A 112,120-nucleotide genomic window follows, 5' to 3' on the forward strand; every position below is an offset into this window, starting at 1 on the left:
CGCTGATTCAACATCTCAATTCTCCACTCAGCCAGTGTCTGCATCAACTTTCGTGAAGGGGTGATCGTTCCAGAAGGCACCTGCGTCCAAACAGGAACATCGCCGGGAACGCGCTGTTCTTGATTTTCAGCGCAAGGAAACCGGGAGCCGCAATGACCCAGACCGTCTCCGACTTCATCGTCCAGCGTCTGCATCAGTGGGGTGTACGCCATATCTTCGGTTATCCAGGCGACGGCATCAACGGCGTGTTCGGCGCGATGAACCGGGCGGAAGCCAAGATCGGTTTCGTGCAGGCCAGGCACGAGGAGATGGCGGCGTTCATGGCAAGCGGTTATGCGAAGTTTTCCGGCGAGCTTGGCGTCTGTATCGCAACATCCGGGCCCGGCGCCTCACATCTGATCACCGGCCTCTATGATGCGCTGCTGGATCACCAGCCTGTGCTGGCGATCGTCGGCCAGCAGGCGCGAAACGCGCTCGGCGGCAGCTATCAGCAGGAACTCGATCTCGTCTCGATGTTCAAGGACGTCGCGGGCGCGTATGTCGCGCAGGCGTCCTCTCCCGCTCAAGTGAGACACCTGATCGATCGCGCGGTGCGCATCGCACTCGCACGCCGTGCTCCCACCGCGATCATCCTGCCCAACGACCTCCAGGAAGAGCCCTACGAAGGACCACCTCGCGCGCACGGCACCCTGCATTCCGGTGTCGGCTACAGTGCGCCACGCGTGATGCCGCGCGAGACCGAGCTCGATCATGCCGCGGAGGTGCTCAACGCCGGCAAGAAGGTCGCGATGCTCATCGGCGCCGGCGCGCTGCAGGCCACGGACGAAGTGATCAGCGTTGCCGATCGCCTGTCGGCCGGCTGCGCCAAGGCGCTGCTCGGCAAGGCGGCACTCCCGGACGATCTGCCATGGGTAACGGGCTCGATCGGCCTGCTCGGCACCGAGCCCAGCTACAACATGATGATGGAATGCGACACGCTGCTGATGATCGGCTCTGCGTTCCCTTACGCAGAATTCCTTCCGAAGGAAGGCGCCGCGCGCGGCGTGCAGATCGACATTGATGCCAGCATGACGTCGATCCGCTTCCCCATGGAGGTCAGCCTCGTCGGTGATGCCGCGGAGACATTGCGCAGTCTGCTGCCGCGGCTCGCGCCCAAGCGCGACAGCGCCTGGCGCAAGGGCATCGAGAACAACGTCGCCAAATGGTGGAAGACGCTGGACGACCGTGCGCATCAGCCCGCCGCGCCCATCAATCCGCAGCTCGTCGCCTGGGAATTGTCGCCGCGCCTGCCCGAGCGCGCCATCATCACCAGCGATTCCGGCTCCTGCGCCAACTGGTTTGCGCGCGATCTCAAGATCCGGCGCGGCATGACGGCCTCGCTCTCCGGCGGCCTCGCCTCGATGGGCGCGGCGGTCCCTTACGCGCTCGCCGCGAAATACGCCCATCCGGACCGGCCGGTGATCGCGCTGGTCGGCGACGGCGCCATGCAGATGAACAACATGGCCGAGCTGATCACTGCCGCGAAATACTGGCGATCCTGGCGCGATCCGCGCTTTGTCGTCTGCGTCTTCAACAACGAAGATCTCAACCAGGTTACCTGGGAGCAGCGCATCATCAATGGCGATCCCAAATTCGAGGCCTCGCAGCGCATCCCCGACGTGCCCTATTCGCGTTTCGCCGAGATGATCGGCCTCGCCGGCATCTTCGTCGATAGCCCGCAATTGCTCGGCTCGGCCTGGCAGCAGGCGCTGGCAAGCGAGATGCCTGTCGTGCTGGAGGTGAAGACCGATCCCGAAGTGCCGCCATTGCCGCCGCACATCACCTTGCAGCAGGCGAAGAACTTTTCGCTCGCTTTGATGAAGGGCGATCCTGACGAGTCCGGGGCGATCAAGGGAGCGGCCCGGCAAGTGCTGGAAAAGGTCTTGCCCGGAAACGAATGAGGTGAACCATGAGCGATTTTCGTGACATTCAGCATGGCGTCAACGACCCCATCGACGGCGTCGACGTGAAGCGCCAGATCAACACCAACCAAACGCAGCATGAGCGGGCGCAGCGCCATGCCGATGTGCGCGCCGAGCCATCGGCCTCGCCGTCCGAGCCATTCCTGCCGGAACGGCTGCGGCGGAGGCCGACCGATCCGATCAATCCCCGCACCGGCCGCAATCCAACGGATTAGGAACCTTGGTTCTGAGGCCGTGTTGGTCGCCGCAAAGACCCGCGCGGCAAAGGCCGTGTGGCCAATCAGAGGGACCCGACCATGAAACGTACAGTCATCGCCATCGCCTGCGTGCTTCTCGCAGGCCCAGCGCTTGCCCAGTCGCTCGGTGAGAAAACCGGCGTCAACTCGGCGCTCGGCGTCGCACCGACCACTGCCGATTTCGTCAAGGAAGTCGCCGTCAGCGACATGTTCGAGATCGAGTCGAGCAAGCTCGCCGAGCAGAAGGGCAACGCGCAGGAGAAGAGCTTCGCGCAGCAGATGATGACCGACCACACCAAGACCAGCAGCGAGCTGAAGGCCCTCGTCGGCGACGGCAAGGTGCAGGCCACGCTGCCGACGGCGCTCGACAGCTCGCACCAGAGCAAGCTCGACAAGCTCAAGAATGCCTCCGGCAAGGACTTCAGCTCGGACTTCAACTCCTATCAGGTCAGCGCGCACGAGGACGCGATCTCGCTATTCGATCGCTATGCCAAGGGCGGCGACAATGCCGCGCTGAAGGATTGGGCCGACAAGACGCTGCCGGCGCTCAGGCATCACCTCGATATGGCCAAGGAACTCGGCAGGGCGCCGAGCGTCGGACAGTCAAAGCAAGACCTCGGTTAGCAACGACGCTCTCCTCCGCTGGTTGAGACCGCAAAGTGGCGGCGGCCTCGACATCATCGTCAACAACGCCGCCCGTCAGCAGGCGCGCGCCTCCATCCTCGACGTCTCGTCGGAGGATTTCGACGCGACCATGAAGACCAACATCTGCGCGCCGTTCTGGATCATCAAGGCGGCGCTGCCGCATCTCAAGCCGGGATCCTGTATCGTCGGCACGACGTCCGAGCAGGCTTACGATCCCTCACCCGAGGCTGCGACGATGAATTGCGTGAAGTCGCCCACAAAAGCAGCTCGCTTCCAATGGGAAGCTATGGCTCCGCGGGCGGATCGGGACAGCCGTAACGCAGGAACCATCATCGACGCCCGGGCTTTACAAAACTGTCATGAAGTCGCTTCGCCAGCCTTGGACCGATGACGCTCGTAACAGTCAAACCCACACGGATCGATATCGCGATCGCGAACGAGATCGCGGATCACACCAACCCGGAGCTCGAGGAGACTGCTGAAGCCCTGACCTGGGGCGCGGACGAGCATGTGCTGCTCGCCCTCGCCGCTGCGGGTTGGCTATATGCACGGAATCGACCTGGCGAAGAGCGCCGTGCGGCCAACCACATCCTCGCGGTGTCGCTGGTGACGGCGATACTGCCCCACATCCTCAAATCTGCGTTCAATCAAATCAGGCCGGACCGGCTGACGGTACGAGGGCATCGCCGCGGCATCCCATTCTCGGGAAGGGCGCGCGATGCCTTTCCGTCCGGCCACGCCGTGCACATGGGCGCGCTGGCATCCGCGGCCGGCCTGCTGCCCCCGGCCCGGCGACGTCTCGTGCGCACCATCGCGACAGCCCTGTCGTTGACACGCATCGCGCTGCTCGCGCATTGGGCCAGCGATGTGGTCGCGGGCTTCACCTTGGGCATCGTCATCGAGCGGATGCTGAGGCCATGGACGCTCGCAAAGCGGAGCGGAGAGCCCGCGGATCGGCGGGCACATCATGACTGAGTACGTCCTCCGCTTCATCGCCGGCGGCGTGATCGTGTCCGCCTTCGCAATCCTCGGCGACATGTTGCGGCCCAAGAGTTTCGGTGGCCTCCTGGGCGCAGCGCCGTCGGTGGCGCTGGCGACGCTGGGCATCGCTGTCGTCCAACACGGTCCGAAATATGCCGCGGCCGGAAGCTGGAGCATGATCTACGGTGCGGCAGCCCTCGGCTGCTACAGCCTTGCCGTCTGCCAACTCCTGATAAGATTTCGATTCTCGGCGCTACCTGCCACCATCATCGCTTCCGTTGTGTGGCTTGCGGTTGCCTTTGGCCTGCTCGCGAGTTTCGGAGGCGCCGTGTGATGCTGGTCAAGCTGTCATCGTCGGCTTTGAGACAAACGCGCTGGTACGAATACGGCGTTCGCTTCCTGCTCGGCGGATTGGCGACGGTTTTCGCGGGCGTCGTGAGCGCACGCTTTGGCGTCGCCATCGGTGGGCTCTTCCTCGCCCTCCCTGCCATCTTCTGCGCCAGCGCGACACTGATCGAAAGCCATGAACGCCGGACCAAGGAGAAGGCGGGTCTCAGCGGACGGAAACGCGGGCAGCAGGCTGCAGCTCTCGATGCCGCGGGTGCCGGTCTGGGGAGCTTGGGTCTTGCTGCGTTCGCCGCCACGTTCTACGCCCTGGTCGCGGCCAGCGTGATTGGGACATTCGCAGCCGCCCTCCTGGCATGGGCTGCCGTCTCGGTGTCAGCGTGGTGGTTGAGGCGGAAGCTTCGCGTCACCGCCCACGTTACGCGGACTGAACGCAAGGGGTGATCAGCGAGAAGCCGCAGCATCTTCCCGTATCATCAGGAAATCATACATCTCGGCTGCAGTCTGCAGCTGATCGATCCGCGCCACGAGGGTGTCGCGCTGGTGACCATCCGGCACGCGCGACACCTCCTGCTCGAGCCGCAGCCTCTGCGCGTCGAGACGTTCCTCGAATGTGTGGGGTTCAGACCGTCTTCGCATCATCCATCCTCGGTGGTTGCAGACCCGGGCTGTTGGCCCAGCGTTCGACCTGATCGATGACTTTCTGGTGGCTCGGACGCACCGACGACTTTGGTGCTTCGGGCTCTTCAGAAAGCTTGCGGGGTAATCTGACTTCGTCCGTCATGACCCATCTCCCTCTTCAGTAAAATGCGCTTCGACGAAAGTCGTTTCAACTATTAACACATTGATTTTGCTATATTTTCTTACTAATTTGGGGATTTTGTCGACTCTTATGGAACTCGCTCCAAATTCGGTCGTTGAGCAAATTACTCAAACTACTCAAATTATGTGATCGACCATGAATGACCTTCGCGCCGAGCGCCTTCAGGTCATGCTCTCGCCGGAAGAGCTGGCCGCCGTTGATGACTTCCGGTTCAAACATCGCATGCCGACGCGCGCCGCAACGGTTCGCGAACTTCTCAAGTTCGGACTGGCCGCCGCGGATGTTGATGCAGTAGCTGGCGTGAAGTCGAGCAGCTTCGGCGTGTTCGGCCGCGGGCCCGACGGGCACACGCAGGGCGAGAGCGGGAACGAAGACTGATCACAGGCCTCGCAAAGCAAACGACCCCGGCACAGTGGGGTGCCAGGGTCGTCCTTGGAGATTGCTTCCGGAGCACCGGGGGCATGTCAACCGGAAGCAACCTGTCGACTCCTCGTATGAGGATTCGTTCCTCGCGTCGTTAACCGCTCGGCGCAGCGCCTGAATCGTCCGGCGTCATGCCGGAGCCCGGCGTCTTGCTGTCGTCATTAAGCTTGGGGTCACGCGTCGCCTCACGCGACGGCAAACCTTTCTGGTCCGTCTTGTGTACGGTCTGCGCACGCTGCTTGTCGCGCGGCTGATCCTCCGCGCGCCTGTCCTTGACGATGCCGTGGTCGGAATGTGCCATGATGTCCTCTCGCCTGTTCCGATGCCTCGAAGCGCTTACGCTCCGGTGCGTCGAATGTTCCGGAACGCGCGAGAGGTGTGCGACGCTAGCTATGCGTCGCGTGCACCGCGACTGATGCGTTTTCCTGATGCACCTGCCGGACCGTCATCACCGTCGCGAACGCGACCGATACGCCAAAGGCGAGAATGAGCGAGAGAAGTGCCAGACGTGGAGCCATCGCAAAACCTCCTTCTGGAATTGAAAAATCAACGCGATCGACTATTCCCGGATGATTGTTGATTCGTGCCGCTCATTCCGTGAGCGGCCTCACAGGCAGATTCACGGAAAAGAGAGCGGTCAGGCACGCTGGCTTTGCAGGGCGCTGACCTTAACGGGCGGCACTTCGCCATCCAGCCAGTCCTGCTCTTTCGCCAAGGCCGTCCAGGCATCCGCCATGCGCGAATAGCGATTATAAGCGGGTTGTCCTTCCGAGCGCTCGGCCAATTGCAGGCAGTTCTCGGCATTGTCCCTGAAGATGTCAGACTGTCTCATGAAGGAAACGTGGGTACGGAACCCCCGACCCGCAACCGGCCCTTACAGGACCGTAACCTCCGCCGGAACCTTGCACGTTACAGGTCATTGGAGATTCATGCGCATATTTGTCGCAATCATCCTGGCCTTCATCGGCACCGCGGCGCCTGCCGACAGCACCGGCGAGCAAATGCGCGGCGACCGCGCGCCTGACGCGACGGACGTCATCAGCGGCCTCTACGCCTTCAGCCGCTTCCAGCAGGGCCTCTTGGAGAGCACCGACCTGAAGGGCAATGCGGAAGTGAAAAACCTCGCCGCCTGGCGGGCTGAAGAAGCGGCCAAACGCGACAAGGCGCTGAAGGGGATTCAGGATACAATCGGTACTGAGCCGCGGGTGAACAAGACAGCATCAATAGTCCCCACCCTCGCCAAGCCCGATGATACTGAGGGGCCGGCTTATGTCAGAAGTTTTTATGCGGCGCAGATTCCCGAATATGAATCCGCTATCACGCTCCTCGAACGTTATTTGAAAGCCCCCGACAATACAGCCCTTGCAGCGTTCGCCCGCGAGCAGCTCCCGACACTCCGTTCCCAGGTGGAGGACGCCGAGCGCACCTTGGCCGACAAATAACAGCCCTACTTCTTGTCCTCGGGATGATGCTGTTGGTCCATCGGACGCACAGTGCGATCGCTGTCGGGCATCTGGTCCCGCCCGGCATCGCCATTGGCATCCTTGCCGCCCGAGGTCGAAGTTCCGCTGCCGCTGGGGTTTGACTTGGGGGCGATCCCCGTGGTCTGCGAACCCGCCTGCGGTGTTGCGGAGCTGGCGGCGGGATCGCCGGTCACGGCCCCGCGCCCGCTTGGCGCACCGGCCTGCGCCACCGCCGATCCGGTGGCAAATAATGCGGCGATAAAGACGGCCAATCCGGCTCTCATATGCGCTCTCCATGGGCTCACACGCTAACCTCGAGGCCTGTCCGGCGTTCCTACGTCGATAGCCGGGGGGTTTCTAAATCGGAACACCCCACCTTGCTAAGGGGTGCGAATTTTTGGGGAGTCGGGTGGAACTCTCGACAATTTTCGCCGTTGTCGCGTTTGGGCTGAGCAAGGCAGGTTCCAATTCCTCGCGCCGCAACGTTGGCGCTTGATTTCGAATTTGGCTGACGCTCTAGTTTGGCTAGTCGCGTCACGCCAAGGATTCGGCCGACGCCCGCGGGGGAATTAGTATGAGCGACCTCGATTCCGGAACGGCATCACGCTCCGGTCGTCGCGTCCCAAAACCAAAACCCAACGGCACGTCAGAGCCGGATTCCCGGCCGGAATTGCTGCTCGCGCTCCAGGCCATGCGCAGCGGCGATTTTTCGGTGCGGATGAGCGGCGACTATCTCGGTATCGACGGCAAGATTGCCGATACTTTTAACGAAATCATCGCCGCCAACCAGCGCATGGCGCAGCAGCTCGAGCTGGTCGGCCAGGTGGTGGGACGCGAAGGCAAGACTCGCCAGCGCGTGAAGTTCGGCCTCGCCTCCGGCTCCTGGGCCGACATGGAAGGCTCCGTCAACACGCTGATCGACGATTTGCTATGGCCGACGCGCGAGGTGACCCGCGCGGTCGCAGCCGTGGCGCAAGGCGACCTGATCCAGACCGTCAAGCTCGACGTCGAGGGCCGCCCGCTCCGCGGCGAATTCCTGCAATCGGCGACCATCGTCAACACGATGATCAAGCAGCTTGGCGTGTTCACCTCCGAGGTGACGCGCGTGGCGCGCGAGGTCGGCACCGAGGGCAAGCTCGGCGGCCAGGCCCAGGTGCCTGAGGTGACCGGCGTCTGGAAGGATCTGACCGAGAGCGTCAACTCGATGGCGAACAACCTGACCAACCAGGTTCGCAACATTGCCGAGGTGACGATCGCGGTCGCCAACGGCGACTTGTCCAAGAAGATCACCGTCGACGTCCGCGGCGAGATCCTTCAGCTCAAGGAAGCCATCAACACGATGGTGGACCAGCTGCGCTCCTTTGCCTCCGAAGTGACACGCGTGGCGCGCGAAGTCGGCACCGACGGCAAGCTCGGCGGTCAGGCCATCGTGCCCGGCGTGGCCGGCACCTGGAAGGACCTCACCGACTCCGTGAACGCGATGTGCGGTAACCTGACCGCACAGGTTCGTAACATCGCCAACGTGACGACCGCCGTGGCACGCGGCGACTTATCCCGTAAGATCACCGTGGACGTGCGCGGCGAGATCCTGGAGCTGAAGGACACCATCAACACGATGGTTGACCAGCTCAACTCCTTCGCCTCCGAAGTGACGCGCGTCGCGCGCGAAGTTGGCACCGAAGGCAAGCTCGGCGGCCAGGCGCAGGTGCCCGGCGTGGCCGGCACCTGGAAGGATCTCACCGACAACGTCAACTTCATGGCATCGAACCTGACCGCGCAGGTCCGCAACATTGCCGACGTTGCGACCGCCATCGCCGGCGGCGACCTGTCGAAGAAGATCACCGTGAACGTCTCGGGCGAGATCCTTCAGCTGAAGGAAACGCTCAACACCTGCGTGGACCAGCTCAACGCCTTTGCCGGCGAGGTCACGCGCGTCGCACGCGAGGTCGGCACCGAAGGACGGCTCGGCGGTCAGGCCAACGTGCTCGGCGTCGCCGGCACCTGGAAGGACCTGACCGAGAGCGTCAACTCGATGGCGTCGAACCTGACCGCACAGGTTCGTAACATCGCCGAGGTGACGACGGCGGTCGCTGGCGGCGACTTGTCGAAGAAGATCACCGTGGACGTGCGCGGCGAAATCCTCGAGCTGAAGGACACCATCAACACCATGGTGGACCAGCTCAACGCCTTCGCCGGCGAAGTCACCCGCGTCGCGCGCGAGGTCGGCACCGAAGGCAAGCTCGGCGGCCAGGCCGTCGTGCGCGGCGTCGGCGGCACGTGGAAGGACTTGACCGACTCCGTCAACTCGATGGCGTCGAACCTCACCGGTCAGGTCCGCAACATCGCCGAAGTCGCGACCGCGGTCGCCAAGGGCGACTTGTCGAAGAAGATCACGGTGAATGTGTCTGGCGAAATCCTTCAGCTGAAGGAAACGCTCAACACCATGGTGGACCAGCTCAACGCCTTCGCCGGCGAAGTCACCCGCGTCGCGCGCGAGGTCGGCACCGACGGCAAGCTCGGCGGCCAGGCCGGCGTGCCCGGCGTCGCCGGCACCTGGAAGGATTTGACCGACTCCGTGAACTCGATGGCGGGCAACCTGACCGCCCAGGTCCGCAACATCGCCGAGGTCGCGACCGCGATCGCCGGCGGCGACCTCTCGCGCAAGATCACGGTGGACGTCCGCGGCGAAATCCTTCAGCTGAAGGACACGCTCAACACGATGGTCGACCAGCTCAACCGCTTCGCGGGCGAGGTGACGCGTGTGGCGCGCGAGGTCGGCACCGAAGGCCGTCTCGGCGGCCAGGCCAATGTTCCCGGCGTCGCCGGCACCTGGAAGGACTTGACCGACTCCGTCAACTCGATGGCGGGCAACCTCACCGCTCAGGTCCGCAACATCGCGGAAGTCACCACCGCCGTGGCGCGCGGCGACTTGTCCCGCAAGATCACCGTGGACGTGAAGGGCGAAATCCTCGAGCTCAAGAACACCATCAACACCATGGTGGACCAGCTCAACGCCTTCGCCGGCGAAGTGACACGCGTGGCGCGCGAGGTCGGTACCGAAGGCAAGCTCGGCGGTCAGGCCGAGGTGTCCGGCGTCGCCGGTACCTGGAAAGACCTCACCGACAACGTCAACTTCATGGCCTCGAACCTGACCGCCCAGGTCCGCAACATCGCCGAAGTCGCCACCGCGATCGCCGGCGGCGATTTGTCGAAGAAGATCACGGTGGACGTGCGCGGCGAGATTTTGCTGCTGAAGGACACCCTCAACACCATGGTGGAGCAGCTCCGCTCCTTCGCCGCTGAAGTGACACGCGTGGCGCGCGAGGTCGGCACCGAAGGTCGGCTCGGCGGTCAGGCCGTCGTGCCCGGCGTCGGCGGGACCTGGAAGGACCTTACCGACAACGTCAACCTGCTCGCAGCAAACCTCACCACGCAGGTCCGCAACATCGCCGAAGTCACCACCGCCGTGGCACGCGGCGACTTGTCCCGCAAGATCACCGTGGACGTGAAGGGCGAAATTCTCGAGCTCAAGAACACCATCAACACCATGGTGGACCAGCTCAACGCCTTCGCCGGCGAAGTCACCCGTGTCGCGCGCGAAGTCGGCACCGAGGGCGAGCTCGGCGGTCAGGCCCAGGTGCCCGGTGTGGCCGGCACCTGGAAGGACCTCACCGACACCGTCAACTTCATGGCGGCGAACCTGACCGAGCAGGTCCGCGGCATCGTCAAGGTGGTGACAGCGGTCGCCAACGGCGACCTCAAGCAGAACCTCACCGTGAAGTCGAAGGGCGAAGTGGCGGCGCTCGCCGACACCATCAACAACATGACCGAGACGCTCGCGACCTTCGCCGACCAGGTGACGTCGGTGGCGCGCGAGGTCGGCGTCGAAGGCCGGCTCGGCGGTCAGGCCGACGTGCCCGGTGCGGCCGGCACCTGGAAGGACCTCACCGGCAACGTCAACCTCTTGGCGGCCAACCTTACCTCGCAGGTGCGCGCGATCGCGGAAGTGGCGACCGCCGTGACCAAGGGCGATTTGACGCGGTCGATTCAGGTCGATGCCCGCGGCGAAGTGGCCGAACTGAAAGACAACATCAACACGATGATCACGAACCTCCGTCTGACAACGGACGTGAACACCGAGCAGGACTGGCTGAAGACCAACCTCGCCAAGTTCACCAACATGCTTCAGGGCCAGCGCGATCTCACAACCGTCGGCCGGCTGTTGCTGACCGAGCTGTCGCCGCTGGTGAACGCGCATACCGGCGTGATCTACCAAGTCGAGAACGAGGACAATCCGCAGCTCCTGCTGCTTGCCTCCTATGCCGGCGACGGCGTCTACCCCTATCAGCGCGTGCTGCAATTCGGCGACGGACTGATCGGCCAATGCGCGCTCGACCGGCGCCCGCGTGTGGTCGCCGACATTCCCGCCGATGTGGTGCCGATCAACTCGGCGCTGCTCCGTGTCGCACCGAAGAACCTCGTGGTGCTGCCGGTGCTGTTCGAGGGCCAGGTCAAGGCGGTGATCGAGCTCGCCTCGCTGACCTCGTTCACGACCTCGCAGATGACCTTCCTCGAACAGCTCACCGACTCCATCGGCATCGTGCTCAATTCGATCGAAGCGACGATGCAGACCGAAGGCCTGCTCAAGCAGTCGCAGCAGCTCGCAGGCGAGCTCCAGACGCAACAGCGCGAATTGCAGCAGACCAACGACCAGCTCGAACAGAAGGCGCAACAGCTCGCCGAACGTAACGTCGAGGTCGAGCGCAAGAACCAGGAGATCGAGCAGGCCCGCCGCGCGCTCGAGGAAAAGGCGACCGAGCTCGCGCTGACCTCCAAGTACAAGTCGGAATTCCTGGCCAATATGAGCCACGAGCTGCGCACGCCGCTCAACTCGATCCTGATCCTGGGACAGCAGCTCACCGACAATCCGGACGGCAACCTCACGGGCAAGCAGGTCGAATTCGCGCGCACCATCCACGGCGCCGGCACCGACCTTCTGAACCTCATCAGCGACATTCTCGATCTCTCCAAGATCGAGTCCGGCACGGTGACGGTTGACGCCGAGGAAATCCTCACCGCCAACCTGCTCGAGACGGTCGGACGGCCGTTCCGGCATGAGGCGGAGAACCGCAATCTGTCGTTCAAGATCGACGTCGATCCGAACCTCGCCCGCAGCATCGTCACCGACTCCAAGCGCTTGCAGCAGGTGTTGAAGAACCTGCTCTCCAACGCCTTCAAGTTCACCGGCGAAGGCGAAGTGCGGCTGAATGTCGCCGGCACACTCGGCGGCTGGACCGCGGATCATCCAGTGCTGAATTCCGCCCCCGCCGTGATCGCCTTCGAGGTCTCCGATACCGGCATCGGTATTCCCCCGGAGAAGCAGAAGCTGATCTTCGAGGCATTCCAGCAGGCGGATGCCGGCACCAGCCGCAAATACGGCGGCACCGGTCTTGGCCTTGCCATCAGCCGCGAGCTCGCCAGCCTGCTCGGCGGCGAAATCCACCTGCGCAGCGCGCCCGGCAAGGGTTCGACCTTCACGCTGTATCTGCCGCTGAAATATTCCGGCCCGACGCTGGCGCCGCGCGCAGCACCTGCGTCGCAGCAACACAACCAGCCGCCGGCACTGCAGCCGGCCGCGACGGCGCCCGAGCGTGTCATCGAGCAGCTGCCCGACGACCGCCTCAATCTCGAGCCCGGTGACAGCATCCTGTTGATCGTCGAGGACGATCCGCACTATGCCCGCGTCCTGGTCGACCTTGCGCGCGACAAGGGTTTCAAGGTCCTGGTCGCGGCGCGCGGCGCCGAGGCACTCGAGCTTGCCAAGCAGTATCAGCCGCGCGCCGTGTCGCTCGACGTGTTCCTGCCCGACATGCTCGGTTGGACGGTGCTGAGCCAGCTCAAGCACAACCCTCTGACGCGCCACATCCCCGTGCAGATCATCACGCTCGACGAGGACCGCCAGCATGCGCTGGCGCGGGGCGCGTTCTCCTTCGTCAACAAGCCGACGACGACCGAGGGCGTCGCCGCCGCGCTGACGCAGATCAAGGAATATGCGCGGCCGCGGCGCAAGCGGCTCCTGATCGTCGAGGACAACGAGGCCGAGCAGCTGTCGATCCGCGAGCTGCTGCATCATGACGACATCGAGATCGTGACCACCGACACCGGCGCCGGCGCGCTGTCGACGCTGCGCGAGGCGCCCTGCGATTGCGTGGTGCTAGACCTCAGGCTGCCCGACATGAGTGGCTTCGAGGTGCTGGAGCAGATCCGCCGTGACGACACGCTGTCAAACGTTCCCGTGGTGGTGTTCACCGGCCGCGAGCTCTCTGCGGAAGAGGATGCGGAGCTCCACACCATGGCGCGCAGCATCGTGGTCAAGGGCGTGGAGTCGCCCGAACGGCTGCTCGACGAAACCGCGCTGTTCCTGCACCGCGTGATCACAGAGCTGCCGGTCGAGAAGCAGCGCATGCTGGAGAAGCTGAACAGTTCCGACGAGGATTTGATCGGCAAGACCGCATTGCTCGTCGACGACGACGCCCGCAACATCTTCGCGCTGTCGAGCGTGCTGGAACGGCGCGGCATGAAGGTTCTGACGGCAACCACCGGCCGCGAGGCGGTGACGCTGGTCGAGTCCAACCCGGAAATCGCCATCGTGCTGATGGACATCATGATGCCGCAGATGGATGGCTATCAGACGATCGGCGTGATCCGGGAGAACCCGGCCTTCCTGCGCCTGCCGATCATCGCGCTGACGGCGAAGGCGATGAAGGGCGACCGCGAGAAATGCCTGGAGGCCGGCGCCTCCGATTATCTCGCCAAACCCGTCAACACCGATCAACTGCTGCTTGCGATCCGCATGTGGCTGCACCGTTGAGTTTGGATCCGAGAATGGACCACGAAAAGGTCAACATCCTCCTCGTCGACGACCAGCCCGCAAAGCTGCTCGCCTACGAGGTGATCTTGAAGGAACTCGGCGAGAACCTCGTGATCGCCTCGTCCGGCCGCGAGGCGCTGGAGGTGCTGCTCAAGACCGAGGTCGCGGTAATCCTGGTCGACGTCTGCATGCCCGAGCTCGACGGCTTCGAGCTCGCGGCGATGATCCGCGAGCATCCGCGCTTTCAGAAGACCGCGATGATCTTCATCTCGGCCATTCAGGTCAGCGACATCGACCGCCTGCGCGGCTACGAGATGGGTGCGGTGGACTACGTGCCAGTGCCTGTCATACCGGAAGTGCTGCGTGCCAAGGTCAAGGTGTTTGCCGAGCTTTATCGCAAGACGCGCGAGCTCGAACGGCTGAACCAGGACCTTGAGGACCGCGTGCGCGCCCGCACCGCCGAGCTGGAGAACTCCACCGCAAAACTGCGCGAGAGCGAGGAGCGGCGCAGCATGGCAATCGCCGCCGGCAAGATGGGATCATGGGACTGGGATTGGGTCAACGGCGACTGGATGTGGGACGAAGGCCAGTACCGCATTTTCGGCGTGACGCCGGAGACCTTCAATGTCACCTCGGCCAACGTCCAGGCGCTGCTGCACCCTGACGATGCCGACCGGTTCAGCCAGGCCGTCGCGGCGTTCAATACCGGCTCACGTGCCTATGAGGGCGAGTTTCGTATCAGCCGCCCCGACGGTGAAGTGCGTTGGTGCGTCGGCACGGCGGCCGCAACGGTGGACCCTGGCGGTCGCGTCGTACGAGTGAGCGGTGTCACCGTCGATATCACCGAACGCAAGCGCGCCGAGGAGCGGCAGAACCTGCTGGCGCGCGAAGTCGATCACCGCGCCAAGAATGCGCTGGCGCTGGCGCAGTCAATCGTGCGCCTCACCCGCGCCGACGAGGTCAAGGCTTACGTCAACGCCGTCGAGGGGCGCATCAATGCGCTCGCGCGCGTGCACACCATCCTGTCGCTGTCGAGCTGGCAGGGCGCCGAGCTCTCCAAGCTGATCGAGGAAGAGCTTGCACCCTATTCGCTCGGCGGACAGATCAAGCTTGTGGGTCCCGAGGTGCATTTGCTGCCGGCCACCGCGCAGACGCTGGCGCTGGCGCTGCACGAGCTCTTCACCAATTCGGCAAAATACGGTGCGCTCTCGACCCGGTCGGGGCGGCTCGCGATCGGCTGGCAGGCCGAGAACGATCTCCTCATCTTGACCTGGGAGGAGACAGGAGGGCCGTTGGTCAGAACGCCGAAATCGCGCGGCTTCGGAACGAGAAGCCTGCTGGCCAGCGTCGAATCCCAGCTTGGCGGACAGGCCCAGTTCGATTGGCGTTCAGAGGGCCTGTTGTGTCGTCTCGAGGTGCCGTTATCACGCAAGGGCGCGGCAACGTCGGCGACGCAGGACAAGTTCGAGGCCAGCTCTCCCGAACTCCAGCGCGCGTCGGGCTAGCGCGACGCAGTTGCCCTCAGTCGTGGCATCGGATGCGGTTCGTCGGCGACGCGCCCTTCGAGCCAGGCTTCGGTCTGCGCGAGATCCCGCAGTGCCGTCGCGTAGCGGCGGGCGGCGCTGCGCTCCGCACCGCGCGGCAGCTTGCGCGCCTTGCGCAACATGTCAGCCGCCGCATTGCGGTAAGCCAGCGAGCGATAGAGAAAGACCACCTTGCCCATATCGATTGTTCCCGTGTTGATGGCGTTCATTCTCGCAAAATCGGCATGAACGTCGGATGAAGCGGGTGATGACAATTCCTTCATGCGCGTTGGAACTTGCGATTAGGGGCGCGCGTTTGCATGCAAGATCGATCGGCAGTTCCATGCGCGCAAAAAAGTCGCCAAACAGGTCGCCAAGTCTGATCTCTCCCACCGGAATCATCAAACTGATGACACATGCGATGATGGGCGCGGCATTGGGTCTGACCTTCACGCTTGCGCTGATCCTGGCCAATCCTGCGGTCGCCGAATTGCTGAACCACGGCGGCCGTGCGGCAGCCTTCGTCTTTGTCGGCACGATGGTGACCACGTTTGCCATCGGTGCCGCGCTGACGGGCGTCGTGTTCATTCTCAACGAGGACAAGGAATCTTGAAGCGCGCGTGAAGCGCAATGCGACGTAATTGTTCGGAACTCTCGTGGCGAATGGCGGTTGGCAGCCTGCGTCAATTCAACTCAGGGAGTTCCCACGCATGAAGACGACCAAGCTCGCTCTCGCCGTGATGCTGGCCACCAGTCTGGCCGCCGCGCCGTTCGCCGCACAGGCCAAATCGCACAAGGCCAAACATGGATCGGCGACCTCGTCGTCGCAGACGACGGGCGCTAACATGAAGAAGACCGTTCCTCCCGACGCGTCCGGCCAGGGCGGTGCCGGCCCTGGCAGCGATCAGGGTGGCAGCATGACCAAGCCCCAGAGCGGAATGAGCAAGTAGGCGCGGGCTCACGGCATCAAGAAGCCCCGCGGCGCCGCGGGGCTTTTCGTTGCGTGTTCGCGGACCGCCGCTGCGCTGGCTCAGCGCCACATGGTCGGTGCGCGGGTCAGAGCATCCCGGCCGGCTCGCTTCAAATCCTCAAGCGAGCAACGATCCTCGCGCGCAGCTGCTCGCAATCGCGCGGCAACGCGCTCGCGCGTCGTCGTATCCCACGGAGGAATTTCAGCACAGACTTCATCGAGCACCGCCCGCAGCAGGGCGGCCATCTCGGCATCCGGCATGGACGAGCTCCGGCATGTCGCGTTGCGCGACCGCTTTAGCTGCGTCGGATGTCAGTGATGTTAAGGCGGCGACTTGCGGAGTCTATCTTCACGAGGTGGTCAAGCTGCGCCCGCTTGCGCGCGATCAGGAGCTGGGCCGCAGCATCGTCGAGGCCCTCACGCTGCAATTGCCGGATCGCAGAGCCCAATTCGAGGATCTCGGCGCGTAGTTTCAGAATCCGGTAGGTGTCCGGGTCTTCCTCCACCGCCTGCCTCCATCCGCCCCATTCGTGAACTTTCTCAGCGCCGCGACGCCGGCCGGCACGGTCTCATTCTTCAACAGACGAAGACGCACCCGGTACTGGATGTCGGGTAATACCTCGCCGCCGCCGGCAGCCTTCCATTCGCCGACCAGCAGATTGATCTGCCGGCGCAGATCCATCTGCGCCTGGGCCCGTTCGGTGCAGTCGCGATCGCGATTGACGAGATCGCGCACAGATGCCTCGACATTGGCCATTTCCAGCCTCAAGGCACTGATTTTACGTCGAATTTCATTAATTCTGTTGTCCATGACTTGTTAGAACAAAATAAGAACATATAGTCAAGTCACGAATGCAGACTGGAGAACGGACATGCAGGTTCAGGGTAAATACGACGCCAAGGCTTTTCTCATGGACCAGATGACCCGGGCGCAGGGGCTGCGGCTGAAGCGGCTGAGTGAGGAGGCCTACCAACCCGCACAATACAATCGAGATCTGTCCTCCGCCGAAGCCGCGCGCCGCATCCAGGTGCTGGAGGCCGAAATCGAGCTCGCGAACTCCTTCTGAGGCGCGCAGCCGGCGTCTTTGGAACGTTGCGTCAGCACTCCTGTTCTCTTCCAGGGCCAAGGGAGAGCGCTGATGGCACGGAAGGCAAAGAAGCGCCGCTACTCACGTAGCTCCGGCAGCGACGTCGAGCGCGAGATGCGGCGTTACAAGAAGGGTACTGCGAAGAGCGGGCGCGGTGGGCGCGTGAAGAGTCGCAAGCAGGCGATTGCGATCGGCCTCTCCGAGGCGCGCAAGAAGGGCAAGAAGGTGCCGAAGAAGGCCTCGAAGCGGAAGACGTCCAAGAAGAAGACAACCAAGAAGAAGACAACCAAGAAGAAGAGTTCGAAGCGCAAATCCGCCAAGCGGTGACGCTGACCGGCGTCAGGTCATGCTGCCAGGCATGAAGCAGCGAATCGAAACACCGAACGCCGTCTTGACCGGCCAGACGATGGTGCGGCCGGCGCGGTTTGGCTCGGTAATCACGGCTTCATCGGGAACCTCGACCCACTGCCCGTCGAGGCGGACCCGGTAGTGCCCATTGTGCGAGTCCCAATCTGGATCGGCCACGGCAACGCCATCGGCATCCGAACAGCACGGACCGAGATGGCTGCGCAGGCTGTCGAACCAGGGTTTTAGCGGCGAGTCGGTGAAGCGGCCGTCATCGCGCCCCATGGCACTTCCGGTCGACAGCACGAAAGGCGCCGCGAGCAGCGCAAGCTTCAGCGAGAGTTTCAATCGATCCATGTCGGCACCGATCAAATGCGAACCACCGGCCGGTTCCACAAAGCCGCCGGACGTCCGAAGTTCCACTCCTGCAATCTGCCTCGGCGCCGTCATTGCCGCCAAAGCACAACACGCGATTCCAAAGTCTGACGAGCGAACGCGGCTTTTTCGGACGAACCCGTCATCATTGCTGCCGTTAACGAGAATGTTATCGGCGGCCTGTGGCTATCTCGAAAGATACACACGAAAAAGGCGGCCCGCAGGCCGCCTTTTGGATTTGCCGTCGGGGCCGGGAGTCAGGCGAGCGGCACCGCGACGAACCGGGTCGCGTCCGCGTTCTTCACCTGCAGCAGCACGCTGTTCTTGCCGGACGATTTGGCTTGCGCCAACTCGGAGCGGACGTCGCCGACATTGGCGACCGCCTTGCCGCCGACATTGAGGATGACGTCGCCGGTCTGGATGCCGCGCTGCGCCGCCGGGCCCTGCGGGTCCACCTCGGTGACCACGACGCCCTTCTGGCCTGCGCCCTGGACGTCGCCGGCCGGCGCCAGGCTGAGGCCGAGGCGCGGCGTGCCGGGGGCCTGCTGCGTCTTGCCGTCGTCAGCCTTGCCGTTTCCTTGGGCCTGCCGCTCGTTCGGCAGCTCGCCGAGCGCCAGCGTCACCGTCTTGGTGTCGCCCTTATGGACGACATCGAGCTTCACGGACGTGCCCGGCGCCAGCGTGGCGATGGTGCGGGCGAGATCGCGGGAGTCCTTGATCGCGGTGCCGTTGACGGCCGTGATGACGTCGCCGGCCTCGATGCCGGCCTTCGCTGCCGGGCTGCCATCCTGCGGATTGTCGACGATTGCACCGCGCGCCGCCTTCAGGCCAAGGCTGTCGGCGATCTCCGCGGTCACCGGCTGCACCTGCACACCGAGCCAGCCGCGGGTGACAGCGCCCTTGTCCTTCAGCTGCGCGACCACGAGCTTCGCGGTCGAGGACGGAATATCGAAGCCGATGCCGACCGAGCCGCCCGATGGCGAGAAGATCGCGGTGTTCACGCCGATCACGTTGCCGTTCATGTCGAAGGCCGGACCGCCGGAATTGCCCTTGTTGATCGGCGCATCGATCTGGATGTAGTCGTCATAGGGGCCGTTTCCGATATCGCGGCCGCTGGCCGAGACGATACCGGCCGTCACGGTGCCGCCGAGGCCGAAGGGATTGCCGACCGCAACCACCCAGTCACCGATCCGTGGCTTCTGGTCGGAGAATTTCACGAACGGAAAATCCTTCTTGCCGTCGACCTTGATCAGCGCAAGATCGGTCTTCGGATCGGTGCCGACCACCTTCGCGGTGTAGATCGTGCCGTCGTCGGTCGTCACCTGCACCGACTCCGCATGGTCGACGACGTGGTTGTTGGTCACGGCATAGCCGTCGGCTGAGATGAAGAAGCCGGAGCCCTCGCCCGTGATCACCTGGTGACGCTGGCGCGGCATGCCGTTCATGCCGCCCGGGAAGCCGAATTGCCGCGAGAACTGGTCGAATGGAGAATCCTCGTCCGAATCCATCCGGTTCTGTTGCAGCATCGCGCTCTTGTCGTTGTCCTGGTCGATCTTCACCCGGACCGAGATAACGGCCGGCTTGACCTTGGCGACGAGATCGCCGAAGCCCGGCAGCGTCGCGGCGCTTTCAGCGGCCTGCGCAGGCGAAATCAGGGAGTTCACGCCGAACGGCGTCGAAGCGGGAGACGCAGCCAGCACGGCCACGCCAAGTGCGGCCACGGTGCCAAGCAGCGCAAGCCGGCGCGGCTTCAGGATTGTTCGGGTCTTGGTGGTGTCGGAATTGACGCGATCGATCATGTCGAAATGTCCATGTTGGGTAAGTCGCCTTCCACCCAACATGGACATCGTCACCTTACGACGTCCCGTCCGTCCGATTAAATCTTGGCAAAGTAACTGCGGCCGGCGGCCGCAGTTCTAGTTCTCTCAAGTGACGCCGGAGCCTCGCAAGCAATCTCGTGAAGAATTGCAGACAGCCCCTCACGCTGCGGCGGGTCGCTCCCACGCCGCGGCTGCGATGGCGTCGTCTTCGCGTTGTGCATTGCACGCATCGAAATGCGCCTTCAACGCAACCTCAGCGAGATATTCGAAATGTTCGGCCTGGCCGAGCAGCTGCCAGTTCTGGAGCGGCCGATAGGCCGCCTGCTGGCGACAGAGGGACGCCAGGGCGCGGTAGCGACGTACGTTCTCCATGAGACCCTCCCTCGCATTCACACAGGGCTTATTGTCCTGATTTGCGTCAGGCCGATGGCGATTGTGCAAAACATTTTCTTGCGCCCACAGCCGGCTTAACCTGGGTTAACTTTCAGGAAACCCGCAGGCGCACATTGGTTCCTATAGGCGAACCCCAATTGGAACTAGCGATCGGTTTAGGCGTAGCGGCGGTGTTCGACGTTGATGCCGATCAAACCGCAATACTGTTCGATTGGTTCGGGCCGCCCGGTGAGATAACCCTGCATCTTCTCGCAGGCCTCTTGCACCAGGAAGGCACGCCGCGCCTCCGTCTCCACTCCTCCCGCAACGACCGGAATGTGCAGGGCGTGTGCAAGGCTGCGGACCGCACGGACGATCTCCGCCGATTGCGGTGTCGCCTCAAGGTTGGAGATACGATCAATTCTCCGTAGGACGCCGGAGGTAAGGCGCACACGCGCGGCGATCTCCGTAGTCTACCGGATGAGCGCACTCTCGCCGGCTCGCATCGGCTGCGCGGAACTTTCCTGCAACTTTGGACGTCGACCGGCCTCCGCAGCAACGCGAATGGCCGCGATGTTAGCGGCATAATCGGCGCCGCTGATGCCGCGGAACACTGCGGAACCCGCGACCAGCGTATCGGCGCCCGCAGCCGCAACGACGGCGGCATTGTCGCGCGTGACACCGCCATCGACCTCGAGCCGGATCGGCCGCTCGCCAATCATGCTTCGAATCCGCCTGATCTTCCCGAGCTGGGATTCGAGAAAGGACTGGCCGCCGAAGCCCGGGTTGACCGTCATCACCAGCACCAGGTCGAGACGATCAAGCACATATTCGATCGCGCTCTCGGAAGTCGATGGGCAAAGGCTGACACCGGCCTTCTTGCCCAGCGCGCGGATCGCCTGGAGCGAGCGATCGAGATGCGGCCCCGCCTCGGCATGAACAGTGATGACGTCGGCGCCTGCCTTCGCGAAGGCCTCCAGATACGGATCAGTCGGCGTGATCATCAGATGCACGTCAAAGACCTTCTTCGTCACAGGCCGGATCGCCTTGATGACGTCTGCGCCAAAACTGATGTTCGGCACGAAGTGGCCGTCCATGACGTCGCAATGGATCCAGTCGGCGCCGGCCGCATCGATCGCTGCGATCTCCTCGCCGAGGCGCGCGAAATCTGCAGCCAGGATCGAGGGCGCGATGGTGATCTCTTTGTTCATGGCTTGGAACTCCGCACATCGGCGCCACCGTTGAAGACGCGACTCGCCAGCACGTCAGCGGGATCGATGGTTTCGAGATCGGCGACGTCGAGCATGCGGTCGAGATCCGACACCAGGCGGTCGGCTTGCCGCAGGCGGATGCGATCGACCGCGTTGCGGACCGAGCGCGCGTTGGAGAAGAACGGCTGGGTTCTTCGCAGCGCGATGTACTTCTCGAACGCCTCGCGCGCCATCGTCGAGAAACGGTAGCCGCGCTCCTTCAACATCGATTCGGCAATCACCAGCAGCTCTGCTTCCGCATAGTCCGGGAAATCGATGTGGTGGGCGATGCGCGAGCGGAAGCCGGGATTGGAGGCGAAGAAGTTCGTCATCCGTTCGCCATAGCCGGCGAGGATTACGACCAAGTCCTCGCGCTGGTTCTCCATCACTTGCAACAGGATCTCGATCGCCTCCTGGCCGTAGTCGCGCTCGTTGTCGGGCCGGTGCAGATAATAAGCTTCGTCGATGAAGAGAACGCCGCCCATCGCCTTCTTCAGGATCTCCTTGGTCTTCGGTGCTGTGTGGCCGATATATTGCCCGACGAGATCATCGCGCGTCACCGAGATGACTTGCCCGCGCCGCACGAAGCCGAGCCCGTGCAGGATTTTTGCCATGCGCAGCGCCACGGTGGTCTTGCCGGTGCCGGGATTTCCGGTGAACGACATATGCAGCGTCGGTGGCGCAGACGCCAGGCCGGCACGCTGCCGGATACGCTCGATCAGCAGGAGCGACGCGATCTGGCGTACGCGGCTCTTGACCGGCCGCAGCCCAATCAGTTCCTGCTCGAGCTGTTGCAGCGTATCGGTGATCCCGGCCGCTTCGGCCTCCCTGCGGAGATCGAAGCTGGTCTCGTTGGGCTCGGTTGTCGTCGCGTGGGGAACGTCGAGCATCGGCACCTCGAAGAAAAGAGCTTCGCCGCGGGGGGAGCGGCGAAGCAGTGGTCCGCCAAGGATACGGAGCAGGGAGTGCTCCGCGCGGAGACGAATGGCTATTGCCGGGCGTGAGTGACCACCTTGCGAACAGTGCTGTACCGGATCGCGCGGCCACCAACCTCCTGCCGCACCAGCTCGAACTCGGCCTCTTGCGGCGGGCGGTTGACCAGGAAGGAGATCCGCACCGATTCCCAGCCGTGGCTGGAATCGAAGCCGCTCACACGGATGTAGCGGTCGCCATAGACCCGGCGGCACTCCGCGAGCTCCATCATCACGCCGGCGGCGTCCTGGAGATCGAACATCGGCAGGCCCCACATCTCCCAATAGGTGTTGCGGGGATGCGGATCGTCGGTGAACTCGATATTCACCGCCCAGCCGTTGGTCAGGCAATATTGCACCTGCTTAGCGATCTGATCGTCGGTCAGGTCGGGCAGGAACGAGAAGCAGCCCTGGGTCAGTTTCATGTCGCGTCTCCTCAAACGGTTTCGAGCGCGGTCGGCACGAAGTCCGGCGTGTCAGTGGATTGATAGTTGAAAGTGACGTCCTTCCAGACCTCGAGCGCAGCCTTCAGCGGCGTGCAGGTCTCGGCTGCTCTGGCCAGGATCTCCGGGCCTTCATGCACATAGTCGCGGCCCTCGTTGCGGGCGAGGATCATCGCTTCCAGCGCCACGCGGTTGGCGATCGCGCCGGCAGCTATGCCCATGGGATGGCCGATGGTGCCGCCGCCGAATTGCAGCACGACGTCCTCGCCGAGGAGATCGAGCAGCTGGTGCATCTGGCCGGCATGGATGCCGCCGGAGGCGACCGGCATCATTTTGTTCAGGCTCGCCCAGGACTGGTCGAAGAACAGGCCATGCTCGAGCTTGGTCGGGTTGAAGTCCTCGCGGCAGACGTCGTAATAGCCGCGCGTGGTGTTGGGATCGCCTTCGAGCTTGCCGACGACCGTGCCGGCATGGATATGATCGACGCCGGCGAGGCGCATCCATTTGGCGATGACGCGGAACGACACGCCGTGGCTCTTCTGCCGCGTATAGGTCGAGTGCCCGGCGCGGTGCAGATGCAGGATCATGTCGTTGCGGCGCGCCCATTTCGCCATGGACTGGATCGCGGTGTAACCGATCACGAGGTCGATCATGACGATGCACGACCCGAGCTCCTTCGCAAACTCTGCGCGCTCATACATGTCCTCCATCGTGCCTGCGGTGATGTTCAGGTACGTGCCCTTCACCTCACCCGAGGCTGCCTGCGCCCGGTTCACCGCCTCCATGCAATAGAGGAAGCGGTCGCGCCAGTGCATGAAGGGCTGCGAGTTGATGTTCTCGTCGTCCTTGGTGAAGTCGAGCCCGCCCTTCAGCGCCTCGTAGACCACGCGGCCGTAGTTGCGGCCCGAAAGTCCGAGCTTCGGTTTGACCGTTGCGCCGAGCAGCGGCCGGCCGAACTTATCGAGCCGCTCGCGCTCGACCACTATGCCGGTCGCCGGACCCTGAAATGTCTTCACATAGGCGACCGGGAAGCGCATGTCCTCCAGACGCAGCGCCTTCAGCGGCTTGAAGCCGAACACGTTGCCGATGATCGAGGCCGAGAGGTTCGCGATCGAACCCGGCTCGAACAGATCGAGGTCATAGGCGATGTAAGCGAAATACGAGCCAGGCGTGCCTGGTACCGGATCGACGCGATAGCACTTTGCGCGATACTTCTCGGCGGCGGTCAGGCGATCGGTCCACACCACCGTCCAGGTTGCCGTCGAGGATTCGCCGGCGACGGCCGCCGACGCCTCGATCGGGTCGACGCCTTCCTGCGGCGTGACGCGGAACAGCGCGATGACGTCGGTGTCCTTCGGCGTGTACTCGGGCTCCCAATAGCCCATGCGCTTGTATTCCATCACGCCCGATCGATAGCGTTCCTTGCCGCGGACGGTTCCTGCATGTGCATTCATGGCTCTCTCCTGCTCTTCTCTCTCTGAATGATTAGGCGGCAACCGGCTCGCGGGCGCCGACACTCGGGTCGAGTTCGCCTGCGCGATAGCGTCGCGCCATCTCGCTCAACGGAATGACCTTGATCTTGCTGGCGTGGCCGGCGGTGCCGAACTGCTCGAAGCGGTCGCGGCAAAGGTCGCGCATCGCGTCCGTCGCAGGCTTGAGGAATTTGCGCGGATCGAATTCGGAGCGCGCTTGCGCCGCGACCTTGCGGAACACGGCGGTCATCGCCAGCCGGCAATCCGTGTCGATATTGACCTTGCGCACGCCGCTCTTGATGCCGCGCACGATTTCTTCGACCGGCACGCCCCAGGTCTGCGGCATCTCGCCGCCGAACTGATTGAACATGTCCTGCAGCGGCTGCGGCACCGAGGAGGAGCCGTGCATCACCAGATGCGTGTTCGGCAGCCGGTGGTGGATCTCCTCGACCACCCGCATCGCCAGGATGTCGCCATCAGGCTTGCGGCTGAACTTGTAGGCGCCATGCGAGGTGCCCATCGCGATCGCCAGCGCATCGACCTTGGTAGCGCGGACGAAGTCGACGGCCTGGTCGGGATCTGTCAGCAACTGGTCGTGGCTGACCTTGCCTTCGACGCCGTGGCCGTCCTCCTGCTCGCCGCCGCCGTGCTCCAGCGAGCCGAGCACACCGAGCTCCCCTTCAACGGAGGCGCCGACCCAATGCGCGAGATCGACGACGCGGCGGGTGATCGCGACATTGTAGTCGTAGTCAGCCGCCGTCTTGGCATCGGCCTTGAGCGAGCCGTCCATCATCACGGAGGTGAAGCCATGGGCGATGGCCGACGCACAGGTTGCCTCGTCATTGCCGTGGTCCTGGTGCATGCAGAGCGGAATGTCGGGATAGGTCCGCTCCAGCGCGTCGATCATGTGCGAGAGCATGAGGTCGCCGGCATAGCTGCGGGCGCCACGCGAGGCTTGGATGATGACGGGCGCGTCGACCTCGGCGGCCGCCTGCATGATCGCGATGCCCTGCTCCATGTTGTTGATGTTGAACGCCGGCACCGCGTAGCCGTGGCTGGCGGCATGATCGAGCAGTTGGCGAAGGGTGATACGGGCCACGACAAGTCCTCCTGTTATTGCTTACGAGTGCGGGCGATCGCCCGCCGGGCAGCTTCGGCAATGCCTTGCGGCGTGATGCCGAATTCGCGGTAGAGCACGGGCGCCGGTGCCGAGGCGCCGAAGCCGCGCATGCCGACGAACTCGCCCTCAGCGCCGATCCAGCGATGCCAATTGCCGGCGACGGCGGCCTCGACGCCGACACGCGGCGCGGTGCCGAGAACAGCGGCGCGATAATCGTCCGGTTGTTCTTCGAACAGGGCGAAGCAGGGTGCGGACACGACGGCGGCGCGGACATGCTCTGTTGCAAGCAGGCGGGCGGCTTCCAGCGCGATCGACACTTCCGAGCCGGTCGCCATCAGCGTGACGTCGCGCCCCCCGTCGGGCGAGACGATGAGATAGGCGCCGCGCGCGACGCGATTTCTGCCACGCACATCGCTGCGGAAGGTCGGCAGCGCCTGGCGCGACAGGCACAACACGGAGGGACGGTCCTCCGCCTCGAGCGCGCAATCCCAGGCTTCCAGCGTCTCGACCGCGTCTGCGGGACGGAACACCAGCAGGTTCGGAATGACGCGGAGCGCGGCGAGATGCTCGACCGGCTGATGCGTCGGACCATCCTCGCCGAGGCCGATGGAGTCATGCGTCATCACATGGATGACGCGTAGCCGCATCAGGGCCGCAAGGCGGATCGCCGGCCTGCTGTAGTCGGAGAAGGCAAGGAACGTGCCCCCATAGGGAACGAATCCGCCATGCAGCGCGAGGCCGTTCATCGCGGCAGCCATGCCGTGCTCGCGGATGCCATAGTGGATGTAATCGCCGGCGAACGCGCCGCGCTTGACCGGCGCCTGCACCTTGGCATGCGTCAGGTTCGAATGCGTCAGGTCCGCCGAGCCGCCGACAAATCCAGGAATGGTTCCCGCGATGGTGTCGAGCACCTGTTGCGAGGCCTGCCGCGTCGCGAGCTTTGGACGCTCGGTCGCAAAGCGCTCGCGCAATTTCGCCGAGGCCCGGGCATAGGCGTTCGGCAGGGCAACCGCTTTGCCCTCGATGAACTGGTCGCGCACCTCAGGCGTCGCATCTTCGTAGCGATCGAGCCAAGCGAGACGATCCACCTGCCCGCGCTGGCCGATCATCCGCCACGCCTTCATGATCGTGACAGGCACCACGAATGGCTGATAATCCCAGCCGAGCGTCCGCCGCGCTGCCGTGGCCTGCTCGGCGCCGAGCGGCGCGCCATGCGCCTTCTCGGTGCCCTGCCGGTCCGGCGCGCCATAGCCGATGATGGTGCGGCAGGCGATCAGCGACGGTTTTGCGGTTTCGCGCTCCTCCGCGATCGCCTGCGCGATTGCCTCGGGATCGTGCCCGTCGACGCGGCGCACCGACCAGCCGGATGCAGCGAAGCGCGCCAGCTGGTCATCCGAGGTTGCGAGCGAGGTCGGCCCGTCGATCGAAATGCCGTTGTCGTCGAACAGCACGATCAGGCGGCCGAGCTGGAGATGGCCGGCGAGCGAGATCGCCTCCTGGCTGATGCCTTCCATCAGGCAGCCGTCGCCGGCGATCACATAGGTGAAGTGATCGACGAGGCCATCGCCATGCCGTGCATTGGCCATGCGCTCGGCGAGCGCCATGCCGACCGCCGTGGCGATCCCCTGCCCCAACGGTCCCGTCGTGGTCTCGACACCCGGCGTGTGGCCATATTCTGGATGCCCCGGCGTTTTCGAGCCCCATTGCCGGAACGCCTTGATGTCGTCGAGGCTGACATCGCCGCCAGTGAGATGCAGCAGCGCATAGAGCAGCATCGAGCCGTGGCCGGCTGAGAGCACGAAGCGGTCGCGGTCCGGCCAGTTCGGATGCGCCGAGTCGAATTTGAGGAAGCGCGAGAACAGCACGGTCGCGACATCGGCCATGCCCATGGGCAGACCGGGATGGCCGGACTGGGACGTCTCGATCGCGTCGACCGCTAGGAAGCGGACGGCATTGGCGAGGTCGCTGTGCCCGACTGCCGTGAGGTCGGCGTCGGCATGAACCGAGATGTTCATCAAACCCTCCCGTTGTTGTCGTTGTTGTGGATCATTTCAGGCCCCGCTTGCGTTCGATCAGCTGCATGATCAGCGGCGTCAGGATGAGCTGCATCGCGAGGTCAAGCTTCGCGCCCGGACACACGATCGAGTTCGCGCGGGACATCCAGCTGTGCGGCAGCATCGAGAGCAGATAGGGGAAATCGATGCCGCGCGGATTCTTGAAGCGGATCACGACCATCGATTCGTCCGGAGTCGGGATCCAGCGCGCGATGAACGGATTGGATGTGTCTACCGTCGGCACGCGCTGGAAGTTGATGTCCGTCTCGGTGAATTGCGGGCAGATATAGTGGATGTAATCCGGCATCCGCCGCAGGATGGTGTCGGTGACGGCCTCGGTCGAATAGCCGCGCGCGCTGCGGTCGCGATGCAGCTTCTGGATCCATTCGAGATTGATCACGGGCACGACGCCGATCTTGAGGTCGGCATAGCGCGCGACATTCACCCTGTCGGTGACCACAGCGCCATGCAGGCCTTCGTAGAACAGCAGGTCGGAATTCTCCGGCAGCCGCTCCCATTCGGTGAAAGTGCCGGGCGCGGCACCGTGCAGTGCGGATTCCTCGGCGTCGTGTACATAGTGCCGCGTCGTCGCCGTCCCAGTCTCGCCATAGTCGCGGAAGGCCCGCTCCAGCTCCTCAAACAGATTGGTCTCGGGGCTGAAATGGCTGAAATGCTTGTTGCCGCGTTCGGCCTCCGTGGCCATCTGCGCGCGCATCTCGGCGCGGTCGTAACGATGGAAGGCATCGCCCTCGATGTAGGCGGCGTTGACCTTCTCGCGGAAGAATATCTGTTCAAAGGTCTTCTTGACCGACGTCGTACCCGCGCCGGAGGAGCCGGTGATGGAGATGATCGGATGCTTTCTGGACATGGGTCACCTCGCTCACAACCGGAAGAAGCCGCGCCGCGCGAACAGCGGCGCGGAGACACTCGCAACCAGCAGCGGATCGCAGTGCAGTTCGGCAACACGCCGCACCTCGTTGCTGGAGCCCATGACCAGCGGCACGCGCTGGTGCAGGTTTTGCGCTGAGAGATCGAGGATGCGCTCGCTTCCAGTCGAGGCCGAGCCGCCGGCCTGCTCGATGATCATCGCCATCGGGTGCGCTTCGTAGACGAGGCGCAGACGGCCGTCGCCATAGCCGGGCCGCGCGTCGGAGGGATAGAGGAACACGCCGCCGCGGGTCAGAATGCGATAGGCCTCCGCGACCAACGAGCCGATCCAGCGCATGTTGAAATTGTGGTTGGCAGGCCCGTCGACGCCGGCGAGACATTCGTCGATGAAGGCGCGCACCGGCGAATCCCAATGGCGGCGGTTGGAGATGTTGATCGCGAACTCCTCGCACGCCTCGGAAATCTGCACGGCGCTGCGCGCCAGACGGAAGCAGCCGGCCTTGCGATCGAGGGTGAAGATGTCGACGCCGTCGCCCAGCGTCAGCACCAGCGCGGTCTGGGGACCGTATGTGATGAAGCCCGCCGCGAGTTGCGCCGCCCCGCGCTGATGGAAGGCGAGACCGAGATCGTCCGGCGCTGGCAGGATCGAGAAGATCGTGCCGACGGTCATGTTGAGATCGATGTTGGAGGAACCGTCGAGCGGATCGATCGCGACGCAGATCTTGGCCTCGCGGTCTCCGAATTGCGGCTCGCGCATCTCTTCGGACGCCAGCGCAGCGATCGGCAACTTACTGAGGCAGCGGCGCAGGATCGCATCCGCCTGCACATCGAGGTCGCGCTGGACGTCGCCGTCGGTGTTGCGGCCGGTGGTCAGGCCGGAGGCGACCGCGAGATCGCCGGTGGCGATGAGGTCGGCGATCTCGATCGCAGCCGCCGCGATGGCGTCGACTGCGGCCGCCACGGCCAGCGCATGCGGCGCCGTCTCGGAATACCGTTGAAGGTGGTCGTCCAGCCTGAGTTGCCCGATCATCTGCGTCCATCCCCTTGTGGGCGCCGCATCCAGTTCCCTCGCCTCTGGAGGTCGGTGCGGTCGGTCCCAGCACGAGGAGATTGACAGGGCCGGCTTAATAAGGAAAATTTCTATTCATAATGAGCGCCAAAGAATTTTCTTATAAAGGCCCCGGCCATGCGGTGACCCAGCTCCGGCATCTGACGATCCGGCAGTTGCGCTCGCTTGCGGCGCTGTCGGCCAAGGGCAGCGTCACCGCGGCCTCGACCCAGCTTGGGCTGACCCAGCCGGCCGTGACGCAGCAGCTCCGGCAGCTTCAGGACCTCGCCGGCCTGCCGCTGGTGCAGCGGACTGGCGACGGCATGCTGCTGACGGAAGCAGGCCGCGAAGTGCTGGCGCTCGCGGAACGCGTCGAAGCCGCGATCACGGACTGCCAGGGCGCGCTTGACCTGCTTGCGGGCAGGACTGGCGGCACGGTGCATCTCGGCGCGGTCTCGACCGCGAAATATTTCGTGCCGCACGCGATCGCGGCATTTTCCAAGCGCTCGCCGAAAATCGAGATCAAGCTCACCATCGGCAACCGCGAGGAGATCCGCGAGGCCATGCATGGCTACGAGCTCGATTTCGCCGTGATGGGTCGGCCGCCGGCCGACGTCAGCGTCGATGTCCGCCAGCTCGGGCGCAATCCGCACATCATCGTCGCGCGCAAGGGACACTGGCTGGAGAAGGATTCAGGCCTCAGCCTGACCGATCTCGTGCACGAGACTTTCCTCACCCGCGAGGCGGGTTCGGGCACGCGCACGCTGATGGAGGGGATGTTCCAGAAGTCCGATCTCGAACCGATCATCGGCATGGAGATGAGCAGCAACGAGACGATCAAGCAGGCGGTGATCGCAGGTCTCGGCATCGCCTTCATCTCGGCGCACACGGTGGCGCATGAGCTCGCCGAGGGCCGCCTCATCGTGCTCGACGTCGCGGGCCTGCCCATCGTCCGGCAATGGTACGTGATCCGCCGCAGCGACAAGGTACTGCTGCCGCCGGCGCAGGCGATGTTCGATTTTTTGGGATCAGAAGGCTCGAACTATCTGCCCGAAGTGCCCGATTTCGGCGAGCGGTAGCGCGCCGGCGCTCAGGCCATCAGCTTCATCGCGACCGTCGCCGCCAGAATGATGATGATCTGGAGCAGGCGCTCTGTCGTGAAGATGCGGTTGAAGGTGGTCATCGCTCGCCCCGGCCATCGTGAGAGATCTGTACGGATTGCTAGCACACGCAGGCAGCGGGGCAACTCCGTAGTCGTCACGGGTTCTGTTCGCGAGCGGATGGTTATCAATCAGGCAGCGCGCGGGGCGGCGTAATCGGCGCGCGCAGCGAAATAGGCTTCCAGTTCCGACAGTGCGCGGGCTTCCCACTCGCTGGCCTGCTCCAGCAGCGACCAGCGCTGGCCGGGCCGAAACGCCGCGGTCTGGCGATAGAGCGATGCGATGCCGCGGTAGCGGCGCACGTTCTCAAAAATGGCATGCCCGTTGATTTGGCCGTTCATGTCGAAATCTCCCTCGTATTCCCGCGGGAGAAATTGCGGCCAAATCTTTTTTGAAAAGTTAGCGGCGCGACCCAGCTGCGCGGATGGTTGCCAGACTGTTGCGCGGGCGCAACGCGCACACTCGCTGCAGCACCTGTTTATTGCGAATTCGTTGCCGTGCTCTCGCCCGACGATTTCAATCCGCCGCTTCTGTTGATGGTCACGGTCGCGCGGCAGAGATCGGCAAGGCCGATCAGGAGCAGGGAGAGCAGGCAGAACAAATTGATGGAATCGGCGTTCGCACTGGACAGCGGCGTGAACTCGAAGAAGGGCGGCATGAACGCCCACCATACCACCGGAATGGTGAGCAGCGCGGCGAACAGCGCCGCCGGTGCGCCTGCGACAACGCCGAGCGCGAACAGGCTCGGCAGGAACGCCGCGAAATAGAGCTTTGCACCGAGCGCGACGCAGGCGCCTTGAAGCGCAGCCGACGCTGCGACGACGACAAATCCGAGCAGAAACGCCTGCCACGACCATGGCCGTACTCGCGGTACGCCAACCAGTCCCGCACGCCTCATAGGGCCTCCCCTGCCGCCGTTAACCAGGCCGCTTGCGACCAAAGTACTACAGCTGCAGGGAATCCGCGAGGTGGAAATTGCTCCCTCCAGGCCGCCCGATTCGCGGCTTGGTAAACAGGCAGCGGCACACAATCGTACCGCTATTCGGTGACCGCATAGAGCAGGCTCGCGACCGGCAGCGCAAGGCCAATGGCCGAGGCCAGCGTCCAGCCGCCTTGCGCGAAGGCCCAGGTGCCGAGCGCGGATCCGGCGGCACCGGCGGCGAAGAACGTCGCCATATAGAGGCCGTTCAGGCGGCTGCGGTGCTCGTGCCCGAGCACGAAGATGGCGCGGAAGCCCAGCACGACATTGCCCTGCACTCCGAAATCGATCGCGATCGCGGCCACCATGAGGCAGGCGAGGTTGAGCATCGATCCGGCCGCGCCGAGATGCGTCACCAGGAAGCCCACCGCGACGAACAGCATCGCGGCCAACGTGGCGATGCGGCTGTGGCCGCGATCAGCGAGCCGTCCTGCGATCGGCGCCGCGAACACGCCGGACACGCCGGCGAGCGCGAACAGGGCGATGCCGCGCTGGGTGAAGCCGAATTGGCTCGCAAGCTGAAGCGGCACCACCGTCCAGAACAACGTGAAGGCGCCGAACAGGCCGGCCTGGTAGAGCGCGCGCCGCCGCAACAGCGGCGTGGCGCGCACCAGATGCGGCATCGACAGCAGCAGCGCGCCGTAATGCATGCGTGCCACCGGCTTGCGCTTCGGTAGCGTGAGACGCAGCACGATCGCGAGTACGATCATCAACGCCGCCGAGCAGAAGAACACCGCATGCCACGACAGCGCCGCGGTGACGAAGCTCGAGGCCGGTCGCGCCAGCATGATGCCGAGCATCAATCCGGTCGAGACATTGCCGACGACGCGGCCACGAATGGCTTCCGGCGCCAGATGTGCGGCATAGGGAATGATAATCTGCACCGCGACCGAGCCGAGGCCGATGAACAGCGCGGCAATCAGGAACGGCAGCGCATGGGTTGCAAACGCAGCGGCGAGCAGCGACGCCGCGCCGAGCGTGATCACGGTGCAGATCAACGTGCGGTTCTCGACGAGATCGCCGAGCGGCACGATGAACAGCAACCCCGTGCCGTAGCCGATCTGCGTCATGGTCACGATCAGGCCGGCCGCCGCATGCGACAGGCCGAGCGCGGCGCTGATCGGGGCGATCAGCGGCTGGGCATAATAAATGTTGGCGGCGACCATGCCACAGGCCGCGGCAAGCACGAAGGTCAGTCGTTGCGACACCGCATCCGTCTCCGGCGCGGTCTCGATCGTGGCATTCATCGTCATTCCAAACTCTCCAACACGTCAAAGTCCTCCAGATATAGGAAACGATCATTTCCTAATTTCACAAATGTTCAGGCAAGCAGCTTCATCGCGACGCCGACCAGGCGGTCGCCGTCGAGCGGCAGGCGCGCCTTGCCGACGACGCGCAGGCCCTGTGTCATGCAGATCATCAGCCGCGCGGTGTCGTCGGCTTCGACATGGTCCGAAATCGAGCCGTCGGCCTGCCCTTCGCGAATGAGGCCGGCGATGAACGCCTCATTGGTCTTGAGCTGCGCCGTGACGCGCGCACGCATCACCGGATCGATCGCCGACAGCTCGACCGCACTGCCGACCACGATGCAGCCGCGCCGCCCCTCGCTGCCCTGGGAGTGCTCGACATAAGACAGCAGCACATGGCGCACCCGCTCGCGGCCATTCGTACCGCGCGCAGCCGCATTGCGGGTCTGCTCGCCCCGTACCGCGGTGTACCGCTCGAAAGCGGCGAGGAAGACGGAATGCTTGTCGCGAAATGCCTTATAGACGCTGCCGGTGGCAAGCCGCATGGCCGCCGTCAGGTCTCCGATCGAGGTGGCATGATAGCCGCGCTCGCAAAACACCCGGATCGCGCCGTCCAGGGCCGTATCCATGTCGAACTCCCGGGGTCGGCCGGGTGGCTGAGGAGAGGGTTGAGACTGGCGGGCGACTTGTTGCATTGCGGGATAATAGGGAATGATCGTTTCCGAATAAAGACAATTGGTTGTGATTGGGCCCCCCTCTCTTGTCCCGGACGCGCTGCAGCGTGCAACGCTGCTGCGCAGAGCCGGGACCCAGAAAGCAACACGGCAAAGCAGCGAGATGGGCCCCGGCTCTGCAGCGCACCGTCGAAGAGACGCTGCGCTGCGTCCGGGGCACGAGAGCGGAGTGTGTCGCGCTCGCAATGACGGAGTATGAGGCAACATGGTTCTCCAAATGACGCTGTCATTCTCCGCGAAGGCGGAGAATTCAGTACGCCGCGGCCTCTCTGCTCGATCACAACCGTCTCGGAGTACTGGATCACCCGGTCAAGCCGGGCGATGACAGCGAGTGTGCAGCTCCAGACACACCTTCGCGGCCTCGCGGCGCAATTCGCCCGAGCTTTGCTTCGTCTCTTTGCCCTCTCGTCCAAGAGGGCGCAGGGAAGGCCGGGTGCTGACCTCGCACCCGCGGTCCGCTGCGCGAAGATGTAGCGCAGGAAAACCGCACAGCAGCATACAGGTGGTGCCAATCACTCGGCCTTCCCTGCGCGATGGGTTGACGGCTTATGCCGTGCTCTCCCGGGAGCCGAATTCCTTCTGGCCTCCCTCGCCCCGCGAATTGACGATGCGGTTGACCCGGTTGGGCGCTCCACACCTCCGCGACAGGCTTGGCCGTAGCAACGACGGCCAGGACCACACGGTTTTGCCGTACGCGCGCTCGCCTGATGCCACAGGGTCCTGCGGCCGTGTGCACACGCGCCGCAAGAATGTTGGCGAGACGAATTCAACAGCGCCGCTCGTCCACACGCGGCCTCGGGCTCACAGGGACTACCCGCCCTGCCCGCACCTCTCGTGCCGACGCTGCCGCGTCCACCGCAAACCCGGCTCGCAATTCGTGACGACGTACGATCGCCCCTCAAGGATGAGCCGGGATGGGCAAAACATACGCCATTTCCGAATTTCGGTAAAGCGGAATGTTTTTGCGGAGAGGGGTTGACGTCCGGGCGAAACACTCGCGTGTCTGGAACTTTCGTTGCCAATCTGCAACGGTTCCCCACGATCTAGGACCGGACAAAAGAAACGCCCATTGCGGCCACGAACCCCGCTCACAACGCCGTGAGACGAGTCAGGGGAACGACGATGCGTGCACAGCGCGTTTGGAACGTGAATGGAGCCGCCAGCATCGGGCAGCTTCAGTCCAGATTGGACGATTTGAACAAGCGACTGAACCAGCTTGAAAGTCAGCATCCCGAGAGCTGGAAGGTCGACGAGCTGAAATCGAGCGCGCTCAGCCTGTCGCGGGAGATCGACGACATCCGCTGCGCCGAGGCGACGGCGGCGTTGCGGGAGTTGCTGCGGAAATAGGACAGCGGCAGGCCGCAACGGATTCGTGATCCGCCGCGCGCCCGGCTTTGTGCACAATCCAGCCACATCTTGGACGTTCATTAGGTGCCTGCACGTCTCGGGAGCGAGCGCGCGCTCGTCCTCGCGATGGCGGGACACCGATTGCAAGATCGTGTTGCAAGATCGTGACCGCACATCGCAGAAATTGACCAAATCATGAGCACGCCCGCTTCGGCCAGCCCTGAACGCCAAATCGTCGTTCTCGTCTATCCGGACATCATGGCCATGGATGTCTGTGGCCCGATGGAAGCCTTCGCCATGGCGAATGCGCTGGCCGGTCGCAGCCTGTACCGCCTCTCCGTCGCCGCCGTCACGACCGATCCGATCACGACGTCGCTGGGGTTTTCCATCGTCCCCAACCACGCGCTCGCCGATCTCGACGGCCCGATCGACACGCTTCTGGTCGCGGGGGGATATGGTCACGTCGCCGCGCTGCGCGATCCGGCGCTGATCGGCTGGTTGCGCGAAGCGGCGCCCCGCGCGCGACGGTTCGGCTCGATCTGCACCGGCGCCTTTCCGCTCGCTGCGGCCGGCCTTCTCGACGGCAAGCGCGCGACCACGCATTGGGCGCTTGCGCCGTCTTTCGCGCAAAGTTTTCCGTCGACCACCCTCGATATCGACAGCATCTTCGTACGCGACGGCCAGACCTACACGTCCGCGGGCATCACGGCGGGGATCGATCTCGCGCTCGCCTTGATCGAGGAAGATCACGGGCAGACCTTCGCGCTGCGCGTGGCCCGCAGCCTCGTGGTGTTTCTCAAGCGTCCAGGCGGGCAGTCGCAATTCTCGACGCATCTTCAGGCGCAGTTCAGCGCTGTTCCCGCCCTCCGCAAGGCGCAGGAATGGGCACTGGCACATCTCGCCGAAGACCTCAGCGCCGAGGCGCTCGCGGCCCATGTCGGGATGAGCGAGCGGAATTTTCGCCGGATGTTCGTCGACGAGTTTCACGAGACACCGCGCGAATATGTCGAGCGAATTCGCCTCGACGAGGCCCGGCGTCAGATCGAGGACACCAATCTTCCTGTCCAGGCTGTCGCAAAACGGTGCGGGTTCGGCACCGTGCACAGCCTGCGGCGCGCCTTCGTCCGCCAGCTCGGCGTGACGCCGCAATGGTATCGGGCACAGTTCCAGAAGAACGAAGCGGCTCGCGACGCCACCTAAACTTCCGATTGCAATCTTTGGCCGGATTTATCCCATCTTTGGCCAGGACTGCACACGCCGTGCGATGGCCGCCGCGCGCGTTTCGTTGTTTAATCGCGACTTGTTTAATCGCGACATTGCCCCGCCGCACGTCGCGGCGTCGAAAGGAGCGCATACCAAATGCGCACCAGTGAAATTGTAAATCTATTTCCGGATCATGATTTTCACGCCGTGCCGGCGGTTCTGGACCATCTCTCGGCCGGTGTGGCCTTGCTCGATCGCAGGCTCCACGTTCAGTTTGCCAACAAGGCGTTCCGGGCGATGACGGCTGACGGCGCGCTGGCGTTGCGCGGCCGGACGCTTTCGAGCGCATGGCCGGCCTCGGCCCGGCAGTTCGATCGTATGACCCGCTCGGCGCTGTCGGGCGCGCCCGGCGGCACGATGGCCATTCCACATCCCGGCGACGGGCGCCTCATCACCATTCTGGTAACGCCGGCGCAGGGCCGCACGCTCGACGGCTTCACAGAGCTCGGGGATCGCGACAGCGCCGCGATCATCTTCATGCTCGACCCGGCCCGGCCACCGGCGCTGCCGCCGCAATGGATCATGGACGCCTACAAGCTGACCAAAGCGGAGGCGCAGGTCGCGCTGCAGGCCTCGCTCGGCCACTCCGTGTCCACCATCGGGATCCGGCTCGAGATTTCACCGAACACGGTCAAGACGCATCTGCGTCGCGTCTTCGCCAAGACCGGCGTTCGCGGCCAGGCTGAGCTGGTGGGCCTGCTCTCGGCGCTGCGGTCCGTGCGCGGTGACGATTGCGGGGCTTGAGACGTGGCGGGCAGCTTACCTGCGGCCATCCTTCGAGACGCCCGCCTAAGGCGGGCCCTCAGGATGAGGTCGCGGTTTGCGGCGAGATATCCGACCCTCATGGTGAGGAGCCCGCCAAAGCGGGCGTCTCGAACCATGCAGGCCGAACCCTCACGGCAGTCTTCGACTGTCGTATGCCCGGGATCGAGGAACCAACGCCCGTGCCCGCCATTGCCATGGAGAGCATGGAGCAAAATCATGACCAGGCACCTGACGCGAGCCCATCTCGCGCGCGGTGTGGCCGGCGCGGTTTCCACGCTGGTCCTGTGCGCGACGGCGGCCTTCACCATCGCGCACCACTTCGCGCTGTGAGGAAATTCGCATGATGTCCGACCCCGAGGAGTCGGTGCGGCTGCAAGGCTACGGCGAGATGAAGCTGCGCACGGCGATCGCGACGGTGATGCCGCTTGCCCCGCGCGAACGCGCGGAGGCCGCGATCTTCCGGGTTCGTGACGGCGTGCGTGTGGCAGCGAGCGAGATCGCCGAACTCGCATCAGAGTGGGGTATCGCGCCGGCACCTGAAGTCAGGTCGCCGAGTCTCGCCCCGGAGCCGCACTGGCCGGACATCGTCCGCGGCATGGTGCGCGAGGCGCCGCTGCCGTCGCTGATGGTTGCGTTTTTGCTAGGTGTGCTGGTGTCGCGGCGGTAGTTCGCTCGGTGGGCCCCAGCGCTGCTACACTTCGATCCTATGCCGCACGCAAGCGGACCAACTCGGCTTCAAACTCGAACCGCAACTGTGCCCCCTCGTCTTCCGGCAGACAGCTGGTCATCTGCGGAAAAATCGTCTGATACAGCGCCGTCTTTTTCGGCTCCCAAGGGAGGGTTTGAGCGGCCCTAGCCTCGGCGAGGATTCGCTGAAGTTCAGAGCGAACCTGATCGGGATTGGGCCGGTACACGGGGGTGGGCGCGTCGCCGAATAGTTCGGCCTGTTCCTCGTCGTGAAAGAGATCGCGCTGGCGGGGTGAGTTCATGTCGCATATTCAGCCATAAAATCAGGGCATCTTTGCGCCGGTAAGCGACGACGGAAGCTTTCGGGGGAAATGGTAACTTACCAGCGTATCGCGCCGGATGCCTGAGTACTTGGCAACCTGAGATGTTTGGGCACGATCATAATTTCTTTGCCGCTTCGCCGGACAGATGCCGCGTACCGCAATCCAAATGGACGAATAGTCGTCCACCCTCGATACAGCGACCTGATTTCAGGACAATCATCATACGTCAGAACCCAAGCGGATCCTGGGCGGCTCCTCAGTTCGTCCGCTATCCGTACGTGATATGAAGCATCCAACGAGTTTAGATAGAGCGTCGCTCCCTTCTCATAGTAGGGAGGATCGATGAAAAAAAATACCTTATCGTGATCAAGCTGCTTAATTAACTCGATCCCATCAATGCCCGTTACCGAAATTCGATCACTGAACTCTGCGATCTTCGCGCAACGCTCGAGTAAATCGGGTTTATTATAGCGAGCGTCAATGAGCCACTCCCCGCGCTGCTTGATCCCACCGATCGGACCGCCGTTCATGATAATCCCGGATCTATTACAGCGGTTGAGGTAGAACGCGGAAAACCCCTTCCGAAGGCGCGACACCTTCCGCCGTGACAGATAAAGCTCTCTCTGTCGTCTCCACTCGGCCATACTGACGCGTGTTTTCGACAGCAACGCAGCAAAGTCTAGTGGCTGGTGTTTGAGCGACCACCAGAACGCAAAGATCGCAGGGTCCGCATCGTTGATGTGAATCTCAGGTGCTTCCTCTAAAGTCAAGAGATTCAGGGACGCGCCCGCCCCGCCCGCGAACGGCTCGGCAATCTGCCGATTACCGAGATTGTTGATCCTCCGAATCTGACTAAGCAAGTTAGCCATCACAAACTTTCCGCCAGGGTATCGAAGCGGGCTGACATTCCTCATTTTGTTTCCTCGGCACCCGCTTCTAGCATCAGCCGAAATAGCGGCTCAGTTCGCATCCAAAATTGTAGGATCTCGCGCGGCCCAGGCAAATCGCCGGTTTGATGCACAAACGCATGCAACTCACTTATGCTGAATGGAGCCGAAGCATCGTAGCGCAACGCCTTTTCGACTCGAATAGCATCGGCTTCTGGAAGTTGCGCCTTTGCAATCTTCACGACGGCGGGCAATATCTGCCGCATCGTTGGAGTGCCATACGCCAGCTTGCCCTTTGATCTTAGATCGGCGGTAAGCGCCGAAAGGTCTCCGATTCGATCAAGATAATAGAATATCGAAAGCTCCAAAAAGACTCTGAGCAAGACAGATCCTGCATTCGGGAATCTTTCACGATCGAGCTTTGTCAGCTCATCACGAATGTCGATAAGCCGATCGTTTCCAAATCGCACATGGAAGTTTTTTGGGAGAACAGTCGAGCTTACCTTCTTCCCTCGGCGCCGCGTCGCAGCAGCAGTACGAGCAGCCGTTGAAGCGACAGTCTTGCCGTCCGTTAATTCGGATGGAACGAAGGTGGCATTGCGCTTCCTTACTTTGTCCGCACCCTTCCAGCTGTCCAGGTATCGCTTGATGTCTTCGTTCTTGTTTAGCGTTCGAGACGACGCTTTCCCGGTCGCGACATCTGTCACCAAGCGCGTGAAGCCTTTCACGAATTCGCTCTTGGCCGTGCGGCCTAGAAGACCGTGGTCCGCATTTTTCTCAACAAAAAAATATTCCCGCCCGACTGAGGAGTCGAATACGCGATTCAAGGTTGTAAAAACTTTGGCTCTCGGATTATCGAGCTTTGCCTTCACCTCCTCAGGCAGCGGAAGTGCACGAGCCATATCGGCGATTGCTCGTACCTGACGGGCCTCCTGGATGTCGGAGACCGAAAAGCCCAGATCATCGGCAAGCTCGTCGTTGTCATAGCCCTCGGTGATTTTATCGAGAATGAAGCTCGCTCGATTTTCCGCCTGCCAAGCGAGAACTGGAGTGCCGATATGCCGGCCGGCGACCTGTCGGTCGGTTGCTTTGCGGCTTGGCGCCACGGTCACAGGCACTCGGGCTAAGCTATCGGGATCCAGTATCTTTCGTGCAAGCTTTTCAAGCTGCGCACGCGCGGGCCCTTCTAACAAGCCCGGTTCTCGAAGGCCTTTCAGCGCCGCTAGGCGCCGATTCCCTTCGACCACAACCAGGCGATTACCTTCGTTGATCGCCAACAATGGTTCATTTGGAAAAAAACCGCGAAGGGCAATGCTCTTGGCAACCTCAAGAGCTTTATCGTGATCAAAGAGATACTGAATGATCTCTCGCGGAGCCCTGGCGGTGATCTCACGTCCCAGTCGTGGATTTTTCGGATCGAGTAGTAAACTCGCGACACCAAAGGGCCGCGTTTGCCAATTTGCGCTTGTCACAGCTTTCCCCCCACCCAGCCGGGCATCATGGTGGAAGGTGCGCAGGCGTGCAACTGGAAGGACGTCCCGCCCCTGTGGACGAGCGCCCGATCTTCAAATCATCGCGCATTTCGTTGCGCGGCAATCAGTCGGGAACTATAAGCCATTGAAATCTTGGTCGGAGTGGCAGGATTCGAACCTGCGACCCCTGCGTCCCGAACGCAGTGCTCTACCGGGCTGAGCCACACTCCGACAAGAGGCCGGCTTATAGCGTCGGGTGTGACGCACCGCAAGCGGCCGAGCTGAGGAATTTTGTCCCTGTGAAAACGGGTCTTGAAACGTTGATTTTACCGGCCGGAAAGGCCGGCGCGGACGCCGCCGCCCGGACCTTGGCCGCCGGCGGGCTGGTCGCGTTCCCGACCGAGACGGTCTACGGGCTCGGGGCGGACGCCGCCAACGCCGCCGCGATTGCCCATCTCTATGCCGCGAAGGGCCGGCCGGCCTTCAATCCGCTGATCGCCCATGTCGCCGACCTCGCGGCCGCGCGGCGGATCGGGCGGTTCGACGCGCGCGCCCTGAAGCTTGCCGAGGCGTTCTGGCCGGGGCCGCTGACACTGGTGGTGCCGAAGACGGAAAATTGCCCGGTGGCCGATCTCGCCACGGCGGGTCTCGACACGATCGCGATCCGCATTCCCGCCCATCCGGTGGCCGAAGCGATCTTGCGCGCCTTCGGCGGGGCCGTGGTGGCGCCATCCGCAAATATTTCGGGCCACGTCTCGCCGACGCTTGCGGCCCATGTCGAGAGCGATCTTGCGGGACGGATTGACCTGATCGTGGACGGCGGGCCGGTCGCGGTCGGCGTGGAATCGACCATCGTCGGCTGCCTCAACGCGCCGATGCTGCTGCGCCCTGGCGGGTTGTCACGCGAACGGATCGAGGCTGTGCTCGGCATGCCCCTGGCGCGGCCGCCGGTGGAGGCCGAGAGCGACGACAGTCAACCGCTGGCGCCGGGCATGATGGCCTCGCATTACGCGCCGCGCGCCAATGTGCGGCTGAATGCGCGCGACGTGGCACCGGGCGAAGCCTTGCTGGCGTTCGGGCCTGCGGAGCTGCCCGGACTTGGGGCCGCCGTTGCTGTCATGAATTTGTCGCCCGTGGCTGATCTCGATGAGGCCGCCGCCAATCTATTCGGCTATCTTCGCAGTCTCGACGCGAAGGCTCCGCGGGCGATTGTCGTGATGACGATTCCCGAAGAAGGCTTGGGCGAAGCGATCAACGACCGGCTCCGGCGCGCCGCAGTCGCGCGATAGCGCATGATCCGGAAAGTGTGCAGCGGTTTTCCGATAGGATCATGCGCAAGAGAGTAAGAGCTAAGAAGAGACGAGACGATGAACATCAATCAATCCGCCACCCCTCCGCTTGCGCCCGAATTGATCGACCAATTCCGCAAGATCGTCGGCGACAAGCACGCGATCACCGATGCGGCTGACATCCAGGCTTACGTCACCGAGGAGCGCAATCTGTTCCACGGCCGCTCACCGCTGGTGCTGCGCCCGGGCTCGACGGCCGAAGTCTCCGCGATCTGCAAGCTCGCCTCGGAGCGCAGAATCGCGCTGGTGCCGCAGGGCGGCAACACCGGGCTGGTCGGCGGGCAGACGCCGCACAATGGCGAGGTCGTGGTGTCGCTGCGCCGGCTCGACAAGATTCGCGAGGTCGACCCCGCCTCCAACACCATGACCTGCGAGGCCGGCGTGGTGCTGCAGATCGCGCAGCAGAAGGCGTCTGACGTCGACCGGCTGTTTCCGCTGTCACTGGGCGCTGAAGGAAGCTGCACCATCGGCGGCAATCTCTCGACCAATGCCGGCGGCACCGCGGCGCTTGCCTATGGCGTGGCGCGCGAGATGGCGCTGGGGCTGGAAGTGGTGCTCGCCGACGGGCGCGTGCTCAACGTGCTGTCGAAGCTGAAGAAGGACAACACCGGCTACAATCTGCACAACCTCTTCATCGGCGCGGAAGGCACGCTCGGCATCATTACCGCGGCAACGCTCAAACTGTTTCCGAAGCCGCGGGCGATCGAGACCGCCTATGTCGGGCTGAAGTCGCCGGCGGCGGCCTTGAGCCTGCTGACCATTGCGCAAAGCGAGGCCGCCAATGCGCTGACGAGTTTTGAGCTGCTGTCGGAAATGGCGGTGGACTTCTCGGTCCGCCACGGCATCGACGTGCGCGACCCGCTCGCAGAAAAGCATCCCTGGTACGTGCTGATGGAATTGTCCTCTCCGAGCGACGATGCCCGCACGCCGCTGGAGACGATCCTGGCCCGCGCCATGGAAGAGGAGATCGTCGACGACGCCGTGATCGCGGCCAACCTCACCCAACGCAACGGTTTCTGGAAGCTGCGTGAGGAGATGTCATCAGCGCAGAAACCCGAGGGCGGCTCGATCAAGCACGACATCTCGGTACCGACCGCAGCGGTGCCGGCCTTCATCGAGGAAGCCAACGCCGCCGTGGTGAAGCTGATCCCCGGCGCGCGGCCGGTGCCGTTCGGCCATCTCGGCGACGGCAATCTGCATTACAATGTCAGCCAGCCGATCGGTGCCGACACCGCGGATTATCTGGCGCGCTGGCACGAGATGAACGCTGTGGTGTTCGCAATCGTGCTGCGCATGGGCGGGTCGATCTCGGCCGAGCACGGCATCGGCGTGCTCAAGCGCGACGAGCTGCCTGACGTCAAGGACAAGACCGCGATCGAGCTGATGCGCGCGATCAAGGCGATGCTCGATCCGCACGGCATCATGAATCCGGGGAAGGTGCTGTGAGCGCTCTTGCGATCGACGCGATCAACGATGGCGACGTGGAACCGGTCGTGGCGCTATGGCAGCGCTGCGGCCTGACGCGGCCCTGGAACGATCCGCATGCCGATATCGCGCTGGCGCGGCGGCGCGACAATTCCACCGTGCTGATCGGCCGCGACAATGGTGCGATCGTCGCGACCGTCATGGTCGGCCATGACGGCCATCGCGGCTGGGTCTATTACGTCGCGGTCGACCCCGATGGACGCAAGCGCGGCCTTGGCCGGGCGATCATGGCCGCCGCCGAGGACTGGCTGCGGAGTGCCGGCATCGCAAAGCTTCAGCTGCTGGTCCGCCGCGAGAATGCGCAGGCCAATGCATTCTATCAATCATTGGGCTTCGAGGAATCGACCTCGGTGATGTTCCAGAAGTGGCTCGACGGCCGCGCCCCCACATCATGACTTTTTGAGCATGATCTTTTCGGAAAACCGCTTCACACTTTTCCGGATCATGCTCGCATCCGGAAGACAGCAATGACCATCTCCGACCGCGTCCGCATCAAGGACGTCCGTGTGCTCTCGGACGGCTGGACCACGCTGAAGAGCACGACGTTCGACTACCGCCGCGCCAACGGCGAATGGCAGACGCAGAAGCGCGAGACCTATGAGCGCGACAACGCCGCCGCCGTACTGCCCTACAATCGTGCGCGCCGCACCGTGATCCTGGTGAAGCAGTTCCGCCTGCCGGCATTCATTCGCGGCTACGACGACCTGCTGATCGAAGCGGCCGCCGGCGTGCTCGACGACGCCGCCCCCGAGGTACGTATCCGCGCCGAGGCCGAGGAGGAGACCGGCTATCGCCTGCACGACGTCCACAAGGTGTTCGAGGCCTTCATGAGCCCGGGCGCCATCACCGAGAAACTGCATTTTTTCGTCGCCGAATACGAGCCGGGGATGCGCGTGAGCGACGGCGGCGGCCTCGAGCACGAGGGCGAGGATATCGAGGTGCTGGAGCTCGGCATCGACGAGGCGCTCGCCATGATCGCCGACGGCCGCATCATCGATGCCAAGGCGATCATGCTGCTGCAATACGCGGCGCTGCATATTTTTCGGTAGGGTCGCCGCCGCGAGCTCGCTGCACCTCTCCCGCTTGCGGGAGAGGTCGGCGCGTAGCGCCGGGTGAGGGCTCTCTCCTCATCGGGGCTTCCCCATTGCGGAAGCACCCCCACCCCAGCCCTCCCCCGCAAGCGGGAGAGGGAGCAGACTTCCGCCGCGGCGAGCTATCCAATCTGCAATTCAGGCCTGCGCCGTCCCGCTCCCGGTTGAGCAACTCCCAAACTATCTCTAGTCTGGTCTCTAACCAAGAACCAGGAGACGCGCCCATGTCCGCTCCGCGCGATGACGAATTCGGCTTTGCGCCCGACTATGATTCCCCCGTCCCCTATATGCAGCGCACGCGGGACTATTACACCGCGATCGGCTACACCACCGCCTATCGCTGGGCGCATTACACCGAGGCGCCGTTCCAGAAGCTGAAGAAGCCGCTGGCACAAACGCGCGTGACGATCATCACCACGGCGGCGCCCTACGATCCGACCAAGGGCGACCAGGGGCCTGGTGCGGCGTACAATGGCAGCGCGAAATTCTATCAGGTCTATGACGGCAACACGTCGCAGCCACACGATTTGCGCATCTCGCATATCGGCTACGACCGCAAGCACACGTCAGCGACCGACAACGGCACCTGGTTTCCGCTGCCGCAGCTTTTGAAAGCGTCCGCCGCCGGCCGTATTGGCGAGGTCGCGCCGCGCTTCTTCGGCGCGCCGACCAATCGCAGCCATCGCGTCACGCTCGACACCGACGCGCCGGAGATTTTGGCGCGCTGCCTCACTGATGCGGTCGACGTCGCGGTGCTGGTGCCGAACTGCCCGGTGTGTCACCAGACCACGGCCCTGGTGGCGCGGCATCTCGAGGCCAACGGCATTCCGACCGTGGTGATGGGCTGCGCCAAGGACATCGTCGAGCACGCCGCGGTGCCGCGCTTCCTGTTCTCGGACTTCCCGCTCGGCAATTCCGCCGGCAAGCCGCACGAGACCGCCTCGCAGGCGCAGACGCTCGAGCTGGCGCTTCGGTTGCTGGAGACCGCGAGCGGCCCCCAGACCACGATGCAGTCGCCGCTGCGCTGGAGCGAGGATGCCTCCTGGAAGCTCGACTACAACAACGTCGCCCAGCTCTCGCCGGAAGAACTCGCTCGCCGCCGCGCCGAATTCGACAAGCAGAAGGAGATCGCCCGCGGCAACCGCGCCGCCTGACGTCCTCCAACAACGACAACAACAAGGGAGAGAGACGTGACGCGACCGTTCGAGGGCGTGAAGATCCTGGACTTCACCCAAGTGCTGGCCGGCCCCTATGCGAGCTACCAGCTCGCGCTGCTGGGCGCCGACGTCATCAAGGTCGAGCGGCGCGAGGGCGAGGACATGCGCCGCACGCCGCTGTCGCGCGAATGGGCCGAGCGCGGGCTCGCACCGGCGTTCCAGGCCATCAACGGCAACAAGCGCAGTCTGACGCTCGATCTGCAAAAGCCTGACGCGATCGCGATCGTGAAGAAGCTTGCGGCGCAAGTCGACGTCGTCATGGAGAATTTTCGCCCAGGCGTGATGGACAAGCTCGGCATCGGCTATGAGGCGCTCTCGGCGATCAATCCCAAGCTGATCTATTGCGCGGTGTCAGGTTTTGGCCAGACCGGCCCGGATCGTCTGCGGCCCGGCTATGACGGCAAGATGCAGGCGCTGTCGGGCATCATGGCGATCACGGGCCATCCCGAGACCGGGCCGACGCGCGCGGGTTTTGCGGTGTGCGATGTGCTCTCCGGCGCGACGGCGGCGTTCGGCGTGTCGAGCGCGCTGTATCAACGCGACCGCACCGGCAAGGGACAGCTCATCGACGTCTCCATGCTGGAGGCGACGATGGCGTTTCTCTCGGGCCAGATCGCGGATTGGTTGGTCGCCGGGCATCGTCAGCAGCTCTCGGGCAATCAGGCGGTGAGCCGCCGGACCACGGCGAATTTGTTCAGATGCGGCGATGGTCACATCCTGCTCGCCGTCAACAACGAGAAGCAATATCGCGCGCTGATGGCCGCGCTCGGCCGCGAGGACACGCTATCCGATCCGCGCTTCGTGGACTGGTTCGCGCGTAACGAGAACGAGCCTGCCTTGCGCGTCATCATCGAAGAGGCACTCGCAGCAAAGCCCGCGCGCGAATGGGAGACGATCCTGGAAGACGCCGGCGCGCCCTGCGCCAGCATCTGGAAGGTCGAGGAGGTCATCGACCATCCGCAGATCAAGGCGCGCGGCGCGATCCAGGAGCTGGACACGCAATACGGCCGCCTGCGCTTTGCCGGCAGCGGATTCAAGCTCGCACATGGTGGTGGCAAGCTCGACCGGATGGCGCCGGAATTGGGCGCGGACACGGATGCGGTGCTGGGCGAGCTCGGATTCGATGCAGCGGAGATTGCGGCGTTGCGGGCAAGGGAGATTGTTTAAAACTCCGCTGCCGTAGGGTGGGCAAAGCGAAGCGTGCCCACCATCGCGCATCGCATAACTGGACAGATGGTGGGCACGGCGCGTTGCGCCTTTGCCCACCCTACGGCAGCGGTGATCAGAACAACGACCCTTGCCCATCATCCGATGAGCTAGCCACTGCCTTCCGCACCGCCTTTTTGGGCTTCACCGCCTCTGCTTCGGCCTCCATCTCCTCCGCGCTGATCGGCAAGAGCAGCTGATCGTCGTCATTGGCGACGCGATTGACGCGGGTCGACACCGGGTGCCAGGCGAATTCGCCGCGGCGCGGGGCGGTCATCAGCGGCAGGATCGCATCGACCTCGTCGCCGCGGCAATCGAGCCAGCGTTCGAAATCGCGCGGGCTGATGGTGACGGGCACGCGGTCATGCAGCGCGGCGATGTCCTCGCCCGCGGCCGCCGTGACGATCGCCACCGTGTCGAGTTCCTCGCCGTTCGGCCCGATCCAGGTTTCGAACACCGCGGCAAGGCCGAGCGGCGCACCATCGGCGCGATGGATGAAGAACGGCTGCTTGCGGCTGTCGACCGCCTTCCATTCGTAATAGCCGTCGGCCGGGATCAGCCCACGCCGCCGGCGGATCGCGCGTTTGAAGGCGGGCTTCTCCAGCACCGTCTCGCAGCGGGCGTTGATCAGCAGCGTAAAGCCCTTGGGATCCTTGACCCAGCCCGGCAACAGGCCCCAGCGCATCAGGCGAAAATGGCGGGCGCCGTTCTCGACCAGGACGACCGGAATCGGTTGCGTCGGCGCGACATTGTACCGTGGCGGGAAATTCGGCTGCTCGATGTAGCCGAACAGTTGCCGCAAAGCCGCGGGGGCCGAAGTTATGACGAAGCGTCCACACATCCTGGGGCGTCTATATAGGTTCCGTTCAGGTCCTTTTAACCCCGAACGTTAACACTGCGGCGGATGAGCTCAATGGCCTCGCAATCCGCGCGGACGCATGCACAAACGGCCCCCGAGGCGCAAGCATGGGCCGAACGACTGCGCGTGGCCAACATCAACCCGCGGACCGGGCTTGCCACAGACTATCTCAACCATTTCAATGAAGCGGTGATGCTCCTTGAGATGATCCCGGACATGCCGGAATGCGCCGAGGACTTTCTGACCTGGTCGCCGCTGTCCTATGCCGAGCATTTTACGGCCTCGAACTTCAAGGCACGGGACCTGGCAATCGAAGCCTATGAGAAGGCCGAGCCAAACGTGCGGACCCAGTTCGACCACATCACCGACACCATGACCTCGATCCTGACCGCAGTCGGCTCGGCCATGCGCGAGGTCGAGAAGGACACGACCCGCGTTCGGTTGGCCGAGCAGGCCGCCCTCTGGGTCAAGCCGCTGATCGCGGCCTGCGGCGGCATCATCAACGGCGGCGCGGAGGCCGACGTCGACAGCATCATGGCGAATTGAGCCAGGGTCGTTGAAGAAATGCCTGACGTTATCCAGCCCACTCACCCCCAGATCGCAGTCAGCGCGGCGATTTTCCGCGACGGCAAGGTGCTGCTGACCCGCCGTGCCCGCTCGCCCGCAAAAGGGTTCTATTCGTTGCCGGGCGGCCGGGTCGAATTCGGCGAATCGCTGCACCATGCCCTGAGCCGCGAGGTCGACGAGGAGACCGGGCTCGAGATCGAGATCGTCAGCCTGGCCGGCTGGCGCGAGGTGCTGCCGGCCGCGCCCGGCGCCGGCCATTATTTGATCATGTCCTTTGCCGCCCGCTGGGTGGCCCGGGAACCTGCTCTGAACGACGAGCTCGACGATTACCGCTGGATCGCCCCCGATGCCCTGGGCAGCCTTGGCGACCTCAAGCTGACCGGAGGGCTGGAGGAGATTATCCAGTCGGCGGCGCGCCTGATTGGGGCATAGCCGGCACGGCGAGCTCCGCTACACTCTCCCGCAAGCGGGAGAGGGAGCGCACCGCGCGGGCGGCTCACCTTGCTTCTCTGGCCCTGAGGGGGCATACAGCCCGCCGATGTCGACGCGATTTCTGGCCATTTTTGTCCTGATTCTCGCCTGCGCCTCCGCGCCCGCCCGGGCCCAGGACGTGGCAGCGCCGTTCGACGCCGATTTGCAGCGGCTGGCCGAGATCCTCGGCGGCCTGCACTATCTGCGCGGCATCTGCGGCTCCAACGAGGGCAACAAATGGCGCAGCGAGATGCAGGCGCTGATCGAGGCCGAAACCCCCTCGGGCGAACGCCGTACCCGCATGATCGCCGGCTTCAACCGCGGCTATAACGGCTTTCAGCAGACCTATCGAAGCTGCACGCCGGCGGCGACGGTGGCGATCCGCCGTTACATCGAGGAAGGCTCGAAGATCTCGCGCGATCTCACGGCGCGTTACGCGAACTGATTTTTATCGTCATTCCGGGGCGTGCGTAGCGCGAACTACGATGCGCAATTGCGCATCATAGCTCGCGACTTCGTCGCGCCCCGGAATGACAGCCATGGGAACCCTGTCATCGTCTTTGTACACAGCCGTTAACCGTTCTTAAAGATGTGGCCTAGCGGTCGTTAATGCGCGTGCTACACCTCTTGCACAGCGCATCGCCGTGGATCGCGCCCCAGCCCCGATTGAGATTCATGAGCCAGCCGATTTCCTACGCCCCCGCCCGCGCGCCGTTGCCCGATCACGAGCAGAAACAAGCCGCACTGAGCTATCTCAACGAGGCCTGGGCCGAAGCGCGCCATGACGGCGTCGACGGCGACTGCCTGGCGCAGGCGAGCCTGTTTGCAGCGCTCGCCGAGCTTGTCGGCACTTATGGCGAGGACGCGGTGGCGAAATTCGTCGAGGGTTTTCCTGCCCGCATCCGCAACGGCGAATTCTCGATCGACCTCTCCAGGCAGTAGGTATTTCGAGCCTCAATCTGTCTCCATCGGCAGCGTTGGATCCCTCGCCCACTCGCCCATCGAGGCGTCGTAGAGCGTCAGCTTGTCGTAGCCGAGCTGCGTCAGCATCAGCAAATCGATCGTCGCCGAAATGCCGCCGCCGCAATACAGGATTACGTTCTTGTCGCGCGTGACGCCTGCCGCGGTGAATTTGGCTTCGGCATCCGCAAGCGAGGTCAGGGTCTTGTCGGCATTGACGAGCGTCGCAGCCGACACGTTGACGCTGCCGGGCACGCGGCCGGGCCGGCCGTAGCGGCTTGGCTCAAGGCCTTTATGAAACTGCGGCCCGAGCGCGTTGACGGTGACGGTCGAGGGATCGCCGATCCGCGCCTTGACGGTATTCTTGTCGACGAAGAAGCCTGCGCGCGGCGCGGCCTTGAAGCTCGTCGCCGGATAGCCCTTCGATGCGCCGGTTTCGATAGCCCGCCCCTCTTCCTTCCATTTATCGAAGCCACCATCCAGCACCTGCGTGTTGACGCCGAGCGAGCGCAGCATCCACCAGAACCGCGTCGACCACATCATGGTGCCGATGCTGTAGAGCACGATGGTCTTGGATGCGTCAGCACCGTGGCGACCGAAGGCGGCTTCGAGCTGGGCCACGCCTGGCATCATGAAGAACTGCTGCGCGGAGGTGTCGGAGAACTCGCCTTGCAGATCGAGGAAATCGGCGCCAGGGATATGGCCGGCCGCGAACGTCTTGTCACCGGGGACGGCGCGATACGGTACGTCGCTGCCGGGCGGGACCGGCTCGTTGTAGGTCGTGCAGTCATAGAGGCGGAGATCGGGATCGCTGAGGATCGAGGCGAGCTGATCGGTGGTGATGAGGGGTGTTGGTTGGGACATTGCTCGCTCCCAATTTGAGCTTGCGCTTCGCGGCACTCTGTCATTGCCCGCGAAGGCGGGCAATCCAGTATTCCAGAGGCCGCAGTGATCGAGCCGAGGGGCCGCGGCGTACTGGATGCCCCGCCTGCGCGGGGCATGACAGCGGAGCGAGAAGTTGGAGCGGAAAACCCTACTGCTTCAGCGTCTCCAGAAACCGTACCGGCTCGCCCTGCGATGCCGTCACCAGCTCGCCCTGCCACATCACGCGGCGGCCGCGGATGAAGGTGCCGACGGGCCAACCCGTCACGCGGACGCCGTCATAGGGGGTCCAGCCGGCTTTCGAGGCGACCCATTTGTTGCTGATGGTCTCGCTGCGCTTCAAGTCGACCACCGTGAAGTCGGCATCGTAACCGGCGGCGATGCGGCCTTTGCAGGCCATGTTGTAGAGGCGCGCAGGGCCCGCGCTGGTGAGATCGACGAACCTTGCCAGCGACAGCCGACCGGCATTGACGTGATCGAGCATCAGCGGCACCAGCGTCTGCACGCCGGTCATGCCGGAGGGCGACGCCGGATAGGTCTTCTGCTTCTCTTCCAGCGTATGCGGGGCGTGGTCGGAGCCGAGCACGTCGATGATGCCCTGCTCGATGCCGCGCCAGATGCCGGCACGGTGATCGGCGCCGCGCACCGGCGGGTTCATTTGTGCCAGCGTGCCGAGCCGCTCGTAGCATTCGGGCGCGACCAGCGTGAGATGATGCGGTGTCGCCTCGCAGGAGGCGACGTCCTTGTGGTCGCGCAAGAACTCGATTTCTTCCTTGGTGGAGATGTGCAGCACGTGGATGCGCTTGCCCGTCTCGTGCGCGAGCTTGACCAGGCGCTGCGTCGCCATCAGCGCCGCGGTCTCGTCGCGCCAGACCGGATGCGAGCGCGGATCGCCCTCGATGCGGAACGACTTGCGATCGTTGAGACGATACTCGTCCTCGGCATGGAACGCGGCACGGCGGCGGATCACCTGGAAGATGCGGCGCAGGCTTTCATCGTCCTCCACCAGCAGGGCGCCGGTCGAGGAGCCGATGAACACTTTCACGCCGGCACAGCCCGGCGCGCGCTCGAGCACCGGCAGATCCTGCACATTCTCGCGGGTGCCGCCGATGAAGAAGGCGAAATCGCAATGCATGCGGTGACGGGCGCGCTTCACCTTGTCGGTGAAGGTAGCCTCCGTCACGGTCAATGGAGACGTGTTCGGCATCTCGAACACTGCAGTGACGCCGCCCATCACGGCGCTGCGCGAACCGGTCTCGAGGTCTTCCTTCTGCTCCAGCCCGGGCTCGCGAAAATGCACCTGCGTGTCCATCACGCCGGGCAGGATGTGGAGACCCCTGCAGTCGATCACCTCGGCGGCGGATCCTTGCGACAGCGGGCCTAGCTCGGCGATGCGACCATTGGCGATGCCGATATCGCGAACAGACTCGCCATCCTGGTTGACGACGGCGCCGCCTTTGAGGATCACATCGAAACGCTGGGTCATGGCTGGAGGCCTCTCTCATCCCCAAGCGCAGGGCTCGAGGTCTTGTCGTTTATGCCTTGCGGGCTTACGTTCCGGAGCAACATGTCGCAAGAGATTTTCACATGAAATCAGCGTTTCTTCCCGACCGGGGCGTGATCAAAGTCGCGGGCGAGGATGCGCGCACCTTCCTCAATGGCCTCATCACGACCGATGTCGACAAGCTCAAGCCGGGCCTTGGGCGATTCGGTGCGCTGCTGACACCGCAGGGCAAGATCATCGTCGATTTCCTGATCACTGAAGCGCCCGCCGGCCATGGCGGCGGGTTCCTGATCGACTGCCCGAAGGCGCTGGCCGACGGCCTCGCCACCAAGCTGAAATTCTACAAGCTGCGCGCCAAGGTGACGGTGGACAACCTCTCCGATGATCTCGGCGTGCTCGCGGCCTGGGACGGCCAGTTAGCGGCTCAGCCGGATCTCGCCTTTGCCGATCCACGCAATGCTGAGCTCGGCACTCGCATCCTGATCCCCGAAGATCTCAAGCAAAAACTGTCGGACCTGATCGGTGCCGAGCTGGTCGATGCCGCCGACTATGAGGCGCATCGTATCGCGCTCGGCGTGCCGCGCGGCGGGCTCGATTTCATGTACAGCGACGCCTTCCCGCACGAGACCAACATGGACCGTCTGGCCGGCGTCGATTTCGACAAAGGCTGCTATGTCGGCCAGGAGGTCGTCTCGCGCATGCAGCATCGCGGCACCGCGCGCACCCGCAGCGTGAAGGTCCTGCTCGAGGATTCCTCGCCTGAGGCAGGTGTCAGTGTCATGGCCGGCGACAAGTCCGTCGGCACCATGGGCTCGTCGGCGCAAGGCAAGGGCATTGCGCTGGTGCGGATCGACCGCGTTGCGGACGCGCTCGATGCCGGCCAGCCGCTCACTGCTGGCGGACTCGCGTTGAAGCTGGCAGAACCCGAAATCGTCCGCATTCCCACAAAGCAACCCATCGCATGAGCCGTGCTCCCCGCCTGCATCCCGACGGAAAGACCCGCTGCCCCTGGCCCGGCGAAGATCCGCTCTATGTCGCCTATCACGACACCGAATGGGGCGTGCCTGAGTATGACGATCGCGCGCTCTATGAAAAACTGATCCTCGACGGCTTTCAGGCCGGCCTCTCCTGGATCACGATTTTGCGCAAGCGCGACAATTTCCGCAAAGCCTTCGACGATTTCCAGCCGGAGAAGATCGCGCGCTACAACGACAAGAAGGTGCACGCGCTGATGAACGATGTCGGCATCGTGCGCAACCGCGCCAAGATCGACGGCACGATCCTGAGCGCGAGGTCGTATCTGGAGATCATGGAGAAGGGACCGGGCTTCTCAAAGCTGCTGTGGGACTTCATGGGCGGACGGCCCAAGGTCAACAATTTCAAGACCACCGCAAGCGTGCCGGCTTCGACGCCCTTGTCGGTGCAAATCTCCAAGGAGCTGTCCTCGCGCGGCTTCAAATTCGTCGGCCCGACCATCGTGTACGCCTTCATGCAGGCGACCGGCATGGTCAACGACCATCTCGTCGACTGCCACTGCCACGCGAGTTGCAGCAAGATGCAGCGCAAACCGCGCCTCAAGGCCAAATGACGACGAAGAAGACGGCGTCGCGCCGCGTGCAAATGCGCGCCTGGCAGCGCATGCTGTCGGGCCGGCGCCTCGATCTGCTCGATCCCTCCCCGCTCGACGTCGAGATCGCCGACATCGCGCATGGGCTCGCGCGCGTCGCCCGCTGGAACGGGCAGACCATCGGCGCGCATATCTTCTCGGTCGCCCAGCACACGCTGCTGGTGGAGACCGTACTCCGGCACGAAATGCCGCGCGTCGATGAGCGCATGCGGCTCGCAGCGCTGCTGCACGATGCGCCCGAATATGTCATCGGCGACATGATCTCGCCGTTCAAGGCCGTCCTCGACGGCCATTACAAGGCCGTGGAAAAGCGCCTGCTCGGCGCCATCCACATCCGCTTCGGCCTGCCGCCGGTGCTGCCCGACGAGATCACGCAAGTCATCAAGGCCGCCGATCGCGGCGCGGCGTATCTCGAGGCAACCGAGCTCGCCGGATTCAGCGAGAGCGAGGCGAAGCGCCTGTTCGGCAGGGATCCGGGCCTTTCCGACAGCGTCCGGCGCGACTATCTGACACCCTGGACGGCGGCGCGGGCCGAGAAGCAGTTTCTGGAACGGTTTGGCGCCGTGTTTGCGTGAGCCACATCCCTTCGTAGGGTGGGCAAAGCGAAGCGTGCCCACCAAACAAGTCGCGGTGTGCGCAGTTGCGAAATGGTGGGCACGGCGCGATGCGCCTTTGCCCACCCTACGGGCGCAGTTATAATCAGCGGCAAAAAGGTCCGTCATGATCCACGTCTGTTCCCTCGCCGCCCTTCCCGAAACCGTCCGCCGCACCCGGGCCAGCCATGTGCTGACCGTGATGGCCAATGTCGAGCAGGTGGCGCGGCCGGTGTCGGTGCTCCCTGCCAATCATCTCAAGGTGTCGATGGACGACATTACCGAGGAGATGGACGGCTTTGTCGTCCCCTCCGAGGCGCATATCGACCAGGTGTTGAATTTCGTCCGCGGCTGGGACCGCGGCGCGCCGCTGGTGGTGCATTGCTATGCCGGCATCAGCCGCTCCACGGCGAGCGCCTTCGCCGCCGTCTGCGCGCTCAATCCCGATCGCGACGAAATCGAGATCGCGAAGAAAATCCGCGCCGCCTCGCCAATCGCTTCGCCGAACCGGCGCATCGTCAGCCTTGCCGACCGTGCACTCGGGCGCAACGGCCGCATGCTGCATGCGCTCGACGAGATGGGCCCCGGCGAGATGCTGGTCGAAGGCCGCCCCTTCGTGATCGAGCTCGAATGAGGCGGGAGTCGAATAGCAGCCGCGACCTGACTGCGCCCCCTCGCCCGCTTGCGGGAGAGGGTTGGGGAGAGGGTGTCTCCGCAACGGGACAATCCCCTAGAGGAGAAAGCCCTCACCCGGCGTTACACGCCGACCTCTCCCGCAAGCGGGAGAGGTTACAGCGAGCCCGCGGCGAGGTTGCCTCCATCAACCGGCAAGTGTTTCCGCCAACGCCCGCGGCGTCATCCGCATGAGCGACAAGCTGCTGACGCCGATCGAGATCGGCCTGACTGCCGCGATCGTCGCGATCGAGGATCATGAGCCGCTGGTGCTGACCGCGCGCGGCGCCGACGGGCTCGCCGGCCTGCCGTTCGGCCCGTTCGACGCGCCGAGCCATCGCACCTTCGAGATCGGCCTGCGCGCCTGGGTCGAGGAACAAGCAGGATTACGGCTCGGCTATGTCGAGCAGCTCTACACCTTTGGCGATCGCGGCCGTCATGCGGAAGCCGGCGACACCGGCGCACACATGGTGTCGATCGGATATCTCGCGCTGACGCGCGCCGCCGAGGGTGCAGCAAATGCGGCGAGCTTCGAGCCCTGGTATCGCTTCTTCCCCTGGGAAGACTGGCGCGAGGCGCCGCCCGCGATCATTGCCCGTGATATCATCCCGGCACTGACCGCATGGGCCGAGGAGGAGACGCCCGAGACCACGCGCGCATTGCCGCGAAAAGATCGCGTGCGGTTCTATTTCGGCCTCGAGGGTGCGGCCTGGGACGAGGAGCGCGTGCTCGACCGCTACGAGCTGCTGTACGAGGCCGGCCTCGTCGAGGAGGCGCGGCGCGACGGCCGCCCTGCGGCATTGGCACGCAAGACGCTTCCCGCGCTCGGCATCTCGATGCGGTTCGACCACCGCAGAATCCTCGCCACGGGAATCGCGCGGCTGCGCGCAAAATTGAAGTATCGCCCTGTGGTATTTGAACTTTTGTCCGCCGAGTTCACACTCACTGAGTTGCAGTACACGGTGGAGGCGATCTCCGGCCGCCATTTGCACAAGCAGAATTTCCGCCGTCTGGTCGAGACTGAAGCCCTGGTCGAACCGACCGGCGTGATGTCGACACAGACGGGGGGACGGCCGGCGGCACTCTACCGCTTCCGCCGCGACGTACTCCAGGAGCGGCCGGCGCCCGGCTTGCGCATGCGCTCCCGGCGCTAGACCAAGATTTGTGATCGGCCCCTGCCCGCCGATCGCCTGGAGGCCTTAATGTTCGACGCCCCGTTCGACGACCTTGCGATTCTCATTGCGATCGTCGCCTTCCTGATCGCGATCAAGGCCACCAGCCAGGCGACCGAGCTGCGCCGGCGGCTGAACTCGCTCGAGGCGATGCTGTACGCGCAACGGCAGGTGCAGCCGCCACCGCTGATGCCCACGCCGGCGCCTGAAGCACCCGCGACAATTGCCGCGGAGCCACCGGCGCTTGCGCCCGAAACCGAGCTGGCGCCGCCGCCGGTCGCCGAACAGGTTTCGCCGCCTCCGCTCGAGCCGAGCGCCAACAATGTCGCGCCGCCTCCCGTGCCCGCCGCAGAACCCGGTTTTGAAGAGCGGCTCGGCACGCGCTGGGTGGTATGGATCGGCGGGCTGGCGCTCGCACTCGGCGGCTTCTTCATGGTGCGCTATTCGATCGAGGCCGGCCTCGTCGGCCCCGGCGTGCGTGTGTTCCTCGGCGGCCTGTTCGCGCTGGCGCTGCTGGGCGCCGGCGAATGGACGCGGCGCAAGGAAAGCATCTCCACGATCCAGGCGCTGCCGATCGCCAACATCCCGGCGATCCTCACCGCGGCTGGAACGGCGGTCGCATTCGCAACCGTGTATGCGGCCTACGCGCTCTATGACTTCCTGGTGCCCGCGACCGCCTTCGTGCTGCTCGGCCTCGTTGCGCTCGGCACGCTTGCAGCAGCGCTGCTGCACGGGCCGGCGCTCGCGGGCCTCGGCGTGGTCGGCGCGTTCGCGACGCCGGCACTCGTCTCCAGCGGCAAGCCGGACTATTGGGCGCTCTACATCTATCTCGCCGTCGTCACCGCCGCGAGCTTTGGGCTCGCCCGTATCAGGCTATGGCGTTGGCTGGCCGTGACCACCATCGTCTTCGCCGTGCTCTGGATCTTCCCGGGACTCGAAGCGAGCGAATTGCAGGTCGCGCCGCATGCTTTCCATGTCATCGCCGGCTTCGTGCTGGCCGCACTGCTCGTCGTCTGCGATTTCATGTTCGGTCCGACCATCGAGGACGGACAGATCGAGCCGGTCTCGTCGAGCGCGCTCGGCGCCTATCTGTTCGGCGCGATGCTGATCGTGCTGTCGAGCGCCCATGCCGATCTCGCGCTGATCGCCTTTACGCTGCTTGTTGCAGCGACGCTGTTCGTCGCCTGGCGCGCGGAGGCCGCGGCCGGCGCGCTCGGCGCGGCCGCTGCGACCGTGTTCATCGTGTTCGCCGAATGGGCCGTGCGCGCCAATCCCGACATGCTGGTGCTGCCGGGCGGCGCCATGCCCGGCATCACGCCGACCGCCACCGACAGCGCGGTGAGCCAGCATCTGGTGATGGCCGCGATCTTCGCCGCCGGCTTCGGCATCGCGGGCTTTCTCGCGCAGGGTCGATCGAATTCGGCGATCATTCCGGTGGTGTGGTCGGCGGCAGGCGTCGCCACGCCGATCGCCATCCTGGTGGCGCTCTACGCCCGCATCGCCCATCTCGACCGCTCGATCCCGTTCGCGATCCTCGCGGTGCAGCTGGCCGCCGCCTTTGGCGCCGCAACGGAAACGCTGACCCGCCGTGAAGCCCGGCCTGGCCTTGCGATCTCTACCGCGCTGTTTGCGACCGGCACGCTCGGCGCGCTGGCGCTGGCGCTGACCTTCGCGCTGGAGAAGGGCTGGCTCACCATCGCGCTGGCGCTGATGTCGCTCGGGACCGCGTGGATTGCGATGCAACGGCCGATCCCATTCCTGCGCTGGCTCGCCGCCATTTTCGCAGCCATCGTCACCGCGCGCGTTGGCTATGATCCGCGCATCGTCGGTGATGCCGTCGGCACCACGCCGATCTTCAATTGGCTGTTGTGGGGCTATGGCCTGCCGGCGGCCTCGTTCTGGGCGGCGAGCCTGTTCCTGCGCCGCAGGGGTGACGACGCGCCGCTGCGCATGGTGGAGGCGGCCGCGATCCTGTTCACCGCACTGCTCGCCTTCATGGAGGTTCGCCATCTCGCAACCGGCGGCGACATGATCGCAGCGCCGTCACTGCTGGAAGCCGCCTTGCAGGTCTGCGTGGCACTCGCCATGGCGATCGGGCTGGAGCGATTGCGCCTGCGCAGCCACAGCATCGTGCACAATGTCGGCGCGGTCGTGCTCACGGCGATCGCCGGCCTCATCGGCGTGTTCGGCCTGCTGTTCCTGGAGAACCCGCTGCTGTGGCACATCGATGTCGGCGGCGCCGTGTTCAACCTGCTGCTGCTCGGCTACGCGCTGCCGGCGGTGCTGATGCTGCTGCTCGCCTATGCCGTGGTCGGCGCGCGCGGTAAAGTCTGTGCGAATACGATTGCGGGCGCGGCCCTCGTGTTTGCCCTCTCGTACCTGACGCTGGAGATCCGGCGGTTCTATCACGGCCCGTTCCTCACCAGCGGCGAGACCACGGGCGCCGAGCAATACACCTATTCGATCGGCTGGCTCGCCTTCGGCGTCGTGCTGCTCGGCATCGGAATTCTCGTCAACTCCGAGCGGGCGCGGCTGGCGTCGGCCGCCGTCATCGCGCTGACGATCCTGAAGGCCTTCGTGATCGACATGTCGACGCTGACCGGCGTCTACCGCGCGCTGTCGTTCATGTGCCTCGGCATCGTGCTGGTCGCGATCGGATGGCTGTACCAGCGCATCCTGTTCCGGCGGCAGATCCTGCCGCCGGCTCCGCAGACAGGCAGTTGAGAATCAAGCCGCGCGGACCGATTCCAGGAACTGCGCGACCTCGACCTTGAGACGAGTGCTGTCGGTCGCGAGCGACCTCGCCGCCGACAGAACCTGCGTCGAGGCCGAGCCAGTCTCGATCGCACCGCGCTGCACGTCGGTGATGTTCATCGAGACCTCCTGCGTGCCGAGCGAAGCCTGCTGCACGTTGCGCGAGATCTCCTGTGTGGCGGCGCCCTGCTCCTCGACGGCGGCCGCAATCGCGGAGGACACTTCCGACAGCCGCTCGATGGTGCCGCCGATCTCCTGGATCGCGCTGACCGATTCTTGCGTCGCCGACTGGATGCCAGCGACCTGCGCCCCGATCTCGCCGGTCGCCTTCGCGGTCTGCTCCGCCAGCGCCTTGACCTCGGAGGCGACGACAGCAAAGCCGCGGCCGGCTTCGCCGGCGCGCGCCGCTTCGATGGTGGCGTTCAGCGCCAGCAGATTGGTCTGGCCCGCAATGGTGTTGATGAGCTCGACGACGTCACCGATGCGGGAGGCCGCCTGCGACAGCTCGTTGACCCGCGCGTTGGTCCGCGCCGCCTGGTCGACCGCTTCCGCGGCCATGCGCGCCGAATCTTGCACGCGACGGCTGATCTCGGTGACGGAGGACGACAGCTCTTCGGAAGCCGAGGCCACCGACTGCACGTTGGTCGATGCTTCCTCGGAAGCCGCGGCAACCGCCGTCGCCAGCTTCTGACCGCGCTGTGCGGTGTTGGTCAACGTCGTTGCAGACGCCTCGAGCTCAATCGAAGCCGAGGAGACGGTGCCGACGACTTCGCCGATCATCGCTTCGAACTTGCGAGTGATGACCTCGACGCGGCGACCGCGCTCGATCTTGGCCTCGGCGTCGCGTGCGGCCGCTTCATCAGCGGCCCGCTTGGCAATCAGCGCTTCCTTGAAGATCTGCAGCGCATCCGCCATCGAGCCGATCTCGGTCTTCTCGCCGCGATGCGGCACCTCGGCCGAAAGATCGCCCTCGCCGAGCGACTGCATCGGCTTGATGATCGAGGCAATGCCCCGCGAAACGTCGCGCACGAGATAATAGGCGGCGCCGATCGCGATCGCCACCGAGGCGATGATGACGCCGACCAGCACGCGGAAGATCGTGGCGTAGCTGTCAGCCGCCTGCTTGGTTTCCAGCTCGGCGCCGTGGTTGTTCATCTCGATGCCCCGTTGGAGCAAAGGATCCGCCGCCTGGGCCATCTTCGCGACCTTGGTCTGCAGCATCTCGTTGGCCTCGGCCGGGAACTTTCCGGGGCTCTTGCGCGACAGCGCCATCACGTCCTGCACGCCGTTCAGATACTCGGACCACGCCTTGGCCCATTGCCCATAGAGCGAGCGTTCCTCGGCGGAAGTGATCAGCGGCTCGTAGACCTTGCGGGTCTGGTCGATACGCGCCTGCAGCGAGGCGAGGCGCTTCTCGGCAGCTTCCTTGCCCTCGGGCGTCTCCTGCATCAGGTGAAGACGCAACGCAACGCGCAGCTCGTTGATGTCGGCGCGCATCGAGCCGAGCGCACGTACGCTCGGCAGCCAGCTCTGCGCGATCTCGACGGTGTGGGAGTTGATGTTCTGCATGGTGCCGATCGCCACCACACCGACGCCGGCGAGCGAGAGCACGAGGACCGACAACACGGTCAGAAGCTTGAAGACGATCGACAACTTCGACATCACAAAATCCCGCTGATAGTTAGCAACGCACAAGTCACCCGCGCCGCGACCGTCACGGCGGAGTCATTCCAACAATGCTGGCTGGTTCTTATCCGGTAAGATTGCGCACATAATTGCAAACACCCGTTAACAGGAACCTACGTGAAACTACGGATTTGCCGATTCTCCGTTCCGAACTTGACTGCAACCATTAGTTGCAGCCTGCACGCGACGGCGAAGGCTCTCCGCCGCGCATCGCGCGGTGGTCGGTGATCGAGAGGGCTGAGCAGGCCTGGATCAGGCCGCACGCACCGTCTCCAGGAACTTACCCACTTCCAGCTTCAGGCGGTCGCTGTCGGTGGACAACATCTGCGCGGCGGACAGCACCTGCGAGGACGCCGATCCGGTCTCGCTCGCACCGCGCTGCACGTCGGTGATGTTGGACGAGACCTGATGCGTGCCGTGTGCGGCCTGCTGGACGTTGCGGGAAATTTCCTGCGTGGCTGCGCCCTGCTCTTCCACGGCGGCGGCGATGGTCGAGGAGATCTCGGACAGCTTTTCGATGGTGTCGCTGATGTCCTTGATGGCGCCGACGGATTCCTGCGTTGCGGTCTGGATGCCGGAGATTTGCTGGCCGATCTCGCCGGTCGCCTTCGCCGTCTGCTCGGCCAGCGCCTTGACTTCGGAAGCGACGACAGCAAAGCCCCTGCCCGCTTCGCCGGCGCGTGCCGCCTCGATCGTCGCGTTGAGCGCCAGGAGGTTGGTCTGGCCCGCGATGGTGTTGATCAGCTCGACCACGTCGCCGATGCGCGTTGCGGCCCTGGACAGTTCGCTGACGCGCTCGGTGGTGGTGCGGGCCTGGCCAACGGCTTCGCTGGCAACGCGCGCGGATTCCTGCACCTGACGGCTGATCTCGGTGATGGAGGAGGACAGCTCCTCGGTTGCGGAGGCCACCGACTGCACATTGGTGGAGGCTTCCTCCGAGGCCGCTGCGACCACGGTGGTGAGCTGCTGCGCGCGCTCCGCGGTCGAGGTCAGCGTCGTAGCGGACGCTTCGAGCTCGGTCGAGGCCGACGATACGGTTTCGACGATCTCGCCAACCGCGGCCTCGAAACTGTCGGCCAGCTTGTGCATGTCGGCCTTGCGCTGCTCGGCTGCGACCTGATCCTGCCTGATCTTGGCCTCGGCTTCCGTGCGCGCCTTCTGCTCGGACACGACCTTGAACTTCTCGACGGCGCCCGCGACGCCGCCGACCTCGTCCTGGCGGCCAAGCCCGGGCAACACCACGTCGAAATCGCCGCCGGCAAGCTTCTCCATCGCCGCAGTCAACGCGCGCATCGGACGCGCGATACTGAAAATCGAGAAGATACACGCCCCGATCAGGACCAACGCGACCAACACACCGGTGAGGAGCGACGTCCGCGCCACGGAGGCGGCTTCCGATTCAGCCTCGGCACGGCTCTCCGCACCGCTCTGCTTGGCAGCATCCGTGATCTGGTTGGTCAGCTGCGCGATCTCTTGGTTGATCGGAAGCGTGACCTCCTTGCGGATGCGATCGATTTCCGACCCCAGTTTCGCAAGCTGAGCGATTGCGTCTGCGCTCGGCTCCTTGCCCACCTGCTTCGCCTCGATCTCGATCGCCTGCTTACGCGCCGCTTCGATCTGCTGCTGCCCTTTTCGAAAATCGCTGATCACGGTCGTCAAGCGGTCGATGCGCTTGTGGTTTTCCGGAGAGCGCGAAAGCCTGGCCATTTCACCCGCGAATTTAAGGGCCGCCGTCTGGCGCTCGCTGAAATAGTCGGCGGCCTTCTTCAGATCGGTCGGCGAGGATGAGAGCAGCGTGTCGCGAATCCCGATCTGCATGCCCCGCACCGAGGCTTTCGCTTCCGCGGCGTTTTGCGCAATCGTCTGCTGTATCGATGCCGCGATGTCGAGCTTCCGGACCTCGGCGTTGCCAGTCATCTGGAGAAAGATCATCAGCGCGACCAGGGCTATCGTCAGCGCCGAGGTGATCGCCAGCTTGGTGCCAATTCGCAGGTTCTGGACGAAGCTCAACATGGGTGCATCTCCCGGAAACGAGCAGCCAAGTCATTGCCGGCCGCTTGGACGTTGATCGCCCTTACCGGGAAAGCTATCGGTCAAAGTTCCATCTTCTGGTTAACAGGGGGCTTCGCAGAAATACTGACTTTTGCGCTAAATGATTGAAATCGAAGGGTTTGGATCTCGTCATAGTTGTAAATTGCAGCCTGAAGTCAGCCTTGGAAAACTTTGCAGCCGACCGTCTCGCCGACCAGGCTGATGCGAAACACCGGCTTCTTGGTCTCGTCGAGCAGCTCCATGCTCCATTTCGCATTCGGCTTCAGGTTGCGCGTGATGCTCCCGAGCAGATTGGCGCACACCTCGGTCATCTCGGTCCACGCGGCGGCGCGATCCTCGAACTCGTACGGCTGATCGGCGGCACCGGAATATCGGCCGGTGCTGATGCGGAAGAAATACAGCGACATTTTTGAACCCTTGTGTAGGGCCGCCCCCGGCCGTTACGCAAGGCTGGGGTGCCAGTCGCTACCAAGGCATAAAAACCGCGGGCCGTACGACTACGGCGCCGCGGTTTCGCGTGCGATGCATTCGCCAAAGGCGGGTAAATTGCGCGCGCAGTTTTGCGCTAGATATCACTCGGTCGAGCGGCGCAGCTCGAGCGGGCCTTCGTTCTTCGCGGGCTCGGACTTTACTTCCGACTTCACCGGCTCGATCCGGCTGCTCTCGACCGGCGTCTCGACGCGCGCGGCGACCTCGGTGCTCGATGTGTTGATCGAACCGGTCTGCTCCGGCGCACGCAGCGAGCGCGGCCGCGCAACCGCGCGCGCCATCAGCATCTGGTTCCCGCCCTGGTGATGGAAGTCGCAATAGGCAAAGCCCATGCCCGAGACCGAGCCACGGAAGCTGCGGTCGTCAGTCTTTTCCAGGTTGAAACAAGGCTCGAACGGAATGCCCTTGATCGAGGCGCAGACGTTCTGGCCGCGGATCTGAAGGGTGTTTCCGGGCAGGCGGAGGTGTTTGACCGGGCCTGCGCCCGAGAATTGCACCGCGCCGGCGGCGCCGAGATCGTCGAGGATACGGCCTGCACCGCGGGTGCCGTCGAAACAGGTGAATGCAAACACCTTGCCGGCGACGAAGCGGCGTGCCTCATCCGCGTTCATACTCCCAGCCAAGGCGATGACCGGCGCAAACGTCACGACTGCCGTGACAGCCCCCAACACAATACGCGCAAGCATGCTCAACTCCGAACTAACCCCCGCAGCGGGCGATGCCTTATCTCTTTACCCGCTGCTTACCATACTAACCAAGGCGACATTGAAGCAGCTTGGTTGGTAAAGTCTGAACGCCGTTAGACAATTTTTACCACGATTCGACCACGGATCTGGCCCGCGAGGATCTTCGCCCCCCATTCCGGAACTTCGGAAAACGGAATTTCCGTAGTGATTTCAGATAGTTTTGTTCGGTCCAGATCAGACGCCAGGCGCTGCCAGGCGGCTTTTCGTGGCTCGATCGGGCACATCACGGAATCGATGCCGAGAAGGCACACTCCGCGCAAAATGAAGGGTGCGACAGAAGACGGCAGGTCCATGCCGGCGGCGAGACCGCAGGCGGCGATCGCGCCGCCGTACTTGGTCATCGACAGGAGATTCGCAAGCGTGGTCGAGCCGACGCTGTCGACGCCACCCGCCCAGCGCTCCTTGGCCAGTGGCTTTGCCGGCGCCGACAATTCATTGCGGTCGATCACCTCGGCAGCGCCAAGGCTCTTCAGGTAATCGGCCTCCGAGGCGCGACCGGTCGAGGCAATGACGTGGTAGCCAAGCTTCGACAGCACGGCGGTCGCGACCGATCCGACGCCGCCCGCCGCGCCGGTCACGACGACTGGGCCGCTCTTCGGCGAGACGCCGTGCTTCTCCAGCGCCAGCACCGAGAGCATCGCGGTGAAGCCGGCGGTGCCGATCGCCATCGCATCGCGCGCCGACAGGCCCTGCGGCAGAGCGACCAGCCAGTCGCCCTTGACGCGCGCCGTCTCGGCATAGGCGCCGAGATGGGTCTCGCCCATGCCCCAGCCGGTGCAGACGACCTTGTCGCCCGCCTTCCATTGCGAATGGGAGGAGGCTTCCACCGTGCCGGCGAAATCGATGCCGGCGATCATCGGGAAACGGCGCACCACTGGCGCCTTGCCTGTCAGAGCGAGGCCATCCTTGTAGTTCAGCGTCGACCATTCCACGCGGACGGTGACGTCGCCGTCCATCAGCTCGGCTTCGTCGAACTGCGCAAGCGCAGTGGTGGTGCCCTTGTCGGACTTGTCGATCCGGATCGCCTTGAACGTGGCCATAGCAAGCTCCCTGACTTGTTTCACCGGGATGTTTAGCCGATCAGGCAGGCTGCGCAACCGCCCGTGCGACCGGCTTCTCCACGATCGGAAGATTGATCAGCGCCGAGAGCACGCCGAACAGGATCGAGAGCCACCAGATAGGCGTGTAGGAACCGAACTTCTCGAACACGATGCCGCCGAGCCAGACGCCGAGGAAGCCGCCGACCTGATGGCTGACAAAGGCGAAGCCATACAGCGTGGCGAGCCAGCGCGTGCCGAACATCAGCGCCACCAGCGCCGAGGTCGGCGGCACCGTCGACAGCCAGGTCAAACCGGACACCGCACCGAACGCGATCGCCGAGAACGGCGTGATCGGGAACGAGATGAAGGCGAGCGTTGCCAGCGCACGGGTGAAATAGATCGTGGAGAGGATGTAGCGCTTCGGCAGCGAGTTCTGGAGATAGCCGACGCTCAGCGAGCCCATGATGTTGAACAGGCCGATCGCCGCAATCACCCAGCCGCCGGTTTGGGTCGAGATGCCGCGGTCGACCAGAAACGCCGGCAGATGCACGGTGATGAAGGCAAGCTGGAACCCGCAGGTGAAGAAGCCGAGCACCAGCAGCACATAGGAGCGATGGCCGAAGGCTTCGGCGAGCGCCTTGGTGATGGTCTGCTCTTCCGCCGGCGCCGTACTGGCGGTGCTTGCGACCGGCGGCGTCGAGATCGCCAGCGCCAGCGGGATGATCAACAGCATCAGGAAACCGAAGACGGTGAGCGTCTGCTGCCAGCCGAAATTGTCGATCAGCGCGACGCCGATCGGCGCAAACAGGAACTGGCCGAGCGAACCCGCCGCGGTGCCGGCGCCGAGCGCAAGGCCGCGCTTCTCGACCGGCAGAAGCTTCGTGAAGGCCGATAGCACCAGATTGAACGAGCACCCGGCGAGACCGAAGCCGACCATCACGCCCGCGCCGAGGTTGAGCGATAGCGGCGTCGACGAATAGCGCATCAGCAGAAGGCCGCCGGCATAGAGCAGCGCGCCGACACACATGACGCGGAACAGGCCGAAGCGATCGGCGATCGCGCCGGCAAAGGGCTGGCCCAATCCCCACAACAGATTCTGGAAGGCGATGGCGAGGCCGAACACGTCGCGGCCCCAGGCGAACTCGCGGCTCATCGGCTGCACGAAGAAGCCGAGCGCGGAGCGCGGACCGAAGCCGAGCATGCCGATCGCACAGCCGCAGAGGATGATGACGGCGGGGGTGCGCCAATTGGTGGAACGTGAGGTCGGACCGAGCTCGCCCGCTTGTATCGACATGGGTGTTCCTCATCGTCTTTGGCGGTCCGCAAATCAGCGGTCGCTCATCAGCCATTTAATGCAGATGCATGAAAACCCCAAGTCGAAAATGATTGCGTTCGACGAGGGGCAGCCGCGGGAGCATTGCGTTTCGTCGCGGCGTCGCCTGGCGCGCGCAGTGCGACTTAACGGGAATGTGTGCGAGGAGACCTAGCGGCCCCGCCCTTGCCGTGTTATGTTTGATCTACTCATATTGAGCATATTAGAGCTTCGATGAAATCGACCCCTGCCTGTCGGCCGGATTTCTCGGGCTCCATATATACTCATATTGAGTATATTTAACCTGCTTGGGAGGCTTCGATGCCGATCACTGGAATTTACGGCCCCGACGATTTTGCCAATCGACCGCAGGGCCAAGCCACCTCCGCCGCGGTCGTGCCGGCGCGAGCCGGCTTCGCGCTGCCGCGGCCCTCGCTGGAATGGACCAGCGAGATCGAACGCGCCACCGCGCCCATCTACGAGCGCGTCAAGCATGTGATCCCGCCGATCGAGTGGCCGCTGATGGCGCCGACGATTCACGCGATCAACGAGCTCAAGCGCGCGCGCAACGCGGTGATCCTCGCCCACAACTACCAGGCGCCGGAGATCTTCCATGGCGTCGCCGACATTGGCGGCGACTCACTCCAGCTCGCCGTCGAAGCCACCAAGGTGAAGGCCGATGTCATCGTGCAATGCGGCGTGCACTTCATGGCGGAGACGTCAAAGCTGCTCAACCCGGACAAGACCGTGCTGATCCCGGACTCGCGCGCTGGCTGTTCACTCGCTGCCAGCATCACCGGCGCGGACGTTCGCCTGCTGCGTGAAAGATTTCCCGGCGTGCCTGTGGTCGCCTATGTCAACACAACGGCCGAGGTGAAGGCCGAGGTTGACATCTGCTGCACCTCGTCGAACGCGGTGCAAGTCGTCGAGAGCCTCAACGCAGCAACCGTGATCTTCCTGCCCGACCGATATCTCGCGACCTATGTCGCCTCGAAGACCGACGTGAAGATCATCGCTTGGAAGGGCGCCTGTGAGGTGCATGAGCGCTTTACGGGCGACGAGCTGCGCGCCTTGCGCGACGCCGATCCCTCCGTCCAGATCATCGCGCATCCCGAATGTCCTCCTGACGTGCTGGCGGAAGCCGACTTCACCGGTTCGACCGCGCATATGATCAACTGGGTTCGCGAGCGACGGCCGAAGCGCCTGGTGATGATCACGGAATGCTCGATGGCCGACAATGTGCGCGCCGAGCTGCCTGACGTCGAGATGCTGCGCCCCTGCAATCTCTGCCCGCACATGAAGCGCATCACGCTGTCCAACATCCTGGAGAGCCTGCTGACGCTCGGCGAGGAAGTGACGATCGATCCGGCGCTTGCGCAGCGCGCACGGCGCTCGGTCGAGCGGATGATCAATTTGAGGAATTGAGAACAGAAGTCGCAACAATCTCAACTGTCGTCCCGGCGGAGGCCGGGACCCATACTCCGAGGCCGTTGTGATTGCGAAGGAAGGCAACACAGAGCTTTGCGCAACAATTTCCGCCGCGGCGTATGGGTCCTGGCTTTCGCCAGGACGACGATGAGGAGACAGCCATGACCAACAACATCCACAACCTCACCCGCTCCACTGACGACGTCGTCATCGTCGGCGGCGGTCTCGCCGGATTGTTCTGCGCGCTCAAACTCGCGCCGCGCCCGGTGACGCTGATCTCGGCCGCGCCGCTCGGACAGGGCGCATCCTCCGCATGGGCGCAAGGTGGCATCGCAGCCGCCGTAGCGGAAGGCGACAGCCCCGAAGCGCATGCGGCGGATACGATCGCGGTCGGCGGCGGCATTGTCGATGAGGCCACAGCACTCGGCATCGCGCGCGAGGCGGCGCCGCGGATTCACGATTTGCTCGCCTACGGCGTGCCGTTCGACCGCGATCTCGAAGGCCGGCTTGCCGTAGGACGCGAAGCCGCACATTCGGCGCGGCGGATCGTTCATGTCCGCGGCGACGGCGCGGGCGCGGCGATCATCGCGGCGCTGAGCGAAGCCGTGCGCCGCACGCCGTCGATCCGCCTGATCGAAGGATTTGTCGCTGAAGGATTGCTCACCGAGGACGGCGCCGTGACCGGCCTTCAATTGCGCGAGGCCGGCAATTTCGCCGCGAGGCCTGTGATGATCGCCTCGCGCGCGGTCGTGCTTGCGACCGGCGGCATCGGCCATCTCTATGCCGTCACCACCAATCCGGCCGAGGCCAATGGGTCTGGCCTTGCGATTGCCGCGCGCGCCGGCGCCGTGATTGCCGATCCTGAATTCGTGCAATTCCATCCGACCGCCATCATGGTCGGCCGCGATCCGGCGCCGCTTGCGACCGAGGCGTTGCGCGGCGAAGGCGCGACGTTGATCAACGACCACGGCGAACGCTTCATGGCCGCACTCCATCCGCTCGCTGAGCTGGCGCCGCGCGACATCGTGGCCCGCGGCGTATTTGCCGAGATCGCGGCTGGACGTGGGGCCTTTCTCGATGCGCGGCAGGCGCTGGGCGCCCGCTTCGCCGACAAATTCCCGACGGTGCATGCAAGCTGCATTGCCGCCGGTATCGATCCGGCGACGCAGGCCATCCCGATCGCGCCGGCCGTGCACTATCACATGGGCGGCATCGCGGTCGACGCACGCGGCCGCAGCTCGATCGACGGGCTCTGGGCCGGCGGTGAAGTGTCGTCCACCGGCGCACATGGCGCCAACCGCCTTGCCTCGAATTCGCTGCTCGAAGCCGTGGTCTATGCCGCTCGCATTGCCGACGACATCGCGGGCCACGCGATCCCCTCGCCCAGCCGCCTCCCCGACGCATTGGTGACGCCGCGTGGGGGTGCACCAGATGCAGCTAGCGTGAAGCAGTTGCGCATGATGATGAGCGCAAATGTCGGCGTGATCCGCGAGCGCGACGGGCTCGCGGAGGCCTTGCGCAGTTTTGCTGAGCTCGAGCACACGGCCACGAGCGTCGCTCTCCGCAACATGGCGACGGCGGCCCTGCTCGTGGCCGCTGCAGCCTGGAGCCGACGCGAAAGCCGCGGCGCCCATTTCCGCTCCGACCATCCTGCGGAGGTGCCCGCGCTGGCGCAGAGAACGATGACCACGCTCACTGCGATGCGCGAGGTCGCGGACGGCCTCACCGAGCATTCAACGCCGCGCATCGCACAATCTATGATCGCCTGATGGAGTTTTCATGATCATCCCGACCTCACTGCTCAATCCCGACGCTTTCCTTTCTCCGCTGGCCATCGACGAGGCCGTGCATCGCGCCCTTGATGAGGATCTCGGCCGCGCCGGTGACATCACCTCGCTCGCGACGGTCCCGGAAGCGACGAAGGCGCAAGCGATCCTTGTGGCGCGCCAATCCGGCGTGATCGCCGGTCTACCGCTCGCACTTGCGACGCTGCAAAAACTATCGCCCGATATCGACGTGCGCGCGCATGTCTGCGATGCTGCGCAGGTCGCGCGCGGGCAGCAGGTGCTGACGATCTCGGGGCCGGCCCGCGCTATTCTTACCGCGGAGCGGACCGCGCTGAATTTCATCGGGCGGCTATCGGGCGTTGCCACGCTCACGGCCGACTATGTCGCGCGCACCGAGGGTACCAAAATGCGGATCTGCTGCACGCGAAAGACCACGCCGGGATTGCGCGCGCTGGAGAAATACGCGGTGCGTTGCGGCGGCGGCTTCAACCACCGTTTCGGCCTCGACGATGCGATCCTGATCAAGGACAATCACATCGCGGTCGCCGGCGGCATCCGCCCGGTGCTGGAGCGCGCCCGCGCTCATGCCGGCCATCTCGTCAAGATCGAGATCGAGGTCGATACACTCTCGCAGCTCCGCGAGGTGCTCGACACCGGACTTGCCGAGGCAGTGCTGCTCGACAACATGGACATCGCGGCGCTGCGCGAGGCGGTGCGGATGGCAGAAGGCCGCCTGAAGCTGGAAGCCTCCGGCGGCGTCACGCTGGACTCGATCGCGGCGATCGCGGCCACCGGCGTCGACTACGCCTCGTCCGGCGCGCTGACGCATTCGGCGCCGAATTTTGACTGCGCGCTGGATATCGCGGCGTGAGCGGCTACCGCCGCTCGGTCGCGCCCATCTCGGCTGAGCTCTTGGCCTCCTGGACCAGCTCGGCCGAGAGCGCGGCGGTCTGCGCCGGCGTGCCCCAGCTCGGCTCCTCGCTGCCGTCGCCCCAGTTGCGCGGGCGGTAGAAGGTGTGCACGCCGAATTTGTACATTTTCTTCATCTCGGCGACCCAGGACGGACGCACCCAATAGGCGTGGTAGTGCGTCGACTTGCCGACTTCGGGCAGCCAGATCTGGCCGTCGAGCATCGCCTTCGAGATCTTCCTGGCGCGGTCCCACATCTCGGGCTCGCGGATCACGTCGGGATTGTTATCGCAGGCGAAGGTGAACTGGCAGGCGAAATGACGGTACTTGTTCTGATAGACCACGCCGCACACGGTGTCCGGATATTTGCCGGAGAACACGCGGTTCATTACGACTTGCGCGACCGCGATCTGGCCGCGCACGGCCTCGCCGCGGGATTCGAAATAGACCGCCTCGGCGAGGCACTTTTCCGACTTCGCGCGAGACTTGTCGTCGAGCGCCAGCCGCTCCGCCGGCGATTTGGCGCGCTGGTTGTCTGCGTTGACCTCGCCCTTCGGCGCGACGCTCTCGCCGCTCTCGGTCGTGCTCGCGACATCCTCGTTCGGCGGCGACAGCGAGGCCAGCTTCATGTCGGGGTCGGGCATCACGATCAGCGGCTCTGCACCCGGCTGCCAGCTCTCGATGCTCTCGACAGTGCCGCCGATCGAGGAACTGCCGAAGAACAGGTTCGACGTCTTGACGCTGAAGGGATCGTGCGGCGGGGCGGCGAGCGTCGCCTGTTTCAGCGCGTTGAGCGGCTGGGCTGCGAACGACAGCGCATTGTCGGCGGCCTTCGGCGGATTGGCATATTGCGGCAGAGGCGGCGCGCGCATCGCCTCCTGGAGCTCGGGATCGAGCGCTGCCGCGGACTCCGGCGACATCGCTTGCGACTGCGCCACAGGCAGCTGACCCGGCAGTTGAACCGTCTTGGCGCCGAACACGGAGCTGTTGGAGGTCGCCGGATCTTGCTGAGCAGGAGCGGCGGACGGCGCGCCCGTTTCTGGAGTCGCCGCGGGCGTCACGGTGGCAAGGCGATCGCCCTTCAGCGCGCGATCGACCTTGGGGAAGTCGGAGGCCTGGTAACGCGTCGGCGCCTGGAGCGCCGGATTGCGCGAGATGGAACCGGTGACATCGCGGCCATCGAGGCTCGCGAGGCGAACCAGCGCACTCTGCGGCACTGACGTTCCGATCGGACGCGAAAAGCTGTAGGTGGCAAGCTGAATGGACGAAGCCGCAGAAAACACCTGCTTCTGCCAGCGCTCGGCAACGCCGGGCTGACGCGCCAGCAGCGAGCCTATGTCCTGATAGCCGGTCTCTCTCGGCATCAATGCGAAGATGCAGAGACCGATTCCGAAGGATGCGAACCGCGCACCCTTCGGATGGTTGCGCAACACTGACATCGATACGCTCACGCTACGCTTACACCAGAAAAATCGAGCTGCAGTACATCCGTGCAATTCGATCTTTATCGTGAGTATCCAATTTAGGTTGCCGGGGCGTTAACCGGCGTTGCGCAGCCGACACACTCAAGCGATGTCAGGTGTTTTCACGGGGGCGTTTGCGTGCGTGGTAAATGCGGGCTGATGTGAAGCGGTAAACGTCTGGTCAACGCGAATGGTGAAGGAACTCTTGCTGATCGTTCTTGCGCGCGCGTACCATTACGGGACGTGAGGTTCCGCTGTTGCGACAACCACTGCTGTCATGCCCCGGCTGTCCGGGGCATCCAGTACGCCGCGGCTTCTGCGCACAGTCACAAACGCCTCGGCGTACTGGATCGCCCGGTCAAGCCGGCCGATGACAGCGAGTATGTGGCCAGAGCATCGCTTCAAATCAAAAGAGGCGGGGTTTGGCCCCGCCTCTCGCAACTCGATCCTGCGCTTCGACTTACGCCTGGCTCGCAACCGCCTTGCCGAGCGCGGCTTGCGCCGCCGCGAGGCGGGCGATCGGCACGCGGTAGGGCGAACACGACACATAGTCGAGACCGACATTGTGGCAGAAGGCGACGGAGGCCGGATCGCCGCCGTGCTCGCCGCAGATGCCCATCTTGAGCGAGGGACGGGTCTTGCGGCCACGGGCGACGCCGATCTTGACGAGCTCGCCGACGCCTTCCTGGTCGAGCGAGATGAAGGGATCGATCGAGAGGATGCCCTTCGTCACGTAGGGACCGAGGAAGCTTGCGGCGTCGTCGCGGCTGATGCCGTAGGTCGTCTGCGTCAGGTCGTTGGTGCCGAACGAGAAGAAATCGGCGCTCTCCGCGATCTCGGCCGCGAGCAGGCAGGCGCGCGGCAGCTCGATCATGGTACCGACCTGATAGGTGAGCTTGGTGTTGGTGTCGCGCATCACCGCTTTTGCGGTGGAGTCGATGCGCGCCTTGACCAGGTCGAGCTCGGCCTTGGTCGCGATCAGCGGCACCATCACTTCGAGGCCGACGGCCTTGCCGGTACGCTTCTCGGCTTCGACTGCAGCCTCGAAGAGCGCGCGTGCCTGCATCTCGGCGATTTCAGGATAGGCGATCGCGATGCGGCAGCCGCGGAAGCCGAGCATCGGATTGAACTCCGACAGCTCACGCGCACGGTCGGCGAGACGCCGCGGATCGGTGTTCATGGCGCGCGCCACTTCCTCGACCTCGGCATGGGTGTGCGGCAGGAACTCGTGCAGCGGCGGATCGAGCAGACGGATCGTGACGGGCAGGCCCTTCATGATCTCGAACAGCTCGACAAAGTCGGCGCGCTGCATCGGCAACAGCTTTGCAAGCGCAGCACGGCGCGACTGCTCGTCCTCGGAGAGGATCATCTCACGCACCGTGCGAATGCGCGTCTCCTCGAAGAACATGTGCTCGGTGCGGCAGAGGCCGATGCCTTCCGCGCCGAACTTGATCGCGGTGCGCGCATCCTCCGGCGTATCGCCGTTGACGCGGACGCCGATCTTGCGGACCTGGTCGGCCCATTTCATCAGCGTGCCGAACTCACCGGAGAGCTCCGGCTCGATCATCGGCATGCGGCCGGCCAGCACCTGACCGAGCGAGCCATCGATGGTGATGACGTCGCCGGCCTTGTAGGTGCGCGAGCCGATGCTCATGGTGCCGCGGCCGTAATCGACGCGGATGGTGCCGCAGCCGGAGACGCAGGGCTTGCCCATGCCGCGCGCGACCACGGCGGCGTGCGACGTCATGCCGCCGCGGGTGGTCAAGATTCCTTCGGCGGCGTGCATGCCGTGGATGTCTTCGGGGCTGGTCTCGATGCGGACCAGGATGACCTTGCGGCCGTCGCCCTGGAGCTTGGCCGCTTCGTCCGAGGAGAACACGATCTCGCCGGAGGCCGCACCGGGCGAAGCCGGCAGGCCGGTCGCGATCACGTCGCGCTTGGCGTCGGGATCGATGGTCGGATGCAGGAGCTGGTCGAGTGAGGCGGGATCGATCCGCATCACCGCTTCCTTCTTGGTGATCAGGCCCTCATTGGCGAGCTCGACAGCGATACGCAGCGCCGCTTTCGCCGTGCGCTTGCCGCCGCGGGTCTGCAGCATCCACAGCTTGCCCTGCTCGACCGTGAATTCCATGTCCTGCATGTCACGGTAGTGCTTCTCGAGCTGTGTATAGATCCGCGTCAGCTCCTTGAAGGCCTCCGGCATCGCCGCTTCCATCGACGCCTTGTCGGAGCCGGATTCCTTGCGCGCCTCTTCGGTGATGTCCTGCGGCGTGCGGATGCCCGCCACCACGTCCTCGCCCTGCGCGTTGATCAGGAACTCGCCGTAGAGCTTGCTTTCGCCGGTCGAAGGGTTGCGCGTGAAGGCAACGCCAGTCGCCGAGGTCTCGCCCATGTTGCCGAACACCATGGCCTGCACGTTGACCGCGGTGCCCCAGGACTCAGGAATATCGTGCAGCTTGCGGTAGGTCACCGCGCGCGCGTTCATCCAGGATGAAAACACCGCGCCGACCGCGCCCCAGAGCTGGTCATGCGGATCCTGCGGGAAGTCCTTGCCGGTTTCGCGCGCGACCGCGTCCTTGTACTTGCCGACCAGATCGACCCAGTCCTCGGCGGTGAGGTCGGTGTCGAGCGTGTAGCCCTGGCTGTCCTTGAAGGTGTCGAGGATTTCCTCGAAGTGATGATGCTCAAAACCGAGCACCACGTCGGAATACATGGTGATGAAGCGGCGATAGCTGTCATAGGCGAAGCGGCGGTCACCCGAGAGCTCCGACAGCGCTTCCACGGTCTCGTCGTTGAGGCCGAGATTGAGCACGGTGTCCATCATGCCCGGCATCGAGGCACGCGCGCCGGAGCGCACCGAGACGAGCAGCGGGTTCTTGGTGTCGCCGAACACCTTGCCGGTCAACTTGCCGACATAGTCCAGCGCCTTCTCAACCTGCGACTGCAATTCCTTCGGATAGGATTTGTCGTGGGCGTAGAAATAGGTGCAGACCGAGGTCGGGATGGTGAAGCCCGGAGGCACCGGCAGGCCGAGATTGGCCATCTCGGCGAGGTTGGCGCCCTTGCCGCCGAGCAGGTCGCGCATCTCCGAGCGGCCCTCGGCCTTGCCGTCACCGAACGTGAAGACCCACTTGCCGGCCGGGACCTTGGCCGGCGCCGCCTTGGCGGCAACCTTCGGAGCAGCAGCCTTTGCGCCAGGCTTGGCCGCCGGCTTCGCAACCGGCTTGGCAGCAGCCTTTGCTGCGGGCTTGACGGCGGCCTTGGCGATTGGCTTCGGAGCGCTCTTGGCAAGCGCCTTGCGGGCCGCCGGCGCGGCCTTCGCCTTGGCGGAGGACTTTGATTTCGCTGCAGTTTTAGAAGGCTTCGAGGCGGCTTTGGCCATAGCTTGCACACAACCTGCGAGAGGAATGGGAAATCGCGCGCCTTACACCACTTTGGGCAGGCCCGCGCAAGTCGAAGAGTTCCGGAAAATGAAGGCCTAGAGATGGAGCCACTTCAATAAACCGAGCCCGATCGCACCATTGATGATGAGAAAGATCGCAACGATCAGGTTGAGAAGGCGCGGCATGATCAAAATGAGCACACCCGCGATCAGCGACAGGATCGGCGAGATGTGGGCGATGGTGAGATGCATGAAAAGTCTTCCTGTGGCGTGAGGCGAATCGCGGGCGGATCATAGCGGACTGGGTTCCGCGGGTAGAGACGCGCCAGGGGCCTCGCGAGTTCCCGGCTTCGCAAAAACTGCCCGAAATTGCCGCGTATGCGGCAGCTCTTTTCCGGAACATCGCGCGCGGGGCAGCATTGGCAACCGGTCGCGCCAGTGGCGCTTCCCGAAAAAACTTGTCGAAGGAGTTTTCCATGCGGAACAGGATTCTTGCCCTTGCAGCGCTCGCGGCCGCGATCGGCTCGCCCGTCGCAGCGCAGGCGCAAACCGGGATCACGGTGGGACGCGCGCCAGCCGTGGTCGATAGCGGGCCGACGATCGCGGTCGAACAACGGCCGGCTTTCCGCGACTATGTCGTCGAGCAACGTGTCCCGGCCTTCAGCATTCCAGATCGTGTGACCGTTGGCGCCATCTTACCCGAAACCGGCATCACCTATTATGACGTGCCGCAACGTTTCGGCGCGACGACCTATCGCTACACCGTCGTGAACGGCGAGACCGTGCTGGTCGAGCCGCGCTCGCGGCGCATCGTCGAGGTGATGAACTAGCGCATTTTAGGGACCAACTAGATGTCCGGCGCGTCACATCAATCAGGCTGACGCGCATCGCGTAGTCGGACATCAGGCCCCGCCCGATCTTCCCCCCGCCGGGCGGGGCTTATTTTATCTGCCTGTGTCCCGGCCGCGGCGCAGCGCGTAGCGGTGCGACGCAGAGCCGGGACCCAGAATCTTTCTATCTTTCTGCGGCGAGCATGGGCCCCGGCTCTGCAGCGCACCGCCAAGTGGCGCTGCGCTGCGTCCGGGGCGCGAGAGCCTCAATCCTGGATCTTCGAGAAGTCCGCCACCGCACGCGTGGCGCTGCGGATTTCGTTGAGCAGCTTCAGCCGGTTCTCGCGCACCTTCGCATCGTCGTCGTTGACGCGCACCTTCTCGAAGAACGCATCGACCGGCGGACGCAGCTTGGCCATCGCACTCATCGCGGCGGCAAAGTCTTCCCTCGCGACGGCAGCGCTGGCTTCCGCCTTCACCTCGCCGATCGCCTTCGCCAGCGCCTTCTCCTCGTCGAGACTGTAGAGCGCAGCATCCGGCGCACCGTCGAAGCTGCGCTTGTCTTTCTTCTCCTCGATGCCAAGGATGTTGCTGGCGCGCTTGATACCGGCGAGCAGGTTCTTGCCGTCGTCGGACTCGAGGAATTTGCCGAGCGCCTCGACGCGGCGGACGATCATCAGCAGATCGTCCTGGCCGCCGAGCGCGAACACGGCGTCAACGAGATCGTGGCGCGCGCCCTGCTCGCGGAGCTGAACCTTGAGGCGGTCCGCGAAGAAGGCGAGGAGATCGCTCGGGAGCTTCTGTGCCTCCGCAGCCCTCACCGACAGGCCGACGAGCGCGGACGCGGCTACCTTCGTCAGAGACAGACGTAGCGCGTTCTCGGCGATCAAGCGAATGACACCCAGCGCCGCGCGACGCAGCGCATACGGATCCTTGCTGCCCGTCGGCTTCTCATCGATAGCCCAGAAGCCAGCGAGCGTGTCGATCTTGTCCGCGAGCGCCACCGCGACGCTGACCGGATCGGTCGGTACACGATCGGCAGGCCCTTGCGGCTTGTAATGCTCTTCGCAGGCGGCCGCGACGGAGGCATCCTCGCCCTGCGCCAGCGCGTAGTACTTGCCCATCAGGCCCTGCACTTCCGGGAATTCGCCGACGACCTCGGTCAGCAAATCCGCTTTCGCCAGATGCGCGGCCCGCGTCGCCTTGGCGACATCGGCACCGACCAGCGGCGCGATCTCGGCGGCGAGCCGCTCGATGCGCTTGATGCGCGCGGCCTGCGTCCCAAGCTTCTCGTGGAACACGATCTGCTCGAACTTCGGCAGCCGGTCCTCGAGCTTGGTCTTCAGATCGGTTTCGTAGAAGAACTTCGCATCCGACAAACGCGGGCGGATCACGCGCTCGTTGCCGGCGACGATGACCTTGCCGCCGTCGGCCGCCTCGATATTGGCGGTGAGGACGAACTTGTTGGTCAGCTTCCCGGTCTTGGGATCCCTGACCACAAAGCACTTCTGGTTGTTGCGGATGGTGGCGCGGATCACCTCGTCCGGGATCGCGAGATATTCCGGCTCGAACGATCCCATCATGACGACAGGCCATTCGACGAGGCCCGAAACCTCGTCGAGCAACGCCTGATCCTCGACCAGCTCGAACCCTTGCGCGAAGGTCAGCTCCTTGGCATCGGCAAAGATGATGTCCTTGCGCGCCTGCGGATCGAGGATGACTTTTGCAGCCTTCAGCTTCGCCTCGTAGTCCTCGAAGCGACGCACGGAGATCGCGGCCGGCGCAATGAAGCGATGGCCGTAGGTGGTCTGGCCCGTCTCGATGCCGTCGACCGAGAATTTCACGACATCAGGCTCTTCGGTCTCGAGACCGAACGTCGCGGTGATCGCATGCAGCGGACGCACCCAGCTCAGCGAGCCGGGCTTGCCCGAGCGCGCGCCCCAGCGCATCGATTTCGGCCAGGGGAAGGTGCGGATGATGACGGGCAGGATTTCCGCGAGCACGTCGATCGCGTCGCGGCCGGCCTTCTCGATCAGCGCGATGTAGAAGTCGCCCTTGGGGTCGCGCTGGATCTTGGCCTCATCGAGCGACTTCAAGCCTGTCGCCTTCAGAAAACCCTGCACGGCCGCATCGGGCCCGCCGACTTTCGGTCCACGCCGTTCGGTCTTCAGATCGGGCTGGCGCGCAGGGATGCCGTGCACGGTGAGCGCAAGACGGCGCGGCGTCGCAAACGCCTTGGCGCCCTCGTAGACGAGGCCTTCGGCGACGAGCTTGTCGGTGACCAGGCGCCGCAGGTCGTCGGCCGCCTTGGCCTGCATGCGCGCAGGGATTTCTTCCGAAAACAGTTCAAGCAAAAGATCGGGCATCAGGCCGCTCCGCCCGCTTCAGTATGGATCCAGGCCTCGCCGCAGGCCTTGGCCAGCTCGCGCACCCGGAAGATGTAGCTCTGACGCTCGGTCACGGAGATCACGCCGCGCGCGTCGAGCAGGTTGAAGACATGGCTCGCCTTGATGCACTGGTCATAGGCGGGCAGTGCCATCAGGTGCTCTTTGCGATTGCCTTCGCGCCAGCCCGCGTCGAGATATTTCCGGCAGGCCGCTTCCGCCATCTTGAACTGCTCGAACAGCATCGCGGTGTCGGCGACTTCGAAATTGTGCTTCGAATATTCCCGCTCGGCCTGCAGGAAGACGTCGCCATAGGTGACCTTGGCATCGCCTTCGCGGCCGTTGAAGTTGAGATCGTAGACGCGGTCGACGCCCTGCACATACATCGCAAGCCGCTCGAGCCCGTAGGTGAGTTCACCCGCGACCGGCGCGCATTCGACGCCCGCGACCTGCTGGAAATAGGTGAATTGGCTGACTTCCATGCCGTCGCACCAGCACTCCCACCCCAGGCCCCAGGCGCCCAGCGTCGGGCTCTCCCAATCGTCCTCGACGAAGCGGATGTCGTGCACAGCGGAATCGATGCCGATCGCGGCGAGCGACCTCAGGTACAGCTCCTGAAGGTTCGGCGGCGACGGCTTCATGATCACCTGGAACTGGTAGTAGTGCTGCATCCGGTTCGGATTCTCGCCGTAGCGGCCGTCCTTGGGCCGGCGCGAGGGCTGCACATAGGCCGCGTTCCAGGGCTTTGGCCCGAGCGCGCGCAAAGTGGTGGCCGGATGGAAGGTACCCGCGCCCATCTCCATGTCGTAAGGCTGCAAAATCACGCAGCCCTGCTCGGCCCAGAACCGCTGGAGCGCGAGGATAAAACCCTGGAACGAGCGCTCCGGGCGCATATGGGCGGGCAATGAGGCGTCCATCGTCAGATCAGGCTCTCGCGGGGGTTTTGAATCGCGCGGGACCGTATCGACGGCGGGGGTGGGAATCAAGGCAAAGGGGCGGATTCGGGCTTAACGACTGCCGTAGGGTGGGCAAAGCGAAGCGTGCCCACCATCGTCACCACCAATGCCGAGAGGATGGTGGGCACGGCGCAAGAGCGCCTTTGCCCACCCTACGGCAGCGTTTCCTAGCCCGGCCGATAGGCCCCGGTCACGGGGTCACGCTTCAGCGTCTGGATATTCCCCACATGGGCGGCCTCGGCCACGCGCGACAGGCGCATCTCCTCGAGCTCTTGGTTGACCCTGAGTGCGGTCTTGTAGGCCCAGCGGACCACGGCAAGCCCGCCCAGGACGCCCGCGAAAGCGACGAACGGCGGCATCTGACGATCCTTGTCTAGTTGCTCAGCCCCCAAGCGCATTCTTGCGCAGACCGGGCCGCGCCGCAATTGGCTCGGCCCGGACCAAATGGCGCGGGAGCGGCTCCGGCTAGAACCCGAATTTCGCCCAAATCGCCCGTGTTTCGATCGCCGAGATCAGCTCGTCCGGCAGGCCGGCCATTGATTCCATGGCCGAAAGCTGGCCGGCACCGGGCGATTTCCGCCCTAACAGGCCGGACAGCAGACCGGACGGCTGCGCAATCACAGGGGTGAGAACCTTCTCGCCGTAGCGGGCACGAAGAGTTGAGCGGATATCGCCGATGCCGTCGGCGAGCCCCAGCGCGATCGAACTCTCGCCGGCCCAGTACTCTCCGGTGAACAGGGTGTCGTCCGCGCCCTTCAACCGCGCACCGCGGCTTTCCTTCACCAGCGTGATGAAGATCTGGTGGATCTCGCGCTGAAGCGCCTTCAGCTTGGCGACGTCGTCGGGGTTTTCCGGGAGGAACGGATCGAGCATCGCCTTGTGGGCGCCGGCCGTGTAGAGCCGCCGCTCGATGCCGAGCCGCTTGATCGCCTCCTGGAAACCAAAAGTGCCGCCGACCACGCCGATCGAGCCGAGGATCGAGGACGGATCGCAAAAAATCTCGTCGCCGGCGCAGGCGATCATGTAGCCGCCGGAGGCTGCGACGTCCTCGACGAACACCAGCACTGGCAGCTTCTTCTCCGCCGCAAGCTGCTTGATGCGCAGATAGATCTGGCGCGACTGCACCGGCGAGCCGCCCGGCGAATTGATCACCAGCGCCACCGCCTTGGCATTGCGGACCGAAAATGCCCGCTCCAGCACGCGGGCGACGCCCGCAAGCGTCATGCCCGGGCGCAGCGGTGTCACCGCGCCGATGACGCCCGCAAGCCGCACTACCGGCACCACCGCCGTGCCCGGGCGGAAGCGCGCCGGCAGATATTGCAGCAGCTTGTCGGCCAGGCCGGAATTTTCGCGATCGTTCAATTGTTCGGCCATGCCGTTACCTCTGATTAACCATTTCTTATCACGCGACTGTCATTGGAAGTGCCTGGAACGTGTTTTGCAGATTCCTTGTTGGGAAGCTGCAATGAAGCAGCGGAGGAAATGCCATGAAGATCTATCTGCTGTTGATGCTGATCGGCGCGCTTTTCACGGCTATCCGCTTTACGTCCCCGCAGGAACAGCAGTCGGAATCGCTTCCGCAGTAAGTCGTCACGACTCCGCCAGCGGCAAGACCGCCCTCCCCTCCAGAATATTCCTCACCTCTTTTTTGGGCACGCGTGACTCATCATTGAGCATGAGGCCCGGCAGTAATCGCAGCGGTGCCCGGCCGCCCTTGACGGCGCGCACCAGCACGCGGATCGCAGGCCTTCCCGCTTCGCCATGAACCGGCAGGATCGACACGCTGCCGAAGCCGCGCGACAACGCTGCCAGAACCTCCGCGATGCCATCCGCGCGCCAGATCAGGGTCAGCACACCGTTCGATCGGAGGATGCGCCGTGCTGCATGCACCCAAGCATGCAGCGTCGCCTCGGTCGCAACATGCGCGGTGTGACGCGCCTGGTCCGGCGAGCCGCGGTGCCGCGTGGAATCATTGAAGGGCGGGTTCATCAAAACGCAGTCCGCACTGTCGGGCATGAGCCCATGTGCCGCAAAAGCCTGCGCATCCGCCGTCACGTCGAGCACAATCACCTCCGTGGTGATCGCATTCGCGGCCGCATTGGTGCGCGCGAGCCCGGCCAGCTCCGGATCGATCTCGACGAGGCAAAGATCGACCCCGGCCACGCGCCGGGCCAGCGCCAGCCCGGCCGCGCCGATTCCGGCGCCGAGATCGACCACACGATCGCCAGCGCGGGCCTCGGTCGCCGCCGCAAGCAGGATCGCATCGTGTCCGGCGCGGTGGCCGGAGCGCTTCTGCTTGAGCAGCAGCTGCCCGCCGAGAAAGGCGTCCTCGGTGAGATCTGTGACGACGTCAATCATCGCCGCGCAGTTCGTGGCTGAGCCCGGCCTCGGTCAGGAGTTGCCGGGCCTCGATGGCGTCGTCCTCATGGACCAGGATCCGCCGCGGCAGGACGCCGAGCGAGCCCTCGATGATGCTCATGTTCTGGTCCAGCACCAGATGATGGATGTTGGCGCCGTCGAGCAGCGCGCCGATCGCCGACACCAGCACGATATCGTTGGTCCGAACCAGTTCACGCAAACGAGCCTCCTGCCTGACGGGGGTTGAGCGGCAAATGTCAATGGTTCCACAGGCCTTGCCGCATCCCTGTCCAGTTTCTATTGTCTTTCCATCAGAATAGCCCTTCCGGGGCAAATATTGGAGACCGGCGTGGCCGTCATCGTACCTTTCGAAACTCCCGGCGCGTCGATCGAAGAGCTGGTTGCCCTTGTCGCCGGTGACATGGAGCGCGTCAACGCCACGATCCTGTCGCGGACCGGCTCCGACGTGACCATGATCCCGGAGGTGGCCAACCATCTGATCTCCTCCGGCGGCAAGCGGCTGCGGCCGATGCTGACGCTCGCCATGGCCAATCTGGCCGGCTACACTGGCGACGGCCATATCAAGTTGGCTGCCTCCGTCGAGTTCATGCACACCGCCACGCTGCTTCACGACGACGTCGTCGACGAGAGCGAGATGCGCCGCGGCAAGCTGTCGGCGCGCATGCTCTGGGGCAATGAGGCCAGCGTGCTGGTCGGGGACTTCCTGCTCGGCCAGGCCTTCCGCATGATGGTCGAGGTCGGCTCGCTGCGCGCGCTCGACATCCTCTCTGCTGCCGCCGCCACCATCGCCGAGGGCGAGGTGATGCAGCTCGCCGCCGCCAAGAACACCGCCACCACCGAGGACGAATATCTCGCCGTGATCCGCGGCAAGACCGCCGAGCTGTTCGCAGCCGCCTGCGAGGTCGGGCCCGTGATCGCCAACCGCCCGAAGGCCGAGCAGACTGCCTGCCGCTCGGTCGGCATGAATCTCGGCATCGCCTTCCAGCTCGTCGACGACGTGCTCGACTATGGCGGCAAGAGCGCAAAGCTCGGCAAGAACACCGGCGACGACTTTCGCGAGGGCAAGATCACGCTTCCCGTGGTGCTGGCCTTCCGCCGCGGCAATGACACCGAGCGCGCGTTCTGGATCAAGGCGCTCGAGCGCGGCGAGATCGGCGACAGCGACCTCGATCACGCCCTCGGGCTGATGAACAAGCACCGCGCACTCGAGGACACGCTGAGCCGCGCCCAGCACTACGGTGCCATGGCGGTCGACGCGCTGGCGCTGTTCCCGTCCTCGCCGATGAAGAGCGCGCTGGAGCAGGTGGTGGCGTTCTGCCTGGCACGGTCGCATTAGGGCTTCGGGCACACTGTTAGCCAAACACTCGGTGTCGTCCCGGCGAAGGCCGGGACCCATATTCCGTGATCTATCGGTCGGCCGAGGTGTGTGTACCGCCCGAAGAAATCTTCACCACCAGTCTTCGCCAAACGTCTCCCTGTGGTTATGGGTCCCGGCTTTCGCCGGGACGACGCCGGTGAGATAGCTAACCACTGCATCCATACCGTCATTGCGAGCGCAGCGAAGCAATCCAGTCTGCCCCCCGCGGCAAGATTCTGGATTGCTTCGCTCCGCTCGCAACGACGGAGTGTGCCGCACGGCCGTCGCCCGGTAACTTGCATTTTGCAAGCTACTCACCTAACTTCCCGGTCATGCAGCCCAAATCCCCCTCTATCCTGGAATGCCCGGTCGGCCGCGCCGTGGAGACGGTTGGCGAGTGGTGGAGCATTTTGATCCTGCGGGATGCATTTCAGGGCTCGACGCGCTTTGACGAGTTCGAGCGCAATCTCGGCATCGCACCGAACATCCTGTCGCGGCGCCTCGCCCATCTCACCAAGACCGGCATGTTCGTCCGCCGCCGCTATCAAGCGCGGCCGCCGCGTTACGAATATGTGCTGACGGACAAGGCGCGGGATTTCTTCCCCGTGATCGCGACGCTGCTCGCCTGGGGCAACAAACATCTCGCGCCGAAGGGCGAAGCCATCCTGCTGGCGAACCGGGACGATCGTCGCCCACTCGATCCGGTCGTGGTCGACGCCGCCGACATGCAACCGATCACGCTCGCCAATGCGGTTGTGATCGCGGGTCCCGGCGCGAGCCGCTTGATGCGGCGGCGGCTCACTTCGCTCAAGGCCATGAACCCGGCGGTCGCGCCGGCTGGAGACTGACATGCGTCGTATCGTCGTGACGGGAATGGGCGCGGTGTCGCCGCTCGGCTGTGGTGTCGAATTGTCATGGCGCCGGCTGCTCGCGGGGCAAAGCGGGCTGCGACCGCTGCCCGAATGGTCGCAGGCACTGCCCGCGCGCATCGCGGGTCTCGTGCCCGACAAGGCCGACGATGCCGACGGCGGCTTCGATCCGGCAGCGGCGGCAGCGCCAAAGGATCAACGCAAGATGGACCGCTTCATCCTGTTCGCGCTGCTCGCCGCCGCGGAAGCGGTGGCGCAGGCCAAATGGACGCCGCAGGATGCGGCATCTCTGGAGCGGACCGCGACGATCATCGCCTCGGGCGTCGGCGGCTTCCCGGCCATGGCGGAGGCCGTGCGCATCACCGAGCAGCGCGGCCCGCGCCGGCTGTCGCCGTTCACGATCCCCTCGTTTCTCGCCAATCTCGCCGCCGGCCACGTCTCGATCAAATACGGTTACAAGGGCGCGCTGGGCACGCCGGTCACCGCTTGCGCCGCCGGCGTGCAGGCGATCGGCGATGCCGCGCGCATGATCCACGCGGGCGAGGTCGATATCGCGATCTGCGGCGGCGCAGAAGCCTGCATCGATATCGTCAGCCTCGGCGGCTTCGCAGCAGCGCGCGCGTTATCGAGTGGCTTCAACGACGAGCCCGCGCGCGCCTCACGCCCGTTCGATCGCGACCGCGACGGTTTTGTCATGGGCGAAGGCGCCGGCATCCTGGTGATCGAGGAGCTGGAGCATGCGCTCGCGCGCGGCGCCACGCCGATTGCCGAGATTGTGGGATATGGCACCACCGCGGACGCCTATCACATGACATCGGGGCCGCCCGACGGCGACGGCGCCCGCCGTGCCATGGAGATCGCGCTCCGGCAGGCGAACCTTGCGCCCGCGGATCTGCAACACCTCAACGCGCATGCGACGTCGACCCCGGCCGGCGACGAGAGCGAGCTCGGCGCGATCGGTGCGCTGTTTGGCCGCAACAATTCTATCGCGGTGAGCGCGACCAAATCGGCCACGGGCCATTTGCTCGGCGCCGCCGGCGGGCTCGAGGCAATCTTCACTGTGCTCGCTTTGCGCGACCAGATCGCGCCGCCGACGCTCAATTTCGAAAACCCCGACGCGAGCGCTGATGGCATCGACATCGTCTCAGGCAGCGCGCGGCCTATGCCGATGCAGCATGCAATCTCCAACGGCTTCGGCTTCGGCGGGGTGAATGCCAGCGCGATCTTCCGCCGGATCGGCTAGCGAGAGGACTTGCAATCACGCCGGGCATCGTTACCAAAGCAGGATGACCGACACGAATTTCTGGCTGTTCCTCGCCGCCGCCCTCGTCATCGCCGCCATTCCCGGCCCCGGCATCTTCTATGTCGCGGCGCGAACCCTGTCGGAAGGGCGCGCCAGCGGCTTTGCCTCGACCGCCGGTACGGCGCTGGGCGGACTGGTTCATGTGGTCGCGGGTAGTCTCGGCATTTCCGCGATCATCCTGGCGAGCGCCGAGCTGTTCGCGGTCGTGAAGTTCGTTGGCGCGCTGTATCTGGTCTGGCTCGGCATCAAGACGTTTCGCAGCGCCGGCCGAACGCTGTCGCTTGAGAGCGAGCCCGTCGGCGACAAGCGCGCGTTCCGTGACGGCGTGCTGGTCGAGGCGCTGAACCCGAAGACCGCGGCGTTCTTCCTCGCCTTCATTCCGCATTCCTCGATCCCGCGGGAGCGAGCCCCACGCTGCAATTCATCGTGCTCGGCGCCATCTCGGTGACGCTGAACACGCTCGCCGATGTCGTGGTGGTGTTGATGGCGGCCGCGACGCGCACGCAGTTGATCGGACGACCACTTCTGATGCGACGCCTCACGCAAGGCTCCGGCGTCTTCATCGCCGGCCTCGGCCTGTCGCTTGCGCTGGCGCGGCGGCCGGTGGACGGGTAGCCACGATGCTCGCCCCGCAAAGTCACACCTACGAATCCCACGGCCTGCGCCTGCATTATGCCGATTGGGGCAACGAGAACGCGCCGCCTCTCATCCTGGTCCATGGCGGCCGCGATCACTGCCGGAGCTGGGATGCCATCGCCCGCTCGTTGCGGCCGCACTTTCATGTGATCGCGCCCGATCTGCGCGGCCACGGCGATTCCGACTGGACCAGGGGCGGCAGCTACGCGCTGACCGAGTATGTCTACGATCTCGCCCAGCTCGTCCGCAGCATTGCAGCGCCTCAAGTGACGCTCATCGGCCATTCGATGGGCGGCATGGTGAGCCTGATCTTTTCAGGCTCGTTCCCCGAGCTGGTTTCCAGGCTCATCGTGCTCGACGGTGTGACGATGTTGCCGGATTCACCAAAACTGCCGACGCATGAGCGCATCGGCAAATGGGTGGCACAGCTCGACAGATTGCACGACCGCACGCCGCGCCGCTATCCGACCCTCGAGGACGCGGCCGCGCAGATGGTGCTGCACAACAAGCGCCTGGCCCCTGACCTCGCGCTCCACCTTGCCACGCACGGCGCGCGCCGGAACGAGGACGGCACCTACAGCTGGAAGTTCGATCCCTACCAGCGCGCCTCCGCGCCGCACCGGCTCTGGCCGGACGACCACATCGCGCTGTGGTCGCGCGTCGCTTGCCCCACGCTGCTGCTCAATGCCGGCGAAAGCTTTCTCGCCGGCGCCCGGGCCGCAGGCCTGGAGCGCTATTTCCAGCAGGCGCGCATCGAGACCATCGTCGGTGCCGGGCACTGGCTGCAGCATGACAAGCCGGAAGAGGTGCTGGGTGAGATCCGGCAATTTCTCGGGCTTGCCGAAGATGGCGCCGATTAGCTCCGCTGCCGTAGGGTGGCAAAGCGAAGCGTGCCCACCTCTTCGATCGCGTGACTTGGATAGATGGTGGGCACGGCGCTACCGCGCCTTTGCCCACCCTACGACAGTGCCGCTCAGCTCAACGTCCCCGCATGCACCCACCAGTCTGGGTGATCCCTGCGAATCTTCTCGGCAGCGGCATGTGCCTCCGCGGCCACGCCGTAGATCGCAAAGCACGTCGCGCCCGAGCCGGACATCCGCGCCAGCTTGATGCCGGCGGACGAGCGCAAAGCCTCCAGCACGTCACCGATGACAGGCTCGATGCGCAGCGCAGGGGCCTCGAGATCATTGGCGACGGTTTCGAGAACATCGACCCAATCGTCGATCGATCCGCCCTGCTCCGGCCACGCCGGAGCTTCGAGGACGTCGGTGGCGCCGACAAGAAGCTCGCCGTTGCGCAGACCCAACTCCCTGAACACGTCCTTGGTCGCAACCGGCACGCGCGGATTGACCATCACGCAGGGCATGCTTGGCAACGCCAGCGGCAGCAATTGCTCACCCACGCCGGTCATGTCGCAGGCGCGCGAGAACAGGCACACCGGCACGTCGGCGCCGGTCGCGAGCGCGACCTCCTTGAGCCGGGGATCATCGAGCGACAGATTGTTGAGGCGCGCGAGCAAGCGCAGCGCCGCCGCCGCATCGGCCGAGCCGCCGCCGATGCCGGCTGCGACCGGCAAGACCTTGTCGAGCGCGAAGGCGCCGAGTTTCAAATTCGGCACCGCGTCGGCCAGCAGTTTTGCAGCCTTGAACACGAGATTGTCTGAGGTCTCGCCGCAGGCCGCCGCGAGCGGCCCCGTGGTCGCAAGCCTGAGCTCGCCGCCCGGCTCCAGCGTGAGCCGGTCGGCACAATCGGCAAACGCAACCACGCTTTCGAGATCATGATAGCCGTCGGCACGACGGCCGACCACGCGAAGGCTCAGATTGACCTTCGCGCGCCCTTCTTCAACCAACGCCGGCATCGGCGATATGCCCCCAGTGACTTGGATCAACCGCCCTTGCCATCGTCCTTCTTCTTGTCCGCCTGCGCGGCCGAAGAGTTCGAAGAGTTCGAATTGTCATCCGTCATGCCGTTGGCGATCTTGGCCTCGATCTTCGGCAGCTCGTCCGGCTCGGGCTTGAGATCGCGGGCATGCGCCCACTGGAATTTTGCCTCCAGCGTGCGGCCGACGCGCCAATAGGCGTCGCCGAGATGGTCGTTGATGGTGGGGTCCTCGGGCTTGAGGTCGATCGCGCGCTCGAGGTTCTTCACCGCCTCTTCGTAATTGCCGATGCGGTAATAGGCCCAGCCGAGGGAATCGACGATGTAGCCGTCGTCAGGACGCTGCTCGACGGCACGCTTGATCATCTTCATGCCTTCGTCGAGGTTCACGCCCTGGTCGATCCAGGAATAACCGAGATAGTTGAGGACATGCGGCTGGTCGGGCTGCAGCTCGAGCGCCTTCTTCATGTCGGCTTCGGCCTTGCCCCACTCCTTGGAGCGCTCCTCGCAGATGCCGCGGTAGTAGTACCAGACGCTGTTGGCCTTGTCGTTGCCGGCCGGCAGCACGTCGATGCCCCGCGAATAGGTCGCGCCGCAGTCGCCGAACTTCTTGCGGCCGCGCTCGAGATTGCCGAGCGCCATGATGGCTTCGAGATCCTTGGAGTCCTCGGCGGTCACGTTCTTGAGGATCTTGATCGCCTCGTCGGTGCGGTCGGCGGAATCCAGGTCAATGGCGAGCTGGATCTGCGCGTTGCGCTTCAGGGGCGAGGACGACGGCACCCGCTCATAGATCTTGATCGCCATCTGCGGCCGCTTCACCGATTCATAGAGATCGGCGAGCGAAAGCAAGGCCAGCGGATGCGTGGGCTGGAGATAGAGCGCGAGCTGGAGATAGACCAGCGCGAGATCCTCACCGCCGCGGCGGGTCAGCGTGGCGCCGATGCCGTAGAGCGCCTCGGCCGCACCGGCCTGCGCGGAATCGACCAGCGACGGCATCTTCTTGCCGGCCTTGGTCTCACGCAGCCCTTCCACGATCAGCGGATGGCGGGCGAGCTTCTTGTCGAAGGCTTCATAGATCGCGGTCGCCGAGGCGGCGTCCTTGTTGCGCGAAAGCCAGCGCGCATAGGCCTCGCTGACGCGCAGCATGGAATCGTCGAGCTTGTAGGCGCGCTCGAAGCGGGTGCCCGCATCCTTCTCCTTGCCGGCGTTCTCGAGGATCATGCCGGCGTGCAGGTCCTTGAACAGCGGATACCATTCCGGGCCCGCCAGCTTGTCGATGGTCGCGACCGCGCCCTTGGCATCGCCCGCACCGTAGGCCGCCCAGCCGGACAGCAGGGTCGCGACGAGATCGGTGATCGGCCCGCGAATCGACTGGTTGATGTTGGTCTGCGCGCTCGGATATTTCTTCAGCTTGAGATCATGCACGCCGACCACGAGGCGCGCGACGCGATTGGTCTTGTCGATGGTGAGGATGCGCTCGGCGAGCTTGACCGCTTCCTCGATGTCGCCGTCGCCGACCGAGGAGATGAAGGCGCGGTCGAGCAACTCGTTGTTCTTGGGATCGGTCCGCAGCGCGGAGCGGTAGAAGGCTGCGGCGGAGGTCGCGTCGCGCTCGACGCTGGCGTGACGGGCGGCGAGATAGCTGCCGGCCGTGGTGAGCGACTTCAGATCGTTTCGGCTCGGAAACTGCGCCGCCGTGTCGGCCGGATGATCCGGCGTCTGCGCCAGCACCCCGCCAGGGACCGCCACGATCGCAGAGCCGGCAAGGGCGATGGCAGCAGCAGTCCAGCGGTTGAAACGATTTGAAAACATCAGGGCTCGCCTTGAGTTGGTAGTGCCTGGGTTTGAAGCAAAAGGCCGTCTCGCACGCGAACGCGGCCGCCGACATCGGGACCCGGAACCGTCGGGTCGGGACAATGCCGCTTTTGGCGCTTCACCGCAAGGATTCGGACCGGGCGGTCCCCTCCACACGCCCCAAATCGACCAAGCGTTCGTCAAGAGCGTCCCAAGACGCTGCTACTATGGCCTTATCGTGGCCGGGAGCATCCGTTGCCGCCCGGTCCTCACGCGAACGTGCGCTACATCACCCTTCCGGCGTGTTTGGTCGCCAGGCGCGCCCTTACATCGCCTCGTAGTTCGGTCCGCCGCCGCCCTCCGGGGGAACCCAGGTGATATTGCCGTTGGGATCCTTCACGTCGCAGGTTTTGCAGTGGACGCAGTTCTGGGCGTTGATCTGGTAGCGCGGGCTGCCGCCCTCCTCGACCCACTCATAGACGCCGGCCGGGCAATAGCGATCCGACGGACCGGCGAAGACGTCATGCTCGGAGGTCTTCTGGAGGTTCATGTCGGCCACCCTGAGATGGACCGGCTGGTCCTCCTCATGGTTGGTGTTGGACAGGAACACCGAGGACAGCTTGTCGAAGGTGATCTTGCCGTCCGGCTTCGGATAGTTTTTGGGCGCGTGTTGCTTGGCCGGATCAAGCGTCGAGCGATCGGGCTTGGCATGCGACTGCGTGCCGAACAACGAGGTGCCGAACAGCGTGTTGCACCACATGTCGAAGCCGCCGAGCGCGACACCGAGCACGGTGCCGAACTTCGACCAAAGCGGCTTGACGTTGCGGACCAGGAACAGATCCTTGCCGACCGATGACGAACGCCAGGCGTTCTCGTAATCGACGATCTCGTCATTGGCGCGATCGGCGGCGAGCGCGGCCGCGACATGCTCGGCCGCGAGCATGCCGGTGCCCATCGCATTGTGGACTCCCTTGATGCGCGGCACGTTGACGAAGCCGGCCGCACAGCCGACCAGCGCGCCGCCGGGGAAAGTCAGCTTCGGCACCGACTGGTAGCCGCCTTCGGTGATGGCGCGCGCGCCGTAAGCAAGGCGCTTGGCACCTTCGAAGGTGCCGCGGATCGACGGATGGGTCTTGAAGCGCTGGAACTCGTCGAACGGCGACAGATAGGGGTCGTCGTAGTTCAGATGCACGACGAAGCCGACAGCGACGAGATTGTCGTCGTAATGATAGAGGAACGAACCACCGCCGGTCTTCAAGTCGAGCGGCCAGCCGAACGAATGCTGGATCAGGCCCTTCTGATGCTTGGCGGGATCGATCTGCCAGACTTCCTTGAGGCCAATGCCGAACTTCGCCGGCTCGCTTTTGGCATCCAGTGCGAATTTGTTGATGAGCAGCTTGGTCAGGCTGCCGCGTGCGCCTTCGGCGAACAGCGTGTACTTGCCGAGCAACTCCATGCCGCGGGTGAAGGAGTCCTTCGGCTTGCCGTCGCGGCCGATGCCCATGTCGCCGGTGGCGATGCCCTTCACCGCGCCCTGCTCGTCATAGAGCACTTCGGCGGCGGCAAAGCCCGGATAGATCTCGACGCCAAGCGCCTCGGCCTTGCGCGCAAGCCAGCGGCAGACATTGCCGAGCGAGCCGATATAGCAGTGATGGTTATCCATCAGCGGCGGCATCATGAAGCCCGGCAGCTTGATCGCGCCGCCGGCCGTCATCCAGTAGAAGCGGTCGTCCTTGACCTCAGTCTTCAGCGGGCAATCGGAATCCTCGCGCCAGTCCGGGATCAGCTTGTCGAGCCCGGCCGGATCGATCACGGCGCCGGAGAGAATGTGCGCACCGACCTCGGAGCCCTTCTCCACCACGACGACGTTGAGATCGGCATTGATCTGCTTGAGCCGGATCGCCGCGGCCAGGCCCGAGGGGCCGGCGCCGACGATGACGACGTCGAATTCCATGGATTCGCGCGGGGGAAGTTCTTCGGTGCTCATCTGATCTCAGCCCTTGAGACGGTTCCTTGTCATTTGCGCCCCCTTGTTTCCGATTTTTCCGGGTAGGACAACCACGGAAATGCGTTCCGCTGGGATGCAAGGCGCCTTAAGATGAACTAATAGTCTGACTTTCCAAATGATCCCCGAGCCCGCACCCACCGTCCGAGAGCTTCTCGCCTTCTATCTGGAGGCTGGAGTCGATTGCGCGCTCGCGGAGGAACCGGCCGACCGCCTGGCGGAATTAGACGCCCCGCCGCCGGCCCCGCGCGCGGCGCCGGCCGAAGCAGCGCGGCCTGTCGCCGCGCCTGCAGTGCTGCGCGGCGAGGCCGCACCGGCGCCGGATGTCGCCATTGCCTCGGCGCGCGAGGCCGCGCGCACAGCGCCGACGCTGGAGGCGCTCCGCGAACTGATGCAAAACTTCGAAGGCTGCGCGCTAAAACACACCGCAACGCGGCTGGTGTTCGCCGACGGCAATCCTCAGGCGCGCATCATGTTCGTCGGCGAGGCGCCGGGCCGCGACGAGGATATCGAGGGACTGCCCTTCGTCGGGCGCAGCGGCAAGCTGCTCGATTTGATGATAGGCGCGATAGGCCTCAACCGCACCACGGCCTACATCACCAACGTCATTCCCTGGCGGCCGCCTGGCAACCGCACGCCGACGCCGCAGGAGACGCAGATTTGCCTGCCCTTCATCCAACGCCATATTGAGCTCGTGAATCCCGACGTGCTGGTGACGCTCGGCAATCCCTCGACACAGACGCTGCTCTCGACCCGCGAAGGCATCATGCGCACGCGCGGGCGCTGGTTCGACTACGACACGGGCGGGCGCACCATCCGCGCGTTGCCAACCTTCCATCCGGCCTATCTCTTGCGCTCGCCGTCCTACAAGCGCCTGGCCTGGCAAGATCTGCGCGCGATCGCGAAAGTGCTGGCGGGATAATACTCCCGTGTCCCGGACGCGATGCAGCGCGAGAGCGCTGCTTCGCAGAGCCGGGACCCACGCGTCCCGCGGAGAGATGGGCCCCGGCTCTGCAGCGCACCACTTCGTGCTGCGTAGCGTCCGGGGCACGAGACCATCTAAGCCCCCTTCGGCCGCACGATCGCCCAGCCGATGCGCAACAATCCCTGACGGCCATTGACCAGCCATTCGAAGGCACGCGGCACTTCCGGCACGATGCCAGGGAAGCGCGCCAGGATTTCGGGCGGCGGGGTGCCGGCGGTATCTGAGGCGCGCCAGACCACGACGCCGCCGGTCTCGCTGAATCTTGCCTGTGACATCCATGGCGTCCGGGCGGGCGCGGCGTCGATGAACAGATGCGGCCGGCCGGAATGCAGCGTGATCAGGCTTGCAAGCTGGGTTTCACCGGCGACCGCGCGCAGGCGATGGTTGGTGCGGCGGGCAAAGCTGTCGTCGAAGAAGTCCGAGATCGCGCGCGCCGGCATCGATGTCGCGATCTCGCCGGTACCGCTCCAGGGCAGGAACAGCACGGCCAGCACGACGCCAATGGCGGGCGCCACGACGGCCGCCGCCCACACCGTGCGTAGCATGCGGGCGCGGCGCATAGCGATGAGATCGCCCGCCACCACGACCATGGCGAGGCCCGACATGACCAGCACGACGCCGGTGCCGCCGACGACGGCATCGAGCCCGAACAGGCCGGAGATCAGAACCGCCCCGAGCGCGGGCGCGAGCGCAAAGAAATAGACGAAGTTGCGCGCAAGCGGCTCGACCGGCGGCCGGTAGATGATCGGCGCCTCCTCGCTCTTGCCGGCAAACACGGGCGTGTTGAGGAAGCTCAGCACCGGGACCGCCACGGCGCCGAGCACGAGCCCGCCGAGCAGCCAGACGGCGTGCAGCGCACGGGCGCTGAGGTCGGCAATTTGCGGCAGGGCCGGCAGCACAAGGGTCTCGGCGCGCATCAGCCACACGGCGTAGGGCAGCGCCAGCACGGCGACGACGATGACCGCGAACAGCGGATCGAGCGCGCGCAACGTCCGGCGCCCGCCGGCTGTCGAGAGTGCGAAGATGACGAGCAATGCGAGCAGGAAGATCGCGGCCGGCGTAGTCAGGAGCAGCAGGCCGGCCTCGATCGACCATGCAAACCAGGCGTTGCCGCGGCGTTGGCCGATGATCTGCCAGGAATGCAGCAGCAACAGCGCCCACAACGGCCGCGCCAGCACCAGCGGGCCGAAATCAAGCGCCGACGAGGAGAAGGCCAGCACCGTCATGGTCAGGAGCACGGCGAGCACCGCCTGCTGGGTGCCGACCACGGCGCGCGCCAAGTGATAGAGCGTGACGAAGGTCGCGATCTCGCAAAGCTCGGCGAGCACGTAGACGCCGAACAAGTGGCCGCCGGCCGCGCGATAGGCGATGTCGGCGAGCCAGACCGACAGCGGCGGGCCAAGATCAGTGCCGACTTGATATTCGCGGCCGAAGGCCAGCATGGTCGCGAGGCTGCCCGGCGGGCTGCGGTAAAATAAGAGCGCCACCAGCAGCCACATCGCGGCTTGCAGTAACACGGCAATCCAGACGATCAGCCGCGGCCGGGCGCGAATGAGCTCGATGACCAGGGAGGTAAACCGCATGCAACGTCCGAAAGATGCAGCCAACCCGTCCAGCCGGCCCTATTTGCTCTGAATTGATTTGATAAAGGGCGTCACGCGTTGTGGCAACGACGGTCTGCTCTAGGGGCCCGCGGCGGCATCGATTTCAACGGCCGCCTCCATCTGCACGTCAAGCTCGGCCGAGAACAAGTCCCGCGCCGGCTCGACGGTCCAGGGCATGTGCTTGACGCGGGCGGCAACGACCGGGGCGAAGAAGCTGCGGTGGTGGATGGTGGGGCCGAGGCGGTTGAGCGCATCGAGATGCTCAGGCACGGCATAGCCCTTGTGCTGCTCGAAGCCGTAACCGGGGCAGTCCTGCGCCAGCGCACACATCAGCCGGTCGCGCGTCACCTTGGCGACGATGGAGGCGGCCGCAATCGAGAGCACGATGCCGTCGCCGCCGATCACGGCTTCGCAGTCGCAGGACGTATCGAGACGGTCGCGGCCATCGACGAACACATGACACGGGGCCTCAGGCAGCGCCACCACGGCGCGCTTCAGCGCCCAGAGCGAGGCGCGCAGGATGTTGTCGCGATCGATGCGGGAGCGTGAGGCAACCGCGACAGAGACCTGTGCTGTGGCACAGATCTTGTCGAAAAGCCTTTCGCGCTCTTCGGCGGTCAGTCGCTTCGAATCGTCAATGCCGCGCGGAATGCGGTCGGGATCGAGAATCACCGCGGCTGCCACCACCGGACCGGCAAGCGGCCCGCGGCCGGCCTCGTCGCAGCCTGCGACCGGCCAGACGCCGCGCTTGATCAGCGCGCGCTCGCGGCGGAAGCTTGGCGGCTTCGCAGGCACGGCCTTTGTGGCAGCGTCCTTCTCTGGCGCGTCCTTGGCCGGCTTCTTGGCAGGCTTGTCCCGAATCATGGCCGGGATCGTGCGCAAGCAGCCCGGCCAGCGCAACCGGGAACCCCGGACAATTCCCGTTATTCAGGCCACCCTACTCCGCCAGATGCACCCGCCTGTCATCGCCGACCTCGATGCCGGGCGCGACGACGACCTCCCAGGGATGGCCGTCGGGATCGGCAAAATAGCCGGAGTAGCCGCCGTAATCGGTCTCGTGCGCGGCTTTGAGCAGCGCGGCTCCCCTGTCGACGGCAAACGCCAGCACCGTGTCGACCTCCTCGCGCGTCGCGCAGTTCCAGGCGAGCGTCATGCCGCGGAAGGTCGCTGGTCTCGGATGGTCGCGCAGCTTGGCGTCGGCCGCGAGCTGGTCCCAGGGAAACAGACCGAGCACCGGACCACCCGTGTCGAAGAACGCAACGGCCTCGCCGGTCGCCTTCAGCCGGCGCGGGAAGCCGAGCGCGTCGTAGAAGGCGATACTGGCGCGGATGTCGCTGACACCAAGCGTGATCACCGTGAGCCGTGGCACCGGCGGCGGAAGTTCCTTGCTCATCACACCCCTCACTCGCTCCGTGCGCCTTAGAACAGACTGAGCTGCTCGCCGTTCTGTTTCGGCCGCGCAAAATGATCCGTCGTCAGCTTCGAGCGACGCTTGTTGAGGCCGAGCCTGTCGCAGGCGATCTCGAAGCGGCGGCCGATGGTCCAGGCCATTGGTCCCGTGCCCTTCATCCGCTCGCCCCATTTCGCATCGTAGTCGCGGCCGCCGCGCATGTCACGGATCAGCGTGAAGACGTGGCGATAGCGGTCCGGATAGTTCGCCATCAGCCATTCGCGGAAGAGATCGCGCACCTCGAGCGGCAGCCGCAGCAGCACGTAGGAGGCCTCCTTGACGCCGGCATGCGCTGCGGCATCCAGAATGCGCTCGATCTCGGAATCGTTCAGCGCGGGGATCACGGGCGCGACCATCACCGTGGTCGGAATGCCGGCGTCGGAGAGCAGCTTCAGCGCCTCCAGCCGCTTCGGCGGCGTCGAGGCGCGTGGCTCCATGGTGCGCGCGAGCTTCTGGTCGAGCGATGTCACCGAGATTCCGACCTTGGCGAGGTTGCGCTTGGCCATGCGCGCAAGAATGTCGATGTCGCGCACCACCAGCGCGGACTTGGTGACGATGCCGACGGGATGGCCGGTGCGCTCCAGCACCTCCAGAATGCCGCGCATGATTTTGCGCTCGCGCTCGATCGGCTGATAGGGATCGGTGTTGGTGCCGATAGCGATCATCCGCGGTTCATAGCCGGCGGCCGCGAGCTCCTTCTCGAGCAGCGCCGGCGCGTCGGGCTTCACGAACAGCTTTGACTCGAAATCGAGCCCCGGCGACAGGCCGAGATAGGCATGCGTCGGCCGCGCGAAGCAGTAGACGCAACCGTGCTCACAGCCGCGATAGGGATTGATCGAGCGGTCGAAGCCGATGTCGGGGGAGTCGTTGCGGGTGATCACCTTGCGCGAGGTGTCCACGCCGACCGTCGTCTTGAACGGCGGCAGCTCTTCCAGGCTCTGCCAGCCATCGTCGAAGGCGACGCGCGCCTCGGCCTCGTAGCGGCCACTGGCATTGGACTGGGCGCCTCGCCCTCGCCTGCGCGCGCGGTCGATGGCGACGCCAAGCTCGGGGAAATCAGAAGGCGCACCCGCCGGCTCGGAGGGCGCCGTGACCGGCGGGTGCTTGAGAGCAGAAGAAGATGCTGGACTCATGAAGCCAAGATAACACGTAAACGGAACAAAGCAAGAACAAGAATGAAAAACGTGAAAACAACCCCATGCACAGTAGCGCTGCCCAATCTTCGCGCGCCCAGCTTTGACCTCACGCAACACCGCGTGACTGCGATCTCGTTTGATGCCGAGCAGGATCAATTTTGGGATCGATCTCGCCGGAACTCGGTTGGTGACGATCCGGGTGGAGGTCCCCATGAATATGACAAATCAACAACAATTGCGTGCGGCGAGCACTGATCTCGATCTGCTCGATCGCTACTGGCGCGCCGCCAACTATCTCTCCGTCGGGCAGATCTATCTGCTCGATAATCCGCTGCTGCGCGAACCCTTGCAGCCCGAGCACATCAAGCCGCGCTTGCTCGGCCATTGGGGCACGACACCCGGCTTGAACTTCATCTACGTCCATCTCAACCGCGTCATCCGCGCGCTCGACCTCGACGTGATCTATGTCTGCGGCCCCGGCCATGGCGGCCCGGGCATGGTCGCCAACACTTATCTCGAAGGCAGCTACAGCGAGATCTATCCTGATATCGCGCGCGATGCGGACGGATTGCGAAAGCTTTTCCGGCAGTTCTCCTTCCCCGGCGGGATTCCGAGCCACGCCGCACCGGAAACGCCTGGCTCGATCCATGAAGGCGGCGAGCTCGGCTACGCGCTGGTGCACGCCTACGGCGCGGCGTTCGACAATCCCGACCTGATCGTCGCCTGCGTCGTCGGCGACGGCGAGGCCGAGACCGGCCCGCTCGCAGCGTCCTGGCATTCGAACAAGTTCCTGAACCCGGCCCATGACGGCGCGGTGCTGCCGATCCTGCACCTCAACGGCTACAAGATCGCCAACCCGACCGTGCTCGGCCGGATGCGTGATGACGAGATCCGCGATCTCTTCCGCGGGTTCGGCCACGAGCCGCTGTTCGTCGAGGGCGACGATCCCAAGCTGATGCACCGGGCCATGGCGGATGCGCTCGATGTCGCGCTCGCCAGCATCCGCTCGATCCAGCAGCACGCCCGCGACGGACGGAAGACGATCGAGCGGCCGCGCTGGCCGATGATCGTGCTGCGCAGCCCCAAGGGCTGGACCGGCCCAAAGGAAGTCGACGGCAAGAAGGTCGAAGGGTTTTGGCGCGCGCATCAGGTGCCCGTTGCGAGCTGCCGCGAGAACCCGGCGCATCTGAAGATTCTCGAAGACTGGATGAAGAGCTACGAGCCGGAAACACTGTTCGATAAGAGCGGCGCGCTTGTTCCCGAGCTTCAGGCGCTCGCGCCCGAAGGCATCCGCCGCATGGGCGCCAATCCACACGCCAATGGCGGGCTGTTGAAGAAGGAGCTGAAGCTGCCGGACTTCCGCAGTTTTGCCCTCGACGTGCCGCAGCCCGGTGCCGTCGCCGGAGAAGCAACGCGCGAGCTCGGCAAATTTCTGCGCGACGTCATCCGTCTCAACGCCGAGGAGCGCAACTTCCGCATCATGGGCCCGGACGAGACCGCGTCAAACCGGCTCGACGCCCTGTTCGAGGCGACCGAACGGGTCTGGATGGAGCCGATCGAATCTTACGACGTGCATCTCGCGCAGGACGGCCGCGTGATGGAGGTGCTGAGCGAGCATCTCTGCCAGGGCTGGCTCGAGGGCTATCTGCTGACCGGACGGCACGGCTTCTTCTCCTGCTACGAGGCCTTCATCCACATCGTGGATTCCATGTTCAACCAGCACGCCAAATGGCTGAAGGTCACGCGCGATCTGCCCTGGCGGCGCCCGATCGCCTCGCTCAACTATCTCCTGACCTCGCATGTCTGGCGGCAGGACCATAACGGCTTCAGCCATCAGGACCCAGGCTTCGTCGATCTCGTCGCCAACAAGAAGGCCGACATCGTCCGCATCTATTTTCCCCCGGATGCCAACACGCTGTTGTGGATCGCCGATCACTGCCTGCGCACTTACAATCGCATCAACGTCATCGTCGCCGGCAAGCAGCCGGCGCCGCAATGGCTGTCGATGCAGGAAGCGGCCAACCATTGCGATGCCGGCATCGGCATCTGGACCTGGGCCGGCAACGAGGACGTGGGTGGCGAGCCCGACGTGGTGATGGCCTGCGCCGGCGATGTGCCCACACTTGAGACGCTGGCGGCCGTCGACCTCCTGCGCAAGGCGCTGCCGGACCTCAAGATCCGCGTCGTCAACGTCGTCGACCTCATGACGCTGCAGCCGAAGGAGCAGCATCCGCATGGCCTGAGCGATCGTGACTTCGACAGTTTGTTCACGTCGGACAAGCCTGTCATCTTCGCCTATCACGGCTATCCTTATCTCATCCACCGGCTGACCTATAACCGTACCAACCATGCCGGCATGCATGTGCGCGGCTTTGCCGAAGAAGGCACCACGACAACGCCGTTCGACATGGTCGTGCTCAACGCGCTCGACCGTTATCATCTCGCGATCGAGGCGATCGAGCGCGTGCCAGGGCTTGCGATCAAGGCAGCACAGGTGAAGCAGCAGTTCCGCGACGCGCTGATCGAGCATTCGCGCTACGTGCGCGAGCACGGCGAGGACATGCCCGTGATCCGCGATTGGGTCTGGCCAGGCAAGGCGGGTTGATAGCATGCCGGCCTCAGTCCTCGTCCTCAATTCGGGCTCGTCGAGCATCAAGTTCGGCCTGTTCGATATTTCGGCGAGCGAGCCGGTCCTGCTCTGCAAGGGCCTGCTCGACGAGCACGAGGCGAAGCCCCGGCTCGTCGTGAGGGGCCCTGCAGGCGAGGATTTGTTCGAGAAGCGGAGGGAAGGGACGGATGCCGACGGCAGCCATCTGTTCGCCGACGTGCTCGCCTTTATCGAGGACCGGTACGGCGCCGACAGCTTGGGCGCGGTCGGCCACCGCATCGTCCATGGCGGGCCGGATTTTTCGGGCCCAGTCGAGCTGACGGACGACGTCTACGCCAAGCTCGACCAGCTTACGCCGCTGGCACCGCTCCACCAGCCACGCTGCCTCGCGCCCGTCCGCACCATCGGCGCGATCAGGCCCGACCTGACCCAGATTGCCTGCTTCGACACTGCCTTTCACCACGGCCTAGCGCCGCCAGTCAGCCGCTTCGCGATTCCGAGGCGCTATGAGGAGCGCGGCGTCCGGCGCTACGGCTTTCACGGCCTCTCGTTCGAATATGTCGCGGGGCGCCTCGCCGAGATCGCGCCCGGGTTGGCGCCCAAGCGCACCGTCATCGCACATCTCGGCAATGGCGCCAGCCTCTGCGCACTCCGCGACGGCCATAGCGTCGACACCACGATGGGCCTGACGCCGCTCGACGGGCTGGTGATGGGCACGCGCTGCGGCACCATCGATCCCGGCGTCCTGCTCTATCTGCAACAGCACGAGAAGCTGTCCGTCGAGGACGTCCAGCACCTGCTCTATCACGAGTCCGGCCTGCTCGGCGTCTCCGGGATCGCCTCGGACATGCGCACCCTGCTCGCGAGCGGCGAGCCGGCGGCACGTGAGGCAATCGATCTCTTCGTCTTCCGCGCGGCGCAGGAAGTGGCGGTGATGGCCAACACGCTTGGCGGGCTCGACGGCCTGGTCTTCACCGGCGGCATCGGCGAGCATAGCAAGGAGGTCCGGAGCGCCATCGGTGAGCGCCTCGTCTGGCTCGGCTTGCGCATTGACGCCGTTGCAAACGATGAGGCGCGCGAGCGCATCGATGCCATAGACAGCACGGTCAAGGCGTTCGTCATTCGCACCGACGAAGAGATGACGATGGCGCGTCATTGCGCGGCGAAGCTGCGCCAACGACGAGCCATATGACGGTTGGATGAATGATCTGGCGCAACAGCCGCGCCGCCGTTTCGCGGCATAAAGCCGGCACCCAACGTTGGACAGGTCATGAAAACTCACATCATCGAAGAGCTCGGACAAGGCGACATCCTGCTGCCGGCACTGGTGGCGGAGGGGCTCGCCGCCAACGACCGCATCAAGGTACGGATGAGCGCGCTGCAGGCGGCAGCCCAGCACGCGCAGGAACCCGATCGACCGGCCAGCGAGCTTGCCATCGAGAGCCACGCGGCCGGCATCGCGCCTGCAGCGATCGCAACGCTGATTGGCGGCGCCCATTTGATCGGCCCGTCCCGGCTCGCCGCACCGAACCTCGCGAAGCTGATGAAGGAGATCCGGGACGACGCCGCAGCCATGATCCGCGCGATCAGCGCCGGCACGCCGTCCGCAGGCGAGAAAGCCGAGGCACGGCTGATTGCGGTCCGCAGCGCGGGACTGCTCGACGCCACCAACGAAATCGATCTCGCCCGCATAGCCCGCCTGACCGGCGTCGCTGAAGCGGCCGGCGACAGCCTGCATCGCCTGGTGATGGATCTGCACAAGGCGCTGAACAAGCTTGCGGCAACCTGCTCGGAGGAAACGCTCGGTGGCGCCCATGTGTTCGGGCTGCATGGCGAAGACCGCACCGCAGTCGAAGCCTTCACGAGCGGCCTGAACGAGACGCGCGGGCTGAAATTCAACCATCCCGGTCTCGACACGATGGCGACCCGCTCGGGCGGCCGGCTTTTGATCCAGAACGACATCGGCACCACCGACGCCCACGTCGTGGTGATAGCGGTCAAGAAGAACGCAGTGACCGTCACCTACACCGATGTGCATCTGGCGCGGGCAAAGTTCTTCATCTCGCTATTCGACAAGTTCGACGCGACCTGGAGCGGGCTCGACCGCCACACGGCCGCGGGACTTGGCGAAGACAATTCGTTCTATCTCGTGACGGGCCAGTACCAGCCGGCTCACGCCGCCGATCGCGATGAATTCCTGGCAGCGGTCGGCGCCGCGCTGGTTTTCCTGATTGACTGGAACAAGGCCCGCAAGCTGCTCCGGACCTGGGTCGCCAAGGACGATGCGGCGCGCATCCTGGAATGGGCGGCGCGGCACCGGATCGGCCATCGCGGATTCCTGGAGCTCGGCGGCAACGAGTTGCTGGGCTCCGCGGTGCGGAACGCCGCACCGGCACGGATCGGCTTCGGCGAGCGGCTCGACCAGGCACTCGGCCGCAGCGCCGCGATCGATTTCCTGAAGGCGGCGCTGCGCGTCTCCACCGAGGCGCTGCTCGCAGGCCGCTCCGTGAGGATGGTGCGCGATCAGATTGAGGCCGACCTGGTGCGGCACCTGGAGCGGGTCGACGGTGCCCTGCTTGCAGCCGTGCTGCGCCAGATCGGGCTTGCCCATGATCTCGTGGCGGCGATTTCGCGCCATATCTCCGCGCTTCAGGCCGGCCAGCCAGCCGACCGCGGGCTGCTGGCGCGGCGCTGCACCGCGATCGAGCAGAAAGCCGACCGCATCGCGCTGGAAACCCGAAAGGAGATCGACCGGCTCAATGCGCGGCCGACGATCGGGCAGTTGATCGATCGCGCCGAAGAGGCCGTCGACGAACTGGAGCAGGCGGCATTCATTGCCTCCCTCATGCCCGAACGCACCGATCCTTCATTGCTGGCCGCACTCGCCGAACTCTGCTCGATCGCGATGACCGCGACCGAGGTCGCGGCCTGCGGTGTCGCCGCGGCGACAGACGTGCCGGAAGGTCGGCGCGCGGATTCCGAGGATGCGCTGTCCGCCGTGACCCGCCTGATCGATGCCGAACATGCCGCAGACGGCCAGGAGCGCGCAACCACCGCGCTCGTATTCGGCGGCGGCTTCGACGTCGCGACCTCGCTCTCGGTGCTCGAGTTCGCGCGGGCGATCGAGCGCGCCACCGACCGGCTCGCCGGCTTCGGCCATTTGTTGCGCCGTCACATCATGATTGATCTCGCGGCATAGGGAGACCACGATGCATATCCTACGTATCGGCGCCGACGCGACCGAAACGCGCTGCGCCGAAGACATCGGCGCCAAGGCGGCCAACCTCGCCCGCATGGCGGCGCGCGGCCTGCCGGTGCCGCCCGCTTTCGTGCTGCCGGTCAAACTCTGCGCGGACATCATCGCCGGGCATGCTCATGCGGAGAATCATCTTCGCGATGGCCTCAAGGAAGGCATCGCGTTCCTGGAACAGGCGACGGGCAAACGCTTCGGCGACCGGCGCGAGCCGCTGCTGGTCTCGGTGCGCTCGGGCGCTGCGCGATCGATGCCGGGCATGCTCGACACCGTCCTCAATGTCGGCTGCACGCAGGATGCGGTGCACGGCCTGATCCGCGCGACCGGCCGCCCGCGGCTCGCCTGGGACTGCCGGCGCCGTTTCCTGGAGAGCTTCGGGGAGACCGTGCTCGGGCTCGATGCAGCCGGGTTCGCAGCCCGCATCTCCGACCTGGTCGGAACCGAAGGCGCAGACAACGATCGCGAGCTCGACAGCGAAGCGCTGGAGCGGCTCGCCGGCGACGAACAGCTGCTGGTCGAGGATCATGCCGAAGGCCTGCTCGACGACGCCGTCGCGCAGCTCGAAGCGGCGGCGCGGGCCGTCTACCGGTCATGGATGAGCGAACGGGCGCAGACCTATCGGAAACTCCACCAGCTCGAAGATCTCCAGGGCACCGCCGTCACCGTGCAGGCAATGGTGTTCGGGAATGGCGGACTGGCATCCGGCGCCGGCGTGGCCTTCTCGCGCGACCCTTCGACGGGAGCACCACGCCCGATGATCGACCTCGTGCTCGACGCGCAGGGCGAAGACGTCGTGTCCGGGCGGCGGACGCCAGACACCGCGGATGCGATCAGGCGCGCGCTGCCGCGGACCGAGGTCGAACTTGGCGATATCCTCAAGCGCCTCGAGCGCGAATTCGGCGACGTCCAGGATGTCGAGTTCACGGTCGAGGATGGCAAGCTCTGGATTCTCCAGACCCGCTCGGCCAAGCGGACCCCGCGCGCCGCAGTCAGGATCGCGATCGATCTCGTGCATGAAGGCCTGATCGAGCAGAACGAAGCGCTGGACCGGATTGCCGGGATCGACCTTGCCTCGCTCGCCGTAACCTCGCTGGTCTCTGCCGGCCAGCCCGCGGCGACCGGCGTTGGCGCGTCCGGCGGCATCGGCATCGGCCGTGCCGCCTTCTCGTCCGAGAGCGCCCAGCGCCTGTCGGCCACTGGCGAGCCGGTCATCCTGCTGCGCCCGGACACCAGCACCGCGGACGTCGCCGGCTTCGCCGTGGCAGCCGGCATCGTCACGGCGGTCGGCGCGCGCACCTCGCACGCGGCGCTGGTGGCACGGCAGATGGGCAAGCCCTGCGTCGTCGGCTGCCACGCGCTCAAGATCGACCCCGTCGCGGGGCAGGCCCAGTTCGCCGACGCAACATTGTCGGAAGGCGACTGGATCACGATCGAGGGCGACGCGGGCCGGCTCTACCTCGGACGCTGCCGCACGGTCGAGACGCGGCCCGAAGCCGAGCTCGGCGAGATCGCGAGATGGCAATCATCGCAGGCTGGCGGCCTCGGCACGCCGGTCCGCGCCGCGGCTCAGTGTATGCCGCTATAGATCTGGAAGCAGCCGATCGCGACCTCGATCACGATCAGCACCACCACGGCGATCTCGAGCCGCAGCGAGCGCTGGGTGTCGATGATGTCGGTCAGCGCATCGGCTGTTTCCGCGACGACCGTCAGCTTGCGCTCGAGCGTGTCGAGACGCTCCTTCAGCTCGTACTCGTCTTCGAGACGCGCATAGAGCCGGTCGAGCTGCGGCTTTTCCCAGAGCGCATCGGGCTTTTCGGCAACCGCGACGCGGCCGGCGACGCGCTGCTGGACCAGCAGCGCGTTGCCGATGAGCTGCAGGATGCCCCTGCGCGGCCGCGACGTCCGGCCTTTCTCGGCGAGCTCGCGCGCAAAGGGCTCGATGACATCGAAGACCGCAGCGACACGGCGCTCGTCGCGTGCCAGCGACGTGCTCTTGGCGAGCGCGTCAGCGATCAGCAGCAGCCGTTCGTCGGAAAATTTCGAGAGGTTGATCGGCCCGCCCGGCTGGATCGCCTCGGCGTTCTCGTCGTGGCATAGCTGCGCCTGCGCGGTCTCCTCCTCATGGGGGCTGAGCTCGCCGATCACGCGCGACTTGAGACTGTCGATGAGGACCTTCTCCTCCGATGGCAACAGGCCGATCAGCACCACGACGCCGTAGCGGAAGATCACGGCAAGGCCGCCATGGAGGCGGAAGGCCGCCGGCGTCGAGGACACCAGCGTGCCGATCTCGAGCCCTGACGGATTGATCCGTTCGCCCAGCATCACCGCGCGGATCCGCAAGGTCGGCCCGGCATCCGGCTTCGGCGATATCGGCGTCGCGCCAAGGGGAAGTTGATCGGCATTCATTGAACACATCTCGCTCTGTGCGACGGCTGTTGCACGATTTTCCCATCCGCATGGGGACAGCGCCGTCGCCCGACGATATCGGCAGAGACAGGCCCCGTTTGAAGCTCACGAAGCCAAAATTCACCGAAACATTCGGCAAGGTGACCACCCCGCACACGACATATTCGGCTGCGATGGGCGCCCGGCGGTTTACCATCGCACGCCGAGCGGCCTGCGAAAAGTTGCACTCGGCACCGCAGCGTGTTTATGACAACATCATAACGAGTTACGCTTCTCCCGAATTGTGGACATCGAAGTCTCAATCATGCTGAGCGTCATCATTCCGACCGAAGGCGTCGAGCAGACGGCGGTCGCAACTCTGGCCGCGCTGGTACCCGGTGCCGCGGCGGGCATCATCAAGGAAGTTTTGCTGGTCGACGGCACCCGCAACGGCGTCATCGAACGCGTTGCCGACGTCGCCGGCTGCCGCTTCGTCGGCTGCGAGGGGTCTTCGCAAGGCGCGGCGCTGGCCGCCGGCGCGCTCCAGGCCCGTTCGCCCTGGCTGATGTTCCTCCCCGCCGGCGCAGTGCTGGACACCGGCTGGATCGACGAGACCACCCAGTTCATCCAGGCCGTCGCGGCCAGCGGCCGGGATCGCGCGGCCGTGTTCCGCTATGCCCGTTCGCCTTACTCTGATACCGGCTTCCGGGACGTGATGTGGTCGGTGGCGCGCAAGCTGGTCGGCCCTCTCGGCGACCAGGGGCTTTTGATCGCGCGTGATCATTACGACCGGATCGGCGGCTACCCACCCCAGGCCCGCCGTTCCGAGGCACGGCTGATGCGGCGGCTCGGCCGCTCCTCCCGAACGCTGCTGCGCAGCCGGATCGTCATGGTCGGGTGAGGCCGCCATATACTTGCCAAAGTCAAATAATTATTTGACAATGGCAATTATTGAGGTGTCCCATGCCAATCGACGGTGCCGGCGACCAGATCGCGGCGGTTCGCGCCTTCAACCGCTTCTATACCCGCAAGCTCGGTGTGCTCGACCAGCACCTGGGAAATAGCCCTTTTTCGCTCAGCGAGGCCCGCGTGCTCTATGAGCTCGCGCATCGCGACGACCTTGCGGCCAAAGAGATCGGAAACGAGCTTGGTCTCGACCCCGGCTATCTCAGCCGCATCGTCCAAAGCTTCGACGAAAAGGGGCTGATCACACGAACGCCTCTGCCCGCAGATCGCAGGCAATACCAGCTCAGCCTCACCGCCAAGGGCCGCCAGACCTTCGCCAAGCTGAGCCTGAGCTCGCAAAACGAGGTCGCCGCAATGCTGGCTCAACTTTCGACCAGCGATGCAACGCGGCTGACGCAGGCCATGGCGACCATTGAGACCGTGCTGGAGCAACGCCAGAGCCAGCCCGCGGCCGTTGTGCTGCGCAGCCATCGCATCGGCGACATGGGCTGGGTCATTTCCCGGCAAGCCGCCGCCTATGCCGCGGACTACAACTGGGACATCAGCTACGAGGCGCTGGTCGCCGAGATCTGCGCACAGTTCATCAAGAACTACGACCCCGCGCGCGAGCATTGCTGGATCGCGGAAGTCAATGGCGAGCCGGTAGGCTCGATCTTTCTGGTCAAGGCCACGGACGAGATCGCAAAACTCCGCCTGTTGCAGGTGGAGAAGAAAGCGCGCGGGCTCGGTGTCGGCCGCGCGCTGGTCGAGCAATGCATCCAGGGCGCGCGCGAGAGAGGCTACAGCCGCATGACGCTATGGACGCAGAGCATTCTGGTCGCCGCACGCGGCATCTATCAGAGCGCAGGATTCAAGCTGGTGAAGGAAGAGAAACACCACAGCTTCGGTGCCGATCTGGTTGGCGAGACCTGGGAGCGGGATCTCTGATCATTTCGCAACGAGCGAGATGCGCATGAATGTGCCCTCGCCCCTTGTGGGAGAGGGCAGCGCCGTCAGAAGACGCGAACTCATCTGGGTGACGGGTCTCTCTCCGCGAGTCTGGAATCGTAGGGTGGGCAAAGGCGCGTCAGCGCCGTGCCCACCGATCCAGCATTGCGACAGAAGTGGTGGGCACGCTTCGCTTTGCCCACCCTACGATACTGGTTGGCCTGAGCTGGGAGTGGGATCTCTGACGATCCCGCAAGCGCTCACACCGTTGCGCCCTGCGCTTTCGGCCGTCGCAGATGCTCGTCCAGCCGTGGCATGATCTCGACGAAATTACAGGGGCGCGTGCGGTAGTCGAGCTGGGCGGCGAGGATGCCGTCCCAGCCATCGCGGCAGGCGCCGGGCGAACCGGGCAGGCAGAAGATGTAGGTCGCGCCTGTCACGCCCGCGGTGGCGCGGCTCTGGATCGTCGAGGTGCCGATCTTGGCGTGGCTCAGCATGTGGAAGGCGATGGAGAAACCATCCATGCGCTTCTCGAACAGCGGCTCGATCGCCTCCGGCGTCACGTCGCGCCCGGTGAAGCCCGTGCCGCCGGTGGTGATGACGACGTCGACGCTGGCGTCGGCGACCCAACGGCGGATAACGGCGCGGATCGCCTCGACATCGTCGGTGACGATCTCGCGCGCGGCGAGATGATGGCCGGCCGCTGTGAGGCGGTCGGCGAGCGTCTGGCCGGACTTGTCATCCGCGAGCGCGCGGGTGTCGGAAACGGTGAGCACCGCGATGTTGAGCGGGATGAATTGTCTGGTTTCGTCGATGGGGGCCATTTCTTTATCCTCTCGTGTCCCGGACGCGGTGCAGCGCGCTAGCGGTGCGCCGCAGGGCCGGGACCCAGTTGCGTGAGACCGGAAAGATGGGCCCCGGCTCTGCAGCGCACCGCTGAAGAAGCGCTGCGCTGCGTCCGGGGCACGAGACCTTCTACGGTCCCCCGCCGCCGAACGTGTTGCAGGCTTGGACCGTGCCCTGCTGATAGCCGGTCATGAACCACTGCTTGCGCTGCGCCGCCGAGCCGTGGGTGAAGGAATCAGGCACGACGCGCCCCGTGGCCTGACGCTGCAGCGTATCGTCGCCGATCGCGCTCGCGGTGGTCAGAGCGGCGTCGATGTCGCCGGTTTCGAGGAAGTTCGGACGCTTCTTCGACTCGCGATTGACCCAGACACCGGACAGGCAGTCGGCCTGCAATTCGACCTTCACCTGGAGCGCATTGGCCTCGGCCTTGCTGCCGGCCTGCTGCTGCAGTCGCGTCACCTTCGGAATGATGCCGAGCAGGTTCTGTATGTGATGGCCGGCCTCATGCGCGATGATGTAGGCGGTGGTGAAATTGCACGCGGACTTGCCGGAGCAGCCACGGAAGCGCGTCTCGACCTCGCGGAAGAACGAGGTGTCGAGGAAGATGGTGCGATCCGGCGGACAATAGAACGGACCCATCGCCGACTCGGCCCGGCCGCAGCGGCCGCCATTGGTGGCGTTGCGGAACAGCACGACCTTCGGGCCGGTGTAGGACTGGCCGCTGGCCTGGAAGATCTCGCTCCACCGGTCGTCGATCTCGCCGAGGATGCCGGAGATCATGCTGCCCATCTCATCGGTCGGCGCGCCGCGCTTGGCCTGGGAAGACGGGCGGTCGCTCTGGTAGCTCGGCGCCTGGCCGCCGCCGGTAAGGATCTCGGCGCCGCCGATCAGGACGCGCGGATCGATGCCGAAGGCATAGCCGACCAGGCCGAGCACAATGATGGTGCCGATGCCGAGACCGCCGCCGCCCATCGGGAGGCCGAACCCGCCGCCCCCTCCACCGCCGCCGAACCCTCCGCCGCCGTCATCGCGACGATCCTCGATGTCGTCGCTGCGGCGGAAATCATCGTAGCGCATGGCGGGCTTCCCTCAAGTGCTTGATGGCGTCAACTGGGCGGCGCAGAAACGCGAAAGCCCAACTCGCCACATACGTAAAATTTCCGCTGCCTTTATCAATATCGTGGTCGGCAAAAATTGCCTAGTGCGACGGCGCCGTCGCACGAGCAATTTTTTCCGAGGGCCATGCATTTTTTTCCGAGAGAATTTTGGAGTCTTTTGCAGCTCCGGCCACTCCCGCAACGCGAAGAAGCGCGAAACACACTGTAAAACACGGCAAACGCGCGCAGCCAGTCGCGCGCAACACGCGATGCGCGGTCTGCTCACGAAAGCAGCGGGTTAAGTCGATTTTTACTTTGCCGCTTCATTGTAACGGTCAGTCGGTTGTTTGGTCCCGCGTCGCCGACAGCGTCGCCTGAGTCAGAGTTCTTGAGTCATGGTAGTGTCGCGTCGCGGGGCGTCTGCAAGGGCGCCCCGCACAAATTTCGAGTCCGCTTCGCACAGCATCATCCTCGGCGATTGCGTCGCCGAGATGTCGAAGCTTCAGGCTGGTTCGGTCGATCTGGTGTTCGCAGATCCGCCCTACAATCTCCAGCTCAAGGGCGATCTCAAGCGCCCCGACGAATCCCATGTCGATGCCGTCAACGACGACTGGGACAAGTTCGATTCGTTTTCCGCCTATGACGATTTCACCCGCGCCTGGCTGCTGGCCGCGCGCCGCGCGATGAAGCCGTCGGCGACGATCTGGGTGATCGGCTCCTATCACAACATCTTCCGCGTCGGCGCGATCATGCAGGACCTCGGCTTCTGGCTCCTGAACGACATCGTGTGGCGCAAGACCAACCCGATGCCGAACTTCCGCGGCCGCCGCTTCACCAACGCGCATGAGACCATGATCTGGGCCGCGCGCGACGAGAAGGCCAAGGGCTATACTTTCAATTACGAAGCGCTGAAGGCGGCCAATGAGGACGTGCAGGCACGTTCCGACTGGCTGATCCCGCTCTGCACCGGCGAGGAACGCCTCAAGGGCGCCGACGGCAAGAAAGTGCATCCGACGCAGAAGCCGGAAGGCCTGCTCGCACGCGTGCTGCTGTCGTCGTCGAAGCCCGGCGATCTCGTGATCGATCCCTTCAACGGCACCGGCACCACCGGCGCCGTCGCCAAGCGCCTCGGCCGCTCCTATATCGGCTTCGAGCGCGACAAGACCTACGCCAGGGCGGCCCAGGCGCGCATCGCCGCGGTCGAGCCGCTGTCGGAAGAAAGCCTCGCCCCGTTCATGACCGCGCGCGAAGCACCGCGCGTGGCGTTCTCCGAGCTGATCGAGCGCGGCATGATCATGCCCGGCACCAAGCTGTTCGACGCCAAGAAGAAGCTTGGCGCGCTGGTCCGTGCCGACGGCGCCATCATGTTTGGCGACAAGGTCGGCTCGATCCACCGCATGGGCGCGGTGGCGCAAGGCGCACAGGCCTGCAACGGCTGGACCTTCTGGCACGTCGAAACCAAGAAGGGTCTCAAGCTGATCGACGAGCTCCGCGCCGAGATCCGCGCCGGCATGGCGGAGTAAATCCGGCTCCGATCGCGATCTCGCAGGGCGGGCAAAGCGAAGCATGCCCACCATCTCGATAGCTGCAAGAAGGTCGGTGGGCACGGCGCTCCGCGCCTTTGCCGACCCTACGGCTTCTTGAATGACGCGCCAGTCAGGACTAGATTAAGGGGTCAGTGCCCGTCCGACCGGCTGGTCCCATGCGACGACAGTCCGAGACATTGCTGCTGGTGCCGCTGCTGCCGATCTTTCTGGTCGGCATGTTTCCGATGTTCCTGATCGCCCTGCTCGGATTTTTCGGCCTCGCCATCTTCGGCATGCTGATGATCTGCGTCGGCCTTGCCAGCAGCAATGAGGCTCACGACGCTTTCAACCACGACGTCATCGTCCACGGCTATGCGCGGAGGTCGGAGCGCACGGCGCAGGCGTCCAACATGCGCGCCGCAACGCGGCTCGCGATGCGGCTCGACGCTGTCGGCGCCGGAATGATCGTCATCGCCGTGATCGGCTTGCTCTATTCCGGTTGAATTGGCTGCGCAGCCTCGTCGACGCGTCGCCTCACGGTGCCAGGCGTGCGACCAATTTGTCGGAAGCATCCATCAGCCGGAGCTGAACCTGCCATTACGACGGCGATCGGCCATTGTTACGCCGGCCGATCTGCGCGGCGTGCAGATGCCGCACGGCAAACTCGCCGGTTGCTCTCCCCGGCAAGGTTCAGGCAAGAGAAGACCGCCTCGCAGCCATGATGCTGCGTTCGCTCTCGGCCACCAACACTTGCACCCACACTTGCACCCACACTTGGGAGACGTCCGATGCTCAAATTCTATTTCAACGGATCGCCGAACCCGACCAAGGTCGCGCTGTTCCTCGAGGAGGCTGGCCTGGCTTTCGAGCCGGTGAAGATCGACACCCGCAAGGGCGAGCAATTCACGCCGGAGTTTCTCAAGATCAATCCGAACGCCAAGGTGCCCGCGATCGACGACAACGGCACGATCGTGTTCGACTCGAACGCCATCCTGCTCTATCTCGCCGAGAAGACCGGCAAGTTCCTGCCCGCCAACCGCGCTGAACTGCTGTCCTGGCTGATGTTCGTCGCGACCGGCGTCGGGCCGTATTCGGGTCAGGCCGTGCACTTCAAGCATTTTGCGCCGAAGGACCAGAACCACGACTACGCCCATAACCGCTATCAGTACGAGACCGATCGCCACTACAAGATTCTTGACGATCACCTCAACGGCCGCAGCTACATGGTCGGCGACAGCTATTCGATCGTCGACATGGCACTGTGGGGCTGGGCGCGGATGGTGCCGTTCAAGCTCGGCGATGACGCCTTTGCGCGCTACCCGAATGTGAAGCGCTTGGTCGACGAGATCTCGGCGCGGCCGGCGGCTGCGCGCGCGACCGCCCTGAAGGACAAGTTCACCTTCAAGGCCGAGATGGACGACGAGGCCCGCCGCAACATGTTCGGGCACATGACGACGAAAGTGGCCTGATCACATCCCGCTGCGATGAAAGGCCACGCGCATGCGCGTGGCCTTTTGCTTTTAGGCGGCGTGGACCGACTCGAGAAATTTGGTGACCTCGAGCTTCAGCCGATTGCTGTCGGCCGACAGCGAGCGCGCCGCTGACAGCACCTGCGAGGACGCCGAGCCGGTGTCGGAGGCACCGCGCTGGACATCGCCGATATTGGTCGAGACCCGCTGGGTGCCGTGCGCGGCCTGCTGGACATTGCGAGAAATCTCCTGCGTCGCCGCGCCCTGCTCCTCCACGGCGGCGGCAACTGTCGAGGAGATTTCCGACAGCCGCTCGATGGTGCCGCTGATCTCCCGGATCGAACCAACCGACTCTTCCGTCGCAGCCTGGATTCCGGAGACCTGCTGGGCGATCTCGCCGGTGGCCTTCGCGGTCTGCTCGGC

General features: G+C 64.6%; 112 protein-coding genes, 1 tRNA gene and 2 pseudogenes (2 of these 115 cut by a window edge). 56 read left to right on the top strand and 59 right to left on the bottom strand.

Annotated features, from left to right (window positions below; translation table 11 throughout):
- Positions 1–14 carry the 5' end (the start) of a PRC-barrel domain-containing protein gene (locus YUA_RS0101605; protein ID WP_027529065.1) on the bottom strand. The gene continues 361 nt to the left of window position 1, outside the view, so the window shows 14 of its 375 coding nt (coding positions 1–14); the start codon lies at positions 12–14; its stop codon lies beyond the left edge, outside the window.
- Positions 15–152: 138 nt separating this feature from the next.
- Between YUA_RS0101605 and YUA_RS0101610 the strand changes: the two genes are divergently transcribed.
- From YUA_RS0101610 to YUA_RS0101640, 7 genes and pseudogenes are all read left to right on the top strand, one after another.
- Positions 153–1,940: a thiamine pyrophosphate-requiring protein gene (locus YUA_RS0101610; protein ID WP_027529066.1), complete on the top strand. Its 1,788-nt coding sequence runs from the start codon at positions 153–155 to the stop codon at positions 1,938–1,940.
- A gap of 8 nt (positions 1,941–1,948) precedes the next feature.
- Positions 1,949–2,176, top strand: coding sequence for a hypothetical protein (locus tag YUA_RS0101615; RefSeq protein WP_027529067.1), 228 nt, complete (start codon positions 1,949–1,951; stop codon positions 2,174–2,176).
- Positions 2,177–2,257: 81 nt separating this feature from the next.
- The gene (locus YUA_RS0101620; protein WP_027529068.1) at positions 2,258–2,821 is read left to right on the top strand and encodes a DUF4142 domain-containing protein; all 564 of its coding nucleotides are present in this window, start codon (positions 2,258–2,260) and stop codon (positions 2,819–2,821) included.
- Positions 2,760–3,104 (top strand): annotated as a pseudogene (locus YUA_RS52495) (SDR family oxidoreductase); the annotation flags it as partial. The gene YUA_RS0101620 and the pseudogene YUA_RS52495, both read left to right, overlap by 62 nt.
- A 125-nt stretch (positions 3,105–3,229) precedes the next feature.
- Entirely contained in the window at positions 3,230–3,817 is a 588-nt protein-coding gene (locus tag YUA_RS0101630) for a phosphatase PAP2 family protein (RefSeq protein WP_027529070.1), read from the top strand.
- Positions 3,810–4,157: a DUF3147 family protein gene (locus tag YUA_RS0101635; protein ID WP_027529071.1), complete on the top strand. Its 348-nt coding sequence runs from the start codon at positions 3,810–3,812 to the stop codon at positions 4,155–4,157. Before YUA_RS0101630 ends, YUA_RS0101635 begins: the two co-directional genes overlap by 8 nt.
- The gene (locus YUA_RS0101640; protein WP_027529072.1) at positions 4,157–4,612 is read left to right on the top strand and encodes a hypothetical protein; all 456 of its coding nucleotides are present in this window, start codon (positions 4,157–4,159) and stop codon (positions 4,610–4,612) included. The genes YUA_RS0101635 and YUA_RS0101640 overlap by 1 nt, the downstream gene beginning before the upstream one ends.
- Here the strand turns inward: YUA_RS0101640 and YUA_RS0101645 are convergent, their stop codons facing one another.
- Together YUA_RS0101645 and YUA_RS50850 are read right to left on the bottom strand one after the other, a co-directional pair.
- Entirely contained in the window at positions 4,613–4,807 is a 195-nt protein-coding gene (locus tag YUA_RS0101645; protein WP_027529073.1) for a hypothetical protein, read from the bottom strand.
- Positions 4,791–4,952, bottom strand: a complete 162-nt coding sequence (locus YUA_RS50850; RefSeq protein ID WP_198029363.1) for a hypothetical protein — start codon at positions 4,950–4,952, stop codon at positions 4,791–4,793. Before YUA_RS50850 ends, YUA_RS0101645 begins: the two co-directional genes overlap by 17 nt.
- A 174-nt stretch (positions 4,953–5,126) precedes the next feature.
- Between YUA_RS50850 and YUA_RS0101650 the strand changes: the two genes are divergently transcribed.
- Positions 5,127–5,369, top strand: a complete 243-nt coding sequence (locus YUA_RS0101650; RefSeq protein WP_027529074.1) for a hypothetical protein — start codon at positions 5,127–5,129, stop codon at positions 5,367–5,369.
- A gap of 139 nt (positions 5,370–5,508) precedes the next feature.
- Here YUA_RS0101650 and YUA_RS0101655 read toward each other — a convergent pair whose 3' ends face one another.
- The 3 genes from YUA_RS0101655 to YUA_RS0101665 all read right to left on the bottom strand — a co-directional run bounded on the left by YUA_RS0101655 (position 5,509) and on the right by YUA_RS0101665 (position 6,246).
- The gene (locus tag YUA_RS0101655) at positions 5,509–5,715 is read right to left on the bottom strand and encodes a hypothetical protein (RefSeq protein WP_027529075.1); all 207 of its coding nucleotides are present in this window, start codon (positions 5,713–5,715) and stop codon (positions 5,509–5,511) included.
- An 85-nt stretch (positions 5,716–5,800) separates the two neighbouring features.
- Positions 5,801–5,932 carry a hypothetical protein gene (locus YUA_RS52265; protein ID WP_256375354.1) on the bottom strand — a complete coding sequence of 44 codons (132 nt, stop codon included), beginning with the start codon at positions 5,930–5,932 and terminating at the stop codon, positions 5,801–5,803.
- Between the two features lie 119 nt (positions 5,933–6,051).
- Entirely contained in the window at positions 6,052–6,246 is a 195-nt protein-coding gene (locus YUA_RS0101665) for a hypothetical protein (protein ID WP_027529076.1), read from the bottom strand.
- A 97-nt stretch (positions 6,247–6,343) separates the two neighbouring features.
- On the opposite strand from YUA_RS0101665, the gene YUA_RS0101670 reads away from it, so the two are divergent.
- Positions 6,344–6,856: a DUF4142 domain-containing protein gene (locus YUA_RS0101670; protein ID WP_027529077.1), complete on the top strand. Its 513-nt coding sequence runs from the start codon at positions 6,344–6,346 to the stop codon at positions 6,854–6,856.
- Between the two features lie 5 nt (positions 6,857–6,861).
- Here YUA_RS0101670 and YUA_RS0101675 read toward each other — a convergent pair whose 3' ends face one another.
- A complete protein-coding gene (locus YUA_RS0101675) occupies positions 6,862–7,161 on the bottom strand; it encodes a hypothetical protein (RefSeq protein ID WP_027529078.1) in 300 nt (99 codons plus the stop codon).
- A 290-nt stretch (positions 7,162–7,451) separates the two neighbouring features.
- Here YUA_RS0101675 and YUA_RS0101680 point away from each other — a divergent pair, with 290 nt between their 5' ends.
- Together YUA_RS0101680 and YUA_RS0101685 are read left to right on the top strand one after the other, a co-directional pair.
- A complete protein-coding gene (locus YUA_RS0101680; RefSeq protein WP_027529079.1) occupies positions 7,452–13,748 on the top strand; it encodes a HAMP domain-containing protein in 6,297 nt (2,098 codons plus the stop codon).
- Between the two features lie 14 nt (positions 13,749–13,762).
- Positions 13,763–15,253: a sensor histidine kinase gene (locus YUA_RS0101685; protein WP_027529080.1), complete on the top strand. Its 1,491-nt coding sequence runs from the start codon at positions 13,763–13,765 to the stop codon at positions 15,251–15,253.
- On the opposite strand, the gene YUA_RS0101690 is transcribed toward YUA_RS0101685, so the two are convergent.
- Complete coding sequence (locus YUA_RS0101690; RefSeq protein ID WP_245285083.1) at positions 15,250–15,501, bottom strand: hypothetical protein; 252 nt, start codon at positions 15,499–15,501, stop codon at positions 15,250–15,252. The two genes, YUA_RS0101685 and YUA_RS0101690, sit on opposite strands and share 4 nt — an antisense overlap.
- Positions 15,502–15,614: 113 nt before the next feature.
- Here YUA_RS0101690 and YUA_RS0101695 point away from each other — a divergent pair, with 113 nt between their 5' ends.
- Positions 15,615–15,884 carry a hypothetical protein gene (locus tag YUA_RS0101695; RefSeq protein ID WP_027529082.1) on the top strand — a complete coding sequence of 90 codons (270 nt, stop codon included), beginning with the start codon at positions 15,615–15,617 and terminating at the stop codon, positions 15,882–15,884.
- A 97-nt stretch (positions 15,885–15,981) separates the two neighbouring features.
- Entirely contained in the window at positions 15,982–16,221 is a 240-nt protein-coding gene (locus tag YUA_RS0101700) for a hypothetical protein (RefSeq protein WP_027529083.1), read from the top strand.
- 80 nt (positions 16,222–16,301) lie between these two features.
- Here YUA_RS0101700 and YUA_RS0101705 read toward each other — a convergent pair whose 3' ends face one another.
- Positions 16,302–16,502, bottom strand: coding sequence for a hypothetical protein (locus tag YUA_RS0101705; protein WP_027529084.1), 201 nt, complete (start codon positions 16,500–16,502; stop codon positions 16,302–16,304).
- 14 nt (positions 16,503–16,516) lie between these two features.
- Here YUA_RS0101705 and YUA_RS50855 point away from each other — a divergent pair, with 14 nt between their 5' ends.
- Entirely contained in the window at positions 16,517–16,711 is a 195-nt protein-coding gene (locus YUA_RS50855) for a hypothetical protein (protein ID WP_027529085.1), read from the top strand.
- 2 nt (positions 16,712–16,713) lie between these two features.
- On the opposite strand, the gene YUA_RS51515 is transcribed toward YUA_RS50855, so the two are convergent.
- Positions 16,714–17,052 carry a hypothetical protein gene (locus tag YUA_RS51515; protein ID WP_245285085.1) on the bottom strand — a complete coding sequence of 113 codons (339 nt, stop codon included), beginning with the start codon at positions 17,050–17,052 and terminating at the stop codon, positions 16,714–16,716.
- A 61-nt stretch (positions 17,053–17,113) separates the two neighbouring features.
- Here YUA_RS51515 and YUA_RS0101720 point away from each other — a divergent pair, with 61 nt between their 5' ends.
- Positions 17,114–17,308 carry a DUF3072 domain-containing protein gene (locus YUA_RS0101720; protein ID WP_027529086.1) on the top strand — a complete coding sequence of 65 codons (195 nt, stop codon included), beginning with the start codon at positions 17,114–17,116 and terminating at the stop codon, positions 17,306–17,308.
- Positions 17,309–17,380: 72 nt separating this feature from the next.
- Positions 17,381–17,656 (top strand): DUF6496 domain-containing protein, encoded by a 276-nt coding sequence (locus YUA_RS0101725; RefSeq protein WP_027529087.1) that lies wholly within the window; start codon positions 17,381–17,383, stop codon positions 17,654–17,656.
- Between the two features lie 12 nt (positions 17,657–17,668).
- Here the strand turns inward: YUA_RS0101725 and YUA_RS0101730 are convergent, their stop codons facing one another.
- The 12 genes from YUA_RS0101730 to YUA_RS0101790 all read right to left on the bottom strand — a co-directional run bounded on the left by YUA_RS0101730 (position 17,669) and on the right by YUA_RS0101790 (position 29,469).
- Positions 17,669–18,031, bottom strand: a complete 363-nt coding sequence (locus YUA_RS0101730) for a hypothetical protein (protein ID WP_027529088.1) — start codon at positions 18,029–18,031, stop codon at positions 17,669–17,671.
- A 275-nt stretch (positions 18,032–18,306) separates the two neighbouring features.
- Complete coding sequence (locus YUA_RS0101735) at positions 18,307–19,848, bottom strand: Do family serine endopeptidase (RefSeq protein ID WP_027529089.1); 1,542 nt, start codon at positions 19,846–19,848, stop codon at positions 18,307–18,309.
- A gap of 180 nt (positions 19,849–20,028) precedes the next feature.
- Complete coding sequence (locus YUA_RS0101740; RefSeq protein WP_027529090.1) at positions 20,029–20,241, bottom strand: hypothetical protein; 213 nt, start codon at positions 20,239–20,241, stop codon at positions 20,029–20,031.
- Positions 20,242–20,417: 176 nt separating this feature from the next.
- Positions 20,418–20,693, bottom strand: coding sequence for an EAL domain-containing protein (locus tag YUA_RS47655; RefSeq protein WP_245285086.1), 276 nt, complete (start codon positions 20,691–20,693; stop codon positions 20,418–20,420).
- Positions 20,694–20,714: 21 nt separating this feature from the next.
- The gene (gene rpe / locus YUA_RS0101750) at positions 20,715–21,452 is read right to left on the bottom strand and encodes a ribulose-phosphate 3-epimerase (RefSeq protein WP_027529091.1); all 738 of its coding nucleotides are present in this window, start codon (positions 21,450–21,452) and stop codon (positions 20,715–20,717) included.
- Positions 21,449–22,381 carry a CbbX protein gene (cbbX, locus tag YUA_RS0101755; protein WP_027529092.1) on the bottom strand — a complete coding sequence of 311 codons (933 nt, stop codon included), beginning with the start codon at positions 22,379–22,381 and terminating at the stop codon, positions 21,449–21,451. The genes rpe and cbbX overlap by 4 nt, the downstream gene beginning before the upstream one ends.
- 98 nt (positions 22,382–22,479) lie before the next feature.
- Entirely contained in the window at positions 22,480–22,887 is a 408-nt protein-coding gene (locus tag YUA_RS0101765; RefSeq protein ID WP_027529093.1) for a ribulose bisphosphate carboxylase small subunit, read from the bottom strand.
- Between the two features lie 11 nt (positions 22,888–22,898).
- Entirely contained in the window at positions 22,899–24,359 is a 1,461-nt protein-coding gene (locus YUA_RS0101770; protein WP_027529094.1) for a form I ribulose bisphosphate carboxylase large subunit, read from the bottom strand.
- Between the two features lie 31 nt (positions 24,360–24,390).
- A complete protein-coding gene (fba, locus tag YUA_RS0101775) occupies positions 24,391–25,476 on the bottom strand; it encodes a class II fructose-bisphosphate aldolase (RefSeq protein WP_027529095.1) in 1,086 nt (361 codons plus the stop codon).
- 14 nt (positions 25,477–25,490) lie between these two features.
- Positions 25,491–27,512, bottom strand: a complete 2,022-nt coding sequence (gene tkt / locus YUA_RS0101780) for a transketolase (protein ID WP_027529096.1) — start codon at positions 27,510–27,512, stop codon at positions 25,491–25,493.
- A 31-nt stretch (positions 27,513–27,543) separates the two neighbouring features.
- Positions 27,544–28,419, bottom strand: coding sequence for a phosphoribulokinase (locus YUA_RS0101785; protein ID WP_027529097.1), 876 nt, complete (start codon positions 28,417–28,419; stop codon positions 27,544–27,546).
- 12 nt (positions 28,420–28,431) lie between these two features.
- Positions 28,432–29,469: a class 1 fructose-bisphosphatase gene (locus YUA_RS0101790; RefSeq protein ID WP_027529098.1), complete on the bottom strand. Its 1,038-nt coding sequence runs from the start codon at positions 29,467–29,469 to the stop codon at positions 28,432–28,434.
- Positions 29,470–29,588: 119 nt separating this feature from the next.
- Here YUA_RS0101790 and YUA_RS0101795 point away from each other — a divergent pair, with 119 nt between their 5' ends.
- Positions 29,589–30,566, top strand: a complete 978-nt coding sequence (locus YUA_RS0101795; protein WP_027529099.1) for a LysR family transcriptional regulator — start codon at positions 29,589–29,591, stop codon at positions 30,564–30,566.
- Between the two features lie 212 nt (positions 30,567–30,778).
- Here the strand turns inward: YUA_RS0101795 and YUA_RS0101805 are convergent, their stop codons facing one another.
- From YUA_RS0101805 to YUA_RS0101820, 4 genes are all read right to left on the bottom strand, one after another.
- Positions 30,779–30,988 (bottom strand): hypothetical protein, encoded by a 210-nt coding sequence (locus tag YUA_RS0101805; RefSeq protein WP_027529100.1) that lies wholly within the window; start codon positions 30,986–30,988, stop codon positions 30,779–30,781.
- 137 nt (positions 30,989–31,125) lie between these two features.
- Positions 31,126–31,545: a hypothetical protein gene (locus tag YUA_RS0101810; RefSeq protein ID WP_027529101.1), complete on the bottom strand. Its 420-nt coding sequence runs from the start codon at positions 31,543–31,545 to the stop codon at positions 31,126–31,128.
- Between the two features lie 140 nt (positions 31,546–31,685).
- Complete coding sequence (locus tag YUA_RS0101815; protein WP_027529102.1) at positions 31,686–32,879, bottom strand: MFS transporter; 1,194 nt, start codon at positions 32,877–32,879, stop codon at positions 31,686–31,688.
- Positions 32,880–32,947: 68 nt separating this feature from the next.
- A complete protein-coding gene (locus YUA_RS0101820) occupies positions 32,948–33,502 on the bottom strand; it encodes a TetR/AcrR family transcriptional regulator (protein WP_027529103.1) in 555 nt (184 codons plus the stop codon).
- 1,227 nt (positions 33,503–34,729) lie between these two features.
- Between YUA_RS0101820 and YUA_RS0101825 the strand changes: the two genes are divergently transcribed.
- The 4 genes from YUA_RS0101825 to YUA_RS0101845 all read left to right on the top strand — a co-directional run bounded on the left by YUA_RS0101825 (position 34,730) and on the right by YUA_RS0101845 (position 37,649).
- Positions 34,730–34,954, top strand: a complete 225-nt coding sequence (locus YUA_RS0101825; protein WP_027529104.1) for a hypothetical protein — start codon at positions 34,730–34,732, stop codon at positions 34,952–34,954.
- 195 nt (positions 34,955–35,149) lie between these two features.
- Positions 35,150–36,154, top strand: coding sequence for a GlxA family transcriptional regulator (locus tag YUA_RS0101830; RefSeq protein WP_027529105.1), 1,005 nt, complete (start codon positions 35,150–35,152; stop codon positions 36,152–36,154).
- Between the two features lie 159 nt (positions 36,155–36,313).
- Positions 36,314–36,961: a helix-turn-helix transcriptional regulator gene (locus YUA_RS0101835; RefSeq protein WP_084291939.1), complete on the top strand. Its 648-nt coding sequence runs from the start codon at positions 36,314–36,316 to the stop codon at positions 36,959–36,961.
- Between the two features lie 361 nt (positions 36,962–37,322).
- Entirely contained in the window at positions 37,323–37,649 is a 327-nt protein-coding gene (locus YUA_RS0101845; protein ID WP_027529107.1) for a hypothetical protein, read from the top strand.
- Positions 37,650–37,686: 37 nt separating this feature from the next.
- Here the strand turns inward: YUA_RS0101845 and YUA_RS0101850 are convergent, their stop codons facing one another.
- The 4 genes from YUA_RS0101850 to YUA_RS0101865 all read right to left on the bottom strand — a co-directional run bounded on the left by YUA_RS0101850 (position 37,687) and on the right by YUA_RS0101865 (position 40,582).
- Entirely contained in the window at positions 37,687–37,971 is a 285-nt protein-coding gene (locus YUA_RS0101850; protein WP_027529108.1) for a hypothetical protein, read from the bottom strand.
- A gap of 77 nt (positions 37,972–38,048) precedes the next feature.
- Positions 38,049–38,906 (bottom strand): DNA adenine methylase, encoded by an 858-nt coding sequence (locus YUA_RS0101855; protein ID WP_027529109.1) that lies wholly within the window; start codon positions 38,904–38,906, stop codon positions 38,049–38,051.
- Positions 38,903–40,351, bottom strand: a complete 1,449-nt coding sequence (locus tag YUA_RS0101860; RefSeq protein WP_156947032.1) for a hypothetical protein — start codon at positions 40,349–40,351, stop codon at positions 38,903–38,905. Before YUA_RS0101860 ends, YUA_RS0101855 begins: the two co-directional genes overlap by 4 nt.
- Before the next feature lie 154 nt (positions 40,352–40,505).
- A tRNA-Pro gene (locus YUA_RS0101865) sits at positions 40,506–40,582 on the bottom strand.
- A gap of 68 nt (positions 40,583–40,650) precedes the next feature.
- Between YUA_RS0101865 and YUA_RS0101870 the strand changes: the two genes are divergently transcribed.
- The 6 genes from YUA_RS0101870 to YUA_RS0101895 all read left to right on the top strand — a co-directional run bounded on the left by YUA_RS0101870 (position 40,651) and on the right by YUA_RS0101895 (position 46,660).
- Complete coding sequence (locus tag YUA_RS0101870; protein ID WP_027529111.1) at positions 40,651–41,640, top strand: L-threonylcarbamoyladenylate synthase; 990 nt, start codon at positions 40,651–40,653, stop codon at positions 41,638–41,640.
- 78 nt (positions 41,641–41,718) lie between these two features.
- On the top strand, positions 41,719–43,146 hold the full coding sequence (locus tag YUA_RS0101875) for an FAD-binding oxidoreductase (protein ID WP_027529112.1): 1,428 nt from the start codon (positions 41,719–41,721) through the stop codon (positions 43,144–43,146).
- Positions 43,143–43,580, top strand: a complete 438-nt coding sequence (locus YUA_RS0101880) for a GNAT family acetyltransferase (protein ID WP_027529113.1) — start codon at positions 43,143–43,145, stop codon at positions 43,578–43,580. The genes YUA_RS0101875 and YUA_RS0101880 overlap by 4 nt, the downstream gene beginning before the upstream one ends.
- A gap of 72 nt (positions 43,581–43,652) precedes the next feature.
- Positions 43,653–44,234 (top strand): GDP-mannose pyrophosphatase, encoded by a 582-nt coding sequence (locus YUA_RS0101885; protein ID WP_027529114.1) that lies wholly within the window; start codon positions 43,653–43,655, stop codon positions 44,232–44,234.
- A 266-nt stretch (positions 44,235–44,500) separates the two neighbouring features.
- Positions 44,501–45,430, top strand: a complete 930-nt coding sequence (locus YUA_RS0101890) for a glycine reductase (protein ID WP_027529115.1) — start codon at positions 44,501–44,503, stop codon at positions 45,428–45,430.
- A gap of 36 nt (positions 45,431–45,466) precedes the next feature.
- A complete protein-coding gene (locus YUA_RS0101895) occupies positions 45,467–46,660 on the top strand; it encodes a CaiB/BaiF CoA-transferase family protein (RefSeq protein WP_027529116.1) in 1,194 nt (397 codons plus the stop codon).
- 115 nt (positions 46,661–46,775) lie between these two features.
- On the opposite strand, the gene YUA_RS0101900 is transcribed toward YUA_RS0101895, so the two are convergent.
- The gene (locus YUA_RS0101900) at positions 46,776–47,540 is read right to left on the bottom strand and encodes an SOS response-associated peptidase (protein ID WP_027529117.1); all 765 of its coding nucleotides are present in this window, start codon (positions 47,538–47,540) and stop codon (positions 46,776–46,778) included.
- 63 nt (positions 47,541–47,603) lie between these two features.
- On the opposite strand from YUA_RS0101900, the gene YUA_RS0101905 reads away from it, so the two are divergent.
- From YUA_RS0101905 to YUA_RS0101920, 4 genes are all read left to right on the top strand, one after another.
- Positions 47,604–48,104: a hypothetical protein gene (locus tag YUA_RS0101905; RefSeq protein ID WP_027529118.1), complete on the top strand. Its 501-nt coding sequence runs from the start codon at positions 47,604–47,606 to the stop codon at positions 48,102–48,104.
- Between the two features lie 18 nt (positions 48,105–48,122).
- Positions 48,123–48,557, top strand: a complete 435-nt coding sequence (locus YUA_RS0101910; protein ID WP_027529119.1) for an NUDIX hydrolase — start codon at positions 48,123–48,125, stop codon at positions 48,555–48,557.
- A gap of 106 nt (positions 48,558–48,663) precedes the next feature.
- Positions 48,664–49,041 (top strand): TIGR02301 family protein, encoded by a 378-nt coding sequence (locus YUA_RS0101915; RefSeq protein WP_027529120.1) that lies wholly within the window; start codon positions 48,664–48,666, stop codon positions 49,039–49,041.
- 230 nt (positions 49,042–49,271) lie between these two features.
- Positions 49,272–49,538 carry a hypothetical protein gene (locus YUA_RS0101920; protein ID WP_027529121.1) on the top strand — a complete coding sequence of 89 codons (267 nt, stop codon included), beginning with the start codon at positions 49,272–49,274 and terminating at the stop codon, positions 49,536–49,538.
- Positions 49,539–49,550: 12 nt separating this feature from the next.
- Here YUA_RS0101920 and YUA_RS0101925 read toward each other — a convergent pair whose 3' ends face one another.
- On the bottom strand, positions 49,551–50,420 hold the full coding sequence (locus tag YUA_RS0101925) for a sulfurtransferase (protein WP_027529122.1): 870 nt from the start codon (positions 50,418–50,420) through the stop codon (positions 49,551–49,553).
- A gap of 169 nt (positions 50,421–50,589) precedes the next feature.
- Positions 50,590–51,924 (bottom strand): dihydroorotase, encoded by a 1,335-nt coding sequence (locus YUA_RS0101930; RefSeq protein WP_027529123.1) that lies wholly within the window; start codon positions 51,922–51,924, stop codon positions 50,590–50,592.
- Between the two features lie 101 nt (positions 51,925–52,025).
- Between YUA_RS0101930 and YUA_RS0101935 the strand changes: the two genes are divergently transcribed.
- The 6 genes from YUA_RS0101935 to YUA_RS0101970 all read left to right on the top strand — a co-directional run bounded on the left by YUA_RS0101935 (position 52,026) and on the right by YUA_RS0101970 (position 58,730).
- Positions 52,026–52,907 (top strand): folate-binding protein YgfZ, encoded by an 882-nt coding sequence (locus YUA_RS0101935; RefSeq protein WP_027529124.1) that lies wholly within the window; start codon positions 52,026–52,028, stop codon positions 52,905–52,907.
- Positions 52,904–53,530 carry a DNA-3-methyladenine glycosylase I gene (locus tag YUA_RS0101940; protein ID WP_027529125.1) on the top strand — a complete coding sequence of 209 codons (627 nt, stop codon included), beginning with the start codon at positions 52,904–52,906 and terminating at the stop codon, positions 53,528–53,530. The genes YUA_RS0101935 and YUA_RS0101940 overlap by 4 nt, the downstream gene beginning before the upstream one ends.
- Positions 53,527–54,144, top strand: coding sequence for a YfbR-like 5'-deoxynucleotidase (locus YUA_RS0101945; protein WP_027529126.1), 618 nt, complete (start codon positions 53,527–53,529; stop codon positions 54,142–54,144). Before YUA_RS0101940 ends, YUA_RS0101945 begins: the two co-directional genes overlap by 4 nt.
- A 145-nt stretch (positions 54,145–54,289) precedes the next feature.
- The gene (locus tag YUA_RS43330; protein WP_035970308.1) at positions 54,290–54,796 is read left to right on the top strand and encodes a tyrosine phosphatase family protein; all 507 of its coding nucleotides are present in this window, start codon (positions 54,290–54,292) and stop codon (positions 54,794–54,796) included.
- 229 nt (positions 54,797–55,025) lie between these two features.
- Positions 55,026–55,988, top strand: coding sequence for an NAD regulator (locus YUA_RS0101965; protein ID WP_027529128.1), 963 nt, complete (start codon positions 55,026–55,028; stop codon positions 55,986–55,988).
- Between the two features lie 48 nt (positions 55,989–56,036).
- Positions 56,037–58,730, top strand: a complete 2,694-nt coding sequence (locus YUA_RS0101970; protein WP_027529129.1) for a DUF2339 domain-containing protein — start codon at positions 56,037–56,039, stop codon at positions 58,728–58,730.
- A gap of 3 nt (positions 58,731–58,733) precedes the next feature.
- On the opposite strand, the gene YUA_RS0101975 is transcribed toward YUA_RS0101970, so the two are convergent.
- From YUA_RS0101975 to YUA_RS0102000, 6 genes are all read right to left on the bottom strand, one after another.
- Positions 58,734–60,422: a methyl-accepting chemotaxis protein gene (locus YUA_RS0101975; RefSeq protein WP_027529130.1), complete on the bottom strand. Its 1,689-nt coding sequence runs from the start codon at positions 60,420–60,422 to the stop codon at positions 58,734–58,736.
- 276 nt (positions 60,423–60,698) lie between these two features.
- Complete coding sequence (locus YUA_RS0101980; RefSeq protein ID WP_035970310.1) at positions 60,699–62,459, bottom strand: methyl-accepting chemotaxis protein; 1,761 nt, start codon at positions 62,457–62,459, stop codon at positions 60,699–60,701.
- Between the two features lie 194 nt (positions 62,460–62,653).
- Entirely contained in the window at positions 62,654–62,905 is a 252-nt protein-coding gene (locus YUA_RS0101985; RefSeq protein WP_027529132.1) for a hypothetical protein, read from the bottom strand.
- A 165-nt stretch (positions 62,906–63,070) separates the two neighbouring features.
- Positions 63,071–63,673 (bottom strand): hypothetical protein, encoded by a 603-nt coding sequence (locus YUA_RS0101990; protein WP_027529133.1) that lies wholly within the window; start codon positions 63,671–63,673, stop codon positions 63,071–63,073.
- A 113-nt stretch (positions 63,674–63,786) separates the two neighbouring features.
- Positions 63,787–64,773, bottom strand: a complete 987-nt coding sequence (locus YUA_RS0101995) for an MDR family oxidoreductase (RefSeq protein WP_027529134.1) — start codon at positions 64,771–64,773, stop codon at positions 63,787–63,789.
- 40 nt (positions 64,774–64,813) lie between these two features.
- Positions 64,814–66,067, bottom strand: coding sequence for an MFS transporter (locus tag YUA_RS0102000; RefSeq protein WP_027529135.1), 1,254 nt, complete (start codon positions 66,065–66,067; stop codon positions 64,814–64,816).
- A gap of 339 nt (positions 66,068–66,406) precedes the next feature.
- On the opposite strand from YUA_RS0102000, the gene nadA reads away from it, so the two are divergent.
- The 3 genes from nadA (at position 66,407) to nadC (ending at position 70,171) form a co-directional block, all read left to right on the top strand.
- Positions 66,407–67,510, top strand: a complete 1,104-nt coding sequence (gene nadA / locus YUA_RS0102005) for a quinolinate synthase NadA (RefSeq protein WP_027529136.1) — start codon at positions 66,407–66,409, stop codon at positions 67,508–67,510.
- A 164-nt stretch (positions 67,511–67,674) separates the two neighbouring features.
- Positions 67,675–69,282, top strand: coding sequence for an L-aspartate oxidase (locus YUA_RS0102010; protein ID WP_027529137.1), 1,608 nt, complete (start codon positions 67,675–67,677; stop codon positions 69,280–69,282).
- 10 nt (positions 69,283–69,292) lie between these two features.
- On the top strand, positions 69,293–70,171 hold the full coding sequence (gene nadC / locus YUA_RS0102015) for a carboxylating nicotinate-nucleotide diphosphorylase (RefSeq protein WP_027529138.1): 879 nt from the start codon (positions 69,293–69,295) through the stop codon (positions 70,169–70,171).
- A 4-nt stretch (positions 70,172–70,175) separates the two neighbouring features.
- Here the strand turns inward: nadC and YUA_RS0102020 are convergent, their stop codons facing one another.
- The 3 genes from YUA_RS0102020 to YUA_RS47670 form a co-directional block, all read right to left on the bottom strand.
- Positions 70,176–71,648 (bottom strand): cell wall hydrolase, encoded by a 1,473-nt coding sequence (locus tag YUA_RS0102020; RefSeq protein WP_027529139.1) that lies wholly within the window; start codon positions 71,646–71,648, stop codon positions 70,176–70,178.
- A gap of 484 nt (positions 71,649–72,132) precedes the next feature.
- Entirely contained in the window at positions 72,133–75,054 is a 2,922-nt protein-coding gene (gene ppdK, locus YUA_RS0102025) for a pyruvate, phosphate dikinase (RefSeq protein ID WP_027529140.1), read from the bottom strand.
- Between the two features lie 96 nt (positions 75,055–75,150).
- Positions 75,151–75,306 (bottom strand): DUF3096 domain-containing protein, encoded by a 156-nt coding sequence (locus tag YUA_RS47670; protein WP_084291949.1) that lies wholly within the window; start codon positions 75,304–75,306, stop codon positions 75,151–75,153.
- 224 nt (positions 75,307–75,530) lie between these two features.
- Here YUA_RS47670 and YUA_RS0102035 point away from each other — a divergent pair, with 224 nt between their 5' ends.
- Entirely contained in the window at positions 75,531–75,884 is a 354-nt protein-coding gene (locus YUA_RS0102035; RefSeq protein WP_027529141.1) for a DUF1236 domain-containing protein, read from the top strand.
- Between the two features lie 266 nt (positions 75,885–76,150).
- Here YUA_RS0102035 and glyS read toward each other — a convergent pair whose 3' ends face one another.
- The 6 genes from glyS to YUA_RS0102070 form a co-directional block, all read right to left on the bottom strand.
- Positions 76,151–78,250 carry a glycine--tRNA ligase subunit beta gene (glyS, locus tag YUA_RS0102040; RefSeq protein ID WP_027529142.1) on the bottom strand — a complete coding sequence of 700 codons (2,100 nt, stop codon included), beginning with the start codon at positions 78,248–78,250 and terminating at the stop codon, positions 76,151–76,153.
- Entirely contained in the window at positions 78,250–79,185 is a 936-nt protein-coding gene (locus YUA_RS0102045; protein ID WP_027529143.1) for a glycine--tRNA ligase subunit alpha, read from the bottom strand. The genes glyS and YUA_RS0102045 overlap by 1 nt, the downstream gene beginning before the upstream one ends.
- 206 nt (positions 79,186–79,391) lie before the next feature.
- Complete coding sequence (locus YUA_RS0102050; protein ID WP_027529144.1) at positions 79,392–79,583, bottom strand: hypothetical protein; 192 nt, start codon at positions 79,581–79,583, stop codon at positions 79,392–79,394.
- A gap of 106 nt (positions 79,584–79,689) precedes the next feature.
- Entirely contained in the window at positions 79,690–80,598 is a 909-nt protein-coding gene (locus tag YUA_RS0102055) for a S49 family peptidase (RefSeq protein ID WP_027529145.1), read from the bottom strand.
- Positions 80,599–80,814: 216 nt separating this feature from the next.
- Entirely contained in the window at positions 80,815–81,582 is a 768-nt protein-coding gene (locus YUA_RS0102065) for a tRNA1(Val) (adenine(37)-N6)-methyltransferase (RefSeq protein WP_027529146.1), read from the bottom strand.
- Complete coding sequence (locus YUA_RS0102070; RefSeq protein ID WP_027529147.1) at positions 81,575–81,802, bottom strand: DUF2007 domain-containing protein; 228 nt, start codon at positions 81,800–81,802, stop codon at positions 81,575–81,577. The genes YUA_RS0102065 and YUA_RS0102070 overlap by 8 nt, the downstream gene beginning before the upstream one ends.
- A 129-nt stretch (positions 81,803–81,931) precedes the next feature.
- On the opposite strand from YUA_RS0102070, the gene YUA_RS0102075 reads away from it, so the two are divergent.
- From YUA_RS0102075 to YUA_RS0102095, 5 genes and pseudogenes are all read left to right on the top strand, one after another.
- On the top strand, positions 81,932–82,939 hold the full coding sequence (locus YUA_RS0102075; RefSeq protein ID WP_027529148.1) for a polyprenyl synthetase family protein: 1,008 nt from the start codon (positions 81,932–81,934) through the stop codon (positions 82,937–82,939).
- A gap of 353 nt (positions 82,940–83,292) precedes the next feature.
- A complete protein-coding gene (locus tag YUA_RS0102080) occupies positions 83,293–83,808 on the top strand; it encodes a helix-turn-helix domain-containing protein (RefSeq protein WP_027529149.1) in 516 nt (171 codons plus the stop codon).
- A gap of 1 nt (position 83,809) precedes the next feature.
- A complete protein-coding gene (gene fabF, locus YUA_RS0102085) occupies positions 83,810–85,072 on the top strand; it encodes a beta-ketoacyl-ACP synthase II (protein ID WP_027529150.1) in 1,263 nt (420 codons plus the stop codon).
- Between the two features lie 43 nt (positions 85,073–85,115).
- Positions 85,116–85,747: pseudogene (locus YUA_RS43335) on the top strand (LysE family translocator).
- Between the two features lie 5 nt (positions 85,748–85,752).
- Positions 85,753–86,628: an alpha/beta fold hydrolase gene (locus YUA_RS0102095; RefSeq protein ID WP_027529151.1), complete on the top strand. Its 876-nt coding sequence runs from the start codon at positions 85,753–85,755 to the stop codon at positions 86,626–86,628.
- A gap of 113 nt (positions 86,629–86,741) precedes the next feature.
- Here the strand turns inward: YUA_RS0102095 and YUA_RS0102100 are convergent, their stop codons facing one another.
- The 3 genes from YUA_RS0102100 to YUA_RS0102110 form a co-directional block, all read right to left on the bottom strand.
- The gene (locus YUA_RS0102100) at positions 86,742–87,626 is read right to left on the bottom strand and encodes a 4-(cytidine 5'-diphospho)-2-C-methyl-D-erythritol kinase (RefSeq protein WP_027529152.1); all 885 of its coding nucleotides are present in this window, start codon (positions 87,624–87,626) and stop codon (positions 86,742–86,744) included.
- 26 nt (positions 87,627–87,652) lie between these two features.
- On the bottom strand, positions 87,653–89,458 hold the full coding sequence (locus YUA_RS0102105) for a tetratricopeptide repeat protein (protein WP_027529153.1): 1,806 nt from the start codon (positions 89,456–89,458) through the stop codon (positions 87,653–87,655).
- A 307-nt stretch (positions 89,459–89,765) separates the two neighbouring features.
- The gene (locus tag YUA_RS0102110) at positions 89,766–91,427 is read right to left on the bottom strand and encodes an electron transfer flavoprotein-ubiquinone oxidoreductase (RefSeq protein ID WP_027529154.1); all 1,662 of its coding nucleotides are present in this window, start codon (positions 91,425–91,427) and stop codon (positions 89,766–89,768) included.
- A 136-nt stretch (positions 91,428–91,563) separates the two neighbouring features.
- Between YUA_RS0102110 and YUA_RS0102115 the strand changes: the two genes are divergently transcribed.
- The gene (locus tag YUA_RS0102115) at positions 91,564–92,367 is read left to right on the top strand and encodes a uracil-DNA glycosylase family protein (RefSeq protein WP_027529155.1); all 804 of its coding nucleotides are present in this window, start codon (positions 91,564–91,566) and stop codon (positions 92,365–92,367) included.
- A 137-nt stretch (positions 92,368–92,504) separates the two neighbouring features.
- Here YUA_RS0102115 and YUA_RS0102120 read toward each other — a convergent pair whose 3' ends face one another.
- The 4 genes from YUA_RS0102120 to YUA_RS0102135 form a co-directional block, all read right to left on the bottom strand.
- Entirely contained in the window at positions 92,505–94,013 is a 1,509-nt protein-coding gene (locus YUA_RS0102120) for a glycosyltransferase family 39 protein (RefSeq protein ID WP_027529156.1), read from the bottom strand.
- A 99-nt stretch (positions 94,014–94,112) separates the two neighbouring features.
- The gene (locus YUA_RS0102125) at positions 94,113–94,898 is read right to left on the bottom strand and encodes a ribonuclease HII (protein WP_027529157.1); all 786 of its coding nucleotides are present in this window, start codon (positions 94,896–94,898) and stop codon (positions 94,113–94,115) included.
- Positions 94,899–94,971: 73 nt separating this feature from the next.
- Positions 94,972–95,427: a VOC family protein gene (locus YUA_RS0102130; protein ID WP_027529158.1), complete on the bottom strand. Its 456-nt coding sequence runs from the start codon at positions 95,425–95,427 to the stop codon at positions 94,972–94,974.
- 26 nt (positions 95,428–95,453) lie between these two features.
- Complete coding sequence (locus YUA_RS0102135; RefSeq protein WP_027529159.1) at positions 95,454–96,617, bottom strand: PA0069 family radical SAM protein; 1,164 nt, start codon at positions 96,615–96,617, stop codon at positions 95,454–95,456.
- Between the two features lie 220 nt (positions 96,618–96,837).
- Here YUA_RS0102135 and YUA_RS0102140 point away from each other — a divergent pair, with 220 nt between their 5' ends.
- The 4 genes from YUA_RS0102140 (at position 96,838) to YUA_RS0102155 (ending at position 104,066) form a co-directional block, all read left to right on the top strand.
- On the top strand, positions 96,838–99,225 hold the full coding sequence (locus YUA_RS0102140; RefSeq protein WP_027529160.1) for a phosphoketolase: 2,388 nt from the start codon (positions 96,838–96,840) through the stop codon (positions 99,223–99,225).
- A gap of 4 nt (positions 99,226–99,229) precedes the next feature.
- Complete coding sequence (locus tag YUA_RS0102145) at positions 99,230–100,420, top strand: acetate/propionate family kinase (RefSeq protein ID WP_027529161.1); 1,191 nt, start codon at positions 99,230–99,232, stop codon at positions 100,418–100,420.
- A gap of 78 nt (positions 100,421–100,498) precedes the next feature.
- The gene (locus tag YUA_RS0102150; RefSeq protein WP_027529162.1) at positions 100,499–102,427 is read left to right on the top strand and encodes a hypothetical protein; all 1,929 of its coding nucleotides are present in this window, start codon (positions 100,499–100,501) and stop codon (positions 102,425–102,427) included.
- 10 nt (positions 102,428–102,437) lie between these two features.
- On the top strand, positions 102,438–104,066 hold the full coding sequence (locus YUA_RS0102155; protein ID WP_027529163.1) for a PEP/pyruvate-binding domain-containing protein: 1,629 nt from the start codon (positions 102,438–102,440) through the stop codon (positions 104,064–104,066).
- Here YUA_RS0102155 and YUA_RS0102160 read toward each other — a convergent pair.
- Positions 104,048–104,887 carry an RMD1 family protein gene (locus tag YUA_RS0102160; RefSeq protein ID WP_027529164.1) on the bottom strand — a complete coding sequence of 280 codons (840 nt, stop codon included), beginning with the start codon at positions 104,885–104,887 and terminating at the stop codon, positions 104,048–104,050. The genes YUA_RS0102155 and YUA_RS0102160 overlap by 19 nt on opposite strands.
- A gap of 304 nt (positions 104,888–105,191) precedes the next feature.
- Here YUA_RS0102160 and YUA_RS0102165 point away from each other — a divergent pair, with 304 nt between their 5' ends.
- Entirely contained in the window at positions 105,192–105,767 is a 576-nt protein-coding gene (locus YUA_RS0102165) for a glycosyl transferase (RefSeq protein WP_027529165.1), read from the top strand.
- A 62-nt stretch (positions 105,768–105,829) separates the two neighbouring features.
- Positions 105,830–106,759, top strand: coding sequence for a helix-turn-helix domain-containing GNAT family N-acetyltransferase (locus tag YUA_RS0102170; protein WP_027529166.1), 930 nt, complete (start codon positions 105,830–105,832; stop codon positions 106,757–106,759).
- A gap of 260 nt (positions 106,760–107,019) precedes the next feature.
- Here YUA_RS0102170 and moaB read toward each other — a convergent pair whose 3' ends face one another.
- Together moaB and YUA_RS0102180 are read right to left on the bottom strand one after the other, a co-directional pair.
- Complete coding sequence (gene moaB / locus YUA_RS0102175; protein WP_027529167.1) at positions 107,020–107,583, bottom strand: molybdenum cofactor biosynthesis protein B; 564 nt, start codon at positions 107,581–107,583, stop codon at positions 107,020–107,022.
- 151 nt (positions 107,584–107,734) lie between these two features.
- Positions 107,735–108,682 (bottom strand): neutral zinc metallopeptidase, encoded by a 948-nt coding sequence (locus YUA_RS0102180; protein ID WP_027529168.1) that lies wholly within the window; start codon positions 108,680–108,682, stop codon positions 107,735–107,737.
- A 415-nt stretch (positions 108,683–109,097) separates the two neighbouring features.
- On the opposite strand from YUA_RS0102180, the gene YUA_RS0102185 reads away from it, so the two are divergent.
- The 3 genes from YUA_RS0102185 (at position 109,098) to YUA_RS0102195 (ending at position 111,697) form a co-directional block, all read left to right on the top strand.
- Positions 109,098–110,225 carry a site-specific DNA-methyltransferase gene (locus tag YUA_RS0102185; protein ID WP_027529169.1) on the top strand — a complete coding sequence of 376 codons (1,128 nt, stop codon included), beginning with the start codon at positions 109,098–109,100 and terminating at the stop codon, positions 110,223–110,225.
- Positions 110,226–110,404: 179 nt separating this feature from the next.
- The gene (locus YUA_RS0102190; RefSeq protein ID WP_027529170.1) at positions 110,405–110,731 is read left to right on the top strand and encodes a hypothetical protein; all 327 of its coding nucleotides are present in this window, start codon (positions 110,405–110,407) and stop codon (positions 110,729–110,731) included.
- Positions 110,732–111,016: 285 nt separating this feature from the next.
- The gene (locus YUA_RS0102195; RefSeq protein WP_027529171.1) at positions 111,017–111,697 is read left to right on the top strand and encodes a glutathione S-transferase family protein; all 681 of its coding nucleotides are present in this window, start codon (positions 111,017–111,019) and stop codon (positions 111,695–111,697) included.
- 51 nt (positions 111,698–111,748) lie between these two features.
- Here the strand turns inward: YUA_RS0102195 and YUA_RS0102200 are convergent, their stop codons facing one another.
- A protein-coding gene (locus YUA_RS0102200; RefSeq protein WP_027529172.1) for a methyl-accepting chemotaxis protein crosses the window boundary here: on the bottom strand, positions 111,749–112,120 show its final stretch. The gene runs 1,638 nt beyond the window's last position; 372 of the gene's 2,010 nt are visible here — the last part of the coding sequence; the start codon falls outside the window, past its right edge; it ends in the stop codon at positions 111,749–111,751.

It is taken from the genome of Bradyrhizobium sp. WSM3983, from assembly GCF_000473045.1.
In the GTDB taxonomy this organism is placed as follows: domain Bacteria; phylum Pseudomonadota; class Alphaproteobacteria; order Rhizobiales; family Xanthobacteraceae; genus Bradyrhizobium.

Coding starts and splice junctions, on each gene's coding strand:
- YUA_RS0101610 (WP_027529066.1), top strand. CDS start 153: ATGACCCAGACCGTCTCCGACTTCATCGTCCAGCGTCTGCATCAGTGG.
- YUA_RS0101615 (WP_027529067.1), top strand. CDS start 1,949: ATGAGCGATTTTCGTGACATTCAGCATGGCGTCAACGACCCCATCGAC.
- YUA_RS0101620 (WP_027529068.1), top strand. CDS start 2,258: ATGAAACGTACAGTCATCGCCATCGCCTGCGTGCTTCTCGCAGGCCCA.
- YUA_RS0101630 (WP_027529070.1), top strand. CDS start 3,230: ATGACGCTCGTAACAGTCAAACCCACACGGATCGATATCGCGATCGCG.
- YUA_RS0101635 (WP_027529071.1), top strand. CDS start 3,810: ATGACTGAGTACGTCCTCCGCTTCATCGCCGGCGGCGTGATCGTGTCC.
- YUA_RS0101640 (WP_027529072.1), top strand. CDS start 4,157: ATGCTGGTCAAGCTGTCATCGTCGGCTTTGAGACAAACGCGCTGGTAC.
- YUA_RS0101645 (WP_027529073.1), bottom strand. CDS start 4,807: ATGCGAAGACGGTCTGAACCCCACACATTCGAGGAACGTCTCGACGCG.
- YUA_RS50850 (WP_198029363.1), bottom strand. CDS start 4,952: ATGACGGACGAAGTCAGATTACCCCGCAAGCTTTCTGAAGAGCCCGAA.
- YUA_RS0101650 (WP_027529074.1), top strand. CDS start 5,127: ATGAATGACCTTCGCGCCGAGCGCCTTCAGGTCATGCTCTCGCCGGAA.
- YUA_RS0101655 (WP_027529075.1), bottom strand. CDS start 5,715: ATGGCACATTCCGACCACGGCATCGTCAAGGACAGGCGCGCGGAGGAT.
- YUA_RS52265 (WP_256375354.1), bottom strand. CDS start 5,932: ATGGCTCCACGTCTGGCACTTCTCTCGCTCATTCTCGCCTTTGGCGTA.
- YUA_RS0101665 (WP_027529076.1), bottom strand. CDS start 6,246: ATGAGACAGTCTGACATCTTCAGGGACAATGCCGAGAACTGCCTGCAA.
- YUA_RS0101670 (WP_027529077.1), top strand. CDS start 6,344: ATGCGCATATTTGTCGCAATCATCCTGGCCTTCATCGGCACCGCGGCG.
- YUA_RS0101675 (WP_027529078.1), bottom strand. CDS start 7,161: ATGAGAGCCGGATTGGCCGTCTTTATCGCCGCATTATTTGCCACCGGA.
- YUA_RS0101680 (WP_027529079.1), top strand. CDS start 7,452: ATGAGCGACCTCGATTCCGGAACGGCATCACGCTCCGGTCGTCGCGTC.
- YUA_RS0101685 (WP_027529080.1), top strand. CDS start 13,763: ATGGACCACGAAAAGGTCAACATCCTCCTCGTCGACGACCAGCCCGCA.
- YUA_RS0101690 (WP_245285083.1), bottom strand. CDS start 15,501: ATGAACGCCATCAACACGGGAACAATCGATATGGGCAAGGTGGTCTTT.
- YUA_RS0101695 (WP_027529082.1), top strand. CDS start 15,615: ATGCGCGCAAAAAAGTCGCCAAACAGGTCGCCAAGTCTGATCTCTCCC.
- YUA_RS0101700 (WP_027529083.1), top strand. CDS start 15,982: ATGAAGACGACCAAGCTCGCTCTCGCCGTGATGCTGGCCACCAGTCTG.
- YUA_RS0101705 (WP_027529084.1), bottom strand. CDS start 16,502: ATGCCGGATGCCGAGATGGCCGCCCTGCTGCGGGCGGTGCTCGATGAA.
- YUA_RS50855 (WP_027529085.1), top strand. CDS start 16,517: ATGTCGCGTTGCGCGACCGCTTTAGCTGCGTCGGATGTCAGTGATGTT.
- YUA_RS51515 (WP_245285085.1), bottom strand. CDS start 17,052: ATGGACAACAGAATTAATGAAATTCGACGTAAAATCAGTGCCTTGAGG.
- YUA_RS0101720 (WP_027529086.1), top strand. CDS start 17,114: ATGCAGGTTCAGGGTAAATACGACGCCAAGGCTTTTCTCATGGACCAG.
- YUA_RS0101725 (WP_027529087.1), top strand. CDS start 17,381: ATGGCACGGAAGGCAAAGAAGCGCCGCTACTCACGTAGCTCCGGCAGC.
- YUA_RS0101730 (WP_027529088.1), bottom strand. CDS start 18,031: ATGGATCGATTGAAACTCTCGCTGAAGCTTGCGCTGCTCGCGGCGCCT.
- YUA_RS0101735 (WP_027529089.1), bottom strand. CDS start 19,848: ATGATCGATCGCGTCAATTCCGACACCACCAAGACCCGAACAATCCTG.
- YUA_RS0101740 (WP_027529090.1), bottom strand. CDS start 20,241: ATGGAGAACGTACGTCGCTACCGCGCCCTGGCGTCCCTCTGTCGCCAG.
- rpe (WP_027529091.1), bottom strand. CDS start 21,452: ATGAACAAAGAGATCACCATCGCGCCCTCGATCCTGGCTGCAGATTTC.
- cbbX (WP_027529092.1), bottom strand. CDS start 22,381: ATGCTCGACGTTCCCCACGCGACGACAACCGAGCCCAACGAGACCAGC.
- YUA_RS0101765 (WP_027529093.1), bottom strand. CDS start 22,887: ATGAAACTGACCCAGGGCTGCTTCTCGTTCCTGCCCGACCTGACCGAC.
- YUA_RS0101770 (WP_027529094.1), bottom strand. CDS start 24,359: ATGAATGCACATGCAGGAACCGTCCGCGGCAAGGAACGCTATCGATCG.
- tkt (WP_027529096.1), bottom strand. CDS start 27,512: ATGAACATCTCGGTTCATGCCGACGCCGACCTCACGGCAGTCGGGCAC.
- YUA_RS0101785 (WP_027529097.1), bottom strand. CDS start 28,419: ATGTCCAGAAAGCATCCGATCATCTCCATCACCGGCTCCTCCGGCGCG.
- YUA_RS0101790 (WP_027529098.1), bottom strand. CDS start 29,469: ATGATCGGGCAACTCAGGCTGGACGACCACCTTCAACGGTATTCCGAG.
- YUA_RS0101795 (WP_027529099.1), top strand. CDS start 29,589: ATGAGCGCCAAAGAATTTTCTTATAAAGGCCCCGGCCATGCGGTGACC.
- YUA_RS0101805 (WP_027529100.1), bottom strand. CDS start 30,988: ATGAACGGCCAAATCAACGGGCATGCCATTTTTGAGAACGTGCGCCGC.
- YUA_RS0101810 (WP_027529101.1), bottom strand. CDS start 31,545: ATGAGGCGTGCGGGACTGGTTGGCGTACCGCGAGTACGGCCATGGTCG.
- YUA_RS0101815 (WP_027529102.1), bottom strand. CDS start 32,879: ATGACGATGAATGCCACGATCGAGACCGCGCCGGAGACGGATGCGGTG.
- YUA_RS0101820 (WP_027529103.1), bottom strand. CDS start 33,502: ATGGATACGGCCCTGGACGGCGCGATCCGGGTGTTTTGCGAGCGCGGC.
- YUA_RS0101825 (WP_027529104.1), top strand. CDS start 34,730: ATGCGTGCACAGCGCGTTTGGAACGTGAATGGAGCCGCCAGCATCGGG.
- YUA_RS0101830 (WP_027529105.1), top strand. CDS start 35,150: ATGAGCACGCCCGCTTCGGCCAGCCCTGAACGCCAAATCGTCGTTCTC.
- YUA_RS0101835 (WP_084291939.1), top strand. CDS start 36,314: ATGCGCACCAGTGAAATTGTAAATCTATTTCCGGATCATGATTTTCAC.
- YUA_RS0101845 (WP_027529107.1), top strand. CDS start 37,323: ATGATGTCCGACCCCGAGGAGTCGGTGCGGCTGCAAGGCTACGGCGAG.
- YUA_RS0101850 (WP_027529108.1), bottom strand. CDS start 37,971: ATGAACTCACCCCGCCAGCGCGATCTCTTTCACGACGAGGAACAGGCC.
- YUA_RS0101855 (WP_027529109.1), bottom strand. CDS start 38,906: ATGAGGAATGTCAGCCCGCTTCGATACCCTGGCGGAAAGTTTGTGATG.
- YUA_RS0101875 (WP_027529112.1), top strand. CDS start 41,719: ATGAACATCAATCAATCCGCCACCCCTCCGCTTGCGCCCGAATTGATC.
- YUA_RS0101885 (WP_027529114.1), top strand. CDS start 43,653: ATGACCATCTCCGACCGCGTCCGCATCAAGGACGTCCGTGTGCTCTCG.
- YUA_RS0101890 (WP_027529115.1), top strand. CDS start 44,501: ATGTCCGCTCCGCGCGATGACGAATTCGGCTTTGCGCCCGACTATGAT.
- YUA_RS0101900 (WP_027529117.1), bottom strand. CDS start 47,540: ATGTGTGGACGCTTCGTCATAACTTCGGCCCCCGCGGCTTTGCGGCAA.
- YUA_RS0101905 (WP_027529118.1), top strand. CDS start 47,604: ATGAGCTCAATGGCCTCGCAATCCGCGCGGACGCATGCACAAACGGCC.
- YUA_RS0101910 (WP_027529119.1), top strand. CDS start 48,123: ATGCCTGACGTTATCCAGCCCACTCACCCCCAGATCGCAGTCAGCGCG.
- YUA_RS0101915 (WP_027529120.1), top strand. CDS start 48,664: ATGTCGACGCGATTTCTGGCCATTTTTGTCCTGATTCTCGCCTGCGCC.
- YUA_RS0101920 (WP_027529121.1), top strand. CDS start 49,272: ATGAGCCAGCCGATTTCCTACGCCCCCGCCCGCGCGCCGTTGCCCGAT.
- YUA_RS0101925 (WP_027529122.1), bottom strand. CDS start 50,420: ATGTCCCAACCAACACCCCTCATCACCACCGATCAGCTCGCCTCGATC.
- YUA_RS0101930 (WP_027529123.1), bottom strand. CDS start 51,924: ATGACCCAGCGTTTCGATGTGATCCTCAAAGGCGGCGCCGTCGTCAAC.
- YUA_RS0101935 (WP_027529124.1), top strand. CDS start 52,026: ATGAAATCAGCGTTTCTTCCCGACCGGGGCGTGATCAAAGTCGCGGGC.
- YUA_RS0101940 (WP_027529125.1), top strand. CDS start 52,904: ATGAGCCGTGCTCCCCGCCTGCATCCCGACGGAAAGACCCGCTGCCCC.
- YUA_RS0101945 (WP_027529126.1), top strand. CDS start 53,527: ATGACGACGAAGAAGACGGCGTCGCGCCGCGTGCAAATGCGCGCCTGG.
- YUA_RS43330 (WP_035970308.1), top strand. CDS start 54,290: ATGATCCACGTCTGTTCCCTCGCCGCCCTTCCCGAAACCGTCCGCCGC.
- YUA_RS0101965 (WP_027529128.1), top strand. CDS start 55,026: ATGAGCGACAAGCTGCTGACGCCGATCGAGATCGGCCTGACTGCCGCG.
- YUA_RS0101970 (WP_027529129.1), top strand. CDS start 56,037: ATGTTCGACGCCCCGTTCGACGACCTTGCGATTCTCATTGCGATCGTC.
- YUA_RS0101975 (WP_027529130.1), bottom strand. CDS start 60,422: ATGTCGAAGTTGTCGATCGTCTTCAAGCTTCTGACCGTGTTGTCGGTC.
- YUA_RS0101980 (WP_035970310.1), bottom strand. CDS start 62,459: ATGTTGAGCTTCGTCCAGAACCTGCGAATTGGCACCAAGCTGGCGATC.
- YUA_RS0101985 (WP_027529132.1), bottom strand. CDS start 62,905: ATGTCGCTGTATTTCTTCCGCATCAGCACCGGCCGATATTCCGGTGCC.
- YUA_RS0101990 (WP_027529133.1), bottom strand. CDS start 63,673: ATGCTTGCGCGTATTGTGTTGGGGGCTGTCACGGCAGTCGTGACGTTT.
- YUA_RS0101995 (WP_027529134.1), bottom strand. CDS start 64,773: ATGGCCACGTTCAAGGCGATCCGGATCGACAAGTCCGACAAGGGCACC.
- YUA_RS0102000 (WP_027529135.1), bottom strand. CDS start 66,067: ATGTCGATACAAGCGGGCGAGCTCGGTCCGACCTCACGTTCCACCAAT.
- nadA (WP_027529136.1), top strand. CDS start 66,407: ATGCCGATCACTGGAATTTACGGCCCCGACGATTTTGCCAATCGACCG.
- YUA_RS0102010 (WP_027529137.1), top strand. CDS start 67,675: ATGACCAACAACATCCACAACCTCACCCGCTCCACTGACGACGTCGTC.
- nadC (WP_027529138.1), top strand. CDS start 69,293: ATGATCATCCCGACCTCACTGCTCAATCCCGACGCTTTCCTTTCTCCG.
- YUA_RS0102020 (WP_027529139.1), bottom strand. CDS start 71,648: ATGTCAGTGTTGCGCAACCATCCGAAGGGTGCGCGGTTCGCATCCTTC.
- ppdK (WP_027529140.1), bottom strand. CDS start 75,054: ATGGCCAAAGCCGCCTCGAAGCCTTCTAAAACTGCAGCGAAATCAAAG.
- YUA_RS47670 (WP_084291949.1), bottom strand. CDS start 75,306: ATGCATCTCACCATCGCCCACATCTCGCCGATCCTGTCGCTGATCGCG.
- YUA_RS0102035 (WP_027529141.1), top strand. CDS start 75,531: ATGCGGAACAGGATTCTTGCCCTTGCAGCGCTCGCGGCCGCGATCGGC.
- glyS (WP_027529142.1), bottom strand. CDS start 78,250: ATGCCCGATCTTTTGCTTGAACTGTTTTCGGAAGAAATCCCTGCGCGC.
- YUA_RS0102045 (WP_027529143.1), bottom strand. CDS start 79,185: ATGGACGCCTCATTGCCCGCCCATATGCGCCCGGAGCGCTCGTTCCAG.
- YUA_RS0102050 (WP_027529144.1), bottom strand. CDS start 79,583: ATGCCGCCGTTCGTCGCTTTCGCGGGCGTCCTGGGCGGGCTTGCCGTG.
- YUA_RS0102055 (WP_027529145.1), bottom strand. CDS start 80,598: ATGGCCGAACAATTGAACGATCGCGAAAATTCCGGCCTGGCCGACAAG.
- YUA_RS0102065 (WP_027529146.1), bottom strand. CDS start 81,582: ATGATTGACGTCGTCACAGATCTCACCGAGGACGCCTTTCTCGGCGGG.
- YUA_RS0102080 (WP_027529149.1), top strand. CDS start 83,293: ATGCAGCCCAAATCCCCCTCTATCCTGGAATGCCCGGTCGGCCGCGCC.
- fabF (WP_027529150.1), top strand. CDS start 83,810: ATGCGTCGTATCGTCGTGACGGGAATGGGCGCGGTGTCGCCGCTCGGC.
- YUA_RS0102095 (WP_027529151.1), top strand. CDS start 85,753: ATGCTCGCCCCGCAAAGTCACACCTACGAATCCCACGGCCTGCGCCTG.
- YUA_RS0102100 (WP_027529152.1), bottom strand. CDS start 87,626: ATGCCGGCGTTGGTTGAAGAAGGGCGCGCGAAGGTCAATCTGAGCCTT.
- YUA_RS0102105 (WP_027529153.1), bottom strand. CDS start 89,458: ATGTTTTCAAATCGTTTCAACCGCTGGACTGCTGCTGCCATCGCCCTT.
- YUA_RS0102110 (WP_027529154.1), bottom strand. CDS start 91,427: ATGAGCACCGAAGAACTTCCCCCGCGCGAATCCATGGAATTCGACGTC.
- YUA_RS0102115 (WP_027529155.1), top strand. CDS start 91,564: ATGATCCCCGAGCCCGCACCCACCGTCCGAGAGCTTCTCGCCTTCTAT.
- YUA_RS0102120 (WP_027529156.1), bottom strand. CDS start 94,013: ATGCGGTTTACCTCCCTGGTCATCGAGCTCATTCGCGCCCGGCCGCGG.
- YUA_RS0102125 (WP_027529157.1), bottom strand. CDS start 94,898: ATGATTCGGGACAAGCCTGCCAAGAAGCCGGCCAAGGACGCGCCAGAG.
- YUA_RS0102130 (WP_027529158.1), bottom strand. CDS start 95,427: ATGAGCAAGGAACTTCCGCCGCCGGTGCCACGGCTCACGGTGATCACG.
- YUA_RS0102135 (WP_027529159.1), bottom strand. CDS start 96,617: ATGAGTCCAGCATCTTCTTCTGCTCTCAAGCACCCGCCGGTCACGGCG.
- YUA_RS0102140 (WP_027529160.1), top strand. CDS start 96,838: ATGACAAATCAACAACAATTGCGTGCGGCGAGCACTGATCTCGATCTG.
- YUA_RS0102145 (WP_027529161.1), top strand. CDS start 99,230: ATGCCGGCCTCAGTCCTCGTCCTCAATTCGGGCTCGTCGAGCATCAAG.
- YUA_RS0102150 (WP_027529162.1), top strand. CDS start 100,499: ATGAAAACTCACATCATCGAAGAGCTCGGACAAGGCGACATCCTGCTG.
- YUA_RS0102155 (WP_027529163.1), top strand. CDS start 102,438: ATGCATATCCTACGTATCGGCGCCGACGCGACCGAAACGCGCTGCGCC.
- YUA_RS0102160 (WP_027529164.1), bottom strand. CDS start 104,887: ATGAATGCCGATCAACTTCCCCTTGGCGCGACGCCGATATCGCCGAAG.
- YUA_RS0102165 (WP_027529165.1), top strand. CDS start 105,192: ATGCTGAGCGTCATCATTCCGACCGAAGGCGTCGAGCAGACGGCGGTC.
- YUA_RS0102170 (WP_027529166.1), top strand. CDS start 105,830: ATGCCAATCGACGGTGCCGGCGACCAGATCGCGGCGGTTCGCGCCTTC.
- moaB (WP_027529167.1), bottom strand. CDS start 107,583: ATGGCCCCCATCGACGAAACCAGACAATTCATCCCGCTCAACATCGCG.
- YUA_RS0102180 (WP_027529168.1), bottom strand. CDS start 108,682: ATGCGCTACGATGATTTCCGCCGCAGCGACGACATCGAGGATCGTCGC.
- YUA_RS0102185 (WP_027529169.1), top strand. CDS start 109,098: ATGGTAGTGTCGCGTCGCGGGGCGTCTGCAAGGGCGCCCCGCACAAAT.
- YUA_RS0102190 (WP_027529170.1), top strand. CDS start 110,405: ATGCGACGACAGTCCGAGACATTGCTGCTGGTGCCGCTGCTGCCGATC.
- YUA_RS0102195 (WP_027529171.1), top strand. CDS start 111,017: ATGCTCAAATTCTATTTCAACGGATCGCCGAACCCGACCAAGGTCGCG.